Genomic DNA, 115,343 nt, shown 5'->3' with positions numbered 1-115,343 from the left:
CACCGACGATATGGACGCCGGCCTCGCCGCCCTGCTGCCACGCCTGGAAAAAGCCGTGCTCGACTCCGAGCAGCGCCGCGAAACCCGAATCGATCAGGTCAGCACCGCACTGACCGCACTGGTTAGCCAACTGCAAGCCCTGCCGCTACCTCGGGAAGTCGCGCAACCGCTGAAGAAGTTCGCCAAGCAGCTCGACAGCCGGGTCGGACAGGCGCGGGAGATGCCGCTGCTGCTGAGCGAGCTCAGTGGTTTGCAGGGCAAGGCGTTGAACCAGCTGGAAACGCCCGCAGAACCAGATCGCCCAGGCTTTCTGCAGCGCTTGTTCGGCAGTCGCGACAGTGAAGAGACTCCCGCAACGCAAGAACCGCCGCCGGTAGCGGATCAGCCTCAAGCACCTGTGCCAACGCCACCCGGCGCTGAACATCCGGCGCCCGAACCTGTGCAGGCAGCACTCGTCGAGCCGACTCCGCCCGTACCGAAACAGCCAGCCCCCGTCGCACAAATACCTGAGGCTACGCCTCACCAGGTGCCAGCCGCACCAGCCGTACCCGCTCAGGCGGAACCGCCCGTGGTTTCTTTCATACCGCCGGTCATTGCGCTCGAGACGGTCACCCAACCTGTGGCCGCCCCCACACTTTCGGGACCCGAGCCGGAAGCCGAACCCGAAGCACCAGCCGCCCCGATCGCACCGCCAGTCACTGCGACTGCGATCAATCCTGACGAGTTGATCCACCCCGGAGATAACCCGGTCCCCACACCTCTGCTCCTCGACAGTCTGCCCCTGCCCGAGCCCATCGCCCAGGCACTGGCCGCCATTGATCCGGAGCAATCCGAGCAGGATATCCTCTACGCCCTGCCTGACTCGCCGGAGCCGTCTTACAGCTCGGTGGCCAAACATATCGAAGACACGCTGATCGGGTTGCTCGACGATCTGACCTTACCCGAGCGCCATCGCCCGCAGGCCGAGGCAATGCGCGATCGGTTGAAAAATGGCCTGAACTGGTACGAACTGCTGCCGATTCTCGACGATCTTGCGACGTTGATGCTGGCAATCACCGACAGCGGCCAGCACGAATTCGAAGCCTATCTGCAACAGCTCAACGAGCGCCTCGAAGCGTTCCAGAGCAATCTGCAGGCCGCCAGCGAGGGCCACGCCGACAACAGCTCGGCGGCCCGGGCGATGGACACGCAGATCCGCGAGCAGGTCGACGGCTTGCAGACCAGCGTGCAGGAAGCGGCTGATCTGGATGACCTCAAGCAAGTGCTGGAGAACCACCTCGAAGGCCTGCTCGGCACCATGGACCAGCACCAGAAGCAACGCGACGCCCGCGAGCAGGAAGTGGCGGCGCGCCTCAAGGGACTGGCCGAGCGTGTGGCGCACATGGAGCAGGAAGCCCTGGGCTTTCGGGAACATCTGGAAGAACAACGCCAGAAAGCCTTGATCGACCCGCTCACCGGTTTGCCCAACCGCGCCGCGTGGAGCGAACGGCTCGAACACGAGATCAAGCAGTGGCAGCAGCATGGCAACACCTTGAGCCTGGCGATGCTCGACCTCGATCACTTCAAGCGGATCAACGACAACTACGGCCATCTGGCCGGCGACAAGGTGTTGAAGATCATCGCCACGGTGTTGCGCAAACGCCTGCGCGGCGCGGATTTCATTGCCCGCTTTGGCGGTGAGGAATTCGTCTTGCTGCTGCCGGCCACCCCCTCTGCCGTAGGCGCCAAACTGCTGGAGACCCTGCGCGCAGCAATCGAAGCCTGCCCATTTCACTTCAAGGGTGAACGGGTGACGATCACCATTTCCATGGGCCTGGCGTCATTCCGTGCGGGAGAACACAGTGATCTGGTGCTCAAAAGAGCCGATCAGGCGCTGTACCGGGCGAAAAATGCCGGACGCAACCGAATCGAGCTGGGCTGAGCAATTGTTCCATTTTGTTTAAATCAGCCCGTTGGCCGTCGATACGCAAGGCAGTACGTTACACTGTTGCATTATTGTCTTGCGTGTACTGCCTTCTGCCATGAAATTTTTTGCCCTCCTCGCGTCGCTGCTCGTCCTGGCCGGTTGTGCCAGCGGCCCGCGTTACGACACCAGCCATCCTTCGGCCAATCACGACAGCCGCGTCCAGTTCGTGATCGTGCACTACACCTCGGCGTCGCTCGCACGTTCGCTGCAATTGCTGACTCACGGCGAAGTCAGCAGCCATTACCTGATCGGCGACGACAAGAGCGGTACCATCTACAAACTGATGGAGGAAAACCAGCGCGCCTGGCACGCCGGAGAAAGCCAATGGCAGGGCCGGACCTGGCTCAACTCCAGCTCGATCGGCATCGAAATCGTCAACCCGGGCTTCAAGGACACGCCGACCGGCCGCTTGTGGTACCCGTACAGCGAAGCGCAGATTCAATCGCTGATCGTGCTGCTCAAGGACATCAGCAAACGCCAGGGCATCAGCCCGCGCCATATCATCGGCCACAGCGACATCGCGCCGCTGCGCAAACTCGACCCAGGCCCATTGTTCCCGTGGAAGCGCCTGGCCGCCGAAGGCCTGGGCGTATGGCCCAATGAACAAGCGGCGGCGCGTCAGCAAGCGCAGTTCGACGCCGAGCTGCCGAGCATCAGTTGGTTCCAGGCGCAACTGGCGCGCGTCGGTTACGACACCCCGCAAACCGGCGAACTGGACGTCGCAACCCGCCACGTACTGGCGGCCTTCCAGATGCACTTCCGCCCTTCGCGCTTCGACGGCACGCCGGATGCGCAAACAGCGGCGTTGTTGCTGGTACTCAACCAGACAAAATAATGACGCCCGCCCGACGGTCAGGGCGAAATCGCAATCAGCAGCTATAACTCATTGGTAATTCTTCGGATATTCCATGATGGTTGCTACCCGAGAGACGCTGCGTAGCTGGTTTTATCGCCCCTGGTTTTTGGCGATGATCGCGGCTGTCCTCAGTGCTGCGCTGTTGATCGCCGGCGGAATGTTCTTCGCCATGCGCCAGATCGAACAAAATGAAAGCCAGGAGATGAACGCTCAGGGCGAGCGTTTTCTGGCCCGCCTCGAACAATTGTTCGGGCAATTGCGCGAAAGTCTCGATGACCTTGAAGCGCAGCCGTTGCGCAGTTGCGATGATGAAATGATCGCCACCCTGCAACAGGTCACCTTCAACTATCGCTTCGTCTATGAGGCGGCCTACATGGACGGCACACGAATCTGCTCCAACCGCCCCCGGCAGGAGGGGCTGTCGGTCGTCCGCGCACCGGACATCAAAGGTCCGACCTACAGCTACTGGCTCAACACCACCACCGAACCCGATGAGAATCGCGCCGCGCTGATGCTCGGGCGCGGCAATTTCCGCGTAGCGACCTCCCGCGGGCATTTGACTGACATGGTCGACCTGCCACCGGACAGCAGCCTGCTGGTCGTGCTGGATCATGGCAAGCGGGCGATTCCGGTGCTCGGAATCGCTCAGGCATGGCCACCCTCCGAAGTCTGGCCGCCGAAGAGTCGTGAAGCCTTGCAAGTCACGCAGTCACGGCTGATCTACCGCATGCCAACCAACAACCCGGAATACCAATTGGTGCTGATCACCCCGCGCAGCGGCATGCACATTTCGACGGTCTGGTGGTGGATGGTGCCGGTCTGCCTGCTGCTGGGAGCATTTTGCGGGTTCTGCGTGTTTTTACTGGTGCGCCAGCGCCAGTCGCTGGACGCCGAACTTCAGGGCGCAATCCGTCGCGGCGAGCTGCAGGTGCTGTATCAGCCGATCTTCGACCTCGACACCCGCAACTGCGTGGGCGCCGAAGCCCTGCTGCGCTGGCGCCGCCCGGACGGCACGTTGACCAGTCCCGATCTGTTCATTCCGATGGCGGAAAACACCGGACAGATCCGCCAGATGACCGATTTCGTCCTGCAACGGTTGCTGGAACAACTGGGGCCGGTGCTACGCGCCAATCCGCAGTTGTACATCTCGGTCAACCTCGCCGCTTGCGATGTGATGGTGCCGCGCATCGGCCAGGTCATGGCCAAACTGCTGACGCTGCACCGGGTCGCGGCACGGCAGATTGCCTTCGAAGTCACCGAACGCGGGTTGATCGACGTGGTGGTGGCGCGGGAGAACCTGCAAGCCTTGCGCGATGTCGGCCATCAGGTGCTGATCGATGACTTCGGCACCGGCTATTGCAGCCTCGCCTACCTGCAGACGCTACCGGTGGATTGCCTGAAGATCGACAAGGCCTTTATCGACGCGCTCGGCCATGACGCGGCCAGCAGCGGCGTGGCACCGCACATCATTCACATGGCGCAGGCACTGGAGCTGAAGGTGATTGCCGAAGGTATCGAGCACGAAGCGCAAGCCGTGTTTCTCAGCAGTGAAGGCGTGAAATTCGGTCAGGGCTGGCTGTTCGCCCAGGCCCTGAGTGCGGTGCAGTTCATCGAACTGATCACCCGTGGACGGCGCCTTGCCGGCCGTCGACTGGACGACGAAGCCTAGACCGCCAACGCCATGTAGAACTGCGTGCCCTGCCCCGGCCGCGAATAGACGCCCATCCGCCCGCCGTGCAACTGGACGATTTCCTTGCACAGCGCCAACCCGAGCCCGGCGCCGCCCTTCTTGCGCCCGACCTGCACGAACGGCTCGAAGATTCGTCCTTGCTGACCGTAGGCAATGCCTTCGCCATTGTCTTCAACACTGATGATCACCCGCTCGCCATGCCGGCGCGCCTGCAGGCGAATCTGCCCGTCGCGGGCGGTATGGCGCAGGGCGTTGTCGATCAGGTTGTCGAGCACCCGGTCGAGTTGCGTCTGATCGGCCTGCAGGCGCGGCAACGGCCCCTGCACTTCGACGTTCAGGGCAATGCCTTTGCCCGCTGCCGAATCGGCGAAACGCAATTGCGCCTGCTCCAGCAAGTCTTCGATGGAACAGGGCGCCAGCGAGAGTTTCTGCAGACCATTCTGGTAGCGCGAAAAGTTGAGCAGGTCGTTGATCAACTGCATCAAGCGCTGCATTTCTTCGTTGACCGTGTCGAGCAGGTCGGCCTCGCGTGAGTCCGCGGGAAACTTCGCGCGCTCGCGAAACAGGCCGAAGGCCATGTGCATGCCGGTGACCGGCGTGCGCAGCTCATGGGAGGCCCGCAACACGAACTCGCTGCGCACTCGCTCGAAAGCGCGCTGTTCGGTAACGTCGTGCAGCACCATCACCGCGCCGAGGATATGCCCCTGGGTGTGGCTGACCGGGGTCAGGCTGTAAGTCAGCAGGCGCGATTCGCCATCGACTTCGATACTCAAATCTTCCGGAGCACGCTCCAGCGTGCCGCCGCGCAACACCAGTTGCAGCTGAGCGTCGAGTTCCGGGCGCCCAAGCGCCGTCCCCAGGCCTTGGCCGAGGCGATCACTGTCCCAGCCCAGTTGCCGCTGGGCGACCGGATTGAGGTGCTCCAGATGCCCTTCACGGTCGATCATCAGCAAGCCATCGTCGATGCTGTCGAGCACCGCCTGCAAACGCTGCTGACCGGCCAGCAGTTCGTCGACGTTGGTCGCCTGATGCTCACGCAGCGCTTCGGCCATCAGCCCGAAGCGCTTGGTCAGCTGGTTCATTTCCATCGCCGACGAAATCGGCAGGGTCACTTCGAAATTGCCTTGGCCGATGTTGTCCGCCGCTTGCGCCAGCGCCTCGATCGGCGCACCGAAGCGTCGGGCAATCGCATGGGCCGTGACGAAGCCGATGATCAACACGGCCAGCCCCACCAGCCCGAGCAGCCCGGCAATCAACAACGCACGGTCGCGAGCAGCGTGCTGCACCGAGTTGATGTTGTCGAGCGCATGCTTGTGTTCGGCAATCAGGCCGTTGCGCAGCGTATTGAAGCGCTCACGCAAATCGCCGGTACCACTCAAGGCATTGGCCGGGTCACGTACCTGATCGAACGCCTGAAGGAAACTTTGGTAATCGGCCTTGGCCTGACTGAAGCTGTATTGACGACCATCACCGACCTCCTCCTGGGCTATGCCTTGATCGAGCAGCTGTAAATACTGCTGCTTCGAGGCCTCGAACGCAGCGGTATCGGGCTTTTCGGCGAGCATCATGATCAGTTGATCGCCGAGGGTCTGGCGCAGTTTGAGGCCCAGATCAAGGGTGACGAAGTTATTGCGGATCAGCGCTTCCTGAGTCCCGGCCATCTGCATCACGCTGACCAGCCCGAGCAACAGCCCGAGCAAAGCCACCGTGATCAGCGCGGAGATGCTCAGGAACAAGCGGGTGCGCAACTTCATCGCCAGTTTCATCGCCGCGCGCTCACAGGTTGTACTGCTTACGCTTGCGATACAGGGTAGAGGCATCGATGCCCAGGGTCTTGGCTGCTTGATCGAGGGTGCCAGCCGTCGCCAGCACCGCGCCGATATGAGCTTTCTCCAGTTCATCGAGGCTCAGCGCCGCGCCGACCCGTGGTGCGTTGTTTGCCGGTTGTTCGGCCATGCCCAAGTGGCTGATTTCCACGCGTTCCTGCGGGCAGATGATGCTCGCCCGCTCCACCACGTTGCGCAGCTCACGGATGTTGCCCGGCCAGCGATAGCCGAGCAGTGCTTCCCGTGCCTCATCACTGAAGCCGCGGGCCGGACGTGCGTACTCTTTGACGAAACGGGCGAGGAAGCGGTCGGCCAGGGTCAGAATGTCTTCGGCGCGCTCGCGCAGCGGCGGCAGATGCAGGGTGATCACGTTCAGGCGATACAGCAGGTCTTCGCGAAAGCGACCGTCGCGCACCATGTCTTCAAGATTGAGGTTGGTCGCGGCGAGAATGCGCACGTCGGCGCGGCGGGTCACTGGATCCCCTACCCGCTCGTATTCCTTGTCTTGAATGAAGCGCAGCAACTTTGGCTGCAACGTCAGGGGAAAATCGCCGATCTCATCGAGAAACAGCGTACCACCGTCCGCCTGATTGACTCGACCCAAGGTGCTTTCGCTGGCCCCGGTAAATGCGCCGCGACTGTGGCCGAACAGCTCGCTTTCCATCAGTTCGGCGGTCAACGACGGGCAGTTGATGGTCACGCAGGATTTCTTCTCGCGCTTGCTCCAGCCGTGAATGGCCCGTGCCAGCTCGCCTTTACCGGTACCGGACTCGCCCAGAATAAGAATGTTGGCGTCGGTGCTCGCGACCTGGCGCGCGGTTTCCAGCACGACTTTCATCGCGGGGCTGTGCGAATCGAGACCGTCCTTGGGTTTGCGGATTTCGCCTTCAAGGGCTTCGAGACGCGCCGAGAGCTGGCGCACTTCCAGTTGCTTGGCGGTGGCCAGACGCAACTGATCGGGGCTGCACGGCTTGACCAGATAGTCGGCCGCGCCGGCCTGGATCGCGTCAACGGCGGTGTCGACGGCGGAGTGCGCGGTGACGATCACCACGCGCATCCACGGTGCCTGGATACGCATCTGCGCCAGCACATCAAGACCATTGTCTTCGCCCAGCCGCAAATCGAGGAAGCACAGGTCGAAGACCTGGCGTTGCAGCAAAGCGTCGGCCTGAGCCGCGCTGTTGGCAGTGGCCACCGTGTAGCCTTCGTCTTCGAGGCAGTAACGGAAGGTACGCAGGATGGCGGACTCGTCGTCCACCAGCAGAATGCGGCCTTGATGCTCAGTGGCGGATTCCATTTTTCCTACGCTCCTTATGTGATTGGTCTTGGTTAGTCCCGGAAAAATCGGGCAAGTTGCATGGTCGATTCTGAACGATGCCGGCCATAGCAGGGTAGCTCTCTCCTGCCATGACAGCCAATCCATTGATTTTGTTGACCTTCTAAACAATCGCCGGGTTGCCGATGTTTGCCTGCGTACTTTTCTGACATCCGAGACCTGCTCTCAATTCAATAAGAATGAAATCTCCTACGAAATAATCGTGCATTACGCACGACCGTAGATGACCCATCGTGCAGGATGCGTCCAAGACGATTTTTAATACATCTATAACTTATTGATTTAATTGGAATTTTTTCAAATAAAAAATTGGCATGCAGGCTGCAATAACTCATTCAGCCCGGGCAGATCCGACTGCCCCAACCGAATAAGAGTGAGGAACCCAGGATGACTCGCCAACGTGCCGCCCAAGTGCGTATCTCGCCACTGCATATCCAGCAAGGTCTGTTTGGCGTACTTGCCCTGTTGATCACCCTGATCGCCTGCCAGCAATACCTGAGCTGGGAGAACAGCCAGAAGCCTGAGCCGCTGATCTCGATTCAACACAGCACGCAGACGCACTTCAGCGCCGTCAGCAGCAGCCAGGCCGAGAGCGCCTCGATGCGCATGATGGATGTCGATCAGGCGCAGCCGCTGGATCAACTGCCACGTGAAGAGCGCTGGGTTTTCTGACGAACCAGTGAATTCGGGCGCGTCGCGCCGGGACACGCAACATCCCTAAATAGAGAAGTAAGGAGAATCACCATGTTGAGCTGGGCAATTACATTCTTGATCATTGCCATCATCGCCGCCGTACTGGGCTTCGGTGGTATCGCGGGCACCGCCACGGGTATCGCCAAGATTCTCTTTGTCGTGTTCCTGGTGATGTTCATCGCTTCCTTCTTCTTTGGCCGTCGCGGCCGAGGTTAACGATGATTGGTTTAAAGACACTGGCAGCCGCCCTGCTTCTGGGCGGTAGTGCCATGGCGATGGCGGCCAATGACGGCCAGGCGCGGGTCAACGAGCTGCTCAGCTCCGACCCGCAATACCGGGAAACCTGGCAAGGCGTGGTGAAGCATGAAGAGCGCCTGCCGGAATGGGTGATGAACCTGTCCGGTACGCCAGATCAGCAGATGAATGCCGTGACTGAAGACGGCAATCAGTATCTGGTGGGGCCGCTCTGCGAATCCGCGGACAAGTGCCTTAACCACCGCTTGATCGTCGCGTTCAGCTTCGACAAGAAAGATGCCTACGCGATGCTCGTCGATGTGCCCGAAGGACTGCCGGCCGACAAGTCGCCCACGCGACATGCCACCTACCGCTTCCTCGGCAAACCGGATCAGGACATGCAGAACCTGTTGATGGAAACGCTGAAGAAAGATCCGAACTGGTACTGATTCGAACATGAGGGTGGCGCCGCGCTGCCCTTTATTGCGCCCGCCCGAGGAAGGTCGGCGCATGATCAGGGGGCCGGGACGTTCTGACTGTTACAGGGTCGGAGTGACCTACGGGTACAGGGAGTGCCTGCGCAAGGGCCGGGTCAGGGCAAAAGCTGCGACGCAGGTTCGCCGGCCCTCGGCGGTCCGACGGACTTGCGCTGAGCTTTGTGCGCTACAAAACATTGATCTAGAGCGTCCTGCTCATCTTTTTATGGTTCAGACTGCGCGCGAAAACATTTCGCCGTGTTTCATGGCGACCGTATATCGAGAAAGAGTCCTTTTAAACAGTAGGACTTCTAGTCTGCAAATGTAGGCTTTTTCTTATATTTTCTGTCGAAATCACTCGTTCAAAAAATAACCAACCTAGGCTGTAATGGCCGGTTCACGGCACTTATGGCGGCTGAAATGTCGCAATCGAACCGGTTGGGACGCCAGTTTCATTTAAAAAAGCTCATGCCGATTCGGCATAGGGTAGGCGTTTACGGCATTAGACGGCGCAACCTTGCATCGGAATAGTTGCGCCTTTTTTCGCCTGCCGAAGAGCCGTAAACACGCGCTTCGGGGCACCTTATACGGAGGCAGATGCACAGACTTTTCCGCTAATGAGCGTTCCAGTTCCTGCATGTGCCTGAGTCAAACGCAAGTAAGGGTAAAGATAATGAAGAAGGCAAAACTCAGCCTCGCCTGGCAGATCCTCATCGGTCTGGTTTTAGGGATTGCAATTGGTGCGTTGCTCAACCATTTCAGTGCCGAGAAAGCCTGGTGGATCAGCAACGTCCTGCAACCGGCAGGCGATATCTTTATCCGTCTGATCAAGATGATCGTGATCCCGATCGTCATCTCCTCCCTGATCGTCGGCATTGCCGGCGTGGGCGACGCCAAGAAACTCGGGCGTATCGGCCTGAAGACGATCATCTACTTCGAAGTCGTCACCACCATCGCGATCATCGTCGGCCTGCTGCTGGCCAACCTGTTCCACCCGGGCGCCGGCATCGATATGAGCACCCTGGGCACGGTGGATATCTCCAAGTACCAGGCGACCGCCGCCGAAGTACAACATGAACACGCGTTCATCGAGACCATCCTCAACCTGATCCCGTCGAACATCTTCGCGGCCATGGCCCGCGGCGAGATGCTGCCGATCATCTTCTTCTCCGTACTGTTCGGCCTCGGTCTGTCGAGCCTGCAGTCGGACCTGCGCGAGCCGCTGGTGAAGATGTTCCAGGGCGTCTCGGAAAGCATGTTCAAAGTCACCCACATGATCATGAACTACGCCCCGATCGGCGTATTCGCACTGATCGCGGTGACCGTCGCCAACTTCGGTTTCGCTTCGCTGGTGCCGCTGGCGAAGCTGGTGATCCTGGTTTACGTCGCCATTGCCTTCTTCGCCTTCGTGGTACTGGGCCTGATCGCCAAGCTGTTCGGCTTCTCGGTGATCAAGCTGATGCGCATCTTCAAGGATGAGCTGGTCCTGGCCTACTCCACCGCCTCCTCGGAAACCGTGCTGCCACGCGTGATCGAGAAAATGGAAGCCTACGGCGCACCGAAAGCCATCTGCAGCTTCGTGGTGCCGACCGGTTACTCGTTCAACCTCGACGGTTCGACCCTGTATCAGTCCATCGCAGCGATCTTCATTGCCCAGCTGTACGGCATCGACCTGTCGATCAGCCAGCAACTGCTGCTGGTCCTGACCCTGATGGTGACCTCCAAAGGCATCGCCGGTGTACCGGGCGTGTCCTTCGTGGTGCTGCTGGCAACCCTGGGCAGCGTCGGTATCCCGCTGGAAGGCCTGGCGTTCATCGCCGGTGTCGACCGTGTCATGGACATGGCCCGTACCGCACTGAACGTGATCGGCAACGCCCTGGCGGTACTGGTTATCGCGCGCTGGGAAGGCATGTACGACGACGCCAAGGGCCAGCGCTACTGGAACTCCCTGCCGCACTGGCGCAGCAAGGAAAAACTGCCTGCAGGCGAAATTTCCAAGAACTGACACAAACCCTGTAGGAGTGAGCCTGCTCGCGATGGCGGTGTATCAAACAACAGAGATGTTGAATGTGCCGCCCTCATCGCGAGCAGGCTCACACCTACAGTGGACCGAGTTAGCCATACAAACCCCGGAGAAATCCGGGGTTTGTCGTTTCTGGCGACCCCGCTATCATTCGCCGCATCTTCCGGGGGATTTGACTGATGCTTAATGGCCTGTGGCTTGGCTTCTTCGTCGTGGCAGCAATATCTGCGCTGGTGCAGTGGCTGGTCGGCGGCAACGCCGGGATTTTCGCAGCGATGGTGGAAAGCATTTTCGCCATGGCCAAGCTGTCGGTCGAGGTGATGGTGCTGCTGTTCGGCACCCTGACCCTGTGGCTGGGCTTTCTGCGCATCGCCGAGAAGGCCGGGATCGTCGAATGGCTGGCCAGGGTCCTCGGGCCGCTGTTCCTGCGGCTGATGCCGGAAGTCCCGGCCGGCCACCCTGCCCTTGGTCTGATTACCCTGAACTTCGCTGCCAACGGTCTGGGCCTCGACAACGCGGCCACGCCCATCGGCCTGAAAGCCATGAAGGCGCTGCAGGAGCTCAATCCCAGTGCCACCGTCGCCAGTAACGCGCAGATCCTGTTCCTGGTGCTCAACGCCTCATCCCTGACCCTGTTGCCGGTGACGATCTTCATGTACCGCGCGCAGCAAGGTGCGCCGGACCCGACCCTGGTATTTCTGCCGATTCTGCTGGCGACCAGCTGCTCGACAATTGTCGGCTTCCTCTCGGTGGCATTCATGCAACGCCTGCGGATCTGGGACCCGGTGGTGCTGGCCTACCTGATCCCGGGGGCGCTGATCCTCGGCGGCTTCATGGCGCTGCTGGCGACGATGTCGGCCACGGCGCTGGCCGGGCTGTCGTCGATCCTCGGCAACCTCACGCTGTTCGGCCTGATCATGCTGTTTCTGGTGATTGGCGCATTACGCAAGGTCAAGGTCTACGAGGCCTTCGTCGAGGGTGCCAAAGAGGGCTTTGATGTCGCCAAGAACCTGCTGCCGTATCTGGTAGCGATGCTCTGTGCGATTGGCGTGCTGCGGGCCTCCGGGGCGTTGGACTTTGGTCTGGACGGCATCCGCCATCTGGTGCAATGGGCCGGTTGGGACACGCGCTTCGTCGATGCGCTGCCGACAGCGATGGTCAAACCGTTTTCCGGCAGCGCCGCGCGGGCGATGCTGATCGAGACCATGAAGACCTCGGGCGTCGACAGCTTCCCGTCGCTGGTGGCGGCGACGATACAGGGCAGTACCGAGACCACGTTCTATGTGCTCGCGGTGTATTTCGGTGCAGTGGGGATTCAGCGGGCGCGGCATGCGGTGGGGTGTGCGTTGTTGGCCGAACTGGCTGGGGTACTCGGCGCGATTGGCGTCTGCTACTGGTTCTTCGGCTAAACACAAATCAAAATGTGGGAGCGGGTTTGCTCGCGAAGAGGGAGTGTCAGTCGACCAATACATTGACTGACACACCGCCTTCGCGAGCTAGCCCGCTCCCACATTTTTGTTTTGTGTGAGGCCTAAGGTCTTGGTTGTTGCGCCAGTTTCTGGCCTTGATCCACTGCCCACGCAACAACCTTCGCGGTGAGCCGATCACTCGCCTGTCCAAACCCCGCAACCACCGCCGGCACCTGCACATCGCTCAGCGGCTGGTGCTCCTCAAAGCGCCGGCTGGCGAGAATCCGCTGGTCATAACCACGCACCAGCAACGCATCGACCCGCACCACAACGCTGGCCTGATTGCCCTGATACTCGGTCTGAAACGCCTGCAAGCTGCCGCCCAGCTCCAGATCCGCAGCAAAGTTGCTGTCATCGGTACTGAGCAAGGTCACCCGACCATCACGTGCAAACCCGTCCAACAGCCGATTACGCACCAGCACCGGCGCCGGATCGCTCCAGCGCGACGCCTTGTAGCTGCTGATCACGTCACCCTGTGGAATCACCGCGATGTTCGGCCGGTTCAGTGCTTCGCTGGCCTGCAATTTGTTCAGGCGCAGCGACCAGCGCTGAGTCGCGGCCGAACTGGCCGAAGCGGGCGCCTGAGTCGACGGCAGACGGTAGACATCCGACGGCTCGGCCTTGGGCAGGATCGAGCACGCGCTGATCAAGGAGAAGCTGGCGAGAAAAGCGAGGTGAGTCAGCTTCATGGCGTGAACTCCTTGTTCTTGTCACTGCCCAGCAGGTAACCGCTGGGGTTGGCCTCCAGGCGTTGAGAAATGGCGCGCAGCGAGGTCAGGGTCTCGCGCAGTTCGCGGATGGCCGGGGCCAGGCCATTGAGGCCCTGCATGCCGTTATCGAGGGAGTTCTGATTCTTGCTCAGCAGGCCGTTGATGGTGGCGCTGCTCTGCTCCAGCGACTTCATCGCCTGCTCGGCACTGCCCAGTGCCTGTTTGCCTTGATCGTTGAGCAGGCCGTTGGCGTTGCGCATCAGCAGCGATGTCTGTTCGAGCATGCTGCCGGCCTGTTTGCCGACACTCGCCAGTTGCTGCATGGCCTGACGCAAGTCGCCGCGCTGATCGTTGATCGAGCCGGTAGTCTGCTCCAGATGCGCCAGGGTGTTGCTCACACGCTCGACGTTCTCCGGGGAGAACATCTGGTTGGCATTGCTCAGCAGCGCGGTGATGCCGCTCATCAAGTCGTTGCTGTCGTTGAGCAGGCGTGAGATAGGCGAGGGCGCCGCGACGATGGTCGGCAACTCGCCGTCATGCCCGCGCAGTTTCGGGCTCTGCGGGGTGCCGCCGCTGAGCTGGATGATCGAGGTCCCGGTGATCCCGGCCAAGGCCAGTTTGGCCTGGGTGTCTTCCTTGACCGGCGTGTCGCCGCCGAGGCGAATCCGCGCCAATACCCGCCGTGGGTCTTTCGGGTCGAGACGCAGGCTGACCACGTCGCCGACCTTGATCCCGCTGTACTGCACCGGGCTGCCCTTGGACAGGCCGCTGACCGCCTCGTTGAAGACCACTTCGTAATCCTTGAACTCGGTGTCGACGCTGGACTTGGCCAGCCACAGGCCGAAGAGCAGGGCGCCCGCCACGACAATCACTGAGAACAGGCCGATCAACACATGATGGGCTCGGGTTTCCATGTCAGACCTCGTTGAGCAATTTGGCGGCGTCCAGCGCCGAGCGGCCGCGCGGGCCGTGGAAGTATTCGTGAATCCACGCGTCATCGGTTTCCGAGACCACGTCGATAGGGCCGGCGACCAGCACCTTCTTCTGCGCCAGCACCGCCACACGGTCGGTAATGGTGTAGAGCGTGTCGAGGTCGTGGGTCACCAGAAACACGCTCAGGCCCAGCGCATCGCGCAGGGTCAGGATCAGTTGATCGAACGCCGCCGCGCCAATCGGATCGAGGCCGGCGGTGGGTTCGTCGAGGAACAGGATGTCGGGGTCCAGCGCCAGTGCCCGGGCCAGCGCGGCGCGCTTGATCATGCCGCCGGACAGCGAGGCCGGGTATTTGTCCGCCGCCGACAGCGGTAGCCCGGCCAGCGCCAGTTTCACCGCCGCCAGATGCTCGGCGTCGTTGCGACTCAGGCCGGCGTGTTCGATCAGCGGCAGGGCGACGTTCTCGGTCACCGTCAGCGAGGAGAACAGCGCGCCTTTCTGGAACAGCACGCCGAAACGCCGTTCGACCAGCGAACGCTCATGCTCGGACAGGCTCGGCAGGTTCTGGCCGAACACCTTCACGTTGCCTTCGCTGGGCCGACGCAGCCCGACGATGCTGCGCAGCAGCACCGATTTGCCGCTGCCGGAGCCGCCAACCACGGCAAGGATTTCGCCTTTGTACAGATCCAGATCGAGGTTCTCGTGCACGCTCTGGCTGCCAAAGCGATTGCACAGGCCACGGACTTCAATCACCGCCTCCGAGGGCGCGCGGGGTAGACGACTCACCAGCCCATCTCCATGAAGAACAGCGCAGCCACCGCATCGAGCACGATCACCACGAAAATCGACTGCACCACGGCGGAGGTGGTGTGCGCGCCGACCGATTCGGCGCTGCCGCTGACCTTGAAGCCTTCCAGGCAACCGATCGTCGCGATCAGGAAGGCAAAGATCGGCGCTTTCACCAGACCGACCAGAAAATGCTGGATGCCAATGTCGCTTTGCAGCAGCGAGAGAAACATCGCCGGCGAGATCCCCAACGATACCGCACACACCACACCACCGCCGATGATGCCGCAGAGCATCGCCAGGAACGTCAGCATCGGCAACGCCACCAGCATCGCCAACACGCGGGGCACCACCAGCAGCTCCATCGGGTCGAGGCCGAGGGTGCGGATCGCGTCGATCTCTTCATTGGCCTTCATCGAGCCGATCTGCGCGGTGAACGCACTGGCAGTACGACCGGCCATCAGGATCGCCGTGAGCAACACGCCGAACTCGCGCAAAAACGAGAATCCCACCAGGTCCACGGTAAAGATCGTCGCGCCAAAACTGGCCAGCACCGTCGCGCCGAGAAACGCCACCACCGCGCCAACCAGAAAGGTCAGCAGCGCCACGATCGGCGCGGCGTCGAGGCCGGTCTGTTCGATGTGCGCAACGACTGGCGTGACCCGCCAGCGCTTGGGCCGGAACAGGTTGCGGGCGATGGTTTCGAGGATCAGGCCGATAAAACCCAACACTTGCAGAGTGTCCTGCCAGACCGTTTCCACCGCGCGCCCGATGCGGGTCAGCAGTTGCACGCTGACGCTGACTTCCGGCTCCTTGATCGGCACGCAGAAGTCGGTCAGAGAGCGATACACGGTTTGCAGCAGCGCGCGGTCAGCCGGGGAAATCGTGCAATCGGGGTGTTCGGCGGATTTGCCCAGGCGTTCGGAACCAAGCAGCTCAACCAGCAGGGACGCGCCAGCGGTGTCGAGGGCGCCGAGGCTGTTGAGATCAACCACGGTATTGGCGTCGTACTGGCCGTGGAGCTTTTCGGTCAGGTGCTTGAGGTCGGCGTAATGGGCAAGCGTCCAGTCCCCGGACACCCGCAGGCGGGCAGGGCTGAGCGACGTGTCCAGTCGGGCATTACCGGTCATCGAGCTGCTGGTCATAAGCTCCGTGCTTGTTCGGCTAAATACGCAGGCATACGTAATAGCACGAACCGGATTACTTTTCTTTGATCGCTGTGCTGTCCGTCACTTCGAAACGCAGCACACCGATCACCTGGCCGTCTTCGGTCAGCACCCGCACCTGCCACTTGCCCGCCGGGTTGCCAGGGAAGTTCTGCTTGTGCGTCCAGGCGCGGTAGCCTTCCTTGCGCCCGCCGTGGATATCGAGGGCGATGCGGTCGACTTCCTGACCGTTGAATTGCCACACGTGATAAATGCGCTCATCCAGCCCGCGCGGCGCGTTGATTGCGGTGTAGGCATAGAGCCCGCCGTTGCGGATCTGTTCGGCGCTGACCTCGTCGAGGCTGGCGCCGGGGGTGCGGTCCTGCAACTGGGTGCTGATCGCCACATCGGTCATCCACAGCGTGGCCGGCGGCACCCAGGAGCGCAGCATCCAGCCGACGGCGCCGATCCCGACGGTGATGCACAGGATCGCCAGCGCGTTGCGCACAGTGCGGATCGGGAAGATCGACGCCAGACTCGGGAACGACAGCACCACCGCCGTGCCTAGCGCCCACTTGAAACTCTGTGCGGTGGTCAGGTGCATGATCACTGGCAGCGCGGTAAGCAGGGCGGCGAACAGGGTCAAGGTGTGCAGCGCGAGAAACGCCCAGCGCCGCGGCGCCAGCCATTTGTAGTAGAGCGGGTCGACAATCGAGATCAGCGCGGCGATGCACAGCAGACCGGTGAAGATCAGCTGGCCGCTGTTCCAGGTGGTAGTGATGAAGAAAAACGGCAGGACGAAAAACAGGCTTTCCTGGTGGATCATCTGCGTTGCGTAACGTAGCAGCGGCTGGGGGATTTCCCGTTTGAAGATGCGGGTGAACAACCCGGTCAGGGTGTTTTCCAGCATCAGCCAGATCCAGCTGAGCAGCATGATGATGGTGATCCAGCTCGCCAGGCCTTGCTGGCGATCGACCAGAATGAAACTGCCGACCCCGGAGATGAAACCGCCAAGCGCAATGACCCCGGGGTAGCGCTTCATCAGTTCGAGAATGCGCTGGATCAGGAGGGTTATTTTCGACATGTGGACGGTTCACGACTGGGTAGGAAAAAACCCCGACAGAGTACCGTCCGCCAGGCGACGTGGCGAGGCTCCCGGTCAGTAAAATCACCACAGATCCCTGTGGGAGCGAGCTTGCTCGCGAAGGCGTCGTATCAGTCACTGCATTTGTTGCATGATCTACCGCATTCGCGAGCAGGCTCGCTCCCACAGGGTTAGTGTTCGGCTGGTTGGCGGCGGTGCAGGCGCCAGCCAATCAGCACCAGCAACACCACGCCGAGACCACCGGCAATCAACCACAACACCTGATCATCACTGAGCAACGGCTTCTCGATCCGCAAATACCCCGGCTGCAACAGCAACTCGCGCATGGCCTTGTTCGCGGTTTCCAGCGTCACGCCTTGCAGCTCCCGGGCCGGGTTGGCAAAGCGCCCGTCCTCGTAGTCGCCCAGCGCGCTCCAGTAGTAGTCGGCCATCGCGCTGTTGCCTTGCACCGCCCAGGCCTGATGGGCGATGGCCGCCTGCTTGATCCGGGCGAAGGTGTCGGGGTCGAGGCCGTTTTTCAGCAGGTCGGCCTTGAGGTCTTTCAGCACCTGCTGGGCTTCGGCAAGGTCATCGCGATCGACATCGGCGTTGAGGCTCATGAAGCCGACCCCGCCAAACACTTCTCGCTCGGCCCATGGCCCGTAGGACAAGCCATGGTTCAGGCGGATCTGCCGGTACAGTGCCCAGTCGAGGTAGTCCTTGAGGATGTCGAAAGTCTCGTCGTACTGATCGTCCAGCATCGGCTCCGGCACCAGCCAGTGCAGCTTGGCGCTGTCGCCAATGAAGCCGCGGGTGAGGGTGCGTTCATGGGCCGCGCTGGTACGGATGTCCGGCAGCTCACGGTGCTCCGCCGGGTCCACTGCTTGGAGTGTGCCCCAGGTTCGCTCCAGATAAGCCGGCAGCAACTTGTCGAGCTCGCCGACGACGATCAGGGTCATGTTGTTCGGCGCGTACCAGGTCTTGCGCACCCTCTCCAGTTGCTGCTGGGTAAGGTGACCGACCTCGGCCCGTTGCGGGCATTTCAGGCCCAGTTCCACCGCCAGTTGATTGCTCGCGGTGTGGCCCAGATCCTGACGGTCGAGAAAGCGTTGCAGGCGCGTGTAATGGCCACCGTCCTCGCGCTCGACCACGCGTTTGGCGGCGTTGATCGCGTTGTCGTCGATGCGGGTCTGGGTCAGCAGGCCGAGCAGCAGGTCGAGGACCTTGCGCTGGTTCTTCGCCGGGGCTTCGATGACGAACGTGGTGTCAGCGTTGCTGGTGAACGCGTTCCACTCGCCGCCCAGCGCCTGCATGCGCTCCTCGAGACCGCCTTCACCCGTGGCATCGACGCCGCTGAACAGCAGATGCTCGAGCAGGTGCGGCAGCTCTTTTTCATCGCAGTCGAAATCGTCAAGGCCGACCCCCACCACCAGGCGGATCGCCACATGCCCGCGCTCGGTACCGGGCTTGAGCAACAGCTGCAAACCGTTGGGCAGCGCATAGCCCTCGACTTGAAATCGATCAACGGCGAAGGCGGGCAGGGAACCGAGCAACAGACAGGCGAACAACAGGCAACGCATAACAGGCTTCCGTACGGCTGATTTGGAGATCCGTGTCGTCAGTCAGGCCCTCATCGCGAGCAGGCTCACTCCTACATTTGGAATGCGTCCCCCTGTAGGAGTGAGCCTGCACGCGATAGCTTCCTGAAAGCTGAATCAATGTTACTGACTGACACCAGCCCCAGACGTTCAAGGCGAATGCGTAATGTCGGCAATATCATCCGCTTCCAGGGCCCCGGTATCCGCCGTTTCCAGCACCACATAAGCACTGCTGCAAAACAGCGAATTCAAGCGCTTCATGTCCGCAATCAGCTCAAGGTGCAGCGAACTGGTTTCCAGACTCTGCACGATCTTACGTTGCAAACGGCTGACATGGGCATGGGCCAGACGCCGTTCCTGCGCGCGGAAGCGACGTTTTTCGCGCAGCAACTGACGCGCGCTTTCCTTGTCCCCACTGAGAAACACCGACAGCCCCAGCCGTAGATTGGCGATCAGTTGCTGATGCAGTCCGGCCAGATCTTCCAGGCCTTCCTCGGAAAACGAGCGACGTTGCGAAGTTTTCTGCTGCTGCACCTTGCGCAGCATGCGTTCGATCAGGTCGCTCGCCAGTTTCAGGTTGATCGCCAGCTCGATGGTCTCCGCCCAACGCCGACTGTCCTGCTCGCCGAGATCCTCGCGCGGCATTTGCGCCAGATAAAGCTTGATCGCGCTGTACAGTGCTTCGACATCATCGGTCATGCGGCGCATTTCGAGGGTGACCGATGTCTGCTTGCCACGCAGCACATCGAGCGTGGCATCGAGCATGTTGTCGATCAGGTCGCCCATGCGCAGGGTCTCGCGAGCGGCATTGGCCAGCGCCAGACTCGGCGTGACCAGCGCTGTCGGGTCCAGATGCCGGGGTTTGGCGGTGCCGTTGACCTCCGGACGCTCCGGCAGCAGCCAGGCACACAGCCGCGCCATCGGCCCGACACTCGGCAGCAGGATCAGGCAGCGCGCGGTGTTGTAGAGCAGGTGGAAGCCGATGACCATTTCCTGCGAGCTGAAATCGAGGCTGTCGATCCAGTGCACCAGCGGATCGAGCACCGGAATGATCAGCAGCAGTCCGATCAGTTTGTACAGCAGGCTGCCCAAGGCCACTTGCCGCCCGGCCGCGTTCTGCATGCTGGTGCTCATGAACGCCAGCACACCGCTGCCGATGTTGGCGCCAATCACCAGACCGATCGCCACCGGCAGGCTGATCACGCTGGCGCCGGCCAGCGTGGCGGTCAGCAGCACGGCGGCGAGGCTGGAGTAGGAAATCATTGCGAACAGCGCGCCGACCAGGGCGTCGAGCAGGATGTCGCCGGTCAGCGAGGCGAAGATCACCTTCACCCCTTGGGCGTGGGTGATCGGTGCGGCGGCTTCGACGATCAGTTGCAGCGCGAGAATGATCAGCCCCAGGCCAATCGCCACCCGGCCCATCTGGCCGAGCCGCGTCTGTTTGCGCGACAGGAAGAAGATCACCCCGAGAAAAATCAGCAGCGGCGACAGCCACGACAGGTCGAACGTCAGCACCCGCGCCATCAGCGCAGTACCGACGTCGGCGCCGAGCATGGTCGCCAGCGCCGGGGTCAGCGCCATCAGGCCCTGGCCGACGAAAGAAGTGACGAGCATGGCGGTGGCGTTGCTGCTCTGTACCATCGCGGTCACGACGATGCCGGCCACAAAGGCGAGCCAGCGTTTGGACATGTTCTGGCCAATCACATGGCGCAGGTTGGTGCCGTACACCCGCAGGATGCCGGTTCGGACGATGTGCGTGCCCCAGATCAGCAGGGCCACGGCAGAAAGCAGATTGAGCAGGGTGAGCATGCAGACCCCCTGTAGTAGCAGCGCCCCAGAGGAGCAAGTTGACGGTACCGCGCGGTTTCTACGTTTTTGATACTTAAGCTGTAGTTGGCTAACGGACTGGGCGCCAGCATTGCACAGCTAAACAGTGGATTGAAACAAAAGTGTCATGAAAATGGGCTCATGCACGTCCCCTGTGATGCACAAACAAATGTAGGAGTGAGCCTGCTCGCGATAGGGCCATCAGCTTCAACATTGATGTTGACTGACAGGCCGCTATCGCGAGCAGGCTCTCTCCTACAAGGGGTGTTGCGTATGTGCTACCGGATTACTGCCCCGGGATGTCCTTGCGCAGTTTCACTGGTTCCTGCTGCTTTTTCTTCTTGGCCATCGCCGTGCGCAGTTTGATGTTGATCGCTTCAACCGCCAGCGAGAAGCCCATGGCGAAGTAGACGTAGCCCTTCGGCACGTGCACGTCGAACGCTTCGGCAATCAGTACAGTACCGACCACCAGCAGGAACGACAGCGCGAGCATCTTCAGCGACGGGTGCTCGTCGATGAATTCGCTGATCTTGCCCGAGGCCAGCATCATCACCAGCACCGCCACGACAATCGCCGCGACCATCACCGGCACGTGGGACACCATGCCGACAGCGGTGATCACCGAATCCAGCGAGAACACGATGTCGATGATCGCGATCTGGATGATGGTGTAGAGGAAGTTGCCGCCCTTGCCCGAAGGCTCGTCGCCACTTTCGTCTTCGCCTTCAAGCGCGTGGTACATCTCTTGCGAGCTCTTCCACAGCAGGAACAGACCACCGAAGAACAGGATCAGGTCGCGACCGGAAATGCCCTGGCCGAACACCACGAACAGGTCGGCCGTCAGGCGCATGACCCAGGTGATCGACAGCAGCAACAGGATCCGCGTGATCATCGCCAGGCCAAGCCCGAAGATCCGCGTGCGCTGCTGCATGTGTTTGGGCATGCGGCTGACCAGGATCGAAATCATGATGATGTTATCGATGCCCAGAACGATTTCCAGGGCGGTCAGGGTAAAGAAGGCAACCCAGATTTCGGGGTTGGTCAGCCAATCCATGTGTATTCCTTTGAGCGAGTGTTAAACCATGACGCCAGCAAGCAGCTGGCGTCATGGTGAGTGAATGCCGTTACAACGTGCTGAACAGCGGGAAAGTCCCCAGCAGCAAGGCGGCCACCAGTATGCACAGGCAGACCAGCACTGCCCACTTCAGGGTGAAGCGCTGGTGGTCACCGAATTCGATACCGGCCAACGCCACCAGCAGGTAAGTCGACGGAACCAGTGGACTCAGCAGGTGGACGGGCTGACCGACGATCGAGGCACGGGCCATTTCCACCGCGGTGATGCCGTAATGGCTGGCCGCTTCGGAGAGCACCGGCAACACGCCGTAGTAGAACGCGTCGTTCGACATGAAGAACGTGAACGGCATGCTCACCAGCGCCGTGATGACCGCCAGGTACGGGCCGAGGAAGTCCGGAATCACCGCCAGCAGGCTTTTCGACATGGCGTCGACCATGCCGGTTCCGGACAGGATACCGGTGAAGATACCCGCCGCGAAAATCAGACTGACCACCGACAGCACGCTACCGGCGTGGGCCGAAACACGGTCCTTCTGCATTTGCAGGCAAGGGTAGTTGACGATCATCGCGATGCTGAACGCCACCATGAACAGCACCGGCAGCGGCAGCAGGCCGGCGATCAGGGTGCACATCAGCGCCAGGGTCAGCAGGCCGTTGAACCAGATCAGCTTCGGACGACGGGCATCCGGGAATTGTGACACGCTGATTTCGCTGTGATCGATCTCGTCGCCAATCAGGTGCAGCTCACCCAGACGCGCACGTTCACGTTTGCCGTAGAAGTAGGCAATGATCAGGATCGCCACCACACCGGCGGCCATCGCCGGGATCATCGGCACGAAGATGTCCGACGGATCGACATGCAGCGCACTGGCGGCACGGGCGGTCGGGCCACCCCAGGGGGTCATGTTCATCACGCCACCGGCGAGGATGATCAGACCGGCCATGATTCGCGGGCTCATGCCGATGCGGCTGTACAGCGGCAGCATGGCGGCCACGCAGATCATGTAAGTGGTCGCGCCGTCACCATCGAGGGAGACGACGAGCGCCAGCACGGCGGTACCGACCGAAACTTTCAACGGGTCGCCCTTGACCAGTTTGAGGATCTTGCGCACGGCCGGGTCAAACAGGCCGGAGTCGATCATCAGGGCGAAGTACAGAATGGCGAACATCAGCATCACGCCGGTCGGCGCGAGCTTGGTGATACCTTCGAGCATCATCGGGCCGATCTTCGGCGCAAAGCCACCGAACAGGGCGAACAGGATCGGGATGATGATCAGGGCGATCAGCGCAGACAGGCGCTTGGTCATGATCAGGAACATGAACGTGATGACCATGGCAAAGCCAAGGAAAGTCAGCATGGGAATACTCCAGGCGTAGCGCGGCGAGTGAAGTGAGCGGATCGGACGGGATCAGCGCAGAACGGGAAGCACGAGACGTACGGGCGGAGTTTCAGCGAGAAGGCGGGCTACAGAGGACATCAGAATCACCATTGTTGTTGTTAATTGGGCCTGACGTGCGAGCGATCACACGCCTTGGCCAACCGGTCTGTTGCCGGTAGTGGCGGCGATCCTAATCGGGCAACCTTTCAACTACCTTTCGCTGAAGAAAGCGTGGGGCGAATGGTCAACCGGCCGTCGGATGCAGCTAGAGTCAATCAATTCGGGGACGGGAGGGCGCGGACATGGGTGAATTGCACAACGGTGGCTGCCACTGCGGACACATTCGCTATCAGTTCAGCGGGACTTTACGTGACATCGCCCACTGCCATTGTTCGATCTGCCGCAAGGTCAGCGGTGGCATCGTCACCACGTGGATCACCGTGCCGATGGCCAGCTTCCAGTGGCTGGCTGGGGCGCCTTCGCGCTATGACTCGTCGAGCAGTTGCGCGCGCTACTTCTGTGCGCAGTGCGGGGCGCAGCTGGCGCTGGTGACCCTGCTCAGCCCCGAAAGCATCGATGTGACCATTGCCACGCTGGATCACCCGGAGCGCGCAGCAGCCGAGCGGCATATCTGGACTGACAGCCAGTTGCCTTGGCTGCGTCTTGACGAGCATCTGCCGGGGGAACCGGAAGAAACTCTTTGATTAAAAAATAGACAGGTCCAGCGGGCGGATCGCGCCCATCCAGATCGCATGCTCGGTGTGGTCGAGCAAATCATCGCCAGTGTCCGGGTGCAGGAACACCACCAGTCCCTTGCGATTGAGCGCCAGCCACGGCAGCACCTCGCCAATCAGCTCCGGGCCAAAGGCCAGTTGGCAGCTCCAGTCCGGGTGCGGGCCGACCGGGCGCTCGTGCATCCGGCCCATCTTCAAGGTAAATGTCTGCGCCGCCAGTTCGCACAAGGCCCGGGCCTGGGCGATCGTGCTGGCGTCGTAATAGATATGGGCGTGGTAGCCCTTGATCGTGTGCATCTGCAAGCCTCTGAATCGATTCGAACCCTCGCCGTTTCCTGTGGGTCACACGCGATATGACAGGAACAGGAGCTCAGCCATGAAAAATGCCGAAACCCCGACGGTGAAGGTAGTGCTCTATGGTGCCATGGCCAGCCTCGGCGGCGCGTTGATGGCTGAAATGCTGCGCAGGCAGCATGAAGTCATCGCGATTCTCGACGATTTGAACGTACTCGCGCCACGTCCCGGCCTGCGCACCAAGAGTGGCGATCTGTTCGACGCCGAGCGGGTCAAGCAAAGCGTAGCGGGCAGCTCGGCGGTGATCTGCTTGCTGGACGCGCCAGGCCTGCCGTTCAGCAGCGACCATGTGGAACGCTCCGTGGTGCTGGGGCCGGTGGAACAGGTGCTGGCGGTCGATGCGTTGGTCGACGGCCTGCAAGCGGCCAACGTGCCACGGCTGTTTCTGGTGGGGAATTTTGCCGTGCTCGACGAGCCGGATCTGGACGACGAGCTGCAACGCCACGCCGCCGAAGAAATCCGCGAAGCCCTGCAAAGCAGCCCGTTGCAATGGACGCTGGTGAACGCGCCCCACGGTGTAGCGGGGCTGACCATCGAGCATTTCAGCCAGGTCGGCAGCAATCTCGAGCCGGGGCTGACGGAGCCGCTGGAACGCCTGAACCGGGTCGCGGTGGGAATTGCCGATGAGCTGCGGCTGAACCTGCATGTGCATCAGCATGTGAATTTCGTGGCCGCCTCTGACTGAATCCTCAAACCGCAATCGACGGCAGCGCCAGCCCGCTGAGGGATTCGGCGCTGCTCGCCTGCTCGGCCATCAACCAGTCGACAAACTGTTGAATCAACGCACCACGGCGTTTACGTTGTGGCAGCACCACGTAATAACCCAAACGCGACAGTGTGGTCTCGGCAATGGGCCGGCACAGCAAGCCCTGAGTCAGCAAGTTATCCACAAGGTGACGCCAGCCGATAGCGACGCCCTGACCGCCAATGGCCGCTTGAATCAACAGCGTGTAATTGTCGAAACGCAATTGCCCCGGTGCCGGCGGGGTCGTGATGCCCAGTTCGCGAAACAGGCCGCTCCAGTCGAACCAGTTGCTGCTGTTTTCACCGCGCAGGTGCAGCAGCGGAAACTCCAGCAACGCCTGCGCGGGCAAGGGCAGGGGCCGGTCCTTGAGCAACTGCGGGCTGCACACCGGAAACACTTCTTCGCTGAACAGCCAATGGCTTTCACCCTGCTTGAAGCGCCCATCGCCAAACAGCACCGCGACATCGATGTCGGTGCGCAGCATGTTGTGGTTGCGCTCGCTGGTCACCAGGCTGACGTCGACCTGCGGATTGGCTTCATGAAAGCGGTGCAGGCGCGGCATCAGCCAATACGCGGCAAAGGCGAAATCGGTGGCGACCTGCAACACCTCATGTTGCTGCTGTGTACTGATCGCGCTCAACCCTGCATCAATATGCTGCAAACCGAGCTTAACCTGCTCGAACAGGATCGTCCCGCCCTCGGTCAGTTCGATACCGCGGTAGATCCGGTCAAACAGCCGCGTACCCAGCTGTTCTTCCAAACGCTTGATCTGCTGGCTGATCGCCGGTTGCGTGGTGCCCAGTTCCACCGCCGCCGCGGTAAAGCTGCGATGGCGCGCCGCTGCCTCAAAAGCGCGCAGCAGGTCGAGCGACAGGTTTCCGAGGGCGTCATACATAAGCTGGGCTTATCCTAGTCATTGTCCGGCGCGGGCTTTACCGGACTGGGCATGGACTCCATGCTCGATCGCAGCAATGTCGCATAAATATTCACTATGGAATGCCGCGATCACATGAAGCGCAAGAACATTCTTTTCATCATGGCCGATCAAATGGCCGCGCCAATGTTGCCGATCTATGGCCCGTCGCCAATCAAACTGCCGAATCTTTCGCGTCTCGCCGCCCAAGGCGTGGTGTTCGACGCCGCTTACTGCAACAGCCCATTGTGCGCGCCGTCGCGTTTCACCCTGGTCAGCGGCCAGTTGCCGAGCAAGATCGGCGCCTACGACAACGCCGCCGATTTCCCCGCCGATATTCCGACCTACGCCCACTACCTGCGCCGCCTCGGCTATCGCACGGCGCTGTCGGGCAAGATGCATTTCTGCGGCCCGGATCAACTGCATGGTTATGAAGAACGCCTGACCAGCGACATCTATCCGGCCGACTACGGCTGGGCAGTGAACTGGGACGAACCGGACGTGCGCCCGAGCTGGTATCACAACATGTCCTCGGTGCTGCAGGCCGGGCCATGCGTGCGCACCAACCAGCTCGACTTCGATGAAGAGGTGGTGTTCAAGGCCCAGCAGTACCTGTTCGACCATATTCGCGAGGACGGCGACCAGCCGTTCTGCCTAACCGTGTCGATGACCCACCCCCACGACCCGTACACGATTCCCAAGGCGTTCTGGGATTTGTATGACGACGGCGACATCCCGTTGCCGACCACCCCGGATCAACATTCCCTCGATCCACACTCGCAGCGTCTGCTCAAGGTCTACGACTTGTGGGACAAGCCGCTGCCGGTGGCCAAAATCCGCGACGCACGCCGGGCGTACTTCGGGGCTTGCAGCTATATCGACGCCAACGTCGGCAAACTCCTGCAAACCCTCGAGGATACCGGGCTGATCGACGACACCATCATCGTTTTCTCCGGCGACCACGGCGACATGCTCGGCGAGAAAGGCCTCTGGTACAAAATGCACTGGTTCGAGATGGCGGCCCGCGTGCCCCTGTTGATAAGTGCCCCAAGTCAGTTCGCTGCCGGGCGGATCAGTGCTGCCGTGTCCACCGCTGACCTGTTGCCGACCTTCGTCGAGCTGGCTGGCGGCACGCTGGAACCGGGCCTGCCACTGGACGGCCGCTCGCTGTTGGCGCACCTGCAAGGGCAGGGTGGCCACGACGAAGTGTTCGGCGAGTACATGGCCGAAGGCACGCTCAGCCCGCTGATGATGATCCGTCGCGGCGCGTACAAGTTTATCTACAGCGAAAGCGACCCTTGCCTACTCTTCGATGTGCACAACGACCCGCGTGAACGCGAAGAACTCAGCCAGTCGCCGCAACATCGCCAGCTGTTCGACGATTTTCTCGCCGAAGCGCGGACCAAGTGGGACATTCCGGCAATCCACCGCGATGTGCTCGCCAGCCAGCGCCGCCGCCGTTTCGTCGCCGAGGCGCTGACCCTCGGCAAGCTGAAGAGCTGGGATCACCAGCCGCTGGTGGACGCCAGTCAGCAGTACATGCGCAACCACATCGACCTCGACGATCTGGAGCGCAAGGCCCGTTATCCACAACCCTGCCAAAACCAATAATGTTAAGGGGAAGTCCATGCGCAAGTTATCCACAGCACTGACGATTGGCCTGTTGGCCCTGGGCAGTGCCTCGGCCTTCGCCGAGCAAAGCTGCGAAACAGTGAAGATGGCCGATCCGGGCTGGAGCGACATCGCCGCGACCAACGCCATCGCCGGTTTTTTGCTGGACGGCATGGGCTACAAGGCCAAGGTCGACACCCTCGCGGTACCGATCACCTTTGGTGGTTTGAAGGACGGCCAGGTGGACGTGTTCCTCGGTAACTGGATGCCGGCGCAGCAGGGCTTCTACGACAAATTCGTCGCCACTGGCGACGTGACGCAACTGGCGAAGAACCTCGACGGCACCGAGTTCACCCTGGCCGTGCCGGACTACGTGTGGGACGCCGGTGTGCACAATTTTGCCGACCTGAACAAATACGCCGATAAATTCGAGAAGAAGATCTACGGCATCGGCTCGGGTGCGCCAGCGAACATCTCGTTGCAGGAAATCATCAAGAAGAACGACTTCGACCTCGGTCAGTGGAAGCTGATCGAGTCCAGCGAACAGGCGATGCTCGCCGAAGTCTCGCGGGCGGTGAAGAAGCAGAAATTCGTCACCTTCCTCGGCTGGACCCCGCACCCGATGAACGTGCAGTTGAAAATGCATTACCTGAAGGGCGGCGAGAAATACTTTGGCGACACCGGCAGCGTGTTCACGTTAACGCGCAAAGGCTACGCCGAGGCCTGTCCGAATGTGGGTAAATTGCTGACCAATCTTTCGTTCACGCAGGAGATGGAAAACAGCATCATGGCTGAGGTGGTGAACAAGAAGGTCACTAATGCCGCGGCGGCGAAGGCGTGGATCAAGGCTAATCCGGCGGTGTTGGACAAGTGGCTGGACGGGGTGAAGACGGTTGACGGGAAGGATGCGTTGGCGGCGGTTAAGGCGAAGCTTTGATTTATGGGTTTGTTGGAATTGGGCTTGGCTTGAGATTTTTGCCCCCTCACGCCAGCCCTCTCCCCCAAGGGGGCGAGGGGGAAGGGAGCCGATATTTGTTGGATTCTAAACTTGCGCTCAACTCCGAAATTGCAGGTCGGTGCATCTCCATCAAACACCTCGGTCAGTCCCCTCTCCCTCCGGGAGAGGGCTAGGGTGAGGGCCCTTTCCCTGACACCCTGATAACCTTGAACAAAACCCCAACCGCGAGGATCCATGGCCTTCCCCAGCCGCCACTCTCTCTTCCCTTTTCTCACCTGGCTCCCGCGGCAAACCCGCGCCAGCGTAGGACGGGATCTGATCATCGGCCTCAGCGGCGCAATTCTCGCGTTACCCCAGTCGATTGCCTACGCGCTGATAGCCGGTCTCCCACCCGAATATGGCCTCTACGCTGCGATCATCCCAGTGTTGATCTCCTGTTTGTGGGGTTCATCTTGGCACCTGATCTGCGGCCCGACAGCCGCCATCTCCATAGTGCTGTTCGCCAGCGTCAGTCCTCTGGCCGTGCCGGCGTCGCAGGACTACATCACTCTGATCCTGCTGCTGACCTTCCTCGCCGGGATTTTCCAGTGGCTGCTCGGCCTGCTGCGCTTCGGCGCTTTGGTGAATTTCGTCTCGCATTCAGTGGTGCTGGGTTTCACCCTTGGCGCAGCGGTGGTGATTGCCATCGGGCAACTGCCGAACCTGTTGGGGCTGGACCTTCCGGCGAAAGCCACAGCACTGGCCAGCCTGATGGACTTGCTGCAGCACCTGCGGGCTGTGGATAAACCTTCACTGGTATTGGGCGTGGCCACGGTAGTGGTCGGTTTCGTGCTCAGACAACTGCTACCACGCTGGCCAACCCTGTTGATAACCCTGGTGCTGGGCAGTGCGGTAGTGTGGCTATGGCCGTCGATATTCGGTCATGTGCATCTGGTCAGCGCCTTTGTCGGGCGTTTGCCACCGTTCAGTGGTTTGCCGCTGGATCTGGATCTGATTCTGCGATTGCTGCCGAGCGCGGTGGCGGTGGGCATGCTCGGGCTGGTCACCAGCCTGTCGATTGCCCGCTCGATTGCTGCACGCTCGCAGCAGTTGCTCGATGCCAATCAGGAAGTTCGCGCGCAGGGCTTATCGAATATCGTCGGTGCGTTCTTCTCCGGGTCGCTGTCGGCCGGCTCGTTCACCCGTTCAGGCCTGAGTTACGAGGCAGGCGCCTGTTCGCCGCTGGCCGGGGTGTTTTCGGCGATCTGGGTCGCGTTGTTCGCGATTTTCGGCACGGGCCTGATCTCGCACATTCCAATTCCGGCCATGGCCGGGAGCATTCTGCTGATCGCCTGGGGACTGGTGGATCATCGCGGCATCCGCTCGTTGCTGCGGGTCAGCCGCGCCGAGTTCGTGGTCATGGCGCTGACGTGCCTCGCGACCCTGCTGCTGGAATTGCAGACGGCAATCTATGCCGGGGTGCTGGCGTCGCTGTTCTTCTACCTCAAGCGCACCTCACAACCGCGCGTACAACATTGGCGCGATGGCGAGGACGATGTGCTGCGGGTCGGTGGCTCAATCTTCTTCGGTGCCAGCCATTATCTGCAAGTACGCCTGCAACGGCTGCACGGCACGCGGGTGGTGATCGAGGCGCAGCAGATCAACTTCATCGATTATTCGGGGGTGGAGATGCTGCACCAGGAAGCGCGGCGCCTGCTGCGCCAGGATCGCAGCCTGACCTTGCGCCGCGCACGGCCACAGGTGGTGGAGGAGTTGAGGAAGCTGGAAGGGCCGGAGAAATGCCCGATCCGGTTTGAAGATTGATTCAACAAAACACTGCATACCTCTTTGGGAGTGAGCCTGCTCGCGATAGCGGAGTGTCAGACGCAAATGTTGCAACTGATACTCCGCTATCGCGAGCAGGCTCACTCCTACAAGGATTATTGGGCCAGTTGGCGGCGTAGCTCGGCCAGCACCGGCGCGGTGTCCGGGCGCACGCAGCGCCACAGGAAAAACGCCTCGGCCGCCTGCTCGGCCAGCATCCCCAAACCATCCATCGACACCGCCGCGCCATGCTCACTGGCCCAGCGACAGAACGCGGTCGGCTCTTTGCCGTACATCATGTCGTAGCACAGGGTCTTCCCCGGCTCGATCAGGCTTGGCGCAATCGGCGGCACGTCGCCGGTCAGGCTGGCGGAGGTGGCGTTGATGATCACGTCCACCGGCTCGCGCAACCAGTCGAAACCACTGGCCGACACCGGTCCCAGATCACAGAACAATTCGGCCAGCAACTCGGCCTTGTCCACCGTGCGATTGGCGATGATCACCGACGCCGGTTTTTCCGCCAGCAACGGCTCCAGCGCCCCACGCACTGCGCCGCCAGCGCCGAGCAGCAGGATGCGTTTGCCGGTCAGGCTGAAACCGGCGTTCACCGTCAGGTCGCGCACCAGTCCGGCGCCGTCGGTGTTGTCACCGAGCAGCGTACCGTCGGCCAGTTTGCTCAAGGTGTTCACTGCGCCGGCTCGTTGTGCACGAGCGGTCAGGCTGTTCGCCAGGCGATAGGCGTCTTCCTTGAACGGTACGGTGACGTTGGCGCCGCGCCCCTCCTGAAAGAACGCCGTGGCGCAGCCGCTGAAGTCGTCGAGTGGCGCCAGCAGGGTGCTGTAGTCGAGGCTCTGCCCGGTCTGCTCGGCAAACAGTTTATGAATCATCGGCGACTTGCTGTGGCCGATCGGGTTACCGAAAACGACGTAACGATCCATCAGCAGTCCTCAGGCCTGGGCCAGCCAGTCGCGATCTTGCAGGAAGTAGTCGGTCAGGCGCGCTTCTTCGCTGCCGGCCTCGGCTTTGAAGTCGTAGGCCCAACGCACTTGCGGCGGCAACGACATGAGGATCGACTCGGTACGCCCGCCGGACTGCAGGCCGAACAGGGTGCCGCGGTCATACACCAGGTTGAACTCGACGTAGCGGCCACGGCGCAATTCCTGGAATTCCCGCTGCTTGGCGGTGAACGCATCATGCTTGCGCCGCTGCACGATTGGCAGGTAAGCATCGATGTAGGCGTCACCGATGGCGCGCATGAAGGCGAAGCTGGTGTCGAAGTCCCACTCGTTCAGGTCATCGAAGAACAGGCCGCCGATGCCGCGCGGTTCGTGGCGATGCTTGATGTGGAAGTAGGTGTCGCACCAGGCCTTGTAACGCGGATAGACGTCCGGCCCGAACGGCGCGCAGGCCTGCGCGGCAACGCGGTGCCAGTGGATGCAGTCTTCTTCGTTGCCGTAATACGGGGTCAGGTCGAAGCCGCCACCGAACCACCAGACCGGCTCTTCACCTTCCTTTTCGGCGATGAAAAAACGCACGTTGGCGTGGGACGTCGGCACATGCGGGTTGTGCGGGTGAATCACCAGCGACACGCCGAGGGCTTCGAAGCCGCGCCCGGCCAGTTCCGGACGATGGGCGCTGGCCGACGGTGGCAGACCGCTGCCGAATACGTGGGAAAAGTTGACCCCGCCCTTTTCGATCACCGTGCCGTTTTCGATCACGCGAGTGCGACCACCACCGCCGGCAGGCCGGGCCCAGGCGTCTTCGACGAAGCGCGTGCCGCCGTCCTCGGTTTCCAGTGCGGCGCAGATGCGGTCTTGCAGGTCGAGCAGATAGGCCTTTACGGCGTCGGTGCGGGTCGTCATGGCTTCACCTTGAATCAGGGCATAGCTACGCGGGCGCCCCGCAGGCGGGGGTCGGCGCAAATGGGCGCGTAGCATAACACCGCAGACCCGCGCGCCGCAGTTGACGAAGATCAAGCAGGGGAGTTGGATAGGGGGCTCGCAAACGACCCAAGGAGAGCAGGCAGATGGCAAAGCGTATCCAGTTCCGCGCCCACGGCGGTCCCGAAGTGCTCGAATATGTCGACTACGAACCCGCCGCGCCCGGCCCGAATCAGGTACGGGTGGCGAACAAGGCGATCGGCTTGAATTTCATCGACACCTATTTCCGCAGCGGTCTGTATGCACCGCCAGCCTTGCCGTCCGGCCTGGGCGCTGAAGGCGCCGGCATCGTTGATGCGGTAGGCAGCGACGTCACCCGGTTCAAGGTCGGTGATCGCGTCGCGTATGGCAGCGGTCCGCTGGGCGCTTACAGCGAGCTGCACGTCCTGCCCGAAGCGAATCTGGTGAAGCTGCCGGACGAGATCAGCTTCGAAACCGCCGCCGGCGTCATGCTCAAGGGCCTGACCGTGCAGTACCTGCTGCGCCAGACCTATGAACTCAAGGGCGGCGAAACCATTCTGTTCCACGCCGCAGCAGGGGGTGTCGGTTCGCTGGCCTGCCAATGGGCCAAGGCACTGGGCGTGAAACTGATCGGCACCGTCAGCTCGAAGGAAAAAGCCGATCTGGCCAAGGCCAACGGCGCCTGGGCAACCATCGACTACAGCCACGAAAACGTTGCGCAGCGGGTGCTGGAGCTGACCGACGGCAAGAAAGTCCCGGTGGTCTACGACGGCGTCGGCAAGGACACCTGGCTGACCTCCCTCGACAGCGTGGCGCCACGTGGTCTGGTGGTGAGCTTCGGCAATGCCTCCGGCGCAGTGGACGGGGTCAATCTGGGGATTCTCTCGGCCAAGGGTTCGCTGTACGTGACCCGGCCAACCCTGGCGACCTACGCCAACAACGCCGAAAACTTGCAGCGCATGGCTGACGAGCTGTTCGAGATGATCATCAGCGGCAAGATCAAGATCGACATCAACCAGCGTTATCCACTGGCTGATGCAGCGAAGGCGCAGACCGAATTGTCGGCGCGGCGCACCACCGGCTCGACCATCCTGCTGCCCTGATACGTCTCTCGGCGTCTTGCCAGTCCGGGTTTCAAACCATGGCTGGCAAGACTGTTTGAACGCGTTCAGAACCTTTGCGGATGACACGCCAACGGTTTTTGCACCAAGTGGCCCACAGCCACGTGATCCGGTTGTTGAACCGCTGCGAGGATTTGCCGCCATTCGGCTGATAACGCCCAATACTCACCGCGTGCGCGCTGTTCAATATGCAAGGGGTTGGAAGCAATCGGCATCAGGCCAAAACGCTGGTAGAGGCGCAGCTGTGGCGACCTGCACAACGCGGTTACACCTTGGTAACCGTGTTTTATCGCCCACTCTGCAGCGGCCGCCAACAGACCGTTGACCGCAGTGGGCAACGGGTTGGGTGATTGCGCGATCAAGCGGCTGAATTCGACATGGCGTGATAACGCCACCGTGGGCGAAACATGTTGCTGCGCCAGCGAGGCCCATTCGAACGGTGCCGGAGTCGCCCTCAATACCGCCAGCAGTTGCTCGTGCCGATACAACAGAAAGTGCGTGCTGCGTGACCTTGTCGCCAGCCTCGTTTCGAGCATCCGCGCCCTCGACGTCAGCATGTAATGCTGCAGCCGAAGCCGAAATTGCCGATCGATAAACCGATCGAACTCCTGGGTATCCGCCCCCGCTTCAAGCATCACGATGCGACAACCCTCATGGTGACTTTTCAACGTCACCTGAAGCGCCTGCAGGTAATCCGTGAGTTGCAAATCCGTAGTGTCCATTCTTTCTCCGCAGACCTTAACTTATCGAAGTGTTTCGAGTGCAGGGAAAGGATGGTTGCTTTTGGCGATACTGCCACGGAACGTGGTCTGATAATTCGGTAGGAAAAGTCAATGAATCCGGATACTTGGGGACTTTTCCGACACGCGAAAAAGCATCATTGCAGGATAAATCGCAGGCACGCGTAGTACTCCTCGCGATCAAGCTGAGGAGTACTCACGTTACAAACGTTCGAGGTCGGATCAGTCGGGACGAATGACCTTGCCGGTCGTCAGATCACGGATCACGCTGGGGTTCTTGCGCCCGCCCAGTTGGCCGCCGAGGATCAGGTCGATCTGCCCACGGAAATACTGCTCGACGCGCAACCGCGTGCGCGCCGCCGGACGCCCCTGCGGGTTGGCCGAAGTCGAGATCAACGGCCCGACCATCGAGCACAGATCCCGCACCTGCGGATGATCACTGACCCGCAGCGCCACGGTGTCGTGCACGCCCGTCACCCATTCCGGCAACAGGTTCTGATGCGGCACCAGCCAGGTGTTCGGCCCCGGCCAGGTGCTGGCCATGCGGTCGATCCACTCTTGCGGGAAGTCTTCGAACAGGAAATCGAACTGACGGATGTTGTCGGCGACCAGGATCAGGCCCTTGTCCACCGACCGGTTCTTGATCGCCAAGAGCCGATCCACCGCTTCTTCGTTCCACGGGTCGCAACCCAGCCCCCAGACGGCTTCGGTTGGATAGGCAATCACCGCCCCGGCGCGAATCTCTCGTGCGGCTTGTTGCACACGCCAACTGTTGACCATGAAAAAACTCTCCGCAAACAGGTTTTGCGCAGTTTACCGATCTTCCCTGTAAAACCTAGCGTGTCCTGGCCAGCCAGCGACCGTTTTCACACACCGCAGAGCCATCCATTTCCAGCTCGGTGAGCGCCGCCAGGACTTTGGGCAAGGCCCAGCCACTGCTGTCGGCCAACGCCTCAGTGGTGTGCGGCGCGGCATGCAGCAGGTTCAACAGGGGATGATCGGTGCTCGGCGTGTCTGTGGATAACGGCAGATGCTGCCAGCCGCGCAGGGCTTCGAGGATGTGTTCGATGGTTTCCACCAGCACCGCACCGTCGCGGATCAATTGGTGACAACCGCGCGCACCGGGATGATGGATCGAGCCGGGAATCGCATACACCTCGCGCCCCTGTTCCGCCGCCAGCCGTGCGGTGATCAGCGAACCGCTGGCAACGCTCGCTTCGACCACCAGCACCCCAAGGGACAAACCGCTGATGATTCGGTTGCGTCGCGGAAAGTTGCTCGCCGTCGGGCCGGCGTCCAGGGGAAACTCCGAAAGCACCGCGCTGCCGGAGGCGATCATCGCGTCGGCCAGTCCTCGATTGCGCTGTGGATAAAATTTTTCCAACCCGGTGCCGAGCACACCGACAGTTTGCCCGCCGATGTCCAGCGCTGCTTGATGGGCGGCCGCATCGATACCCAACGCCAGGCCACTGGTAATGACAAAACCGGCGCCGGCCAAGCTACGGGAAAACGCCGCGGCGGTGTCCATCCCCGGACGCGACGCGCGGCGACTGCCGACCATCGCCAGCTGCGGTTTTTCCAGAATCAAAGGATCGCCGGCCACGAATAACAGCGGTGGAGGGTCGGGAATCTGCGCCAGCAGCGCCGGATAATCCGCTTGATCCCACATCAGCAAATGCTGCTGCGGACGCTCTAGCCAGCGCAATGCATGGCTGGCGCCGTCACGCACTTCGGGGCTGCGCCGAGCTTCGGCAGACGCCGCCGGTAAACCCAGCGCACGCCAGGCACTGGCCGGCGCACTGATGGCTTTTGAAGCCGAGCCGAAGGCTTCGAGCAATTTGGCAAAACGTTTCGGACCGACTTCCGGCAAACGGTGCAGGCGCAAACGCGCTTCCAGTTCCGCAGGGGAAACGGACGTACAGGCAGACAGCATCGTGGATCATCCTTGACCGTTATAAGTCCCGAACCATTCGGAACAAGCTGTGGATAACTCTGTTGGTAACTTGTTAAGCCTGCTAAGGGTTTCGTACCTTGTCGAGCACCGCCAGCGAGCGTGAAGCGTTGAGGACAAGGCCGTAACTGAGCTTGTCGTAGGTGCGGAACACCATCAGCAGCCCGGCCCGTTCGTCAGGAATTTTCAGTGGCTGGCCAGTGATCCGGTCGCGAACGGTTTCCCCGGTTTTCATCACCACCAGCACATTGCCTTCGGCCAGGCCGTCGCGCTTGCCCTTGTTCAGGGTAACCACGTCCATCACACCGATCTGGGTGACGCCACGCGGCACGTCAATGATCACGCCGTTGATGCTGGTGGTCGGGGCGCTGGGCATGAAGGTTGAGTTGATCGAACGCTCTTCGCCACTGAACAAGCGGTCACCCAGACGCACCTCCTGCGTGGTGCGTTGCAGGGCGAGGGTGGCGACGTCTCCTTCGGTGGCGACGATCTCGCCACCGCCGATGTCATCGGCGTTGATCCCGAGGAACTCTTTGGTCTGCGGATCCGTATACACCTTGCCTTGGCGGAAGATGCCGTACACCGGCTGATTCGGGTCGAAATGGCCACGGGCGAAGATCCGGTCGCCAGTGCCGCTGAGCACACGCTCGGCATCGCCGGCGACGATGTACGGCGCCTTGTCGAAATCCTCGACCTTGTCGACGATGCGGTTGCTCAACAGAAAACTGTTGATCGATTTGAGTGGAATGCTCGGAATCGCCTCGGCCACCGGGCTGGTGCGGATACGCGGCGACAGTTTGATCGTGCCCCGTGACTCGCCACGGTTCAGGGTCAGTTGCGGCTGGCCATTGACGTAGTTGAGCGTCAGCGTGTCGCCGGGGTAGATCAGGTTGGGGTTTTCGATCTGCGGGTTGGCCCGCCACAGCTGTGGCCACTGCCACGGCTCGCGCAGATATTTGCCGGAAATGTCCCAGAGCGTGTCTCCCGAAACCACCGTGTATTGCTGTGGAAAACCATCCCTGAGTTGCACTTGCCCTTGCGCAGCACCGGCCGAAGCCAGAAACAGCAGGGCGAGTAGTGTTTTCCTCATGCAGCGAATCCCTTTATCATGTGCGTTCGCGTGAACCGTCAGAGCCCCCGTGGCTCGCTAGTGCAAAATGCATTAGCTACGCTTCACAACGGTAGCCTGCATCTTCGGACCTGCCAGGCCATCGACCCGACTTTACTCAATACGTGCAGCAATCAGCCTATGGCCATTTTAAACATCCTCGAATTCCCGGACCCGCGTCTGCGTACTATCGCCAAGCCTGTGGCTGTAGTGGACGACGAAGTGCGTCAGTTGGTCGATGACATGTTTGAAACAATGTATGAAGCGCCGGGCATCGGCCTCGCCGCGACCCAGGTCAACGTGCACCAACGTATCGTCGTGATGGACCTTTCCGAAGACCGCACCGAACCGCGGGTGTTCATCAACCCCGAGTTCGAATCGCTGACCGAAGAGATGGAGCAATACCAGGAAGGCTGCCTCTCGGTACCGGGTTTCTACGAAAACGTCGACCGCCCGCAGAAGGTCAGGATCAAGGCGCTGGACCGCGACGGCCAGCCTTATGAACTGATCGCCGAAGGCCTGCTCGCAGTGTGCATCCAGCACGAATGCGACCACCTCAACGGCAAGTTGTTCGTCGACTACCTGTCCACGCTCAAACGCGACCGGATCAAGAAGAAACTGGAAAAGCTCCATCGCCAGAACGCTTGATGCCCCTCTTCAAAGGCTTGCTGCGGCAAGCCTTTTTCTTTTTATGAGACTCCTTTCATGACTGAGCCACTGCGCATCGTTTTTGCCGGCACCCCGGAATTCGCCGCCGAGCACCTCAAGGCCCTGCTGAACAGCCCTTACGAGATTGTTGCGGTTTACACCCAACCGGATCGTCCGGCCGGTCGTGGGCAAAAACTGATGCCGAGCCCGGTTAAACAGTTGGCGCTGGAAAATAATATCCAGGTGTTGCAGCCGCCGACCCTGCGCAACGCTGATGCTCAGGCTGAACTGGCCGCGCTGCAGCCGGACTTGCTGGTGGTGGTCGCCTATGGCCTGATCCTGCCGCAAGCGGTGCTGGATATTCCACGCCTGGGCTGCATCAACAGCCACGCATCCTTGCTGCCACGCTGGCGCGGTGCGGCGCCGATCCAGCGCGCCGTGGAACACGGTGATGCCGAAAGCGGCGTGACCGTGATGCGCATGGAAGCGGGCCTGGATACCGGGCCGATGCTGCTCAAGGTCGTCACCCCGATCAGCGCTGAAGACACTGGCGGCAGCCTGCATGACCGCCTCGCCGAGATGGGCCCGCCAGCCGTGGTGCAGGCGATTGCCGGTCTGGCCGCTGGCACGCTGGAAGGCGAAGTGCAGAACGACGAGCTCGCCACCTACGCGCACAAGCTGAACAAAGACGAAGCACGGATCGACTGGAGCCGTCCGGCGGTTGAGCTAGAACGTCTGGTTCGCGCCTTCAATCCATGGCCGATCACCCACAGCACCCTCAACGGTGAAGCACTGAAAGTGCTGGCGGCGACACTCGCTGACGGCAGAGGCGCGCCAGGTGAAATCCTCAGCGCCAGTAAGGACGGCTTGGTCGTCGCGTGCGGCGAACAAGCGCTGTGCCTGACCCGCCTGCAATTGCCCGGCGGCAAAGCGCTGAACTTCAGCGATCTGTTCAACAGCCGTCGCGAGAAATTCGCCGTCGGCACGGTGCTTGGCGCAGCGGTGGACGCGCAATGAATCCGCGTCTGGCCGCCGCCAAGGCACTCGCCGCCGTGCTCAGCGGCAAAGCCTCGCTGAACAGCTCCCTGCCGACGCAACTGGACAAGGTCGAGGATCGCGATCGCGGTTTCACTCAGGATCTGGCCTTTGGCACCGCGCGCTGGCAGCCACGTCTTTCGGCACTGGCGGAAAAGCTGCTGCAGAAACCGTTCAAGGCTGCCGACGCCGATGTCGAAGCGCTGCTGCTGGTCGGTCTCTACCAATTGCTCTACACCCGCGTACCGCCTCACGCCGCCATCGGCGAAACCGTCGGTTGCGCCGACAAGCTGAAAAAGCCGTGGGCCAAAGGCCTGCTCAATGCCGTGCTGCGCAATGCCCAACGCGAAAGCGAAACGATTTTCGCCGAGCTGGAGGGCGACCCGGTGGTGCGCACCGCTCACCCGCGCTGGCTGCAAAAATCCCTGAAAGCTTTCTGGCCTGAACAGTGGGAAGCGATCTGCGCGGCGAACAACGCGCACCCGCCGATGATCCTGCGGGTCAACCGCCGCCATCACAGCCGTGATGCCTATCTCGGTCTGTTGACTGAGGCGGGTATCGCTGCGACGCCATGCGTTTACAGCCGCGACGGCATCGTTCTCGACGCCGCCGCCGACGTGCGCAGTCTGCCGGGCTTCGCCGAAGGCTGGATCAGCGTGCAGGACGAGGCCGCGCAACTGGCCGCCGATCTGCTCGATCTGGCGCCAGGCCAGCGAGTGCTTGATGCCTGCTGCGCCCCGGGTGGCAAGACTTGCCACATCCTCGAAGCCGAACCGGCACTGGCCGGCGTGGTCGCGGTGGATCTGGAAGCCAAGCGTCTGGTGCGAGTCAAAGAGAACCTCGAACGGCTCGGCTTGAGCGCCGAACTGATCGCCGCCGATGGTCGAGATACCGAAAAATGGTGGGACGGCAAACCGTTCCAGCGCATCCTGCTCGACGCGCCGTGCTCGGCCACCGGGGTGATTCGTCGTCACCCGGACATCAAGCTGACCCGGCAGCCGGACGACATCGTTGCCCTTGCGCAACTGCAAGGCGAGTTGCTCGACGCCATGTGGAAAACCCTTGAGGTGGGCGGCATTCTGCTCTACGCCACTTGCTCGACCTTGCCGACCGAGAACACCGAAGTCATCGCCGCGTTCCTTGAGCGTACGCCGGGTGCCCGCGAACTGGATCTGGCGACCACAGCCGGGATCAAACAACCCCATGGTCGCCAATTGCTGGCCCAGCAGGGCGGGCATGACGGGTTCTACTACGCCAAGCTGATCAAGATCGCTGCCGCGCGCGGCTAAACGGATTCAACGGAGTGACTGGATGAAAATCATCATCCTCGGTGCGGGGCAGGTCGGCGGTTCGCTGGCTGAACACCTGGCGAGCGAAGCCAATGACATCACTGTGGTCGACACCGACGGCGAGCGCCTGCGCGACCTCGGCGACCGTCTCGACATCCGCACCATTCAGGGCCGTGGCTCGCTGCCGTCGGTGCTGCGCCAGGCCGGCGCCGACGATGCCGACATGCTGGTGGCGGTGACCAACAGCGACGAGACCAACATGGTCGCCTGCCAGGTCGCCCACACCCTGTTCCACACCCCGACCAAAATCGCCCGGGTGCGCGAAGCGTCCTATCTGAATCGCGAGGAACAGTTGTTCCAGAACGAAGCGATTCCGGTCGACGTGCTGATCAGCCCCGAACAAGTGGTGACCAACTACATCAAGCGCCTGATTCAGCACCCGGGCGCATTGCAGGTGATCGACTTCGCCGAAGGCCAGGCACAACTGGTGGCGGTGCGCGCCTACTACGGCGGGCCGCTGGTGGGTCAGCAACTGCGCCAGTTGCGCGAGCACATGCCGAACGTCGAAACCCGTGTCGCTGCGATTTTCCGCCGCGACCGGCCGATCCTGCCGCAAGGCGACACGGTGATCGAGGCCGACGACGAAGTCTTCTTCATCGCCGCCCGTGAGAACATTCGTGCGGTGATGAGCGAAATGCGCCGTCTCGACGAAACCTACAAACGCATCGTCATCGCCGGCGGCGGGCAGATCGGCGAACGCCTGGCCGAGGCCATCGAAAGCCGCTATCAGGTGAAGATCATCGAGATGAACCCGGCGCGTTGCCGTTATCTCTCCGATACCCTCGACAGCACCGTGGTGCTGCAGGGCAGCGCGTCGGACCGCGACCTGCTGCTGGAAGAGAATATCGCCGACGCCGACATCTTCCTCGCGCTGACCAACGATGACGAAGCCAACATCATGTCGTCGCTGCTGGCCAAACGGCTGGGGGCGAAGAAGGTGATGACAATCATCAACAACCCGGCCTACGTCGACCTGATTCAGGGCGGCGACATCGACATCGCCATCAGCCCGCAACTGGCGACCATCGGCACCTTGCTGGCCCACGTACGGCGTGGCGATATCGTCAGCGTGCACTCACTGCGCCGCGGTGCGGCAGAGGCCATCGAGGCGATTGCCCACGGTGATGCGAAGTCGAGCAAGGTCATCGGCCGGCCCATCGAGAAAATCGGCCTGCCGCCGGGCAGCACGATTGGCGCGATCATCCGCAACGAAGAAGTGATCATCGCCCACGACGATACCGTGATCGAAACGGGCGACCATGTGATTCTGTTCCTTGTGGACAAGAAGCATATTCGCGATGTGGAGAAGCTGTTTCATGTGGGGTTGAGCTTCTTCTGAGGTTGATCGTTCCCACGCTCCACGTGGGAATGCAGCCCGGGGCGCTCTGCGTCCCAAGAGCGTCCAATTGAGGCATTCCCACGCAGAGCGTGGGAACGATCACATTAACGAGGGTGCAAAAATGCTCGAATCCCTGGAAAAAATGCTCGCCAAGGGTGTGGATAACTCCTTGCTGCGCTTCGGACTGGGCAAGGGTTATCTGGATCTTGGCGAAAACGCCAAGGCTGCCGAGCATTTCCAGCGCTGCGTCGGTTTTGATCCGAAATATTCGGCGGCCTGGAAGCTGTTGGGCAAGGCACAGTTGGCGCTGGGTAATAGCGCCGCCGCACGTCAGGCGTGGGAACAAGGTCTGGAAGCGGCCCTCGCCCATGGCGACAAGCAAGCCGAAAAGGAAATGGCTGTTTTTCTGAAGAAGCTCGATCGCCAGGCCCAGTGAATCAAAGGTAACGAAGGCCGATCCCGTCGGCGTCCACCGCCACAACTTCCATTCGTACGCTTGGCGCGCCGGTGGGTAAACCCTGCACTTGGCCATACACCACCGCACCTTTGGGCAACGATGCCAAGGTCGGATGTTGCACAAATACCCCGGTGGGCGACAGGTTACGCGTCTGCCCGAGGCACTCGCCGAAGCTGTCATGGGTGATCTTGATGCGAAACGATTTGCGGTGTTCGGACATCTTCTTGCGCCCTTGAATGAACGGTTGTGGATAACCTCGACAGTGGGGTTATCCACAGATCATGCCAATCTCGTCAATCCAGCTCAGTACCAGCGCGCTTCGCCCGGCGGGCGCTTCTTGAAGCGCTTCATGCTCCACATGTACTGGCTCGGATACGCCGCCACGTAACGCTCGACCACTTTACTCATGGCCGCGCAGGACTCGGCGGTATCGGTGCTGTACATGGCTTCGGGCGCTGCTTCGAGGATGACTTTGTAGCCGGAACCGTCCGGCAAGCGCAGTGCGTGGAGGAACACGCCGACCGCTTTGCCACCGGCGAGCATGTTCGGCACGAATTTGCTGGTCAGCGCCTGGGTGGCGAAGAACGGCACGAAGATCCCGGCGGATTCGGCCGGTTCCGGGTCGGCGGGAATGCCCACTGCACCACCTTTGCGCACTTCCTTGATCACGCTGAGGATGCCTTCCTTGGTCGACGCAGCAACCTTGTTGCCCAACTGCACGCGCTGTTTGCGCAGCAATTCGTCCACCGCCTTGAGCTTCGGAGGACGATAGAAAATGATCGGTTTGCACTGGCTGCAATAGAAGTGGTTGAGCACTTCCCAGTTGCCCAGGTGACTGGTGATGCCGACCACGCCTTTGCCCGAGGCCAATGCGTCCTTGAGGATGTCGAGGCCTTCGACTTCGCGCACCAGGTCGATCGAACGCTGCGCCGGCCAGATCCACGCGCAGGCGCTTTCGGTCAGCGACTTGCCGATGTCTTTCAGGCTCTGGCCGACCAGACGCTCACGCTCGGCCGGATCCATCTGTGGAAAACATTTGGCGAGGTTGATCCGCACCACGTCGCGGGAACGGTTGGGGGTTTTCCACATGATCCAGCCGATCGCCGAACCCACGGCCTGCACGGCCCGCCATGGCAGCAGGGCAAACAGCCGCAGAGCGCCTACCAGCAAGGCGCCTTTAAACTTTTCCACAGGTCACTCCTGATCTTGTGCGGTGCGCGAGGCGGCCATTCTAACCGCCGTTTACCAGCTGCGCGTAGCGGTCGCAGTCCCGGGTGTGATCCATGACCATGCCCGAGGCCTGCATCAACGCGTAGCAAATGGTCGGGCCGACGAAGGTGAAGCCGGCCTTTTTCAGGCCTTTGCTCATCGCCACGGCTTCAGGAGTAATGGCCGGGACTTCGCTGCGATCCTTGAAATGATTGATGATCGATTGGTCACCGACGAACGACCAGAGGAACCCCACCGGATCCTCAAGCGCCAGCCAGGCCTGGGCATTGCGCCGGGCGGCATTGAGTTTGAGGCGGTTGCGAATGATCCCCGGATCAAGCATCAATTCGTCGATTTCGGCGTCGCTCATCTGCGCCACGCGCTGTACGTCGAAGCCGAACAGCACCTCGCGATAACGCTCGCGCTTGCGCAGCACGGTGATCCAGGAAAGCCCGGCCTGGAACCCTTCGAGCAAAAGCAACTCGAACAAACCCTGCGCATCGCGTAGCGGCGTGCCCCACTCCTGATCGTGATAAGCCATGTACAGCGGATCTTCGGTACACCAAAAGCAGCGTGGCATAAGGCTCCAGGGGGTGGAGGTGCGACTGAATCGGGTATACTCCCGCTCTTTAAATCGCAGCCCAAGAAACAGGTGAATTTCGTGAGCCAGCCTACGCCAGCCGTGCGTACCTTCCAAGACTTGATCCTCGCGCTCCAGCAATACTGGGCCGAGCAAGGTTGTGTGGTACTTCAGCCCTACGATATGGAAGTAGGCGCCGGCACTTTCCACACCGCGACATTCCTGCGTGCCATCGGCCCGGAAACCTGGAACGCCGCCTACGTGCAGCCAAGCCGCCGTCCGACTGACGGCCGCTACGGTGAAAACCCGAACCGTCTGCAGCACTACTATCAGTTCCAGGTCGTCCTGAAGCCGAATCCGGACAACTTCCAGGAACTGTACCTGGGCTCCCTCAAGCATGTCGGCCTGGACCCGCTGGTCCACGACATCCGCTTCGTCGAAGACAACTGGGAATCGCCGACCCTCGGCGCCTGGGGTCTGGGCTGGGAAGTCTGGCTGAACGGTATGGAAGTGACCCAGTTCACTTACTTCCAGCAGGCTGGCGGCATCGAGTGCTATCCGGTGACCGGCGAGATCACTTACGGTCTTGAGCGTCTGGCCATGTACCTGCAAGGCGTTGACTCGGTCTATGACCTGGTCTGGGCTGACGGCCCGATGGGCAAGGTGACCTACGGCGACGTGTTCCATCAGAACGAAGTGGAGCAGTCCACCTACAACTTCGAGCACGCCAACGTCGACAAACTGTTCGAACTGTTCGACTTCTATGAAAGCGAAGCCAAGCGGCTGATCGAACTCGACCAGCCGCTGCCGCTGCCGAGCTACGAAATGGTCCTGAAGGCGTCGCACACCTTCAACCTGCTGGATGCGCGCCGGGCGATCTCGGTGACCGCGCGTCAGCAATACATCCTGCGCGTACGCACCCTGGCGCGTTCCGTTGCGCAAGCCTACCTGCTGGCACGCGCCAAGCTGGGCTTCCCGATGGCGACCCCGGACCTGCGTGACGAAGTACTGGCCAAGCTGGAGGCTGCACAATGAGTGCTCAAGATTTTCTGGTTGAACTGGGCACCGAAGAACTGCCACCCAAAGCCCTGAACACACTGGCTGAGGCGTTCCTCGCCGGTATCGACAAGGGCCTGCAAGCGGCCGGCCTGAGCTACGAGACTAAAACCGTCTACGCCGCACCGCGTCGTCTGGCTGTGCTGATCACTGCGCTGGCGACCCAGCAACCGGATCGCAGCATCAATCTCGACGGCCCGCCACGTCAGGCCGCGTTCGACGCTGAAGGCAATCCAACGCAAGCAGCCTTGGGTTTCGCCAAGAAGTGCGGCGTCGAGCTGAGCGAAATCGACCAGAGCGGTCCGAAACTGCGTTACAGCCAGAACATTGCCGGCAAGCCGACCGCTAGTTTGCTGCCGACCATCGTCGAGGACTCGCTGAACGACCTGCCGATCCCGAAACGCATGCGTTGGGGTGCGCGCAAGGAAGAGTTCGTGCGTCCGACCCAGTGGCTGGTGATGCTGCTCGGTGACCAGGTCATCGACTGCACCATCCTTGCGCAGAAGGCTGGCCGTGACTCCCGTGGTCACCGCTTCCACCACCCGGAAAACGTGCGCATCGGTTCGCCGTCCAGCTACCTCGCTGACCTGCGTGCCGCCTATGTCCTGGCCGACGCCAACGAGCGTCGCGAGATCATCAGCAAGCGCACCGAAGAGCTGGCGACCCGTCAGGAAGGCACCGCGATCGTGCCACCTGCGCTGCTCGACGAAGTGACCGCGCTGGTTGAATGGCCGGTGCCGCTGGTGTGCTCGTTCGAGGAGCGTTTCCTCGACGTGCCGCAGGAAGCACTGATCACCACCATGCAGGACAACCAGAAGTACTTCTGCCTGCTGGATGCCGACGGCAAGTTGCTGCCACGTTTCATCACTGTGGCCAACATCGAAAGCAAAGACCCGCAGCAGATCATCGCCGGTAACGAGAAAGTGGTTCGCCCACGCCTGACCGACGCCGAATTCTTCTTCAAGCAAGACAAGAAGCAGAAACTCGAAGACTTCAACCTGCGCCTGCAGAACGTGGTATTCCAGGAAAAACTCGGCAGTGTCTACGACAAGGCCGAGCGCGTATCGAAACTCGCGGCCTACATCGCCGCGCGTATCGGCGGCAACGCCTCGTGGGCTGCTCGTGCAGGCTTGCTGTCGAAGTGCGACCTGGCCACCGAAATGGTCGGCGAGTTCCCGGAGATGCAAGGTGTCGCCGGTTACTACTACGCCCTCAATGATGGCGAGCCAGAAGACGTCGCGCTGGCGCTGAACGAGCAGTACATGCCACGCGGTGCCGGTGCTGAACTGCCGGCGACCCTGACCGGTGCAGCTGTCGCTATTGCCGACAAACTCGACACCCTGGTCGGCATCTTCGGTATCGGCATGCTGCCAACCGGCAGCAAAGACCCGTATGCCCTGCGCCGTGCGGCACTGGGTGTGCTGCGCATCCTGATCGAGAAACAACTGGATCTGGACCTGAACGACGCCGTGGCTTTCGCCGTGACTGCTTTCGGTGCCAAGGTCAAGGCTGCCGGCCTCAACGACTCAGTGCTGGAATTCATCTTCGACCGTCTGCGTGCGCGTTACGAAGATGAAGGTGTGGATGTCGCCACCTACCTGTCGGTACGTGCCCTGAAGCCGGGTTCGGCGCTGGACTTCGACCAGCGTGTGCAAGCGGTGCAGGCCTTCCGCAAACTGCCGGAAGCGGCAGCGCTGGCGGCGGTGAACAAGCGTGTATCGAACCTGTTGAGCAAGGTTGAAGGCTCGGTACCGACCGTGGTCGAGGCCAAGTACTTCGACAACGCCAACGAGTTCTCGCTGTACTCGGCGATCCAGCAGGCCGATCAGGCTGTGCAGCCAATGGCCGCGGCGCGTCAGTACAACGAATCGCTGGCCCGCCTGGCCGCCCTGCGCGAGCCGGTGGACGCGTTCTTCGACGCGGTGATGGTCAATGCCGAAGACGCCAAGGTCCGGGCCAACCGCTACGCGCTGCTGGCGCGTCTGCGCGGTCTGTTCCTCGGTGTTGCCGACATTTCGCTGCTGGGTTGAGGGACTGCTGTTGAAACTGCTGATTCTCGATCGGGACGGAGTGATCAATTACGACTCCGACGCTTACATCAAGTCAGTGGCGGAGTGGATTCCACTGCCCGGCTCGATCGAGGCGATTGCGCAGTTGAGCAAGGCCGGCTGGACGGTGGCGGTCGCCACCAACCAGTCGGGCATTGCTCGCGGCTACTACGATCTCGCCACCCTCGACGCCATGCACGCGCGCCTGCGCACGCTTGTGGCTGAGCAGGGCGGTGAAGTCGGGCTGATCGTGTATTGCCCGCATGGCCCGGACGAAGGTTGCGATTGCCGCAAGCCGAAACCGGGGATGTTGAAAACCATCGCCGAGCATTACAACGTGACGCTTGCGAATGTCTGGTTCGTCGGCGACAGCCTTGGTGACCTGGAGGCGGCCAAAGCCGTCGATTCACAGCCAGTTTTGGTAAAGACCGGAAAAGGCGAAAAGACTCAGGGCAAAACCCTGCCGGTTGGCACTCTGATTTTTGACGATCTGGCGGCGATTGCCGCAGAACTTATCCACAACTAGAGTACTTCTGAAGTTCCTGACCAGGGATTGATCGGGAGTGCGCTTGAACAGCCGGGGATTGCCCCGTAACGGTAAACGTCACTATGTCGATACTGCGGGCCATCAGAATTTTTCTCTTTTACCTGCTGCTGGGCACCACCTCGCTGCTGTGGTGCAGCCTGAGTTTTTTTATCGCGCCGTTCCTGCCATTCAAGGCGCGTTATCGTTTTATCAACGTGTACTGGTGCCGTTGCGCCTTGTGGTTGACCAAGGTGTTTCTCGGTATCCGTTACGAAATCAAAGGCGCAGAAAATGTGCCGGATCGGCCCTGTGTGATTCAGTCGAACCACCAGAGCACCTGGGAGACATTCTTTCTCTCCGCTTATTTCTCGCCCTTGAGCCAGGTGCTCAAGCGTGAATTGCTGTACGTGCCGTTCTTCGGCTGGGCGATGGCCATGTTGCGGCCGATCGCGATTGACCGCGACAACCCGAAAGCCGCTCTGAAACAAGTCGCGGCGAAGGGTGACGAACTGCTCAAGGACAATGTTTGGGTGCTGATCTTCCCGGAAGGCACGCGTGTTCCTTACGGTACTGTTGGCAAGTTCTCCCGCAGTGGTAGCGCGTTGGCCGTAAATGCAGCGCTTCCGGTACTGCCGATTGCACACAATGCCGGCAAGTTCTGGCCGAAAATCGGCTGGGGTAAAAAGTCCGGCGTGATCACCGTGGTCATCGGTGAACCGATGTACGCCGAAGGCACTGGCCCGCGCGCCATCGCTGATCTGAACGATCGCGTGCAAGCGTGGAACGAGAAGACTCAGCGGGAGATGGGTTCCTTGCCACCAGCCCCGCAGGCTCCGGCGGCAAATGATCAGATGGCTGTCTGAGATTTTGTGGATAACCTGTGCACGGTTTTGTTGAAAACGTCTGAATATTAAAAGTAAATTATTGATTTACTTATATATTTCTCAAGTTCATAAAACGCCGTAAAACGTGCATAAGTTTTTTTCGGAAGTAAAAAAACCGGCTGATATAGCCGGTTTTTTTGTGCCTGTTCACTCTGCAATCAGCGGTAGCTGGAGCCGGAAGGTCGTACCCTGATCGACCACGCTGTGACATGCGATTGTGCCGCCATGATGATCGACCACCGCCTTGACCATCGACAGTCCCAGGCCGACGCCATCGATCCCCTGCGCCGATGAAAAGCGTCGGTACTGAGTGAACAGATCCGGCAGTTCTTCGGCAGCGATGCCTTTGCCCTGATCGTGCAACTCACAACGTAGCCAATCGCCATGACCACTGACGCTCAATTGAATCGTGGTGCCCGCCGGACTGTACTTGATCGCGTTTTCCAGCAGATTGAACAAGGCACGGGTCAGCAATCCCTGATCGGCCAGGACCAGTCGTTCCTGGGATGGCTCATCCATGACGTGCAGCAGTTTGATGTTTTTCTGTTGGGCGATGGGCAGGGCCTGATCCAGCACGTCCAGTATCAGCATCGCAAACAGACTCGGCTGGAACTGGTAGGCCTCGGATTCCGCCCGCGCCAGCAATACGAAGCCATCGGTCAGATCCAGTGCCCTGTGCACCTGACGCTCGATCTGCTCGAACAGTGGGGCGTGCGCCCCAGCCTGATGGCGATGTACATCGAGCAGGGCAAGGATCGCCGAATGCGGAGCACGCAGGTCGTGGGAGAGAAAACGCAGCAATACACCGCGTTGCTCTTCAGCGGCGCGTTCGGCGCTCAAGTCGGTGAGGCTCAGCAGCCAGCCAATGGGCGTATCACCGTCCACCGGCAGTAAAGCTGCACGCTCAAGTCGCAAACTGCGCTCCTTGTGGTCATGAAATTCCAATAGGGGCAGGGCTGATAACGGCGGGTGCGGTTCTGTGGATAATTCCGGGTAGCCGAGACGGGCGAGTTGCTCGAGAACATCGTCGCCGACCAGCGGGTGATCGAACAATACGCGGGCCTTGCGGTTGCCCAGCAGGATCTGCCCCCTGGGATCGCTGATCAGCGTCGCCACCGGCAGGTATTCCAAACCGTCGGCGATGAAGCGCCGGGTATCGCGCGTGCGGCTCATGGCTTGTTCCAGCGCCATGATCTGCCCCTGCAACTGGTCTGCACTGGTGAATTGCGCACGGCGCCGTTCCGGGAACACTTTCGGCTCGCGGTCCAGTCGCGCCAGTTCCCAGCCAAAGTACGTCAGCACCACGCTCAGGCGTCGCCAGTTCCAGATCAGATAGCCGAACAACATGCCGAGCGCCGCCGGCGTCGGTGACCACCAGTGCCGGGCTTCCGCCAGCCCGGCGCTAGTCAGCAACACGCAAGCCACCCCGCCCAGCGTCACCCAGATCGCCCAGCGCGGGTGCCACGGCAGCAAACCGAGGACGCAGGCCACCAGCCCAACCGAGAGCAACGCACTCCAGCCCGGTACCGTGTCGTGCAGATTGATCTGGGCGCGATACGACAACAGCGCAGTCAGCGTTAACAGCACTAGACTTATCCACAACCACTCACGCACCAGTCGCCGAAACAGGCGCTGGACCTGACTCGGCTCGCGGCTTTCACGCCGACGCGGGCTATTCATGGCAAAACGGGCAGGGGGCAGTGAATGGTTTCATGGGCCACAGGTCTGAGGACATAGATCCGAAGAATAATAGCGGACGTCGACCGACGGCGGACCGCTTACTTTCACTGCACAGGCCAGGCCGTTAAGGTTGCCGGCCACTGCCCAAGCAACAAGGAACCCACGCGTATGCGCGTTGCGATACTGGACGATGAACCCGCCGAACTGCGCCGGGTCGAGCAAACCCTGCAGCAAATGGCGGCTGCGGGAGACCAGCCATGGTCACTGCACAGCTTTGAACGGGGAGAGGATCTGTTGCGCCAGTTGCGCCGGGACACCTTCGACCTGCTGATCCTCGACTGGCAACTGCCTGACCTGACCGGCCTGGCGCTGTTGCGCTGGACCCGCGAACACATGGAGTCGCCGCCCGCCGCGATCATGCTGACCAGCCGCGACGGCGAAAGCGATATCGTCCAGGCCCTGAACGCCGGTGCCGACGATTACGTCAGCAAACCGTTCCGCCCCAACGAGCTGAAAGCCCGAGTCGCCGCCGTGCTGCGCCGGCACAGCCAGCAACGCAGTGCCGCCGCCGAAATGTTGAGTTTCAACGACCTGACCTTCGACGACGCCGAACTGACCGTCACCCGCGACCATAAACCCATCGTCATGACCGAACGCGAATACCGCCTCGCTCGCTGTCTGTTCAGCAATCTGGGGCGGCCGTTGTCACGCGAGTACTTATACGAACGGTTCTGGCCCCATGAAGAGGTGCTCTCGTCGCGCCCCCTGGACACGCACATCTACCGCCTGCGCAACAAACTGGGGCTGACGGCGGATCGCGGTTGGCAGCTGTTGACGATTTACGGATATGGGTATCGGTTGGAAAGTGTCGCGGCAACGAGCGGGTGAAGAGGGCAGGCCAACGGCATTGCGTTGGCCCTGGCTGACATCACTGATCAATGAAAGGTCAATGCCAGCAAGCTGATCGCCAGTTTGCGGATGTCTTCTCCCCAGCCCAGATCATGCGGACTGATTGCCAGCGGGAAATGCAGCTGGATACGCAGCAGGCCTTGTTGCGCGACCAGGGCCTGCACCTCGGCGGGCAGGTTGATGTTGATTGTATTGCCGGTGGCATTGCTCAGGCTGGCAGAGATTACCGGCACGTTATTGATGCTGATCTCCACCGTTTGGCGCGGAGTTTTCTCAGACAGGAACGCGTTGGTTTCAAGTGTCAGTGAACTCACGCCAGCCTTGGGCCGCAGGATGATCTCGGCATCCGGCCCTACCGACCCCGTGCCCTGCGCATCGGCAAACCACCAGCCCTTGCCGAGTGCATCTACCGCGTGGCTCCCCGCCACAAACTGCAGTTTTTCACCGGCGCCGAATGAAGGGATCAGATCCCGGGGTGCACCGTCCATGCGTGGCAGGCAGTCAGCGCAGCGCTTCCAGCCCGGAGCCAGCACATAAAAGCCGTCAATCATGGCCAGCCCATCGCTGTCGCCATCGACGTTGAGCGCCGCTTGCAGCGCTGATCGCTGCTCAAGCACGTAGAGGGTGTTGCGCTCATAACGGCCAGACTCGATGGCCCTGGCCGCCGCATGCTGCAGATCCTCCTGCGCTTGCGCGCTCACCCGGCCCAGGTACACCGCATCGGTGGCGAGATGATTCTTGCCCGCGTAATCGGAGAGGATCATCCAATGAGTCGTCAGGTTCTGCGGAATTACGTAGCGGACCTTCTGATAGTGCGCTGCCGCGCTGTGCCAGAACGGATTGACCATCGGGGAATTCCAGGTCGCAGCCGGTGTGACCATCTGCTGCCGGCGTATGCCTGCCCAACCGGCGCGGGTGTCGAAGACCTGTACCAGCATCGCCGTCACCAGCAGCAACAGCGCAGTCCGTGGCGACGCGTTACGCGCGACCTGGAACACCACCGCAAAGATCGCCGCGTACATGACAGGCCAGATCATGCGCCCCGAAGCGCGGAAAATGCCGGCCATGGAAATGACGGGGTCAGGCAACCAGTAGACGAACTCGACCGGTCCGACGCCGATCCTGTTGGAGAACGCAAAAAGCATCAGTCCAAACAGTGCCAGCAGCAATACCCAGCGTTTGCGTATTGTTGCAACGATCTGGCCTTCGCCTGAGCAAATGAACCACAACGTGCAAACGAACAGGAACATCACCCCCAGCCCCGGGAACGCCATGCCAGCCGAATCCCCGGGTACGCCGGGTATATCGCCCAAGACGCAAGACCATCCAGCGGGGTCGAAAAACGTCAGCACGTTGGCGCGAAACAATCCGAATCCGAATGACGTCAGTCCCTCACCTTCGACGGTGAAATAGCCTGCTTGCCAGCAACACACCCCGGTCAGCAACAGCAGGCCAACCAGTTCGACGATCGACTTTTTCAGCAGCATCTGCCGCCTCAATGATCGGGCCGCCAGGTCGGCCAGCCAGATCAAGCCCACCATTGCCAACAGATAAGCGTGTATCAAGGCCGCGACCGCCAACAACACGCCCCAGGCCAGACGCCGCCGTTCGGCGTGAGGACGCAGGGCCAGATACAAAGCGGCGAGGATCAGGAAATGCCCGGCAAGGGATAAATGCTCGCCCATCCGCGATATCAGTGCCGGGTTGAACAGAAACAGTGCCGCCCCCAACAAACGCAGCGCAACGTTGGCAGTGGCCAGGCCCATCAGCTTCCAGGCGAACCAGCCCTGCAACACAAAACACAGCAGCAGCCACAGACCAAAGTACTGGAAAGGCTCGGGCAGCCACGCGGCAAAGGGTTTGAAGATCAACGCCAGCAGCGGGTTCGAATCCGAGTAGATGATTGCGCTGCTCAGTTCCAATCCATACGAAGGATTGACCCCCAGCGGCAACGACCAGGGCGAATGCCTGAAAAACACCCAGCCAAGATAGTGTGTTGCCGGATCACCGCTGCCCAGCCACGCAATGTTTTGCGGGTTTAGCGCCCTTGGACCGATGACGATAAAAAAGGCCAGAATCCCCAACAGCAAGGGCAGCACATTGACCGATAGACGTGTGACGGAATCCTTCGTTACGCATAGATGAGTCAATTGATTGCTCGTTTTTTAGTCGTTTTTTTACAATCCGACCGCCGCCAGTCTGCGACGAAAGAGCCGCATCGTATCGCGCCTCAAGACGAAACTGAACGCAAAAAAAAGCCCGCTTGCGCGGGCCTTTCCTGTGCGGAGTCGGCAACTGTAGGTTCACAAAATAGACGATTCGGGAGGCCCAGCAAACGCTGGTAGAAAATCATCTTTTTTGTGAATCCGCCGGTTGGGATTCACGAAATAAATGAGAAAAGCCTACCCGTCTAACAGAATAGATGCATCCGAGTAGAAAGGTAGTCACTACAACCTCCGTCGTTCGTCCAACCTGTTTGTTGATATAAAAGGGAAGAAACGTAAACTCGAGGGTGGAGCGCGCATGCCACTAATCCCTTGAAGGTGAGTGCCGTGCTGCCAAGCTTTCGAGCTTGGTCCCCCGAAACCTAAGGTGACAGGATAGGGTCGCTGATACCTAAGAGACCCGGCCTATTTTTTCAGACTTGTGCTCCTACGAAGCCCAAGTAGATAAATCCTTCTTTTATATAGGTACCTCCGGCTTCAGGACAACATCAACAATCAGTTCAGAATCTATGGTCCAGAACCGCTCCAGGCTCCTCAACCTGCTGACGCCAACGTCGATTGACCTAGGCGCTGACTCGAGACTGACCCACCTCCAAACCTATAGAAAATAGCAAAGGTGATGGTTTGCGAAGAATTTACTTGATCAGCACATCTCGGCAACTGGGTGTAGTGGTCAACTAATCCCGGACACGACGTTAAGTTTTTCCTCGGCCCGCGCTGGCGCCAACCCATCGTTGAATTGGTGAGGCCGAATCCAGTTGTAGCGATGCATCAAAAAATGGCTGATATCGCGCTGTGCTTCCTGCGCAGTTCGATAGCCCACGGTCGGTATCCATTCTGTTTTCAAGCTGCGAAATACGCGCTCCATCGGTGCGTTATCCCAGCAGTTTCCTCGTCGACTCATGCTCTGGCGCATGCGGTATCGCCACAACCGCTGGCGAAAGAGTCGGCTTGCATATTGCGATCCCTGGTCCGAGTGGAATAGCAGATCCGAAGGCCTGCCACGCTGCTCGTAAGCCATATCCAGCGCTTTGATCACCAGCTCAGCGTCTGGCTTTTCCGACAGCGCCCAGCCCACGATCCGACGCGTACAAAGATCCAGGACGACAGCCAGGTAATGCCACTTTCCTTGCGCCCAAATGTAGGTGATATCGCCGCACCAGACTTGATTGGGCGCTGGCACGTCGAACTCGCGGTTCAATGTGTTCGGGATATCCAGTCTTTCTACTGTTGCTCGCTTGTAGGCATGGGAGCCGGGTTGTTTGCTGACTAAATCAAGCTCGCGCATCAAGCTACGCACTTTGAATCGACCGAGTTGCTCACCGTCTTCACGCATCAGCGACAGGATGCTGCGACTGCCCGCAGAGCTGCGACTTTGCGAGAACAGCTCACTGACGCGACTACGCAATCGAAGCCGTTCAACATCCGGCGTGCGGCGCCGCAGGCGCTGGGCGTAGTAACACGAGCGAGTGACGTCAAACACCTTGCACAGCCAATCAACCGGCTCATGGGCGCTCAACTGGTCAATCAGCGCGAACGCTCGTGATCTTCCGACATCAAGAGCGCAGTAGCCTTTTTTAGTATTGATTTCTCTCGCTCAAGCCGAGCAATCCGGGCTTCCAGCTCCTGAATTTTTTGCTGTTCCGGAGTCAGTGCCTTGCTCTGCGGGGTAACGCCTTTATGTTCTTTCTGAATCTGGTCAACCCAGCGGCGCAATGCCGATTCACCAATGCCGAGTGAACGGCTGGCTTCGATGTAGCTGTAGTTTTGTTTGAGCACAAGGTCGGCAGCCTCGCGCTTGAATTCAGGAGTAAAGGAGCGGCGTTGTTTGGTCATCTGACACCTCGATCTGGCGAGCATTCTCGCCTAAATGGGTGTCCGATTTCATTAGACCACTACACTCTCCAATAAGAGTGTTCAGCCAAACAACATGAGCAAAAACGCTTGCGATGTAGCGACCAAGTCTTAAGCGCCTGTGTCGTCGGTCGTCTAAGCAAGAGGGATACTGCCGGCCAGCTCACCGGCAGCGTCATAGTGCGAAACCAGTTGGCTACGTCATCATCACTGGCTTCCTGAAAAGCCTTGATCAGTTCGTTTCCCACTAAGCCATTGGCTCCTGCCAATCGCTGCAAATATCCTAGCAAGCTCTCATCTCGATGAGGATGAACGTTGATTAAAAGACCGAACATTTTTGTACCGTGAGCAATGAACTACCGAGAATGTGGAGTTGAAGTGATAGGACCGGAGTTGTAGCTCCGGCCTTCTCGATCAGGACGCGATCAAGTCGAAGTTCTCAAAAGGTTCACGATTACCAATCAGTGGCTTGAAATTGAAGCTTTCACTAAACGGATTGCGCTCGGTGGTGGCTTGGCTCCAGACCTCATCCCTGAAAGCTTCAGAGAGCACTTCGAGATTGATACCCTCAAGATCTCGATGCTCAACGAGCCATACAGCCCTATCCAGGATCTTGATCAGGTAGTCGATCAACCCATACGAAGCAAGATGGAAACGCTGTATGAGCTGAGTTTGCGAGAAGCTGATTGTCCTAACCGGCAACAATCCAGCGATCGATTCAAGCAACGATGTAAAGTGTGTCGAAGCTCTATCGCCGTAGTAGAACCGGTTGTAGTCAACTATTGCGGAGAACCTACGACGCAGTTGCTCGTTCGCCCACAAGAGCCCCTCCGTGCGCTTCAACCCCACCAGTACAAATGTGATGCTGGTCTCGTTCATCATGCTTTTGATCCAGTCCGCAGCCTCGTGCGCATCATTGCGGCGGTAATCAACCAGGTGTTGGGCCTCGTCGAGCACCACTACCTCAACACCAAGCCTGTTCATGAGTAGGATGATTCGCTCGAATTTGACCTCTGCAGAATGACCACGGGAATCTGCGTAGGGATCGTTCAATGCTCTAAGCATCGCAGTGGCCAAGTTCTTTTTGGTTGGCGATGAGGGGATTTCAACAACCAGTACGGTTCGTTTCTGCGTAGATACATGATCTGCAGCTTTCAGTTGCTGAACATACTCCCTGATCATCGTGCTCTTACCCACGCCGCTCGGACCTTGAATAACTAATCCCTTACTCGCCCCCGTGCGCTTGGTATCACCATGTACCTCGGCCAGGCGCGTCAAAGCTCGCATGGCCTGTGGGGTATCAATGAAGAAATGACGCAAGGAAAAGGGTAGGGTGCCTTCTTCCGCAGTTTTCATGGTCTGCCTCCTACAGAGGGTGGACGGTAAGAAACCTTGAGGGGCGCGACAGTTGGCAAGGCTTGGCTGTCAACCCAGTCCACCTCGGCAACCACTACCGGAGAGCTATTCGTGTCAACCTTGCGTCCTTCCCTGTCCAGCTTGGCACGCGCGGCCTCACGGCGGCGGCGCAACTTCTGAGAAGTTTTAGCTTCATCAATTTCTTCCCGAATTTCACGATAAGTCCGATGCAGTTCGTCAAAACTAGGCGTTTCCCTGCCGGCCTCCCTCAGCGCTTTTTGCGCAGCTTTCCACAGCTCTCGGCTCTTACCAATCATTCGCTTATCCTTGACTGGCACCTGCAGGAAGACGCTTCTGAAACGATCATGTACCCAGACATGGCCAGCTTCGTCTCGATAGCGAACACTGACCTTTTCACCCGGCTTCAAGCGCATTCGCAACTGAGCAAGTTCACTGGAGTGATAGCCGATGGTGTCTACCTCGATTCCATAGTGATGAACCTTAACGGCGCAGCGTCGAGCGAGAATGCACTCCAGTGCATCCAGGTCTACCGGCAATCGGATCAAATGCTGCTGCTCATCATTGAGCCAGACCTGAGCAGGTGTCTTTTTGTTAAGTCCACGATGTGGAGTCTGGTGGTAACCATCCACAATCCACTTCACGACGGCAGCCTCCAGCTGCACAAGAGTGAAACAAGCGTGCTGTTCTGAATCGTAATCTCCACGTTGTTGCACATTGGAGAACGTCGTGCCTGGGAGGTTGTGAATCAATCCCAAATTTTGGGTGCTGAAAAACCTTTCAACTGTTCCTTTTTCCTCAGGAGCTCTGGAAGCGGGGTACAGAATCTCGATCCCCAAATCGTTAAAGCCAATGACTAGGTCACCCGCGTGAAACTCCGCAGCGTTGTCCGGTGCGATTCGAGTGGGCATGCCATGAGCCCGCCATTCGTTCTTCACGTTAGGAAAACGCCGTAAAAGATCTGCTTTGGGGCGAATTGCACGCTCAATGACCCGAAGAACAGATTCGGTATTTGGCGCAGCGAGATGAAGTAGGTACCCCATGACCATGCGAGAAAACTTATCTACTACAACCGTCATATAAGGACGCCCAATTACCAAGCCGGTCTCTTCGTCTACAAGCAACAAGTCAAGCAGGGTATGGTCGATTTCCCAACGCTCCAGAATATGATTGACCCGGAGTACTCCGGTAGCCGCTCGGTGCTTTTTTTCGCCGCATGCTTACCTAACTGAGCCTCGTCTACCAAGTAGGGATCAAGGTTGGCAATATACCTGCGGATAGTCATTCCACTTGGCATCGCCAGTTGGTTAGAAGGCAATCGACCAAGATTTGACTCCTTGATCCTTAGATCTAACTCACCAATAACTTTCGAAACACTGACAGCCGTCTCATTCAGATACAACTCATCGATGACCTCATCAAGGATATCTTTCAGCTCGCCAGTAATCGATGCTGCACGTCCTTTCTTAGAGTGCTTTGGTAGCAACTTTAAGACGTCTTTTCCCATATATTTCGAAGCCCACCGTCTAATAGTACTTATCGACGGAACACATGAGTCTCCGATTCTTCTTGTTATTTCTTTCAATTTATCCAGCATGATTTCTTCACTCGGAAGTTTCGATTTCCCTTCCTCTCTCACGCCCTCAAGATATGCCCTGCGACGCAATGCCTCTTGGCTATGACGGGCCGGAAAGCAAGATAGATCAGGGGGTGCGTTTCGAACGTGCGGGATTTCTCCAATAAAAGGTTGGTCTGGGCAAACTTCAATTTCCCGCTTTTCGTACCCACTATAAAACTCAGCCTCAGTTAATTTAGTAGGTTCACCCAGCTCATCGAAAAATAGCAAGCGACGATCTACCAATCTTCGTTCGAGCTTCATTTTAACGCCGCGTACTAAGACAACTAATTTTGCCCTAAGCGAAAATATCTGCATGGCGGTGCCCACCGTTAATGAAGATTTTCGATACATCGGAAATAGGTATTTCGAGATCTACACCTACAATTCCTAACCCCAAAAAAAGCCAAGCGTCCGCCTTGCCAAAAATAGCAATAAGCTCACTCAAAGTTTCAGGCTTCTGCATTTGAAGCCGCTGGTGGATTTCTTTCATACGCAAAGCCGTGAGCATAGGCCCACGACGGTGGTACATAAGTTTTTGTAAGTTTTTCGACAAAGGCTGACTGTGAATAAGCAGGTCGGTAACGATTGAAAAATTGCGGTCGGTAGTAAAAAAGTGCTGCTTAACTGCTTCCATTTTTAGCTTGACGCTGGATATCAACAAGCTCTTTTGGTACTTGACTTCGAACCACCATTCCCGACCATCCATAAGGTACACACGTACGTCGGGATAGTATTTTTTGGTTGAGCCACTGATAGAAACTAACTCGAGGCTTGGCTGTACGAGATAACTGCGGACGATGGGAGAAAGCTCCAGAAGCCTGACAAAACCGCTTTCCAGTTGTGATTCACACTGAACAGGGCCTCCATTCTTCACGGAAGGAAAAGAGATCCTTATATGATTCGAACTCCTGGTAATGAACCTTACGCACTGACATTGAACACCTCCACAAATCTTTGAGACAAGCACCTGCGCTGCACCGGATAACTCAGACGCAGAGCGGGCTCCAGGAGGGGCTTTCGACAGGCAACACTTCCCCGTCGAGGGCCCTCGCTGAAGTCGATTTTTTGGGAGAGGATTGACAAGCGCCAAAAAAAGGCAGAAATTGCGCGGGTTCGTTACGCAAGATGTACCTGGTTGTAGGCGCTGTCAGAGCCTCTAATTCTGCAGTATCTACATTTTTCGATGCCTCCTCATGAGATCGTCGAAGAAAGCAGTTATGCCTTAAACCTATTGTCCAGATAGGTCCTCAAAGCATTTGCTGTTACCGATGGCCGTTAGGAACTTGCTTCAACAAGTTAACGTAACCGGCTGATTTTTTTGGGACGCTCTTACGGCGTAAGGGCGTGCCAGATTTTACTCCTACCATTCGTCTTTCTCCACGAAAATCTTCAATATCTCCTTGACGAATTGATCCGTTATTGATACGCGTTGAGCGTTCATTTCGATACTTGCGGTATCACTCACTCAGACGCGCTCATCTCGCTACATTCAATCAACTCCGAACACGCCTATATCTAGGCAGTCGTCCGCTTCCGCCCCCATAAGTTAGTAACCAGTGACCGGGAGAGCAGGATAGAAATCGAATTTTCGAGGAAATAAAAAAGGCCAATTCAATGAATTGGCCTTTTTGCATTTGAGTCCGTCGATCATGTATTTGTGAAAATGATCAACTATTGTGTGAACCTACAGCAACCTAGAAGTCCAGGTTGGATACCGCCAGCGCATTGCTCTCAATGAAGTCACGGCGAGGTTCGACCGCATCACCCATCAGGGTGTTGAAAATCTGATCCGCGCCAATGGCGTCTTCGATGGTGACCTTCAGCATGCGGCGCACGCTTGGGTCCATGGTGGTTTCCCACAGCTGATCCGGGTTCATTTCGCCCAGACCTTTGTATCGCTGAATAGTGTGACGCTTGGTGCTTTCAGCCATCAGCCAGTCCAAAGCTTCCTTGAACTCGGTGACCGCTTTCTTGCGCTCGCCACGCTGGATGTAGGCGCCTTCGTCGAGCAGGGTGCTCAGTTGAGCGCCGAGGGTGACGACAGTCTTGTAGTCGTTACTGCCGAAGAAGTCGCGGTTGAAGGTGACGTAGTTCGACAGGCCGTGGGAGATCAGTTCAACCTCTGGCAGCCACACGCCACGTTCACGGTCTTCACGCAGGCTGGCCTTGTAGACCAGGCCCGACTTCTCGACGGTGCGCAGACGGACTTCGTACTGGGCCAGCCAGTCCTGCATCTTGGCGTGGTCGCCGAGCATTTCCAGGCTGACGGCCGGCAGGTAAATGAAGTGCTCGGTCAGTTCCTGTGGGTACAGGCGCGACAGACGCTTGAGGGTCTTCATTACCATGCGGAAGTCGTTTACCAGGCGCTCCAGGGCTTCACCGGAAATGCCCGGGGCCTCTTCGTTCAGGTGCAGGCTCGCATCTTCCAGGGCCGACTGAGTCATGTACTCTTCCATGGCGTCGTCGTCTTTGATGTATTGCTCTTGCTTGCCTTTCTTGACCTTGTACAGCGGCGGCTGGGCGATGTAGATGTAGCCGCGCTCGATCAGCTCCGGCAACTGACGGAAGAAGAAGGTCAGCAGCAAGGTACGGATGTGCGAACCGTCGACGTCAGCATCGGTCATGATGATGATGTTGTGATAACGCAGCTTGTCGATGTTGTACTCATCGCGACCGATGCCGCAGCCCAGCGCGGTGATCAGCGTACCCACTTCCTGGGACGAGATCATCTTGTCGAAACGAGCCTTCTCGACGTTGAGGATCTTGCCCTTCAACGGCAGGATCGCCTGGGTCTTGCGGTTACGTCCCTGCTTGGCAGAGCCGCCCGCGGAGTCACCTTCCACGAGGTACAGTTCGGACAGTGCCGGGTCTTTTTCCTGGCAGTCAGCGAGCTTGCCCGGCAGGCCGGCGATGTCCAGCGCGCCTTTGCGGCGGGTCATCTCACGGGCTTTACGCGCCGCTTCACGAGCACGGGCCGCGTCGATCATCTTGCCGACGACCAGCTTGGCTTCGTTCGGGTTTTCCAGCAGGAAGTCGGAGAAGTACTTGCCCATCTCCTGCTCGACCGCGGTCTTCACTTCGGAAGACACCAGCTTGTCTTTGGTCTGCGAGCTGAACTTCGGATCCGGCACTTTCACCGAGATGATCGCGGTCAGGCCTTCACGTGCGTCGTCACCGGTGGTCGCGACTTTGTGCTTCTTCGCCAGACCTTCCTGCTCGATGTAGTTGTTCAGGTTACGCGTCAGGGCCGAACGGAAGCCCACCAGGTGGGTGCCGCCGTCGCGCTGCGGAATGTTGTTGGTGAAGCACAACAGGTTCTCGTTGAAGCTGTCGTTCCACTGCAGGGCGATTTCCACGCCGATGCCGTCTTCACGCTGGATGTTGAAGTGGAACACCTGGTTGACCGCAGTCTTGTTGGTGTTCAGGTATTCAACGAACGCACGCAAGCCGCCTTCGTACTTGAACAGCTCTTCCTTGCCGCTGCGCTCGTCCTTGAGGACGATGCCGACACCGGAGTTGAGGAAGGACAGTTCACGAATACGCTTGGCCAGGATGTCCCAGCTGAAGTGAATGTTCTTGAAGGTTTCGCTGGAAGCCTTGAAGTGGATCTGGGTACCGGTGGTTTCGCTGTCGCCAACAATGGCCATCGGAGCCTGAGGTACGCCGTGGACGTAGGTCTGTTCCCAGATCTTGCCGCTGCGACGAACAGTCAGTACCAGCTCTTCGGACAGGGCGTTCACTACCGACACACCTACACCGTGCAGACCGCCGGATACTTTGTAGGAGTTGTCGTCGAACTTACCGCCAGCGTGGAGGACGGTCATGATGACCTCGGCGGCGGAAACGCCTTCCTCTTTGTGCACGTCTACCGGGATGCCACGGCCGTTGTCTTTAACGGTGATGGACTCATCCGGGTGGATGATGATGCTGATGTCGTCGCAGTGGCCGGCGAGGGCTTCGTCGATCGAGTTGTCGACCACCTCGAACACCATGTGGTGCAGACCGCTGCCATCGTCGGTGTCACCAATGTACATACCGGGACGTTTGCGTACGGCATCCAGGCCTTTCAGCACTTTAATGCTCGTTGAGTCGTACGTATTTTCTTCGCTCAATGCCTTCACTCCCGATGGTCGTGGGTCTGGGTGATACGGCCCTGTTCCACGTGGAACAGAGCGACTGGCGTTTCCGTCTGCCAGCCTTCCCTCAATAATTCGTGATCTACACAGGTGATGAACACCTGGCAGCGTAAGTCTTCCAGCAAGCGGCACAACGCGCGACGGTGGTTCTCGTCCAGCTCGGACGGCAAGTCATCCACCAGATAAATACACTGACCGCGACGGGCCTGGCTGACCAGGTGCCCTTGGGCAATCCGCAGTGCACAGACCACCAACTTCTGCTGACCCCGGGACAAGATGTCCGCGGCGTTGTGTGCGCCCAATCTAAGACGCAAATCAGCCCGTTGCGGTCCGGCCTGGGTATGACCCATTTGCTGATCCCGTTGCACGGAGCCAGCCAGTACGGCGCTCAATTCCCGGTCTTTGTCCCAGCCTCGGTAATAGCTGAGCGTCAAACCTTCGAGCTCAACCAGTTCGCTCAAGGTTTGTTCAAAGACTGGTTTCAAGGCTTTGATGTAAGCGCGGCGGTATTCATCGATTTCAGCGCTGGCCTGGCACAGTTCCCTGTCCCAAACCGCTTGCGAAACGGCGTCAAGTGTACCATGCCGCAGCCAGGAGTTTCTCTGGCGCAAGGCCTTCTGCAAACGCTGCCAGGTCGCCATGAACCGTGGCTCGACGTGGAACACGCCCCAGTCGAGGAACTGCCGGCGAATCTTCGGCGCACCTTCGAGCAGGCGGAAGCTGTCAGGGTTGATCAACTGCAGTGGCAGGATCTCCGCCAGTTGCGCAGCACTGCGGGCGTTCTGACCGTCGATGCGGATCTGGAACTCGCCCTGACGATCGCGGGATATCCCCAATGCGCTATGGCCACCCTCGGCCAATTCGACCTGACCGAACACGGTGCAGGCGAGTTGCTCATACTGGATGACCGGCAACAGCCGCGTGCTACGAAACGAACGGGCAAGCCCCAGCAGATGAATGGCTTCCAGAACACTGGTTTTGCCGCTGCCGTTGGCGCCGTAAAGGATGTTGATGCGGGGGGAAGGGGAGAAGGTCACCGGGTGCAGATTGCGCACCGCGGTGACCGAAACACGACTTAAGGACATCCAGGGTCAGCTGATTACAGACGCATCGGCATGACAACGTAAGCCGAGTCGTCATTGTCGGACTCTTGCACCAGCGCACTGCTGTTGGAGTCGGACAGGATCAGGCGAACCTGCTCGGTGGTCATCACGCCCAGCACGTCGAGCAAGTAGCTAACGTTGAAGCCGATTTCCAGCGAGCCGCCGTTGTATTCAACGCCCACTTCTTCTTCCGCTTCTTCCTGTTCCGGGTTGTTGGCCTGGATCTTCAACTGGCCGCTGGCCAGTTGCAGACGGATACCACGGTATTTTTCGTTGGACAGAATCGCGGTACGGCTGAAGGCTTCACGCAGTGCCTGACGATCGCCCAGTACCAGCTTGTCACCACCTTTTGGCAGAACGCGCTCGTAGTCCGGGAATTTGCCGTCGACCAGTTTCGAGGTGAAGGTGAATTCACCGGTGGTGGCGCGAATGTGGTGCTGACCGAGGACGATGCTGACGTTGCCGTCCGGCTCGGTGAGCAGACGCGCCAGTTCGAGAATACCTTTACGCGGCACGATCACCTGATGGCGATCCGGCTGACCGATATCGGCTTTCATCGAGCACATGGCCAGACGGTGACCGTCGGTGGCCACAGCGCGGATGATGCCTTCAGACACTTCCAGCAGCATACCGTTGAGGTAATAACGCACGTCCTGCTGGGCCATGGCGAAGCTGGTGCGTTCGATCAGACGACGCAGTTTGCTTTGCTCCAGGCTACAGGTCAGCGACCCCGGGCCTTCTTCCACCGTCGGGAAATCGTTGGCCGGCAGGGTCGACAGGGTGAAGCGGCTACGGCCCGCCTTCACGACCAGTTTCTGCTCGTCGACCTTGATGTCGATCAGCGCATCGTTGGGCAGGCTCTTGCAGATGTCCATCAGCTTGCGCGCAGGCACGGTGATGGAACCTGTTTCGGCCGGCTCTTCGAGTTGCACGCGACCGACCAGCTCGACTTCCAGGTCGGTACCGGTCAGCGACAGTTGCTGGCCATCGACGACCAACAGCACGTTGGAGAGTACCGGCAAGGTCTGTCGGCGCTCAACGACGCCTGCGACCAGTTGCAGGGGTTTCAACAGGGCTTCGCGTTGAATGGTGAAATGCATGGTCTAGTCCCTTGCCTTAATAAGCTGCGCTGGTGTTCATCAAGTGGTCAGTGTACGCAGCAGGTTCTTGTAGTCCTCGCGGATGTCCGCGTCGGATTCCTTAAGTTCGTTGATCTTGCGGCAGGCGTGCAACACCGTCGTGTGGTCGCGACCGCCAAACACATCGCCGATTTCCGGCAGGCTGTGGTTGGTCAGTTCCTTGGACAACGCCATGGCTACCTGACGTGGACGTGCGACCGAGCGCGAACGGCGCTTGGACAGCAGATCCGAGATCTTGATCTTGTAGTACTCGGCGACGGTGCGCTGAATGTTATCCACAGAGACCAGTTTGTCCTGCAACGCCAACAGGTCTTTCAGGGATTCGCGAATCAACTCGATGGTGATGTCGCGGCCCATGAAGTGCGAGTGGGCGATCACGCGTTTCAGCGCGCCTTCCAGCTCACGGACGTTGGAGCGAATGCGTTGGGCAATGAAGAACGCGGCGTCATGCGGCAAGTCGACTTTGGCCTGGTCGGCCTTCTTCATCAAGATCGCCACGCGGGTTTCCAGTTCCGGCGGCTCGACGGCAACCGTCAGGCCCCAGCCGAAGCGGGATTTGAGGCGCTCTTCAAGGCCTTCGATTTCTTTCGGGTAGCGGTCACTGGTGAGAATGACCTGCTGGCCACCTTCAAGCAGGGCGTTGAAGGTGTGGAAAAACTCTTCCTGCGAACGCTCTTTACGGGCGAAGAACTGAATGTCGTCGATCAGCAGGGCATCCACCGAACGGTAGAAACGCTTGAACTCGTTGATCGCGTTCAGTTGCAGCGCCTTGACCATGTCGGCCACGAAACGCTCGGAATGCAGGTACACGACCTTGGCATTCGGATTCTTCTTTAACAGGTGGTTACCCACAGCGTGCATCAAGTGGGTTTTACCCAGGCCGACGCCGCCATAAAGGAACAGCGGGTTGTAGCCATGCTTGGGATTGTCAGCCACCTGCCAGGCCGCCGCACGGGCGAGCTGGTTGGACTTGCCTTCAACGAAGTTCTCGAAGGTGAAAGTGCGGTTCAGGTAACTGGTGTGCTTGAGCGCACCTTCAACCTGAACATTGCGCTGTTCGGCGCGAACCGGGGCCTGTTGCGAGGCCGCACCAGCCATCGGATCAAAGCTGTCGCGGGACGGCTCTTCACTGACTTCCTCGGTTTTCTGCGTCGAGCGTTTGGTCGGTGCAGCCGTCGGGGCCGGTGCTGGAGCACTGACCGGCGCGGCATTGGCTTGAGCCAGGGACGCTTGCGCAGCAGCCAACGGCGCATTCGGCGCGGCACGCGGTGCCGAACTGCGTTTACTGCCTATTAATAAGGAAAGCGCAGGCGCCATGCCGTTGCCGTGCTCATCCAGCAGTTCAAGGACGCGCCCCAGGTACTTTTCGTTGACCCAGTCCAGCACAAAACGGTTCGGTGCGTAGACGCGCAACTCGTCGCCTTCGGCTTCGACCTGTAGTGGACGGATCCAAGTGTTGAATTGTTGGGCAGGCAGCTCCTCGCGCAAAAGCTCCACGCACTGCTGCCAAAGTTCCACTGACACGGATATCCCCTAAGTTGAAAGCCGGTGAGGCAAAAACAAGCGGCCATTGTAACGGCGAGCGGTCCACTTATCCACATGCAGGTTGTGTGGTGAACATGATTAATCAATGCGTTAACCAGCAAAAAGGCGACCAACGGTGTGTGAATAAGCTCTGTGGATAACCGCCTCTGAGGGCACTGGACAACTGGGGGTGGAACTCGGTGGATAACCAGACTGTGGATAACTGACGTTTCCACACACAGGTTATCCGATAGCGCAGCACAGGCTGACCACGGTTTTCCACTGTAGTTGTCATTCTCTGTACATCACGTTGTACAAGGGCTGGATATGGTTATCCACAGAAGATGGCCGCCCTAGCTTTTACAAGCTTTACAGAAAAGCTTTAAATAATTCCCTTCTTTATTTTTATATCTGGCAAACCGGATTTCGGTTCAGGAAGCTCCAGAGATCTATTTATAAGGAAACGCTGGTTGGAAATTGACCTGAAGGCTTGCTTTCTCTAGAATCCCCGGTCTCTTAAAACGGGGGCCATTCCGGCCCGTTGTGGACGAACCAGGTAACACGACATGAAACGTACTTTCCAACCAAGCACTATCAAACGCGCTCGTACCCACGGTTTCCGTGCTCGCATGGCTACCAAGAACGGCCGCGCAGTCCTGTCGCGTCGTCGCGCCAAAGGTCGTGCGCGTCTGGCAGTTTGATAATCCGGTACTGGAGGTGAGTCAGGACTTCAGTCGGGAAAAGCGTCTGCTTACCCCCCGGCATTTCAAGGCAGTCTTTGACTCCCCTACCGGCAAGGTTCCGGGGAAAAATCTCCTGCTCCTTGCGCGCAACAACGATCTTGATCACCCCCGTCTCGGGCTGGTTATCGGGAAAAAGAGCGTAAAGCTCTCCGTCGAGCGCAATCGTCTCAAACGTCTTATGCGCGAATCGTTTCGCCTGCACCAGGATTCACTGGTCGGCTGGGACATCGTTATCGTCGCGCGCAAAGGTTTGGGCGATGTAGAAAACCCCGAATTGATTCAGCATTTCGGCAAACTCTGGAAGCGGCTGGCCCGTAACAAGCCAGTTCCAGCAGTCAAAGCCGAAACTGTAGGGGTAGACAGTCCAGATGCGTAAACTGGCCCTCGTTCCGATCCAGTTTTATCGCTATGCCATTAGTCCCCTGATGGCTGATCACTGTCGTTTCTACCCCAGTTGTTCCTGCTACGCGTTAGAAGCCATCGAAAATCATGGCCTTCTGCGCGGTGGCTGGCTGACCTTTCGTCGTTTAGGTCGCTGTCATCCGTGGAATCCCGGTGGTTATGACCCGGTTCCACCTATCCCTACCTCCCGTTCTTCTTCGATGGCCGAGTAATCATGGATATCAAACGCACGATCCTGATCGTCGCCCTGGCAATCGTGTCCTACGTTATGGTTCTTAAATGGAACCAGGACTATGGCCAGGCTGCCCTGCCGACTCAGAATGTTGCTTCCAGTACGACTGCATCCGGTTTGCCGGACACCGTTCCTGGCAATAACGCTTCCGCCAGTGACGATATTCCGCGTGCCGCAAGCGATACCAGCGCACCTGTGGAAACTCCGGTCGCTGCCAGCAAGGATCTGATCCAGGTCAAAACCGACGTGCTCGATCTCGCGATCGATCCACAGGGCGGTGACGTTGCGCAACTGACCTTGCCACTGTATCCACGTCGTCAGGACCGTCCGGATGTTCCGTTCCAGCTGTTCGACAACGGCGGCGAGCGTACTTATCTGGCACAAAGCGGCCTGATCGGCACCAACGGTCCGGACGCTAGCCCGGCCGGTCGTCCGGTTTACGCCTCGGAGAAGAAAAGTTATCAACTGGCTGACGGTCAGGACCAACTGGTCGTCGACCTGAAGTTCAGCAAGGACGGCGTCAACTACATCAAGCGTTTCACCCTGAAACGCGGCCTGTATGACGTGACCGTGACCTACCTTGTGGATAACCAGAGCGCTCAGCCCTGGTCCGGTTCGATGTTCGCTCAGCTGAAGCGCGACGCCAGTGCCGACCCTTCGTCGACCACTGCTACCGGTACCGCGACTTACCTGGGCGCCGCCCTGTGGACAAGTTCCGAGCCGTACAAGAAAGTGTCCATGAAAGACATGGACAAAGGTCAGCTCAAGGAAACCGTCACCGGTGGCTGGGTAGCCTGGCTGCAACACTACTTCGTGACTGCGTGGGTTGCGCCGAAAGGCGAAAACAACATCGTTCAGACGCGTAAAGACAGCAAAGGCAACTACATCATCGGTTACACCGGTCCTTCGTTGACCGCTGCACCGGGTGCAAAAGTTGAAACCAGCGCCATTCTGTACGCCGGCCCGAAAAGCCAGGCGGTGCTGAAAGAGTTGTCCCCAGGTCTGGAACTGACGGTCGACTACGGCATTCTGTGGTTCATCGCTCAACCGATCTTCTGGTTGCTGCAACACATCCACGCGATTGTCGGTAACTGGGGCTGGTCGATCATCTTCCTGACCATGCTGATCAAAGGGATCTTCTTCCCGTTGTCGGCTGCCAGCTACAAATCCATGGCGCGCATGCGTGCCGTTGCTCCGAAACTGGCTGCATTGAAAGAGCAACATGGCGATGACCGGCAGAAAATGTCGCAGGCCATGATGGAGCTGTACAAGAAAGAGAAGATCAATCCGCTGGGCGGTTGCTTGCCGATACTCGTGCAGATGCCCGTTTTCCTTTCGCTGTACTGGGTTCTGCTGGAAAGTGTGGAAATGCGCCAGGCGCCATTCATGCTGTGGATCACCGACCTGTCGATCAAGGATCCGTTCTTCATCCTGCCGATCATCATGGGCGCAACCATGTTCATCCAGCAGCGTCTGAACCCGACTCCGCCGGATCCGATGCAGGCGAAGGTCATGAAAATGATGCCAATCATCTTCACCTTCTTCTTCCTGTGGTTCCCTGCGGGTCTGGTGCTGTACTGGGTTGTGAACAACTGCCTGTCGATTGCCCAACAGTGGTACATCACGCGTAAGATCGAAGCGGCGACGAAAAAAGCCGAGGCGTAACTTACTCTGTGGATAACACCACTCAAAACGCCCCCTAGTGGGGCGTTTTGCTATCTGTCACTTTTGTCTGGATACCGTTTTATGAGCGCACCTCGTGAAACCATCGCCGCCGTCGCTACCGCTCAAGGTCGCGGTGGTGTCGGCATCGTCCGTATTTCCGGGCCGTTGGCCAGTGTTGCGGCCAAAGCCATCAGCGGCCGCGAACTGAAACCGCGATACGCTCATTACGGTCCGTTTTTCAGTGATGATCAGCAGGTGCTGGACGAAGGCCTGGCCCTGTATTTCCCTGGGCCGAACTCGTTCACCGGCGAAGACGTACTGGAACTGCAGGGCCACGGCGGCCCGATCGTTCTGGACATGCTGCTCAAACGTTGTCTGGAACTGGGCTGCCGCTTGGCGCGGCCGGGCGAATTCAGCGAACGTGCGTTCCTCAACGACAAGCTCGACCTGGCCCAGGCCGAGGCGATCGCCGATCTGATCGAAGCCAGTTCTGCACAGGCTGCACGCAATGCCCTGCGTTCCTTGCAAGGTGCGTTTTCCCTGCGTGTGCATAACCTCACCGAACAATTGATCGCGCTGCGCATCTACGTCGAAGCCGCCATCGACTTTCCGGAAGAGGAAATCGACTTTCTTGCCGATGGCCATGTGCTGAGCATGCTCGACAAGGTCCGCGATGAACTGTCCACAGTGCTTCGCGAAGCCGGGCAGGGTGCCTTGTTGCGTGATGGTATGACCGTGGTGATAGCCGGTCGTCCGAATGCTGGCAAGTCCAGCTTGTTGAATGCCCTGGCCGGACGCGAAGCAGCGATCGTGACTGAGATTGCAGGTACTACGCGAGACATCCTGCGTGAACATATCCACATTGATGGCATGCCGTTGCACGTAGTGGATACCGCTGGTCTGCGCGATACCGACGATCAGGTGGAAAAAATCGGCGTTGAGCGCGCGTTAAAAGCCATTACTGAAGCGGATCGCGTGCTCTTAGTCGTCGATGCGACCGCTCCGGAAGCAGCAGATCCGTTTGCGCTGTGGCCGGAATTCCTCGAAACCCGACCGGATCCAGCCAAAGTCACCTTGATCCGCAACAAGGCTGACCTCACCGGGGAAGCGATTGCCCTGGAAGTCAGCGAGGATGGCCATGTCACCATCAGCCTTAGCGCCAAATCGGCCGGTGACGGTCTGGAATTGCTGCGTGAACACCTCAAGGCCTGCATGGGCTATGAACAAACCTCGGAAAGCAGCTTCAGTGCCCGCCGTCGGCATCTTGAGGCCCTGCGGCATGCCAGTGCCGCGCTGGAACACGGGCGCGCGCAGCTGACATTGGCAGGCGCAGGTGAACTGCTGGCTGAAGATTTGCGTCAGGCACAGCAGTCCCTGGGGGAAATCACCGGAGCATTCAGTTCCGATGACCTGCTCGGCCGGATCTTTTCCAGCTTCTGCATCGGTAAATAGTCTTCTGCTGTACACAGACAGGCCCGTTCGCGGCCTGTCTGCTCCTCTCTTTCTCCACACCTTCCTTCAGTGCTGGGCAAATCCCCTCTCCCTGAGCGGATTTTTCGTGCCCGCATCATCCCCATTCAGCCATTTTCTGTGGATTAAGCCCTGTGAATAACTGCCAATGAGGTCAGTTGATAACAGGGCTACAAAACTGGATATAACTGCCCCTGTGGATAACCACCCCATTCATCCACAGGCTTAAACCGGTTATCCAAGGGCCTCATTGGCACCTGGTCACAGGGTTTTGAAACGCTGTACATATTGAATAATAAGGCCTGTAGAGATCTATCCACAGAAATGTCGGTCAGTAAAAATAAACATAAAAACAAAGGTTTTATAAATTTCTCTCTTTTTTATTCTTTTAACCTTGAGTTCTCCACAGCTGGTTAAATTTTGTGCAAAGGGTTCTTTAGGAAGGGCGAAGTCCCTATACTTGTCGACCAGGTCCAGAAACCTGATCTCAAACTATTCCTGAATTACCTACTTAAGCAGGCACGAGGTGCGTGGTGGATTTCCCTTCCCGTTTTGAAGTGATCGTCATCGGCGGCGGTCATGCCGGTACCGAGGCAGCACTGGCCTCAGCACGTATGGGGGCAAAAACCCTGTTGCTGACGCATAACGTGGAAACCCTCGGTGCCATGAGCTGCAATCCGGCCATCGGTGGCATTGGCAAAAGCCATCTGGTCAAGGAAATCGACGCCCTCGGCGGCGCGATGGCCATGGCGACCGATTTGGGCGGCATCCAGTTTCGCGTGTTGAACAGCCGCAAAGGCCCGGCCGTGCGTGCCACTCGTGCACAAGCCGACCGGATTCTGTACAAGGCCGCTGTTCGCGAAATTCTGGAAAACCAGCCGAACCTGTGGATATTTCAACAAGCCGCTGATGACCTGATCGTTGAGCAGGAACAAGTGCGCGGTGTTGTCACGCAAATGGGCCTGCGGTTCTTCGCCGATTCCGTGGTGTTGACTACCGGTACGTTCCTTGGCGGACTTATCCACATCGGTTTGCAGAATTTTTCCGGCGGTCGCGCCGGCGATCCACCGTCGATCGCACTGGCTCACCGCCTGCGTGAATTGCCACTGCGTGTCGGTCGCCTGAAAACCGGTACGCCGCCGCGTATCGACGGCAAGTCTGTGGATTTCTCGGTGATGACCGAGCAACCAGGCGATACGCCGATCCCGGTGATGTCGTTCATGGGTAACAAAGAGCAGCATCCACGGCAGGTCAGTTGCTGGATCACCCACACCAACGCCCGCACTCACGAAATCATTGCCGCGAACCTCGATCGTTCGCCGATGTACTCCGCCGCCGGCGAAATCGAGGGCATCGGTCCGCGTTACTGCCCGTCGATCGAAGACAAGATCCACCGCTTTGCCGACAAGGAAAGCCATCAGGTGTTCATCGAACCGGAAGGTCTGACCACCCATGAGCTGTACCCGAACGGGATATCCACAAGCTTGCCGTTCGACGTGCAATTGCAGATCGTGCAATCGATCCGTGGCATGGAGAATGCGCACATCGTGCGTCCGGGTTATGCGATCGAGTACGACTACTTCGATCCGCGTGACCTGAAGTACAGCCTGGAAACCAAAGCGATTGGCGGTTTGTTTTTCGCCGGCCAGATCAACGGCACCACCGGTTACGAAGAAGCTGGCGCCCAAGGTTTGCTCGCTGGCGCCAACGCTGCATTGCGCGCCAAGGGCAAAGATGCCTGGTGTCCGCGTCGCGATGAAGCGTACATCGGCGTGTTGGTCGATGATCTGATCACCCTCGGTACCCAAGAGCCGTACCGCATGTTCACTTCCCGTGCCGAGTACCGCCTGATCCTGCGTGAGGACAACGCCGACCTGCGTCTGACCGAAAAAGGTCGTGAGCTCGGCCTGGTCGATGACACGCGTTGGGCGGCGTTCTGCAAGAAACGCGAAAGCATCGAACTGGAAGAGCAGCGCCTGAAAAGCACTTGGGTTCGTCCAAATACTCAGCAGGGCGATGCGATTGCCGAAAAATTCGGCACGCCGCTGACCCACGAATACAACTTGCTCAACCTCTTGAGTCGTCCGGAAATCGACTACGCTGGTCTGGTTGAAGTGACCGGCAACGGCGCCGAAGATCCACAGGTCGCCGAGCAGGTTGAAATCAAGACCAAATACGCCGGTTACATCGACCGTCAACAGGACGAAATCGCCCGTCTGCGCGCCAGTGAAGACACGAAACTGCCTGTGGACATCGATTACACCAACATTTCCGGTCTCTCCAAGGAGATCCAGGGCAAGCTCGGTGCGACGCGTCCGGAGACGCTGGGCCAGGCTTCGCGGATCCCGGGTGTGACCCCGGCAGCGATTTCGCTGTTGATGATTCATTTGAAAAAACGCGGCGCGGGCCGTCAGTTGGAGCAAAGCGCTTGAGTTCTAAGGTCACTTCGCAACACGCCGAAGAGTTATCCACAGGAGCCCGCGAGCTCGGTGTCAATCTCACTGAAGCCCAGCACGAATTGCTGCTGGGTTACCTGGCCCTGTTGATCAAATGGAACCAGGCCTACAACCTGACTGCTGTGCGTGATCCGGACGAAATGGTTTCGCGGCACTTGCTCGACAGTCTGAGCGTGATGTCGTTCATCGAAAACGGCCGCTGGCTCGACGTCGGCAGCGGCGGCGGTATGCCGGGGATCCCGTTGGCGATCCTGTACCCGGACTCGCAAGTGACCTGTCTGGACAGCAACGGCAAGAAAACCCGCTTCCTGACCCAGGTCAAACTCGAACTCAAACTGGATAACCTGCAAGTTATCCACAGTCGCGTCGAAGCTTTCCAGCCTGCACAGCCGTTCAACGGGATCATTTCCCGGGCGTTCAGCAGCATGGAGAACTTCACCAACTGGACTCGCCATCTCGGCGATGCCGATACGCGCTGGCTGGCAATGAAGGGCGTTCATCCGGCCGATGAGCTGGTAGCATTGCCGGCAGACTTCAAACTCGATAGCGAACACGCCCTGGCCGTACCCGGTTGCCAAGGCCAACGCCATCTGCTGATACTGCGCCGCACGGCATGATTGGGAACACAAGCAAGAATGGCTAAGGTATTCGCGATAGCGAACCAGAAAGGTGGTGTGGGCAAGACCACCACCTGCATCAACCTCGCAGCATCCCTGGTCGCGACCAAGCGCCGGGTGCTGTTGATCGATCTCGATCCACAGGGCAACGCCACCATGGGTAGCGGTGTGGATAAACACGGCCTGGAAAACTCGGTTTACGACCTGCTGATCGGCGAATGCGATCTGGCCCAGGCCATGCACTACTCCGAGCACGGCGGTTATCAACTGCTGCCGGCCAACCGCGACCTGACCGCAGCCGAAGTGGTCCTGCTGGAAATGCAGATGAAGGAAAGCCGTCTGCGCAGCGCGCTGGCGCCGATCCGTGAGAACTACGATTACATTCTGATCGACTGCCCGCCGTCGCTGTCGATGCTCACGCTCAACGCACTGGTCGCCGCTGACGGGGTGATTATCCCCATGCAGTGCGAATACTTTGCGCTCGAAGGCTTGAGCGACCTTGTGGATAACATCAAGCGCATCGCTGAACTGCTGAACCCGAACCTGAAGGTCGAAGGTTTGCTGCGCACCATGTACGACCCGCGCCTGAGTCTGATGAACGATGTTTCGGCGCAGCTCAAGGAGCACTTCGGCGAGCAGCTCTACGACACAGTGATCCCGCGCAACATCCGCCTGGCCGAAGCGCCGAGCTACGGGATGCCGGCACTGGCCTACGACAAGCAATCGCGCGGCGCGCTGGCCTACCTGGCCCTGGCGGGCGAGATGGTTCGCCGTCAGCGCAAAAATTCACGCATCGCCGCTGCTCAGCCAACTTAAGGAATCCCCATGGCCGTCAAGAAACGAGGTCTCGGACGTGGACTGGATGCACTGCTGAGTGGTCCGACTGTCAGCGCACTGGAAGAACAGGCCGCGCAGGCGGATACCCGTGAACTGCAACACCTGCCGCTGGACCTGCTGCAGCGTGGCAAATACCAGCCACGTCGCGACATGGACCCGCAGGCGCTCGAAGAGCTGGCGCAGTCGATCAAGGCACAAGGCGTGATGCAGCCGATTGTGGTTCGCCCGATTGGCGGTGGCCGTTTTGAGATCATTGCCGGTGAACGCCGCTGGCGCGCGAGTCAGCAGGCCGGGCAGGAAACCATTCCGGCCATGGTCCGCGATGTACCGGATGAAACCGCGATCGCCATTGCGCTGATCGAGAACATCCAGCGTGAAGACCTGAACCCGATCGAAGAAGCGGTCGCCCTGCAGCGTCTGCAGCAGGAATTTCAGCTCACTCAGCAACAGGTTGCCGAGGCTGTGGGTAAGTCCCGCGTCACTGTGGCTAACCTGTTACGGCTCATTGCACTGCCTGAAGTCATCAAGACCATGCTGTCCCATGGCGACCTGGAAATGGGTCATGCCCGTGCTTTGCTCGGCTTGCCGGACAATCAGCAGGTGGAAGGGGCGCGACATGTTGTCGCACGCGGCCTGACCGTGCGCCAGACTGAAGCACTGGTTCGCCAGTGGTTGAGTGGCAAACCGGAGCCTGTGGAAGCGGCCAAACCCGACCCGGACATCGCTCGTCTCGAACAGCGTCTGGCCGAGCGCCTAGGCTCTGCGGTGCAGATTCGCCACGGCAAGAAGGGAAAGGGTCAGTTGGTCATCGGTTACAACTCCCTCGATGAGCTTCAAGGTGTGCTCGCGCACATCCGCTGAAACATTTCCTCATGTAGCGCGCAGTCGGAAATCACTACCTGACAGTTGAATAGGGGCAGAACCGCCCCTATACTCTGCGCGCATTTTGTCGGCACAAATTATGCCAAGTTATTGAATTTCGGCAGCCGACCATTGGAGAGCAATCGTGATGGAAACCCGCAAGCCAAACCGCCTGCCGTTCCATCGCCTGGCGGTTTTTCCGGTGTTGATGGCTCAATTTGTCATTTTGCTCATTGCTGCTTTGGCGCTCTGGCAATGGCATGGAGTCGTTGCCGGATACTCGGGACTTTGCGGAGGCCTGATAGCCTTGCTGCCCAATGTTTATTTCGCTCACAAGGCATTTCGGTTTTCCGGCGCCCGAGCAGCCCAGTCCATCGTCCGGTCATTTTATGCCGGCGAGGCAGGCAAACTGATTTTGACGGCAGTGCTGTTTGCACTGGTGTTTGCAGGTGTGAAGCCATTGGCGCCGATCGCAGTATTCGGCGCTTTCGTGCTGACTCAGTCGGTCAGCTGGTTCGCTCCCCTGCTGATGAGAACAAGACTTTCGAGACCTTAGGGCGTTTGAGGCAACCATGGCAGAAACAACCGCTTCGGGCTATATCCAGCACCACTTGCAGAACCTGACCTTCGGTCAGCTACCTAACGGCGGCTGGGGCTTTGCCCATTCCGCAGCAGAAGCCAAAGAAATGGGCTTCTGGGCTTTCCACGTCGATACCCTCGGCTGGTCGGTCGCACTGGGCCTGATTTTCGTTTTCCTTTTCCGCATGGCGGCAAAGAAGGCGACTTCCGGTCAACCGGGTGCCCTGCAGAACTTCGTTGAAGTATTGGTCGAATTCGTCGATGGCAGCGTGAAAGACAGCTTCCATGGCCGTAGCCCGGTGATTGCACCGCTGGCACTGACCATCTTCGTCTGGGTGTTCCTGATGAACGCCGTCGACCTGGTACCGGTCGACTGGATTCCTCAGCTGGCCATCCTGATCACCGGCGACCACCACATCCCGTTCCGTGCCGTGTCGACTACCGACCCGAACGCGACCCTGGGCATGGCGTTCTCGGTTTTCGCACTGATCATTTTCTATAGCATCAAGGTCAAGGGCCTCGGCGGCTTCATCGGCGAACTGACCCTGCACCCGTTCGGCAGCAAGAACATCTTCGTACAAGCCCTGCTGATCCCGGTGAACTTCCTGCTGGAATTCGTGACCCTGATCGCCAAGCCGATCTCCCTGGCTCTGCGTCTGTTCGGCAACATGTATGCCGGCGAGCTGGTGTTCATTCTGATCGCTGTGATGTTCGGCAGCGGCCTGCTCTGGCTGAGCGGCCTGGGCGTTGTTCTGCAGTGGGCGTGGGCGGTGTTCCACATCCTGATCATCACCCTGCAGGCGTTCATCTTCATGATGCTGACCATCGTCTACCTGTCGATGGCGCACGAAGAAAACCATTAAGACCAGTCTCGACTAGTCTGATGTCCCTCCCGGTTAAACGGGAGGGGGCTCTTAACCGGGCCTCTGAAACGATTTGTTTTACCGCTTTAATCTAAAAAACCTAAACCATACGACGTAAAAGTCGGGAGGAAAGATGGAAACTGTAGTTGGTCTAACCGCTATCGCTGTTGCACTGTTGATCGGCCTGGGCGCACTGGGTACCGCAATTGGTTTCGGCCTGCTGGGCGGCAAGTTCCTGGAAGGCGCAGCGCGTCAGCCAGAAATGGTTCCAATGCTGCAAGTTAAAATGTTCATCGTTGCCGGTCTGCTCGACGCCGTAACCATGATCGGTGTTGGTATCGCTCTGTTCTTCACCTTTGCGAACCCGTTCGTTGGTCAGATCGCTGGCTAATTACCCGGACTCTTCCGAGTAATTTGATGTGATGGACAACGTAACTGCGAGGTGTTGGCGTGAACATTAATGCGACCCTGATTGGCCAGTCCGTTGCGTTCCTGATTTTTGTACTGTTCTGCATGAAGTTCGTATGGCCTCCGGTCATCGCTGCTCTGCACGAACGTCAAAAGAAGATCGCTGATGGTCTGGACGCTGCCAGCCGTGCAGCTCGCGACCTGGAGTTGGCCCAAGAGAAAGCGGGTCAGCAACTGCGCGAAGCGAAAGCTCAGGCAGCTGAAATCATCGAGCAAGCCAAGAAACGCGGTAACCAGATTGTCGAAGAGGCCGTTGAAAAGGCCCGTGTCGACGCTGACCGTGTGAAGGTTCAGGCTCAAGCCGAGATCGAACAGGAACTGAACAGTGTCAAAGACAAGCTGCGCGCCCAAGTGGGCTTGCTGGCTGTCGGCGGCGCCGAGAAGATCCTGGGTGCCACAATCGATCAAAACGCGCACGCAGAGCTGGTTAACCAACTGGCTGCTGAAATCTAAGCGAGGGCGATCATGGCAGAACTGACCACGTTGGCCCGACCTTACGCTAAGGCGGCCTTCGAGCACGCTCAGGCCCACCAGCAACTGGCCAATTGGTCAGCCATGCTCGGCCTGGCTGCAGCGGTGTCACAAGATGACACCATGCAGCGCGTGCTCAAGGCCCCGCGACTGACGAGCGCAGAAAAGGCCGCCACGTTTATTGACGTGTGCGGCGACAAGTTTGATGCCAAGGCACAGAACTTCATCAATGTCGTTGCCGAAAACGACCGTCTCCCGCTTCTGCCGGAGATTGCCGCTCTTTTCGACCTGTACAAGGCCGAACAAGAGAAGTCGGTAGACGTTGAAGTGACCAGTGCATTTGCATTGAACCAAGAACAGCAAGACAAACTCGCCAAGGTTCTCAGTGCACGACTCAACCGGGAAGTGCGCCTGCAAGTTGCGGAGGATGCTGCCCTTATAGGTGGTGTCGTTATCCGCGCCGGCGACCTGGTTATCGATGGCTCGATTCGCGGCAAAATCGCGAAACTTGCCGAAGCATTGAAATCTTGAGTTTGAAGGGGCAGCAGAGCAATGCAGCAACTCAATCCTTCCGAAATAAGTGAAATTATCAAGGGCCGCATCGACAAGCTCGATGTGACCTCCCAAGCCCGTAACGAAGGCACTGTCGTCAGCGTATCTGACGGCATCGTGCGGATTCACGGTCTGGCCGACGTAATGTACGGCGAGATGATCGAGTTTCCGGGCGGCGTCTACGGTATGGCCCTCAACCTGGAGCAAGACTCCGTAGGTGCCGTTGTACTCGGCGCTTACCAGTCTCTGGCTGAAGGCATGAGCGCCAAGTGCACTGGCCGCATCCTCGAAGTTCCGGTGGGTAAGGAACTGCTGGGTCGCGTAGTCGACGCACTGGGTAACCCTGTTGACGGCAAAGGTCCACTGGGCAACACCGAGACCGACGCGGTCGAGAAAGTTGCACCGGGCGTGATCTGGCGTAAGTCGGTAGACCAGCCTGTACAGACTGGCTACAAGGCTGTCGATGCCATGATCCCTGTCGGCCGCGGCCAGCGTGAGCTGATCATCGGTGACCGTCAGATCGGTAAAACCGCTCTGGCGATCGACGCGATCATCAACCAGAAAGACAGCGGCATTTTCTGCGTCTACGTAGCAATCGGTCAGAAACAATCGACCATCGCCAACGTGGTTCGCAAGCTGGAAGAAAACGGCGCCCTGGCCAACACCATCATCGTGGCTGCCAGTGCTTCGGAATCTCCTGCGCTGCAATTCCTGGCACCGTACTCCGGTTGCACCATGGGTGAATTTTTCCGCGACCGCGGTGAAGACGCGCTGATCGTTTATGACGATCTGTCCAAGCAAGCAGTGGCTTACCGCCAGATTTCCCTGCTGCTGCGCCGTCCACCAGGCCGTGAAGCTTACCCAGGCGACGTGTTCTATCTCCACTCCCGTCTGCTGGAGCGCGCATCCCGCGTTTCGGAAGAGTACGTAGAGAAGTTCACCAACGGCGCAGTGACCGGCAAAACCGGTTCCCTGACTGCACTGCCGATCATCGAAACCCAGGCTGGCGACGTTTCCGCGTTCGTTCCGACCAACGTGATTTCCATCACCGACGGTCAGATCTTCCTGGAATCGGCCATGTTCAACTCGGGCATCCGCCCTGCAGTGAACGCCGGTGTTTCGGTATCCCGTGTGGGTGGTGCCGCTCAGACCAAGATCATCAAGAAGCTGTCCGGTGGTATCCGTACCGCTCTGGCTCAGTACCGTGAACTGGCGGCATTCGCCCAGTTCGCTTCTGACCTGGACGAAGCGACCCGTAAGCAACTTGAGCATGGTCAGCGCGTTACCGAGCTGATGAAGCAGAAGCAATACGCACCGATGTCGATCGCTGACATGGCGCTGTCGCTGTATGCCGCTGAGCGTGGGTTCCTGACTGACATTGAAATCGCCAAGATCGGCAGCTTCGAACAAGCGCTGATTGCTTTCTTCAACCGCGATCACGCCGATTTGATGGCCAAGATCAACGTTAAAGGTGACTTCAATGACGAAATCGACGCTGGCATGAAAGCCGGTATCGAGAAGTTCAAGGCCACCCAAACCTGGTAAGCCGCAGCGGGAGCCGCGAGGCTCCCGCTTGCTAACCTGATAGGTGTTACATGGCAGGCGCAAAAGAGATTCGCAGTAAGATTGCGAGCATCAAAAGCACGCAAAAGATTACCAGCGCCATGGAAAAAGTGGCGGTCAGCAAAATGCGCAAGGCACAAATGCGCATGGCTGCTAGCCGTCCTTATGCGGAGCGTATCCGCCAGGTTATTGGGCATCTGGCCAACGCCAACCCGGAATACCGCCACCCGTTCATGATCGACCGCGCTATCAAGCGTGTTGGTTATGTCGTTGTGAGCAGTGACCGTGGTCTGTGCGGCGGCTTGAATACCAACCTGTTCAAGGCCCTGGTCAAGGACATGGCGGTAAACCGCGAAAACGGCGTCGAGATTGATCTGTGTGTCGTTGGTAGCAAGGGTGCGGCCTTTTTCCGCAACTTCGGCGGTAACGTCGTTGCAGCTATCAGCCACCTGGGTGAAGAGCCGTCGATCAATGATCTGATCGGCAGCGTCAAGGTGATGCTGGATGCCTACCTGGACGGCCGTATTGACCGCCTGTCCGTGGTGTCCAACAAGTTCATCAACACCATGACGCAACAGCCTACCGTGGAGCAGTTGATTCCACTGGTGGCCACCCCGGATCAGGATCTCAAGCACCACTGGGACTATCTCTACGAACCGGATGCCAAAGAGCTGCTTGACGGCTTGATGGTCCGCTACGTTGAGTCGCAGGTCTACCAGGCGGTGGTCGAGAACAACGCGGCTGAACAAGCTGCGCGGATGATCGCGATGAAGAACGCTACCGACAACGCCGGTGATTTGATCAGCGATTTGCAGCTGATCTACAACAAGGCGCGTCAGGCTGCGATCACCCAAGAGATCTCGGAAATCGTCGGCGGCGCTGCCGCGGTTTAACGGTTCAAATATTCAGAGGATCCAGCTATGAGTAGCGGACGTATCGTTCAAATCATCGGCGCCGTTATCGACGTGGAATTTCCACGCGACAGCGTACCGAGCATCTACAACGCTTTGAAAGTTAAAAGCGATGCCGGCACCACTCTGGAAGTTCAGCAGCAGCTGGGCGACGGCGTGGTTCGTACCATTGCGATGGGTTCCACCGAGGGCTTGAAGCGCGGTCTGGAAGTTACCGATTCTGGCGCAGCCATCTCCGTACCGGTCGGTAAAGCGACCCTGGGCCGGATCATGGACGTCCTCGGTAACCCGATCGACGAAGCTGGCCCGATCGACACCGAAGAGCGTTGGGGCATTCACCGTCCAGCGCCTTCGTTCGCTGAACAGGCAGGCGGCAACGACCTGCTGGAAACCGGCATCAAGGTTATCGACCTGGTTTGCCCGTTTGCCAAAGGCGGTAAAGTCGGTCTGTTCGGTGGTGCCGGTGTAGGCAAAACCGTAAACATGATGGAACTGATCCGTAACATCGCCATCGAGCACAGCGGTTATTCCGTGTTCGCCGGTGTGGGTGAGCGTACTCGTGAGGGTAACGACTTCTACCACGAGATGAAGGACTCCAACGTTCTGGACAAAGTGGCACTGGTTTACGGTCAGATGAACGAGCCGCCGGGTAACCGTCTGCGCGTAGCACTGACCGGCCTGACCATGGCCGAGAAGTTCCGTGACGAAGGTAACGACGTTCTGCTGTTCGTCGACAACATCTATCGTTACACCCTGGCCGGTACTGAAGTATCCGCACTGCTGGGCCGTATGCCTTCGGCAGTAGGTTACCAGCCGACCCTGGCTGAAGAGATGGGCGTTCTGCAAGAACGTATCACTTCGACCAAGGAAGGTTCGATCACATCGATCCAGGCGGTATACGTACCTGCGGACGACTTGACCGACCCGTCGCCAGCGACCACCTTCGCCCACTTGGACGCCACCGTCGTTCTGTCCCGTGACATCGCTTCCCTGGGTATCTACCCAGCGGTAGATCCACTGGATTCGACTTCGCGCCAGCTGGACCCGAACGTAATTGGCCAGGACCACTACGACACCGCTCGCGGCGTTCAGTACGTTCTGCAACGTTACAAAGAGCTGAAGGACATCATCGCGATCCTGGGTATGGACGAGCTGTCGGAAGCCGACAAGCAGTTGGTAAACCGTGCTCGTAAGATCCAGCGCTTCTTGTCGCAGCCGTTCTTCGTGGCTGAAGTCTTCACCGGTGCTTCGGGTAAATACGTTTCCCTGAAAGACACCATTGCTGGCTTCAAAGGCATCCTCAACGGTGACTACGACCACCTGCCAGAACAAGCGTTCTACATGGTTGGCGGCATCGAAGAAGCGATCGAGAAAGCCAAGAAACTGTAATCCCGGCGCCCGGCAACGGGCGCTAATTTAGGTTGAGGCAATCAGATGGCTATGACAGTCCATTGCGATATCGTCAGCGCGGAAGGGGAAATCTTTTCCGGCCTGGTCGAGATGGTGATTGCGCACGGTGCACTGGGTGATCTTGGTATCGCTCTGGGTCACGCGCCGCTGATCACTAATCTGAAGCCAGGTCCGATCCGCCTGATCAAGCAAGGCGGGGAAGCCGAGGTGTTCTACATCTCCGGTGGTTTCCTCGAGGTTCAGCCGAACATGGTCAAGGTTCTTGCCGACACTGTGCAACGTGCCGCCGACCTGGATGAAGCTCAGGCTCAAGCAGCTCTCAAGGCTGCCGAGGCTGCTTTGCACGAAAAGAGCGCAGATTTCGACTACGGAGCTGCGTCCGCACGTCTGGCCGAGGCTGCAGCTCAGCTGCGCACCGTCCAGCAGATCCGCAAGAAGTTTGGCGGTTAATCCGTCAGCCACTTGTTGTGCGATTGATAAAAAAGGGTAGCCTCGGCTACCCTTTTTTCTTTTCCGATTTTTACAACCTGGTCGCAGTTGCTGACCACCCAGGATTGGTAGCCAGTCATGTCTCTCGAAATCGTTATTCTCGCGGCCGGTCAAGGCACCCGTATGCGTTCGGCGCTGCCGAAGGTGTTGCACCCGGTTGCCGGCAATTCAATGCTTGGTCATGTTATCCACAGCGCGCGGCAACTTGATCCGCAGCGCATCCATGTGGTCATCGGCCATGGTGCCGATGTGGTGCGTGAGCGTCTGGCCGCTGATGATCTGAATTTTGTATTGCAAGACAAGCAACTGGGCACAGGTCATGCCACCGCCCAGGCTGTTCCGTTCATCACCGCCGACACGGTCTTGATTCTCTACGGTGACGTGCCGCTGATCGAAGTCGAAACCCTGCAACGTCTGCTCAAGCATGTCGTACCGGGACAGATGGGGCTGCTGACCGTTGAGCTGCAAGACCCGACCGGTTACGGCCGCATCGTGCGCGACGCCGACGGCAAGGTTGCCGCGATTGTCGAGCACAAGGACGCCAGCGAAGCCCAGCGCGCAATCACCGAAGGCAACACCGGTATCCTCGCCGTCCCGGCCAATCATCTGGCCGACTGGATGAGCCGCCTGTCGAACAACAACGCACAGGGCGAGTACTACCTGACCGACGTGATTGAAATGGCGGTCAATGACGGCTTGGTGGTGGCTACCGAACAACCGCATGACCCGATGGAAGTGCAGGGCGCCAACGACCGCAAGCAACTGTCGGAGCTGGAGCGTCATTACCAGTTGCGCGCCGGTCGCCGACTGATGGCGCAAGGCGTGACCCTGCGTGACCCGGCGCGTTTCGATGTGCGCGGCGAAGTGACCGTTGGTCGCGACGTGCTGATCGACGTCAACGTGATCCTCGAAGGCAACGTCGTTATCGAAGACGACGTGGTGATCGGTCCGAACTGCGTAATCAAGGACAGCACCCTGCGCAAAGGTGTGGTGATCAAGGCCAACAGCCACATTGAAGGCGCGATTCTTGGTGAGGGCAGCGATGCCGGTCCGTTCGCCCGTCTGCGTCCGGGCACCGTGCTTGAAGCGCGCGCACATGTGGGTAACTTCGTCGAACTGAAAAACGCGCGGATGGGCGAGGGTGCCAAAGCTGGACACCTGACTTATCTGGGCGACGCCGAAATCGGTGCGCGCACCAACATCGGCGCTGGCACCATCACCTGCAACTACGATGGCGCCAACAAGTGGAAAACCGTGCTGGGTGAAGATGTATTCATCGGTTCCAACAACTCGTTGGTAGCGCCTGTGGATATCTCTTCGGGTGCTACCACGGCAGCCGGCTCGACCATCACGCAAAATGTGGATAACGCGCAGTTGGCCGTGGGTCGGGCGCGGCAGAAGAATATCGATGGCTGGAAGCGTCCGGTGAAAATCAAAAAGGACTGAGTTATCCACAGCCTGACTTAGCCACGCAAATCCAATGTGGGAGCGGGCTTGCTCGCGAAAGCGTTAGAGCATTCAACGTTGATGTTGACTGACACGACGCCTTCGCGAGCATGCCCGCTACCACATTTTTGTTCGTGTCGTTCTCAAAAAACTCTGCATCGCGCTTGACGATTTATGGTCAATAGGTTTTGATTGCTTCCGTTATCTTTCGAATCGAAACTTAAGTCGCCATGTCGAAACGCAACACTCCCCAGCGCCGGCACAACATTCTCGCCTTGCTCAATGAGCAGGGCGAAGTCAGTGTCGATGAATTGGCCAAGCGCTTCGAAACCTCGGAAGTTACGATCCGCAAGGACCTTGCGGCGCTGGAAAGCCATGGCCTGTTGCTGCGCCGTTACGGCGGGGCGATCACTATGCCGCAGGAATTGGTGGCTGAACCCGGCCAAAGCGTTTCGAAATACAAACAGGCGATTGCCCGCGCGGCGGTGAAACGCATTCGCGAGCACGCCCGGATCATCATCGACAGCGGCAGCACCACCGCAGCGATGATCCCCGAGCTTGGCCAGCAGCCGGGTCTGGTGGTCATGACCAACTCCCTGCATGTTGCCAACTCCTTGAGCGAGCTCGAACACGAGCCGGTGCTGTTGATGACCGGCGGCACCTGGGATCCGCATTCGGAGTCCTTTCAGGGCCAGGTGGCCGAGCAAGTACTACGCTCTTACGACTTCGACCAGTTGTTTATCGGCGCCGACGGCATCGATCTGGTGCGCGGGACCACCACGTTCAACGAATTGCTCGGCCTGAGCCGGGTGATGGCCGACGTCGCGAGGGAAGTCATCGTGATGGTCGAGGCCGACAAGATTGGCCGCAAAATTCCCAACCTGGAGCTGCCATGGAGCAGCGTCCATACCCTAATTACCGATGATCGCCTGCCCAACGATGCACGCGATCAGATTCAGGCCCGCGGTATCACCGTGATTTGCGCGGCTGTCAGTCAGGAGAAATAAGCATGTGTGGAATTGTCGGCGCAGTTGCTGAACGTAATATCACCGCCATCTTGCTCGAAGGCCTGAAGCGCCTTGAATACCGCGGCTATGACAGTGCCGGTGTGGCGGTTTTCACCAACGACGAAAAGCTCGAGCGCATGCGTCGCCCGGGCAAGGTCAGTGAGCTGGAAGCGGCGCTGGCTGAACATCCGCTTGTGGGTCGTCTCGGTATTGCGCACACCCGTTGGGCGACCCACGGCGCACCTTGCGAACGTAACGCGCACCCGCATTTCTCCGGCGATATTGCCGTGGTGCACAACGGCATCATCGAGAACCACGAAGCCCTGCGTGAGCAACTCAAGGCGCTGGGTTACGTGTTCACCTCGGACACCGACACCGAAGTCATCGCACACCTGCTGAACCACAAACTCAAGGATCAGCCTGACCTGACAGTTGCGCTCAAGGCGACCGTCAAGGAATTGCACGGTGCCTACGGTCTGGCCGTGATCAATGCACAACAGCCGGATCGTCTGGTTGCCGCGCGCAGTGGCAGCCCATTGGTGATCGGCCTGGGTCTGGGCGAGAACTTCCTCGCGTCCGACCAATTGGCGCTGCGTCAGGTCACCGACCGCTTCATGTACCTGGAAGAAGGCGATATCGCCGAAATCCGTCGTGACAGCGTGCAGATCTGGGATGTGAACGGTAATGTCGTCGAGCGTCAGACCGTGCAATACAGTGATGGCGCCGAGGCCGCCGACAAAGGTGAGTTCCGCCACTACATGCTCAAGGAAATCCATGAGCAACCGTCCGTTGTGCAACGCACCCTCGAAGGTCGTCTGAGCCCGAACCAGGTGCTGGTCCAGGCATTCGGCCCGCAAGCTGCCGAACTGTTCGCCAAAGTGCGCAACGTGCAGATCGTCGCCTGCGGCACCAGCTACCACGCCGGCATGGTCGCGCGTTACTGGCTCGAAGAACTGGCCGGTATTCCGTGCCAGGTCGAAGTGGCCAGCGAATTCCGCTACCGCAAGGTAGTGGTGCAACCGGACACGCTGTTCGTCACCATCTCCCAGTCCGGCGAAACCGCCGACACCCTGGCCGCGCTGCGCAATGCCAAGGAACTGGGCTTCCTCGCCAGCCTGGCGATCTGCAACGTCGGCATCAGCTCGTTGGTGCGTGAATCCGACCTGACCCTGCTGACCCAGGCCGGCCGCGAAATCGGTGTGGCGTCGACCAAAGCCTTTACCACGCAACTGGTCGGTCTGTTGCTGCTGACCCTGTCCCTGGGTCAGGTGCGCGGCACATTGGGTAAAGATGTCGAAGCCACACTGGTGGAAGAACTGCGTCGCCTGCCGACCCGTCTGGGCGAAGCGCTTGCGATGGACAGCACGGTGGAAAAAATCGCCGAACTGTTCGCCGAGAAGAACCACACCCTGTTCCTCGGCCGTGGCGCGCAATTCCCGGTGGCGATGGAAGGGGCCTTGAAGCTCAAGGAAATCTCTTACATCCACGCCGAAGCCTATCCGGCTGGCGAGCTGAAACACGGTCCGTTGGCGCTTGTGGATAACGACATGCCGGTGGTGACCGTTGCGCCGAACAACGAACTGCTGGAGAAGCTCAAGTCCAACCTGCAGGAAGTCCGCGCCCGTGGCGGTGAACTGATCGTGTTCGCCGACGAGAAAGCCGGGATGACCAACGGCGAAGGCACCCACGTGGTGCAGATGCCGCACATCCACGACATCCTCTCGCCGATCCTCTACACCATTCCGCTGCAATTGCTGTCGTACTACGTCGCCGTGCTCAAGGGCACCGACGTCGACCAGCCGCGCAACCTGGCGAAGTCGGTGACGGTGGAATAAGTTATCCACAGGGATAACCCGCAATAAAAGCGCACAACCTGGAGACCCATTGGAACTCCAGGTTGCAGCTTCCCCCCCCACGGTTTGTTACCAAACACCCCAGCGCGGCGCAAAGCCACGCTCATGTAACAGTCTTCGACTTCTCGAAAAAATCCCAGCGTAAAAATTCAAGCACCCCGGAACCCTTGATTTTGGCGCTCTCCAGCCCTGTCAGCAGTTCTTGTTGGAGGACTTCTCGGCAAGTTGGCCGTTCAATTGCATATGCTTGTATGTACAAGTAAAGACGTATGCATACGAGTCGAAAGAAACGCCGCATTACGTCCACTGATTCGCTTGTCGCGCCAAGAGGCGCACAAGCCGCTTGCCCACCGCCAGGGTTGGTTTGAATTGATCGCTGAGGAGTCTTTTTCGTGACTGACAATACCCAGAAACCTACGAAGTATCGTGACGTCGAGATCCGCGCTGCACGCGGCAACAAGCTGACCGCCAAGAGCTGGCTGACCGAAGCGCCGCTGCGCATGCTGATGAACAACCTCGACCCGGAAGTCGCCGAGAACCCGAAAGAGTTGGTGGTCTACGGTGGTATCGGTCGCGCCGCGCGTAACTGGGAATGCTACGACAAGATCGTCGAGAGCCTGACCAACCTGAATGACGACGAGACCCTGCTGGTGCAATCCGGCAAGCCGGTCGGCGTGTTCAAGACCCACAGCAACGCCCCGCGCGTACTGATCGCCAACTCCAACCTCGTCCCGCACTGGGCGAGCTGGGAACATTTCAACGAACTCGACGCCAAAGGCCTGGCCATGTACGGCCAGATGACCGCTGGCAGCTGGATCTACATCGGCAGCCAGGGCATCGTTCAGGGCACCTACGAAACCTTCGTCGAAGCCGGTCGCCAACACTACAACGACAACCTCACTGGTAAGTGGGTGCTGACTGCCGGCCTCGGCGGCATGGGCGGTGCTCAGCCACTGGCCGCCACCCTGGCCGGCGCCTGCTCGCTGAACATCGAATGCCAACAGGTGAGCATCGATTTCCGCCTGAAAAGTCGCTACGTCGATGAGCAAGCCAAAGACCTCGACGACGCCCTGGCACGCATCGCCAAATATACGAAAGAAGGCAAGGCAATCTCCATCGCCCTGCTGGGTAACGCCGCAGAAATCCTCCCGGAGCTGGTCAAGCGCGGCGTGCGCCCGGACATGGTCACCGACCAGACCAGCGCCCACGACCCACTCAACGGCTACCTGCCAGCCGGCTGGACCTGGGACGAGTACCGCGCCCGCGCCAAGACCGAACCGGCCGCCGTGATCAAAGCCGCCAAGCAGTCGATGGCGGTGCACGTCAACGCCATGCTGGCGTTCCAGAAACAAGGCATTCCGACCTTCGACTACGGCAACAACATCCGTCAGATGGCGCAGGAAGAAGGCGTGGAAAACGCCTTCGACTTCCCGGGCTTCGTACCGGCCTACATCCGCCCACTGTTCTGCCGTGGCATCGGCCCGTTCCGCTGGGCGGCGTTGTCGGGTGACCCGCAAGACATCTACAAGACCGACGCCAAAGTCAAAGAGCTGATCCCGGACGACGCGCACCTGCACAACTGGCTGGACATGGCCCGCGAGCGCATCAGCTTCCAGGGTCTGCCGGCGCGTATCTGCTGGGTCGGTCTGGGCCTGCGCGCCAAGCTCGGTCTGGCGTTCAACGAAATGGTGCGTAGTGGCGAGTTGTCGGCACCGATCGTGATCGGTCGCGACCACCTCGACTCCGGCTCGGTCGCCAGCCCCAACCGTGAAACCGAATCGATGCAGGACGGTTCCGACGCTGTGTCCGACTGGCCACTGCTCAACGCTCTGCTGAACACCGCGAGCGGCGCGACCTGGGTCTCGCTGCACCACGGCGGTGGCGTGGGCATGGGCTTCTCGCAACACTCGGGCATGGTGATTGTCTGCGACGGTACTGACGAAGCGGCCGAGCGCATTGCTCGCGTACTGCACAACGACCCGGCTACCGGCGTCATGCGCCACGCCGATGCCGGTTACCAGATCGCCATCGACTGCGCCAAGGAGCAGGGCCTGAACCTGCCAATGATTACTTCGGTTAAAGGAGCCTGAACATGACTGCATTGAACCTGATCCCCGGCCAACTGAGCCTGTCCCAGCTGCGTGACGTCTACCAGCACCCGGTCAAACTGACCCTCGATTACAGCGCTGCCGCACAGATCGAAGCCAGCGTCGCTTGCGTCGAGCAGATCCTCGCCGAGAATCGCACCGCCTACGGCATCAACACCGGTTTCGGCCTGCTGGCCTCGACCCGCATCGCCAGCGAAGACCTGGAAAACCTGCAGCGTTCGCTGGTGCTGTCCCACGCTGCCGGTGTTGGTCAGCCGATCAGTGATGAGCTGGTGCGCCTGGTCATGGTGCTCAAGATCAACAGCCTGAGCCGTGGTTTCTCCGGCATCCGCCGCGTGGTGATCGACGCGCTGATCGCGCTGATTAATGCCGAGGTTTACCCGCACATTCCATTGAAAGGTTCGGTCGGTGCATCCGGCGACCTGGCACCGCTGGCGCACATGTCGCTGGTACTGCTGGGCGAAGGCAAGGCGCGTTACAAGGGTGAGTGGATGGAAGCGACCGAGGCGCTTAAAGTCGCCGGTCTGACCCCGCTGACACTGGCCGCGAAAGAAGGTCTGGCGCTGCTCAATGGCACTCAGGTTTCTACTGCATTCGCGCTGCGCGGCCTGTTCGAAGGTGAAGACCTGTTTGCCGGTGCACTGGCGCTGGGCGGTCTGACGGTGGAAGCGGTGCTCGGTTCGCGTTCGCCGTTCGACGCGCGCATTCATGCCGCCCGTGGCCAGAAAGGCCAGATCGACACCGCTGCTGCCTATCGCGATCTGCTCGGCGAGCGCAGCGAAGTCTCCGATTCGCACCAGAACTGCGAAAAGGTTCAGGACCCGTACTCGCTGCGCTGCCAGCCGCAAGTCATGGGCGCCTGCCTGACTCAGTTCCGTCAGGCCGCTGAAGTGCTGGTCATCGAAGCCAACGCCGTGTCCGACAACCCATTGGTGTTCGCGGCTGAAGGCGACGTGATTTCCGGTGGTAACTTCCACGCCGAACCAGTCGCCATGGCCGCTGACAACATGGCCTTGGCCATCGCTGAAATCGGCTCGCTGAGCGAACGCCGCATCTCGCTGATGATGGACAAGCACATGTCGCAACTGCCGCCGTTCCTGGTGGCCAATGGCGGGGTCAACTCCGGCTTCATGATTGCTCAGGTGACCGCCGCAGCACTGGCCAGCGAGAACAAGGCGCTGGCCCATCCGCATTCGGTCGACAGCCTGCCGACCTCGGCCAACCAGGAAGACCACGTGTCGATGGCCCCGGCTGCCGGCAAGCGTCTGTGGGAAATGGCCGAGAACACCCGCGGGATTCTCGCCGTGGAATGGCTGGCGGCGGTGCAGGGCCTGGACCTGCGCAACGGTCTGAAGACTTCGACCAAGCTGGAACAGGCGCGGGCGATTCTGCGCAAGGAAGTGCCGTTCTACGAGAAGGACCGCTTCTTTGCGCCGGACATCAATGCGGCGACCGAGCTGCTGGCTTCGCGGTGTCTGAACGAGCTGGTGCCGGTGAAGTTGCTGCCGAGTCTGTAAGTGCCTCATCGCCAGCCGGCCAGCTTCCACCATCGGTGGGAGTCAGCCTGCTGGCGATTCGATTTTTGCGTCGAATAAAAATAAATAAGGACGAAAAATGCAGCAGCCAGCAAAAGGTTTGAAACGCGGGCTCTCTGCCCGACATATTCGCTTCATGGCCCTGGGGTCGGCGATCGGTACCGGGCTGTTCTATGGTTCTGCCTCGGCCATCCAGATGGCCGGTCCCGCCGTTCTGCTCGCCTACCTGATCGGTGGCGCGGCGGTGTTCATGGTCATGCGCGCCCTTGGCGAGATGGCGGTGCACAACCCGGTCGCCGGTTCGTTCGGGCATTACGCAAGTACCTATCTGGGGCCCATGGCGGGCTTCATCCTCGGTTGGACCTACGCGTTTGAAATGGTCATCGTCGGCATGGCCGATGTGACGGCGTTCGGTATCTACATGGGCTTCTGGTTTCCGGAGGTTTCGCGCTGGATCTGGGTGCTGGGCATCGTGTCGGTGGTCGGCGGCCTGAACCTGTGCAACGTCAAAGTCTTCGGTGAAATGGAGTTCTGGTTGTCGTTGCTCAAGGTCGCGGCCATCGTCGCGATGATCCTCGGCGGCTTCGGCATCATGTTGTTCGGTATCAGCACGGCTCCCGGTCAGGCGACCGATATCAGCAACCTGTGGACCCAGGGCGGCTTCATGCCCAATGGCGTGGGCGGCCTGATCGCCTCGTTTGCCGTGGTGATGTTTGCCTTCGGTGGTATCGAAATCATCGGTGTGACTGCCGGTGAAGCCAAGGACCCGCATCGTGTGCTGCCCAAGGCGATCAACGCCGTGCCGCTGCGCATCCTGCTGTTTTATGTGCTGACGATGCTGGTGCTGATGTCGATCTTTCCGTGGCAACAGATCGGCAGCCAGGGCAGCCCGTTCGTGCAGATTTTTGACCATCTGGGTATCAGCTCGGCGGCCACCATTCTGAACATTGTGGTGATCTCGGCGGCGGTCTCGGCGATCAACAGCGACATCTTCGGTGCGGGGCGCATGATGTACGGTCTGGCTCAGCAAGGGCATGCACCCAAAGGCTTTGCTCAGCTGTCGCGCAATGGCGTGCCATGGCTGACGGTTATCGTGATGAGCTGCGCGCTGCTGCTGGGCGTGTTGCTGAACTACCTGATCCCGGAAAACGTGTTCCTGCTGATCGCCTCTATCGCGACCTTTGCCACGGTGTGGGTCTGGCTGATGATTCTGTTCACCCAGGTGGCCATGCGGCGTTCCATGAGTGCCGAGCAGGTCGCGCAGCTGAAGTTCCCGGTGCCGTTCTGGCCTTATGCACCGATGGCGGCCATTGCCTTCATGCTGTTCGTCTTCGGCGTGCTGGGTTACTTCCCGGACACCCAGGCGGCGTTGATCGTTGGTGTGGTCTGGATCGTGTTGCTGGTGCTGGCCTATCTGACATGGGTCAAACCGGCGGCCGCCCAGGCTGCCCGCGTGACCAGCGATCAGCCGGTTTCTCAGCCCTGATCTGACAGAAGGGACGTCCGCGATCTGCGCGCGTCCCTGCCACGCATCACTTCTTCGGGGCTTTGCTGCCGTTGGGGATGTGCAGGTAAGACATCACACTTTCGGTCAGTTCGGTCGCCAGTTTGACCGCTTCCTTGTTACGCGCCATCACCCCAGCGACCAGTCCTTCGATCAACGCCAGCATGGCGACATTGGAGCTGGTCAGCACCGGGTGATCGCAAGGCGCAAACAGCACATGCTCGGCAATACTGGTGAGCGGCGAGGCCGGTGAGTCGGTGATCGCCAGCACCGCCGCACCGCGTTCGTTGGCGAAGCGAGCGAGTTGCAGGGTGTCGAGGGAATAACGCGGCAGGGAAATCGCCAGCAACACGTCCTGATCCGTGATCGCGGCCAGTCGGTACGCGGCATTTTCGTTGCCGCCCTCCATGCTGATGGCGGTGGCATCTGCGCAGAACGGCATCAGCGTCGAGGCGGCGAGGCCGGCGAAGTAGACACTGTTGCCGAAGCCGAGGATGTAGATCTTGCGCGCGGTGGTCAGCCGGGTGACGAACGCTTCGAACGCGGCGGCGTCGTTATTGGTCGCCGTGGTGGACAGGTTACTGCTGGCGCTCTCGATCTGTTCATGCAGACCGAACGCTCCGCCCGGACGATGCGCCAGTTCATTGCGCAGCTTGTCGACCGGCGACACCATCTGCTGCAGCGTAGCCATCAACTCAGCCTTCATGCCCATGTAGCCACCGAGGTCCATCGCCTTTGCCAGACGGTTGACGGCGGCCGGAGAGGTCGATGTCTCGTGGGCCATTTCTTCGATGGTCAGCGTCGCGGCCTTGAGCGGATGTCGCAGGATGAAGTCAGCCACCTTGCGCAGCGACGGCGGCAGCTCGGCAACGATTTCCGCCAGTTTGCGCATGACCGGCGCGGCATAGACAGTGGTGTCTTTCGATGGGCTGGGCATATCCGGATCAACAGTTCCTGAAAGTGAGAGAAGGGCTGCGCCTGACAAGGTTGGCGGGAGTGTATCCGAAGCCAACCGTTGCAGGGCAAAGCCGAGCGCGCCGCCGGGCTTACTTCAGGCTCCCGGCCAGAAACTGCTGGAGGCGTTCGGACTGTGGATTGATCAGCACTTCACGCGGGTCGCCACGCTCTTCAACCAGGCCTTTGTGGAGGAACACCAGTTGATTGGAGACCTCGCGGGCGAAGCCCATTTCGTGGGTCACGACCACCATGGTGCGGCCTTCCTGGGCGAGGTCCTGCATGACCTTGAGCACTTCCCCCACCAGTTCGGGGTCGAGTGCCGAGGTCGGCTCGTCGAACAGCATCACCTCCGGTTCCATCGCCAGTGCGCGAGCAATCGCCACCCGCTGCTGCTCGCCCCCGGACATGTGGGCGGGCCAGGCATCCTTGCGATGCGCCACGCCGACTTTGTTCAAATAATGCTCGGCTTTTTCCCGGGCCTCTTTCTTGCCAACGCCCAGCACATGCACTGGCGCTTCCATGACGTTTTCCAGGGCGCTCATGTGCGACCACAGGTTGAAGTGCTGAAACACCATCGACAGCCGTGAGCGCATGCGTTGCAACTGCCGGGGTTCGGCTGCCTTGAGCCCGCCGAGTTTGTTGGTCACCAGTTTGAGCGGCTCGCCATTGAGCACAATGTTGCCGGCGTTCGGCTGCTCCAGCAGGTTGATGCAACGCAGGAAGGTGCTTTTGCCCGAGCCACTGGAGCCAATGATGCTGATCACATCACCGGCCTGGGCCTGCAGGGACACGCCCTTGAGTACCTGGTGGGCGCCGTAGCTTTTGTGCAGGTCCTGAATTTCAAGTTTGTACATGATTTGAACTCTCTGGCATCAGTCGCTGAGCAAGCGGCCTTGGCGAATAGGGGTGAAGCCGGCGACCTTGGCCAGCCACAGACCGGGCTGGGCAAAGCGCAGGCGTTCGCGGGCATAGAGCACGCCGTCGGTGCTGGCGCGCACGATGCTGTGGCGGTCGTTCAGCGGATCAAGGATTTCGAACAGCGGGTCGCCGATCTTGACCCGTGCGCCCACGGGTTGCAGGAAACTCACCACCCCCGGATGCGGCGCGTAAGCGTATTGCGCACCCGCAAACGGCATCGCCTGGCACTGACTGGGCGGCGCTGGCGGCCATTCACCACGGATCAGGCCCTGCTCGGCGAGATAGCCAAGAATCGCCTGCGCGCTGGCGGTGCAGGGTTCGCGCTCGGTGTCGGCCATGCCGCGCAACTCGATGGTGGTGGCCGCGCAGGCGAGGGGAATATTGGCTTCGGGGAACAGCTCGGTCAGGCGTAGCCACGGAATCGCGCAAGCCTCGTCGAACGCACTGCCGCCGGCATCTTCGGCCAGCAGCGTGACCTCGGCGCCCAGGCGCGCCGCCAGTGAATGCAGGCGCGGCCAGTGTTGCGGCATGGTGTAGAGCAACATCACCGACTCGAAATCGCAGTGCAGATCCAGCACAACGTCGGCGTCACAGGCGTGTTGCAGCAACAGGCGACGCAGGCCATCGAGCTCCGAGGTCGGTGGCGGCATGTCGCCGAGGATGTCGATCAATGCACGGCGGATCAGCGCGACGTTGGCGTCGGCATCATCGCCCAGGCGACCTTCGAGCAGCGGTGCCACGGCTTCGGCCAACTCCGGGAAGTCACGATTGAAATTCTTGCCGCTGGCGAACTCGAAGCGACCTTGATGCGTGGCCTGGAACATCTGGGCGATGCCGATGGGGTTGGCCATCGGCACCAGTTCGATCACGCCGTTCAGGCGCCCCTGAGCTTCCAGTTCGAGCAGGCAACGCTTGAGCTCGACGGCCACGCGCATGCCCGGCAGCTCGTCAGCATGCAACGACGCCTGAATGTATGCCTTGCGTGGCCCGGCGCCAAAACGGAACACCGAGAGTGTCCGTTCAGTGCCCGAAGCGCTCCACGGCAACGGGTATTGAATTTTTTCCATGTCAGCTCCTTAGTGCTTGCGCGGTGCCAGATACGCCAGCCAGTGGCGCTCGGCCAGCTTGAACAGGCGCACCAGAATGAAAGTCAGGGCGAGGTAGACGAGGCCGGCGGTGATAAACGCTTCGAACGGCATATAGAACCGCGAGCTGACCGTGCGCGCCGCGCCAGTGATATCCACCAGCGTGACGATGGAGGCCAGGCTGGTGGTTTGCAGCATCATCAACACTTCGTTGCTGTACTGCGGCAATGCCCGGCGCAACGCTGACGGCAGCAGAATGCGCCGGTACAGGGTCAGGCGGGACATGCCCATCGCCCTGGCGGCTTCGATTTCGCCGTGGGCGGTGGACTTCAGGCTGCCCGCCAGCAACTCCGCGCTGTAGGCACTGGTATTGATGGCGAACGCCAGGCAGGCACAAAAAGTGGCGCTGGAGAGGTAAGGCCAGAGCACGCTGTGCCGCACCGCTTCGAACTGCGCCAGGCCGTAATAGATCAGGAACAGTTGCACCAGCATCGGTGTGCCGCGAATAACGTAGGTGTAAAGCCACGCCGGGAAGTTGATCAGCGGCGAGCGCGACACCCGCATCAGCGCCAGAGGCACCGCCAGGACCAGCCCCAGGCTCAGGGAAATGCACAGCACTTTGAGGGTCAACAAGGCGCCATTGAAATACAGCGGCAAGTTTTCCCAGATCAGGTTGTAGTCGAGAATCATGGGCAGGTTCTCCTCACAGTTCGGCGGCTTTGATGCCGACCGAATAGTGTTTTTCCAGTGCGCGCAGCACCAGCAGCGACAGGCTGGTGAGCATCAGGTACAGCGCCGCCACCGCAATGAAAAAGGTGAACGGCTCGTGGGTCGCGTCGGCGGCGTTCTTGGCCTTGAACATCATGTCCTGCAGGCCGATGACCGAAATCAGCGCGGTGGATTTGGTCAGCACCAGCCAGTTGTTGGTGAACCCCGGGATGGCGAAGCGAATCATCTGCGGCACCAGAATCCGCCAGAACACCTGAGTGCCGCGCATGCCGTAGGCCGCGCCAGCCTCCGCCTGGCCTTTGGGGATGGCCATGAAGGCGCCGCGAAAGGTTTCCGAGAGATAGGCGCCAAAAATGAAGCCCATGGTGCAGACGCCAGCGATGAACGGGTTGATGTCGATGTAGCGGGTGTAACCGCATGCCAGTGCGATGCGGTTCACCAGATCCTGGCCGCCATAGAAGATCAGCAAGATCAGCACCAGATCGGGAATGCCGCGAATCAGGGTGGTGTAGCCTTCCCCGAGCATGGCCAGCCATTTGAGCGGCGACAGGCGAAACGCCGCACCGATCAGGCCCAGGGCAATGGCCAGGGACATGGAGGTCAGGGCCAGGTTAATGGTCAGCCAGGCACCATCGAGAATGCTCGATCCGTAGCCGTGGAGCATGATGAAGTTCCTCAAGCGTGCGCCGCAAGGCGCGCAAGACAAGGCCGAAAGCGCCCGCAGCAGGCCGGCGCCGAGCGGAGGCGAAGGTTTATTCGCCGTAGATATCGAACGCGAAATACCGGGCCATCACTTGCTGGTACTTGCCGTTGGCGCGGATGGCGTCGATCGCCGCATTCAGGCGCGCAGCGTTGGCGACATCACCCTTGCGCACCGCAATCCCGGCACCGCGACCGAAGTATTTCGGGTCGTTGATGTCCGGTCCGGTCAGTGCAAAACCCTGTCCGGCCGATGTCTTGATGAAGCTTTCGTCGGTGTTGACGATGTCGGCGAGGGTGGCGTCCAGACGTCCCGAGGCGAGGTCGAGGAAGGCTTCGTTCTGTGAGCCGTAGCGCACCACGACGACACCGGCCTGTTCCAGTTGCTCGGTGGCAAACCGGTCATAGGTCGAGGAGCGTTGCACGCCGAGTTTCTTGCCCTTGAGGTCCACCAGCGGGTCGTTGATCACGCTGCCGGCCTTCATCGCGAACTTGCCCGGCGTGTGGTAGTACTTTTTGCTGAAGTCGACCGACTTCATCCGGTCTTCAGTGATCGACATCGACGACAGCACGGCGTCGATCTTGCGCACCTTGAGCGATGGGATCATGCCGTCGAACTCCTGAATGACCCACTCGCATTTGACCTTCATTTCCTCGCACAGGGCGTTGCCGATGTCGTAGTCGAACCCGCTGACATTGCCCTCAGGTGTCTTGAAAGAAAAGGGTGGGTAGGCGGCTTCGATACCGATACGCAGGCTGTCTTCATCGGCATGTGCCAAGAAGCTGAGCGCGCACAGCGCCAGAGCACCTAGAAGTTCTGTCTTGTTCATTTTGTTGACTCCTGGGAGGGCGTTAGGGAAACAGTTGCCCGCCATCCGCAGTGGCGCGCTGGATCATTCCTGTGATCGGCGAGGCTATAAATGACACGAAATAAATCATTCATCAATACAGCTGAAAATAAAAATATCAATTCTGGATCGACGGTCGTTCGCCAATACCCGACTCGGGGCGGGTGCTGCCTATAATGGGCAGCGGTGTTGCAGTGGTTCTGGCGCCGCGAGGCTGGATAGCATCACGCAAGAAATCGCAGCCATTGCCGCTAATGCCGATCAGTCAAGCGCAGATCCCCTGTGGGAGCGGGCTTGCTCGCGAAAGCGGTGGGGCAGTCAATATCAATGTTTGCTGGGCCGACGTCTTCGCGAGCAGGCCCGCTCCCACCATTGATCTTCGTGGCTTTGAGCATTGAGTTCGCTTAACTGATCGGCATTAGCCATTGCCGCGAGTTTTTATCCACTTCGGGGACACCATGGATCGCTTCCAGGAAATGCAGGTCTTCGCTGTCGTCGCTCAAGAGCAGGGCTTTGCCGTTGCGGCGCGGCGCCTGGGGTTGTCGGCCGCCAGCGTCACCCGCGCGGTGGCGGCGCTGGAGCAGCGCATTGGTACGCAATTGCTGATCCGTACCACGCGCAGCGTGCACCTGAGCGAGGCCGGCCAGCGTTACCTGGAAGACTGTCGGAGAATTCTCGCCGAGGTGCAGGAAGCGGAAGACTCCGCCGCAGGCAGCCACACTCAGCCTCGTGGGCAATTGACGGTGACTGCGCCGGTGCTGTTCGGCGAGCTGTTTGTCACGCCAGTGATGGCGAGTTATCTGACGCAATACCCGGACGTTTCGATCAATGCGCTGCTGGTCGATCGGGTGGTGAGCATGGTCGAGGAGGGCATCGATGTCGCGGTGCGCATCGGTGAGTTGCCGGACAGCAATCAGCACGCGATCCGCGTCGGCGAAGTGCGGCGGGTAATCTGCGGTGCGCCGGGGTATTTCGCCACTCACGGTCGGCCGACCCATCCGCAGGCCCTGGCCAGTGCGCCGGTGGTGGCGACCTCATCCATCGGCCAGTTGCGCAGTTGGCCGTTTCTCGATGAGGGTGAGGCCATCAGCGTGCGGCCCGAACCGAGGCTGGTGGTTACCGCCAATCAGGCGGCGATTGCGGCGGCCTGCCTGGGGTTGGGACTGACCCGGGTGCTGTCTTATCAGGTGGCCGGCAAGGTGGCCTCGGGCGAACTGGAAATTGTCCTCGCCGACTTCGAACTGCCGCCGCTGCCGATCCACGTGGTGTATCAGGGCGGGCGCAAGGCGCCGGCTCGGGTGCGCAGTTTTGTCGACTATGCGGTGAAGGTGCTGCGCGAGCACCCAGCGTTGCAGAACGCCGCGTTATTTCATCCAGTGAAATAATCGATTGCGATTGCTGGTAATTCTGTTGCTTTGAGGATGAGTGGAAGATGGCGTCCAACGGTGCTGCCATCCCGAAGCGGCGCCACCTCCAGCGGAGTCGACCATGCAAGCGATCAAACTCTACAACTTCCCGCGTTCCGGCCACGCCCATCGGGTGGAGCTGATGTTGTCCCTGCTGCAACTGCCGACCGAACTGATTCTGGTCGATCTGGCCAAGGGCGAACACAAGCAAGCGCCGTTTCTGGCGATCAACAGTTTTGGTCAGGTGCCGGCGATCGATGATGGCGGTGTGGTGTTGGCTGACTCCAATGCGATTCTGGTGTATCTGGCGCTCAAGTATGGCAATGGCCGCTGGCTGCCGACCGATCCGCTGGGCGCTGCGCGGGTGCAACGCTGGTTGTCGGTGGCAGCGGGGCCGATTGCCTTTGGGCCGGCCGCAGCACGCCTGGTCACCGTGTTCGGTGCGCAACTGAACGCTGACGAACTCATCACCCGTGCCCACAACCTGCTCAAGGTGATGGAACTGGAACTGGGCAAGACCTCGTATCTGGCTGGCAGCGAGCCGACCATCGCCGACGTTTCCGCCTACAGCTACATCGCCCATGCGCCGGAAGGCAACGTGTCGCTGGACGACTACGCCAACGTCCGTGCCTGGCTGGCGCGGGTCGAAGCCTTGCGCGGTTTTGTCGGCATGCCGCGTACCGTCGCCGGTCTGCAAAAGACTGCCTGAAGGCTCGGCCTGGTTTGACCGGACCACCCTATTGCGCCAGCGGCGCGGGGAGAGGCGTGATGGAACGTTCACCGTGGCACGCTGGCGAGCAGCAATTGCAAGCCCATGTCGGCGTTGCCGAGCGTATGGAAGCTTTTGGTCGCAAGGTGATTCGCGACTGGATGCCGGATCAGCACCGCGCGTTTTATGCGCAATTGCCGTTCATGCTGTACGGCGCGGTCGATGCCGAGGGGCGTCCATGGGCCAGCGTGCTCGAAGGGGCACCGGGGTTCGCCGGTTCGCCCGATCCGCAGCGCCTGCAATTGTCCAGTCTGCCTGCGGGCGATGATCCGGCGCAGTTACACGACGGCGCGGCCATCGGTTTACTGGGCATCGAGCTGCACACCCGGCGGCGCAACCGCCTCAACGGCCATGTGGGCGGTCTCGACGCCGGCGGTTTTACGGTGATGGTGGATCAGTCGTTCGGCAACTGTCCGCAGTACATTCAACTGCGCCAGTTCCAGCGCGTGCCGCTGACCGATCCGCAGACACGGCCAGCGCAGCATCGCGACAGTCTCGATGACGCGGCCAGGGCCATGATCGAAAGCGCTGACACCTTCTTTGTCGCCAGCTACGTCGACGTCGACGGGCAACGCGCGGTGGACGTTTCCCATCGTGGCGGGCAGGCCGGTTTCGTCCGGGTCGAGGGCAATCGCCTGACCATCCCCGACTTTGCCGGCAACCTGCACTTCAATACCCTCGGCAACCTGCTGCTTAACCCGCGTGCGGGTCTGCTGTTCATCGACTTTTCCACAGGCGATGTGCTGCAACTGAGCGGGCGTACCGACATCATCCTTGACGGGCCGCAGATCGAAGCGTTTCAAGGTGCCGAGCGCTTGTGGACGTTCGAGGTGGAAAAACTGGTGCGGCGTCCGGCGGCACTGGCCTTGCGCTGGCGCTTCGACGGCATGTCGCCGACCAGCCTGCTGACCGGCACCTGGGCCCAGACCGATGCACGTCTGCAGGCCAGGGCTCTGGGCGACAGCTGGCGGCCATTGCGGGTGACCCGCATCGAGCGGGAGAGCCAGCATATTCGCTCGATCTATCTGCAACCGGACGATGGCGCGGGCATGCCGGTGTTTCAGGCCGGACAGCATCTACCGCTGCGTTTCAATCTGGGCGGTGAAACACATATCCGCACGTACAGCCTGTCGAGTGCGCCCTCGGATGATTTCTTGCGCATCAGCGTGAAGCGCGAGGGCCTGGTTTCAACGCATTTGCATCAGCAGATCCGCGTCGGCGATGTGCTGGAGGCACGGGCGCCACAGGGGCATTTCACGGTTGCGCCGCTGGAACAACGGCCGCTGGTGCTGCTGGCGGCGGGTGTCGGGATCACGCCGTTGCTGTCGATGCTGCGCGAGGTGGTGTATCAAGGCCTGCGCACCCGGCGGATTCGGCCGACATGGTTGCTGCAAAGTTCGCGCAGCCTCGCCGATCAGCCGTTTCGCCAGGAACTCGATCGTCTGCTGGAAAACGCGGGTGATGCGGTACGGGTGATGCGCTTGCTCAGCCAGCCGGAGGCCGACCTGGTTGAGGGCGAAGACTTCGACCGGCACGGGCGCATCGATGGGGCACTGCTGCGCGATCTGCTGGATATAGAGGATTACGACCAGATCGATTTTGTCGTCTGTGGCCCCGGCGGTTTCACCCAAGGCCTGTACGACAGCCTGCGCGACCTGGACATTCGCGATGCGCGGATCCATGCCGAAACCTTCGGTCCCTCGACGCTCAAGCGCCAGCCGGACCCGGATGCGGTTGTCATCGAGCAGCCACCGGCCGCCATTACGTCAGTACCGGTGATGTTCGAACGTTCTGCCAAAGAGGCGCGCTGGCAGCCGGACGGCGGCAGTCTGCTGGAGCTGGCGGAAAGCCGTGGGCTGCGACCCGAGTTCAGTTGCCGGGGTGGTTCGTGCGGCACCTGCAAGACACGTCTGATCAGTGGCGCGGTGAATTATCCACAGGCTCCGGCCGATATGCCGGAAGAGGGGCAGGTGCTGATTTGCTGTGCGGTGCCGGCGCAGAGCGAACAACTGCTGGTGCTGGATTTGTAACCCGATCTTCCTTTCACCCAATACCCCTGTTGGAGCGAGCCTGCTCGCGAATGCAATCTGTCAGTCGCCATTGATATCTGAAAGGACGCTTTCGCGAGCAGGCTCGCTCCAACAGGGGCATTCACCGGTCAATCATCAGGCGTAGGACAGGTCTTTCTCTTCCAGCAGTTCCTGATACAACTCGGTCCACTTGCGGCCCATTTCATCGGCGGTGAACAACTGCCGGTAACGCACCTCGGCCTTCACCCCCATGGCCGCCGCACGCTCCGGGTTGTCCCACAGGGTGCGCATCGCCTCGCGAAACGCCAATGGATTGCTCGGTGGAACCACCAGCCCGGTTTCGTTGTGGATATTGATGTAACTGGTGCCGGTGCCGATTTCGCTGGAGATCATCGGCTTGCCGTACATCGCGCCTTCGAGCAGCGAGATGCCGAATGCTTCGGAACGCAGGTGCGAAGGGAACACAATGGCGTAGCTCAGTTGCAGCAGGGCGACCTTGTCTTCATCGCCCAGGCGCCCGAGGAAGTGGATATTGCGCAGGCCCAGCGCAGCGGCCTGGGCGTGCAGTTCCAGCTCCAGCGGGCCGGCGCCGACGATCACCACCGGGTAGTCCACGTCCTTCAAGGCGTCGAGCAGGATGTGCAGGCCCTTGTAGTAACGCATGACCCCGACGAACAGAAAAAACTTATCCCCAAGCTGCTGGCGCCAGCGGTTCATGCGTTCACTGTCGGCCTGTGGATAACCGGCCTTGTTCAAGCCGTATGGAATCACCCGGGTCTTGTCCTGGAACTGCTGCAACACGTCGCTGGTGTGCAGGTAGTTCGGCGAGGCCGCGACAATTCGGTCGGCGCTGGCGAGGAAGCGGTTCATCAGCGGCCGGTAGAGTTTGAGCAGATGCTTCTGGCGAATGATGTCCGAGTGGTAGGTGACCACGCTCGGTTTATTCATGCCGCTGGCGAAATGCACCAGGTCCATGAACGGCCAGGGGAAGTGGTAGTTGACCACATCGGCTTCGGCGGCCAGCTCGCGAAACTGTTTGAACACACTCCAGGAGAACCCGGTGGAGGCGAACTGAATGTCGAGTCTGGCGCGGTGCACTTCGTGCTGGCCCAGTTGCACCACGGGTGGCGTCGGGTCGGCGCTGAGGGTCAGGACCTGGCCGTCGATGCCGTGATGCGCGCCGCTCTCGCACAGTTGGAAGATCACCTGCTCGATACCGCCGACCGAGTCAGGCAGGTAGGTTTTAAAAAAATGAAGAACTCGCATTCAGCCTCCCATGGCCTGGCGGTAGGCACCGGCCGTGGCCTGTGCGCAACGTTCCCAGGAAAAAAGCCGCGTCCGGTGCAATCCGGCTTCTCGGCAGGCCTGCCAGTGCGCTTGATCGTCGATCAGGCGATTGAGCGCATCGCGCAAGCCGTGTGCATTGTCAGGTTCAATGTAGTTGCCCGCCGGGCCGGCGACTTCCGGCATGGCTGAAGAGCCGGTGAGGATCACCGGAGTGCCGCTGGCCATGGCTTCCAGTACTGGCAGGCCGAAGCCTTCGTACAGCGACGGAAACACCAGTGCGCGGGCGCCGGCCAGCAGCTGCGCCACCTGTTCATCGGGCAGATAGCCGAGCAGGCACACGTGCCCTGACGCCAAGGCCTGACGCAGTTCGTCACTGAACTGCGTCTGTTGCCAGCCGGCCATGCCGACGATCAGCAGTGGAAAGCGCTGGCGCACGGCCTCTGGCAGCAAGGCATGGGCCCGCAGGGCCAGGCTCAGGTTCTTGCGCGGCTCCAGGGTGCCGACACACAGGAAATACTCGCGCGGGGCCACGGCGTGCGCCTTGAGCACGGTCTCGATGGTGTGCGGTTCCCGTGGGTGAAAACGCTCGGCCACACCCAGTGGCGCCACCACAAAACGCTCGGCGGGCAGGCCGAAATAGGCCTGGGCCTCGTCGGCAATCGCTTGCGAGTCGGTCAGAATCCGCTGCGCCTGTTGCACGCCAGCGGCCAGGCGCCGTTCGATTTCCTTGAGGCGCGCCGCCGGTTGGGTGTCGGGGAAATGCAGATGTGTCAGGTCGTGCAGGGTGATCACGGTCGGGCCATTGAAGGCCAGCGGCCACAGGCTCGGTTCGTGATACAGGTCGAGGTCTTGCGTGCGGCCCTGATCGAAGCGTTTCTGTTCCAGCCAGCGCCGTGCCTGATAGGCGCCGGGGATCTGCCGCAGCAGCGGCGTCAGCCGTGAGTAACCGGGCATGGCTGCCTCCGGCAGGGCCGAGCTCCAGCCCCAGCCGTGAAACAGCGCCACCTCGACATCGGTGCTGCTGCGCAAGGCGCGCACCAGTTCGGCGACGTAATGGCCGATGCCGGTGCGTGGCGCCTGAAGAATCCGCGCGTTAAGAGCAATGCGCATGCTGACTCTCGGGCGCGGGCAGTGAGCGGTTCAGGTTGCGCTCGATGCGCTGGACCAATTGCGCGCTGGCTTCGCGCCAGCTCAGCCAGCGCCATTGATCCAGGTTCATGGTCGCCGGAAACACCCCGGACTGTTCCAGTCCGATCACCAGATCAGTGAGGCTCTGCGGGTTGTCCAGAGCGAAGTACGCCATGTAATCGCCGCCGATTTCGCGGAACACCGGGATGTCGCTGGCCATCGCCGGCAGCCCGCGTTGCATGGCTTCCACCAGCGGCAGGCCGAAGCCTTCGACATGCGACGGGAACACCAGCGCCGTGGCGTGGGAGTAGGCGTGCTCGAGGCTTTTGTCCGAGAGCGTGTTGAACATGAACAAGCGGCGGTTCAGTTGCGGGTGCTGGCGGATCCGCTCGATGAGTGCTTCGCACTTCCAGCCGATTTTCCCGGCGATGCACAACCGTGCCTTGGAGCCAGCAGCCCAGGCCCGTTCGAAGGCATCGAGCAGATAGGCGTGGTTCTTGCGCGGCTCGATGGTGCTGACCATCAGGAACACCGGCTCCGGGCTCTTGAACATGTGCAGAAGGTTGCGATCGATTTCCGAGGCGGCATCGCTCAGGTCCAACTCGGAACCGAGGTGGAAATAGTCGAACCAGCGCTGCTGGACCTGTTGCGTGCCGATCCGGCGCACCATCTCCTGGCGCACCTGATCGCGGATGGTGGTCGAGATCGCGACATAGCCGTCCGCCGTGCGTGCGATCCAGTCGAACCAGTCGTTGAACACCTTGACCAGGCCCGCGTCGCAAAACTGCGGATGGGTCAGCGGGATCAGATCGTAGATCACCGAAACGATGCCCACGCCATCGCGTTTGAGCTGTTCGGCCAAGGGGAAAAAGTTGGCGTGCCAGGACGAGTCGAGCAGCACCAGTTGATCGCCGGCCCGGTGTTGCAACGGCACGCAGCGCTCGGGCACGGGTTTGCCCTTGAGCAGGCGCCCGAGCACGCGCATCGGCAGGCTGAAACAGGCGAACGCCGTCAGCCGACAGAGCACGTACAGCACCCGCCGGGCGAAATGCGACTGGCTGAACGGGCGGCGGCGTTCGAGCGCGCGATGGCGCAACCAGAAGTTGTTGGCCCACTGTTCCAGCTTCACCCGCAGGCTGGTCAGATTGATTTTTGGGGTTTTGATCGGTGCCAGGCTTTTCACCTGATACAGGGCGCCGTCGAGCATCACCACGGGGATGCATTCGCGCTCGGCGTCGGCGTCGGGCAACTGTTGAATGACGTTGCGCACCACCCGTTGAATCCCCGAGTTGGCGGACGGGTGTTCGAAGACGTATGTGCACTCCACCAACAGTCGTGTCATCGCGAGATCTCCTTGTCAGGCAATTGCTCTGTGCGTTCACTGGAGCGGCTGATCTCGGTCCGGGCTTGCAGCCACGAGCAGCCGACGAAGTCTTCCTGGCGATTGTTGATGACATGGAAGACCAGGCCGTAATCGCGCCATTCGAAATTGCGATCCAGGTGCGAATCCAGCCGCGACAGGCTCAGCGCCACCGAATAGCTGCCCTTGCCCAGGCGCATGTCGAAGGCGAAGCGGAAGGTCACTTGTTCACCGGCACTCAGGTCGTTGATTGCCTGATCCTGACGATGGGTATTGATCCCGTAGATCGCCTGGCCGAGGCGATCCTTGATCAGAAAGCCCAGCACCAGGCGCTCGATGTCCTCGCGGACTTCGGCCTGCACTTCCAGCACCACCGGCTGGCCGACTTCCGCCACTTCCAGACTGCGACCCTGAGCGTCGAGCAAACGCACGCTGACTATCCCCGCCTCACCGGTACCGGAAATGGTTTGCACCTGGCCGTTGGCGAGCATTTCCTGGCGCACGATCTGGCCTTCGCGCTGGGCGAGCATGGCGTTGTAGTAGTCCATGACTTCTTCGGGTTTGCCGCGCATGGCCAGGCGGCCGTTTTCCAGCAGGATCGCGGTGTCGCAGATCGACTGAATCGCCGAACGGTCATGGGACACGATCAGCAGGGTGGTGCCGGCCTTGCGGAAGTTGCGGATGCGCTCGAAGCTTTTGTGCTGGAAGTAGGCATCGCCCACTGACAGCGCTTCATCGACGATCAGGATGTCCGGGCGCCGGGCGGTGGCAACACTGAAGGCCAGGCGCATCTGCATGCCGCTGGAATAGGTGCGCACCGGGTGGTCGATGGCTTCGCCGATTTCGGCAAAGCTCTCGATTTGCGGCATCAGCGCTTCGATCTCTTCGACCTGCATGCCCAGCAACTGACCGGCCATGAAGGCGTTCTGGCGGCCGGTGAAGTCCGGGTGAAAACCCATGCCCAGTTCCAGCAGGGCGGCAACGCGACCTTGCAGTTGTATCTGCCCGCAACTCGGTTGCGTGGTGCCGGTGATCATCTTCAGCAGCGTGCTTTTACCCGCGCCGTTGACCCCGACGATGCCGACGGCTTCGCCGGGCTGAATCTCGAAATCGATGTCCTGCAGGACCCAGTGCAAGTGGTGCCGGGTGCCCGAAAACGGCACCAGCCACTCGAACAACCGGCTCCAGCGATTGGGGTATTGCTTGTAGGCCTTGCCCAGGCCGCTGACGCGTATATGTCCCATCAGAGTTCATCCACCATTTCGCCGACGCGTTGCCGGAACAGACGCAGGGCCATGGCGCAGAACAGCAGGCCGATGATCAGCAGTGGCATCAGCGACGGCCAGTTCGGCCACTGGTTGTAGAGGAACACGTTCTGGTAGCTGGTCATCAGCGGCGTCATCGGGTTGAGGCTGATCAGGTGCTGGATACCCGGCGGCAGGATCGACAGCGGGTAAACGATCGGCGTCAGCCAGAACCAGAACTGCAGGCAGATGCCGAACATCTGCCCGACATCGCGGAAGAACACGTTGAGGATGCCGAGGATCATCCCCAGCCCGGCGGCGAAGATCACCTGCACGATCAGCAGCGGAATCAGTGCCAGCAAGGCCATGCCGGGCAGGCGTCCGCTGATCAGCAGAAAACCGAAGAACAGCGCCAGGATGATCGCGAAGTTGATCCCGGCGTTGAGCAGCGCAATCACCGGCAGGCAGATGCGCGGGAAGCTGATTTTCTTCAGCAGGTTGGCGTTTTCCAGAAACATGCTCTGGCTGCGCGAGGTGATTTCCGCAAACAGCCCCCAGGTCAGCAGGCCCGCGCACAGGTAAACGCTGTAGGCCAGGCCATCATCCACACCCGGCAGGCGTGCGCGCATGATCTGGGAAAAGATCACCGTGTACACGACGATCATCGACAACGGATTGAGCACGGTCCACAGCGCGCCGAACAGCGAATTGCGATAACGCGCCTGAAACTCCCGCTTGACGCTGCCGAGGATGAATCCGCGGTAGCTGCGCAGCGAGCGGTACAGGGAAAGGAGCATCAAACCGTCCTGCCGTATTGGTCTTCAAACCGCACGATATCGTCTTCGCCCAGGTATTCACCGCTTTGCACCTCAATGATCACCAGATCGATCACGCCGGGGTTTTCCAGGCGATGCCGGTGGCCGGCGGCAATGAACGTCGATTCGTTCTTGGCCACCAGATGGGTACCGGTACCGTTGTTGGTGACCTTGGCCATGCCTTCGACCACCACCCAGTGTTCGTTGCGGTGATGGTGCATTTGCAGCGACAGCTTGCCGCCGGGCTTGACCACGATGCGCTTGATCTTGAAGCGCGGGCCTTCCTCGAGCACGGTGTAGGTGCCCCATGGGCGGCTGACCGTACGGTGCAGGCGATAGGCTTCGTGGGATGTGTCCTTGAGCTGTCTGGCGACGCGCCGCACATCCTGGGCGCGGTCGGCGTGGGCCACCAGCACCGCGTCGGCGGTGTCGACGATGATCAGGTTATCCACACCCACTGTGGCCACCAGCCGGCCTTCGCTCTGCACGAAGTTGTTGTGGCTGTCGATGAAGATCGCTTCGCCGCTGGCGCGATTGTTGTCGGCATCGGCCGGGACCAGCGCCGCCACGGCGCCCCACGAACCGATGTCGCTCCAGTCGAAACCGGCGGGCACCACCACGACTTTTTCCGAGCGTTCCATCAACGCGTAATCGATCGAGATATCGGTGATTTCAGCGAACAGTGCCGGCGACAGTTCCTGTTGCAGGCAACCGACAGTTTCGATCGGGGCGCTGGCGGCCATGCAGGCGCGGGTTTGCTCCAGCAGTTCAGGCGCGTGCAATTGCAACTCGGCAATCACCGTGGCGGTGGTGAAGCAGAACATGCCTGAATTCCACAGGAAATTGCCGCTTTCCAGATAATGCGTAGCGGTTTGCAGATCGGGCTTCTCGACGAAACGCTGTACTTTCGCCGCGCCTCTGGCGTCCAGCGGGGCACCGGTTTCGATGTAGCCGAAGCCGGTTTCCGGGGCGCTCGGCACCACGCCGAAGGTCACCAGGTAACCGTCCTTCGCCAGATTGACGGCGTGTTCAACGGCGCTCTTGAGTGCGTCCTGATTGACGATCAAATGGTCGGCGGGCATCACCACCATGATTGCCTCGTCACCGTGCAACGCCTGCAGCGACAGCGCGGCAGCAGCGATCGCCGGGGCGGTGTTGCGCCCGGTCGGCTCCAGCAGGAAGTGCCCGCGATGGCGCGACACGTGGGCCGCGCAATAGTGATCCTTGCTCTGGAAGTAGTACTCGCGGTTGGTCACCGTGACGATGTCGCCCCAGCCGTCCAGCAATGCGGCGGCACGCTGATAGGTCTTGCCGAGCAGCGACTGGCCGTCGGGCAGGCTCATGAACGGCTTGGGATGGCCCTCGCGGGACACTGGCCACAAACGAGTGCCGGCACCGCCGGACAGAATCACGGGGATCAGCATGACCTACTCCTTGGCGACGCGTTTCATGTCCGCATCCATCATCATGCGGATCAGGGTGTCGAGGTCGGTTTTCGGTTTCCAGCCCAGTACGCGCTGCGCCTTCGCCGGATTGCCGAGCAGCACTTCGACTTCGGCCGGGCGGAAGAACGCCGGGTCGATCTTCACGTAGTCGCGGTAGTTCAGGCCGACGTGATCGAAGGCGATACGGCACATCTCGCGCACGGTAGTGGTGACACCGGTGGCGACCACGAAATCGTCAGGTTTGTCCTGTTGCAGCATCAGCCACATGGCTTCGACGTAATCACCGGCAAAGCCCCAGTCGCGTTTCGCGTCGATGTTGCCCAGGGCCAGTTCCTGCTGCTTGCCCTGTTTGATGCGGGCGGCGGCGTCGGTGACCTTGCGGGTGACGAACTCGATGCCGCGCAGCGGTGATTCGTGGTTGAAGAGGATGCCGCTGCTGGCGTGCAGGTCGAAGCTTTCGCGGTAGTTGACGGTGATCCAGTGGCCATAGAGTTTGGCCACGCCGTAGGGGCTGCGTGGATAGAACGGGGTGTTCTCGTCTTGCTGTTCAGCCTGGATCAGGCCGAACATTTCGCTGGTGGACGCCTGATAGAAACGGGTGTGCGGGCTGAACTGGCGGATCGCTTCGAGCAGGTGGGTCACGCCCAGGCCATCGACGATACCGGTGGTCACTGGTTGATTCCAGGACGCGGCGACAAAGCTTTGCGCGGCCAGGTTGTAGACCTCGTCCGGCGCTGACTTGATCACCGCGCGCTGCACCGAGCAGGCATCGGCCATGTCACCGTCCAGGTAGACGATGTCGCCTTCGACGCCCATCTCGCGCAGACGCCAGCGCGAATCGCTGCTGCGCCGGGCGACCAGACCGTGAACCTTGTAGCCCTTGTCGAGCAGCAGTCGGGCCAGATAAGCGCCGTCCTGGCCGGTGATCCCTGTGATCAGTGCACTTTTCATTCTTGTCGTACTCGCTGCTCCCAGTCGGACAGGATCGCCCGCAGGGATTGTTGTGTTGTGATTTCAGGCGTCCATCCCGTGGTCTGGGCCAGCCTTGCGTGACTGCCGCAAACGCGACGCTGATCCGCGCGGCGCATGCGCGCCGGATCCTGGACCAGTTGCAGGTCGACCTCGGCGAGGTCACCCATCTGCTCGATCAAACTACGGATGCTTTGCTCACGGCCCGAGCAGATGTTGTAGACCCGCCCCGGCGTGCCTTTCTCCAGCAATGCGAAGTACGCCGAGATCACATCGCCGACATCGAGGAAGTCCCGCGTGACGTCAATGTCGCCGACCTCCAGTTGCGGAGCCTGCAGGCCTTGTTTGATGCGGTTGATCTGGCGCGCAGCACTGGCAATGACAAAGTTGTCTTTCTGCCCGCTGCCGATGTGGTTGAACGGTCGCGCCACCAGCACCGGCCAGCTTTCGCTCAGGCCCCACTGCAGGCTGAGAAATTCAGCCGACAGTTTGCTCACCGCGTACGGATTGCGCGGGCAGGGCGCTTGCTGTTCGGTGATGGGCAGGGCGCTTTCGTCGACCTGACCATAGACGTCGCCGGAGCTGACATACAGGAAGGTCCCCTGAAATCCGCGTGCCTTGAGGGCCTGCAGCAGGTTGAGGGTACCCATCAGATTGATTTCGAGAGTGCGGGCCGGATCGCGGAACGCTTCGGGAACGAAGGTCTGGCCGGCCAGATGAATCACCGCGTCGGGCAATTGCGGCCACAGGTCGACGAGGCTTGGTGCTGCCGTAAGATCGTAGGGTGCGGTGGCAGGCAGCAGCTCCCACGTCGAGTCAGGCTGAGCCAGACGTGACTGGAGATGTTGTCCCACGAATCCACTGAGGCCCGTGATGAACAGACGCTTTTTCAAACAGCGACCCCTTGGTCTTTAACGTTCGCCACTTTCCCACAGGCTTTGAGGAGAAGTCTGTCAGGCCGGATGAAAAAGACCGGCAAGACGACAGGCGAAGTCTTTGTTGTAGTTGTTTGTTACCAATCTGTGCCAAATGCGCAGCAATTTCAACAGCGCAAACCGTGACCGGTCAGTTCTCGTCAGCGTAGCCCGATTTATTCTCGTCGGGCGGTTCCCGGATTCGCGACGGATGTGTTTAGAATGGCCCTCGTCGCCATCTCCCAAGGTTCGCCGGGGATGTTGCGCAACAGGGTGAAACCAGCCACTAAAACAAGAACGAAGACGAGCTCCATGACGAAGGACGAGCAGCGGTGATCCCGACTCGATCCAGCGCTTGGCCGTCATAGCGTGAAACTGCCGGGATGGTGGTTTCACCGTGGGATGCCATGAATTTCATTCTTTACTCGGACGTCAACGACCGCTCCATCAGCCAGAGTCTGGGACGTGCGGAATACAGCTATTACTTCGTGCTCAAGGCCTACCGTCCCGTACTGGAAAGCCTTGGGCAAGTGCACGTGGTGTCGTCGGCGGCCGAAGTCGACCCGTTGTACCGGCAGTTGCAGCAGGCCGGTCAGGACAGCCTCTTCCTTTCGTTTGCCCCTCCGCATAAAACCCCGACCGATCTGCAATGCCCCGTGGTCTGCGTGATCGCGTGGGAGTACGACTCGATCCCGGTTGACCCTCGTGATAAAGACTCCCGCCACGACTGGAGTCAGGTACTGGCCCGTCATGGTCGGGCGATCACCTTGTCCAGCCACACGGCACAAGCCATTCGCCGGACCATGGGTAAAGACTTTCCTGTGCTGGTTCTGCCGACGCCGTTGTGGGAAGGCTTCACCGGGGTGCGTGAGCAATACCCTGCTTCGCCAGTGAACCCGGGCGCGCTGTTGCAGATCAAGGGCTGCATCATCGACAGCCGCACCCTCGGCCTGTCTGCTGACGGACTGATTGCCCCCACGCCCAATGAGCCAGTTTCGGAGCCCGACGAGCCGCTCGACGTCGCTGTGCCGTCCGAGCCTGCGCCGCCACCGGAACTGACCCTGCGCCGGCGTGCGTTCATCACCAAGCACTATTTGCGCGAAGGCTGGCGGGCAACCGCGACCCCCAACGAACACCGACCGCTGTTTCTGCTCAAACACAATCTGTTGCTGTGGTATCGCGAAGCGGTTCGCGATTTGCTGCCGATCGCCCTGCGCCGGCAGTTGTTCCGTTTGCGTGCACCTGCCGCCGCGCCCTTGCTGCCGGCCGACAGTGAGGCGCCAGCGGTGGCCGAGCATCCACAGGCCAGCCTGCCGGACACCAGTGCCACGGTGCAGGTCGAGGTCAGCGGCGTGGTGTATGTGAGCGTGTTCAACCCCGAAGACGGGCGCAAGAACTGGCATCACTTGATCACGGCCTTCTGCTGGGCCATGCGCGACGTCAAAGATGCCACGCTGGTGCTGAAGATGACGCAGAACGATCTGGCGACCTATTACGTGCACCTGATCACCCTGTTGTCGCAGCTTTCACCGTTCGCCTGCCGGGTGGTGGTCATGCACGGCTACTTGCAGGACGACGAGTTCGCCAGGCTTTACGGTGCTGCCAGTTTCTATGTCAACGCGTCCCGCTGCGAGGGCTTGTGCCTGCCGCTGATGGAGTTCATGTCCTGCGGCCGTCCGGTGATTGCGCCAGACCATACGGCGATGCACGACTACATCGATGAGCGTGTCGGCTTCATCGTCAAGTCCAGTCGTGAGCCGACGATCTGGCCGGATGACGTGCAGATCCTCTATCGCACCCTGCGCCATCGCCCGGATTGGGGCTCGTTGAAAACCGCCTACGAAAACAGTTACGCCATGGCCAAAAACGATCCGGCGGCCTACCAGGCCATGGCCCTGGCCGCCAATGAGCGCATGCGCGAGTACTGCAGTTTTGCCCCGGTACAGCTGCGCATGGCGCAATTTTTTCAGCTGACGCCGAGTGCAACCCCACAGCTGGTCGCCGAGGTCGGAACCGCATCATGCTGATCATCATTCATTCGGAAACCAACAAGAGCAACATCCAGCAGAACCTCGGACGCCCCGAGTACAGCTACTACTTTGTGCTCAAGGAATTCCGCCCGGTGCTCGAGCGCCTGGGGCAAGTGATTGAAGTGAGCAACCCCGACGAACTGGTCGATCGCCTGTACTTCGATTGCCTGAGTCGCGGCGAGGCGTGTGTGTTCCTGTCGTTCTCGCCGCCGCACCGCACGCCGATTCATTACGCCTGCCCGACCATCCCGGTGTTTGCCTGGGAGTTCAGCACCATTCCCACCGAGAGCTGGCACGGTGAGCCCCGTCATGACTGGCGCGTGGTGTTGAATGCCTGCGGCATGGCGATTACCCATTCGAGCTTCACGGTAAACGCCGTCTGCGACGTGATGGGCGCGGACTACCCGATCTGCGCGATTGCTGCACCGGTGTGGGATCGCTTCGCCGCACGCGGCGCGCAGTTGCGCAAGCAGCCAGTGGTCGAAGCGGTGCAGTTGAAGCTGCGCGGCCTGTTACTCGACAGCCGCACCGTAGACCTGCGCGCGTACGGTCCACCGGGGTTGTGCGAAGGCACGCCGCTGTCGTTTGCCGGGCCGCCGCAGGACTGCCGGTTGCAGCTGGACGGCGTGGTTTACACTTCGGTGTTCAACCCTTACGACGGGCGCAAGAACTGGCAGGACATGATCAGCGCATTCTGCACCACGTTCCGTGACGTCGCCGATGCCACCCTGGTGCTGAAACTCACGCACCATGACATCGCCAATGCCCTGAGCGACATGCTGCATCACCTGTACAAGAACCAGTCCTACCAGTGCCGGATCGTGCTGATCCATGGGTATCTGGCAGACGCCGATTACGAAGCGCTGGTGCAGGCCACCAGTTACGTGGTCAACAGTTCCTATGGCGAAGGGCAGTGTCTGCCGCTGATGGAATTCATGTCCTGTGGCAAACCGGCGATTGCGCCGTTGAACACGGCGATGGCCGACTACGTCGACAGCGATAACGCGTTCATCGTCGATTCCACCGATGAGCTCACGGCCTGGCCCCACGACCCGCGCGCGGCCTACCGCACCTTGCGCTACATGACCGATTGGGACTCGTTGTGCGCGGCGTATCGCGACAGTTACGAGGTGGCGAAAAACGATGTCGAACGCTATGCGCGGATGTCCGAGCATGCCGTGCACAACCTGCAGCGCTTCTGCAGTCAGGCGAGTGCAGAGGAACGCCTGCGGACGTTTTTTGCCCAGCGCGCAGAGGCCATCAAGCCGTTGTCCGTGGAAGCCTTGGGCGCATGATCCGGCGCCTGCTCGCACGCTTGCGCCCGGCACCGTTGCCTGTTGCACCTGCACCTGCACCGCCAAGCCAGGTTTCGCCACGGGACGTGGGTTTGCATGACGCGATTCTCGATGGCTGGTTCCTGCACGACAGTGGTGAGTTGCTCAAGGGCTTCGCCATCACGGCTGATGACACCTTGCTCGACGTCGGGTGCGGTGAAGGCGTGGCGACGCTGTTCGCCGTGCGGCAGGGTGCCTCGGTGATATTCACCGACAGCCAGCATGACAAGGTTCGCGAGCTGGACCGTCAGGTTCGAGCACAAAGCAGCCAACCGAGTCTGGGGCTGGTCAGCAACAGCCTGCCATTGCCGCTGGCCGCTGGTTGCGCCAGCAAAGTGGTGTGCATGGAAGTGCTGGAACACATCGATCAGCCGGAACCGTTCATGGCCGAACTGGTGCGCATGGGCCGCCCCGGCGCGCAGTATCTGCTGAGTGTCCCGGCACCGGTGGGCGAGCACCTGCAGCAGGGCATCGCCCCGGCCAGTTATTACCAGACGCCCAACCATGTGCAGATTTTCACCGAGCAGCGCTTTGCCGAGCTGGTGGAGAACGCCGGGCTGGTGATCGAGCATCGGCAGGCCACCGGGTTCTTCTGGGTGATGGGCATGATCTTCTTCTGGGCCAGTGAACGCGCCGCCGGCCGTGACCTCGGTGGTGCGGTGCGCGACCGGATTCAGGCCCCATACCCGCCACTGATGGAGAGCTGGGCGCGGACCTGGCAAGACCTGCTGGCGCAGCCCGACGGTCTGGCGATCAAGCAGATGCTCGACCGCTTCATGCCCAAGAGCCAGGTGATCATCGCCCGCAAGCCGCTGGCTGACGAAACATGCGCCGGGAGCCGGCCATGAGTGCCAAGCGGATCATGGACATCGAGGTGCTGCGTGCCATTGCCGTCCTCGGCGTGTTGTTCCATCACCTGCAGGGCAGCCTGTTCACCGACACGGTGCCGCTGCTGGAAAAAATCCACGCCTGGGCGCAACCGTGGTGGGGCGTCGATCTGTTTTTCGCGATCTCCGGTTTTGTCATCGCCCGCAGCCTGATCCCCGCATTGCATGGCTGCACCACGCGTCAGGAGTACTGGCAACAGACGCGCAATTTCTGGCTGCGTCGGGTGTTTCGCCTGTTACCCTCGGCCTGGTTATGGCTGGCGCTGATCCTGCTGGCGTGCGTGTTTCTCAACCGCTCCGGCGCCTTTGGCAGCTTGCACGCGAACCTGCAGGCGACGCTGGCGGGGGTGTTGCAATACGCCAATTTCCGCTTTGCCGACAGCTTCTTTCATTACGAGTACGGCAGCAGTTTCGTCTACTGGAGCCTGGCCCTGGAGGAGCAGTTTTACCTGCTGTTTCCGCTGCTGATTGTGTTGTGCCGCAAGCATTTGGTCTGGGCATTGCTGGCGCTGGTCGCGGTGCAACTGTTGACCCTGCGCACGCCGTTGCTGATGGTGGTGCGCACCGACGCTCTGGCGCTCGGCGTGCTGCTGGCGATGTGGAGTGCGCAACCTGCTTACTGGCGCTGGCAGCCGACGTTTCTGCGGCGTCCGTGGGCCGGCGTATCCGTGCTGATCGGTGTGGCACTGCTGATGAGCTTTGTGGCCACC

102 protein-coding genes (2 of these 102 cut by a window edge) are annotated in these 115,343 nt (G+C 59.8%); 55 read left to right on the top strand and 47 right to left on the bottom strand.

What is annotated here, in order from left to right; genetic code table 11:
* The 3 genes from QMK55_RS13790 to QMK55_RS13780 all read left to right on the top strand — a co-directional run.
* Positions 1 to 1,921: the 3' portion of a diguanylate cyclase gene (locus QMK55_RS13790; protein WP_320329371.1), read on the top strand. It extends 188 nt beyond the left edge of the window; only the last 1,921 of its 2,109 coding nucleotides appear in the window; its start codon lies off the left edge, out of view; the stop codon is at positions 1,919 to 1,921.
* Positions 1,922 to 2,021: 100 nt separating this feature from the next.
* Positions 2,022 to 2,801, top strand: coding sequence for an N-acetylmuramoyl-L-alanine amidase (locus tag QMK55_RS13785; RefSeq protein ID WP_102355470.1), 780 nt, complete (start codon positions 2,022 to 2,024; stop codon positions 2,799 to 2,801).
* Positions 2,802 to 2,877: 76 nt separating this feature from the next.
* Positions 2,878 to 4,491, top strand: coding sequence for an EAL domain-containing protein (locus tag QMK55_RS13780; protein ID WP_178082115.1), 1,614 nt, complete (start codon positions 2,878 to 2,880; stop codon positions 4,489 to 4,491).
* Here QMK55_RS13780 and QMK55_RS13775 read toward each other — a convergent pair.
* A complete protein-coding gene (locus tag QMK55_RS13775; protein ID WP_102355472.1) occupies positions 4,488 to 6,278 on the bottom strand; it encodes a KinB sensor domain-containing domain in 1,791 nt (596 codons plus the stop codon). The two genes, QMK55_RS13780 and QMK55_RS13775, sit on opposite strands and share 4 nt — an antisense overlap.
* A 10-nt stretch (positions 6,279 to 6,288) precedes the next feature.
* Positions 6,289 to 7,635: a sigma-54-dependent response regulator transcription factor AlgB gene (gene algB / locus QMK55_RS13770; protein ID WP_025112294.1), complete on the bottom strand. Its 1,347-nt coding sequence runs from the start codon at positions 7,633 to 7,635 to the stop codon at positions 6,289 to 6,291.
* A 426-nt stretch (positions 7,636 to 8,061) separates the two neighbouring features.
* Here algB and QMK55_RS13765 point away from each other — a divergent pair, with 426 nt between their 5' ends.
* The 5 genes from QMK55_RS13765 to QMK55_RS13745 all read left to right on the top strand — a co-directional run bounded on the left by QMK55_RS13765 (position 8,062) and on the right by QMK55_RS13745 (position 12,509).
* Positions 8,062 to 8,346, top strand: a complete 285-nt coding sequence (locus QMK55_RS13765; RefSeq protein WP_102355473.1) for a hypothetical protein — start codon at positions 8,062 to 8,064, stop codon at positions 8,344 to 8,346.
* Positions 8,347 to 8,418: 72 nt separating this feature from the next.
* A complete protein-coding gene (locus QMK55_RS13760; protein ID WP_003177151.1) occupies positions 8,419 to 8,583 on the top strand; it encodes a DUF1328 domain-containing protein in 165 nt (54 codons plus the stop codon).
* Positions 8,584 to 8,585: 2 nt separating this feature from the next.
* Complete coding sequence (locus QMK55_RS13755) at positions 8,586 to 9,050, top strand: inhibitor of vertebrate lysozyme family protein (protein WP_320329370.1); 465 nt, start codon at positions 8,586 to 8,588, stop codon at positions 9,048 to 9,050.
* Between the two features lie 700 nt (positions 9,051 to 9,750).
* Positions 9,751 to 11,082, top strand: a complete 1,332-nt coding sequence (gene gltP / locus QMK55_RS13750) for a glutamate/aspartate:proton symporter GltP (RefSeq protein ID WP_102355475.1) — start codon at positions 9,751 to 9,753, stop codon at positions 11,080 to 11,082.
* 197 nt (positions 11,083 to 11,279) lie between these two features.
* Positions 11,280 to 12,509 carry a nucleoside recognition domain-containing protein gene (locus QMK55_RS13745; protein WP_320329369.1) on the top strand — a complete coding sequence of 410 codons (1,230 nt, stop codon included), beginning with the start codon at positions 11,280 to 11,282 and terminating at the stop codon, positions 12,507 to 12,509.
* A 122-nt stretch (positions 12,510 to 12,631) separates the two neighbouring features.
* Here the strand turns inward: QMK55_RS13745 and QMK55_RS13740 are convergent, their stop codons facing one another.
* The 9 genes from QMK55_RS13740 to QMK55_RS13700 form a co-directional block, all read right to left on the bottom strand.
* A complete protein-coding gene (locus tag QMK55_RS13740; protein WP_320329368.1) occupies positions 12,632 to 13,258 on the bottom strand; it encodes an ABC-type transport auxiliary lipoprotein family protein in 627 nt (208 codons plus the stop codon).
* On the bottom strand, positions 13,255 to 14,193 hold the full coding sequence (locus tag QMK55_RS13735; protein ID WP_102355479.1) for an MlaD family protein: 939 nt from the start codon (positions 14,191 to 14,193) through the stop codon (positions 13,255 to 13,257). The genes QMK55_RS13740 and QMK55_RS13735 overlap by 4 nt, the downstream gene beginning before the upstream one ends.
* Position 14,194: 1 nt before the next feature.
* Positions 14,195 to 14,998, bottom strand: coding sequence for an ABC transporter ATP-binding protein (locus QMK55_RS13730; protein ID WP_007962720.1), 804 nt, complete (start codon positions 14,996 to 14,998; stop codon positions 14,195 to 14,197).
* Positions 14,995 to 16,143 carry an ABC transporter permease gene (locus QMK55_RS13725; RefSeq protein ID WP_102355480.1) on the bottom strand — a complete coding sequence of 383 codons (1,149 nt, stop codon included), beginning with the start codon at positions 16,141 to 16,143 and terminating at the stop codon, positions 14,995 to 14,997. The genes QMK55_RS13730 and QMK55_RS13725 overlap by 4 nt, the downstream gene beginning before the upstream one ends.
* 55 nt (positions 16,144 to 16,198) lie before the next feature.
* Entirely contained in the window at positions 16,199 to 17,227 is a 1,029-nt protein-coding gene (locus tag QMK55_RS13720) for a DUF5924 family protein (RefSeq protein ID WP_320329367.1), read from the bottom strand.
* A 191-nt stretch (positions 17,228 to 17,418) separates the two neighbouring features.
* Positions 17,419 to 18,807, bottom strand: a complete 1,389-nt coding sequence (locus tag QMK55_RS13715; protein ID WP_320329366.1) for a M16 family metallopeptidase — start codon at positions 18,805 to 18,807, stop codon at positions 17,419 to 17,421.
* Between the two features lie 168 nt (positions 18,808 to 18,975).
* Positions 18,976 to 20,634: a Na/Pi cotransporter family protein gene (locus tag QMK55_RS13710; protein ID WP_102355484.1), complete on the bottom strand. Its 1,659-nt coding sequence runs from the start codon at positions 20,632 to 20,634 to the stop codon at positions 18,976 to 18,978.
* Positions 20,635 to 20,938: 304 nt separating this feature from the next.
* Positions 20,939 to 21,706: a TerC family protein gene (locus QMK55_RS13705; protein ID WP_102355485.1), complete on the bottom strand. Its 768-nt coding sequence runs from the start codon at positions 21,704 to 21,706 to the stop codon at positions 20,939 to 20,941.
* 70 nt (positions 21,707 to 21,776) lie between these two features.
* Entirely contained in the window at positions 21,777 to 23,084 is a 1,308-nt protein-coding gene (locus tag QMK55_RS13700; RefSeq protein ID WP_102355486.1) for a CitMHS family transporter, read from the bottom strand.
* 323 nt (positions 23,085 to 23,407) lie between these two features.
* On the opposite strand from QMK55_RS13700, the gene QMK55_RS13695 reads away from it, so the two are divergent.
* On the top strand, positions 23,408 to 23,809 hold the full coding sequence (locus tag QMK55_RS13695; RefSeq protein ID WP_320329365.1) for a GFA family protein: 402 nt from the start codon (positions 23,408 to 23,410) through the stop codon (positions 23,807 to 23,809).
* On the opposite strand, the gene QMK55_RS13690 is transcribed toward QMK55_RS13695, so the two are convergent.
* On the bottom strand, positions 23,810 to 24,136 hold the full coding sequence (locus QMK55_RS13690; protein ID WP_102355531.1) for a DOPA 4,5-dioxygenase family protein: 327 nt from the start codon (positions 24,134 to 24,136) through the stop codon (positions 23,810 to 23,812).
* A gap of 79 nt (positions 24,137 to 24,215) precedes the next feature.
* Between QMK55_RS13690 and QMK55_RS13685 the strand changes: the two genes are divergently transcribed.
* On the top strand, positions 24,216 to 24,878 hold the full coding sequence (locus tag QMK55_RS13685; RefSeq protein ID WP_320329364.1) for an NAD(P)-dependent oxidoreductase: 663 nt from the start codon (positions 24,216 to 24,218) through the stop codon (positions 24,876 to 24,878).
* Between the two features lie 4 nt (positions 24,879 to 24,882).
* Here the strand turns inward: QMK55_RS13685 and QMK55_RS13680 are convergent, their stop codons facing one another.
* Positions 24,883 to 25,833 (bottom strand): choline sulfate utilization transcriptional regulator, encoded by a 951-nt coding sequence (locus QMK55_RS13680; protein WP_102355489.1) that lies wholly within the window; start codon positions 25,831 to 25,833, stop codon positions 24,883 to 24,885.
* A gap of 114 nt (positions 25,834 to 25,947) precedes the next feature.
* Between QMK55_RS13680 and betC the strand changes: the two genes are divergently transcribed.
* From betC to QMK55_RS13665, 3 genes are all read left to right on the top strand, one after another.
* Positions 25,948 to 27,462: a choline-sulfatase gene (betC, locus tag QMK55_RS13675; RefSeq protein WP_320329363.1), complete on the top strand. Its 1,515-nt coding sequence runs from the start codon at positions 25,948 to 25,950 to the stop codon at positions 27,460 to 27,462.
* Between the two features lie 16 nt (positions 27,463 to 27,478).
* Positions 27,479 to 28,399, top strand: coding sequence for a choline ABC transporter substrate-binding protein (choX, locus tag QMK55_RS13670; RefSeq protein WP_102355491.1), 921 nt, complete (start codon positions 27,479 to 27,481; stop codon positions 28,397 to 28,399).
* Positions 28,400 to 28,654: 255 nt separating this feature from the next.
* Positions 28,655 to 30,223, top strand: a complete 1,569-nt coding sequence (locus QMK55_RS13665; protein ID WP_320329362.1) for a SulP family inorganic anion transporter — start codon at positions 28,655 to 28,657, stop codon at positions 30,221 to 30,223.
* 116 nt (positions 30,224 to 30,339) lie between these two features.
* Here the strand turns inward: QMK55_RS13665 and aroE are convergent, their stop codons facing one another.
* Together aroE and hemF are read right to left on the bottom strand one after the other, a co-directional pair.
* Positions 30,340 to 31,161, bottom strand: coding sequence for a shikimate dehydrogenase (gene aroE / locus QMK55_RS13660; RefSeq protein ID WP_320329361.1), 822 nt, complete (start codon positions 31,159 to 31,161; stop codon positions 30,340 to 30,342).
* Positions 31,162 to 31,170: 9 nt separating this feature from the next.
* Positions 31,171 to 32,085, bottom strand: a complete 915-nt coding sequence (gene hemF, locus QMK55_RS13655; RefSeq protein WP_102355494.1) for an oxygen-dependent coproporphyrinogen oxidase — start codon at positions 32,083 to 32,085, stop codon at positions 31,171 to 31,173.
* Positions 32,086 to 32,249: 164 nt separating this feature from the next.
* Here hemF and QMK55_RS13650 point away from each other — a divergent pair, with 164 nt between their 5' ends.
* Entirely contained in the window at positions 32,250 to 33,227 is a 978-nt protein-coding gene (locus QMK55_RS13650; RefSeq protein WP_102355495.1) for an NADPH:quinone reductase, read from the top strand.
* 65 nt (positions 33,228 to 33,292) lie between these two features.
* Here the strand turns inward: QMK55_RS13650 and QMK55_RS13645 are convergent, their stop codons facing one another.
* The 4 genes from QMK55_RS13645 to QMK55_RS13630 all read right to left on the bottom strand — a co-directional run bounded on the left by QMK55_RS13645 (position 33,293) and on the right by QMK55_RS13630 (position 37,026).
* Positions 33,293 to 33,967, bottom strand: a complete 675-nt coding sequence (locus QMK55_RS13645; protein WP_102355496.1) for a hypothetical protein — start codon at positions 33,965 to 33,967, stop codon at positions 33,293 to 33,295.
* A gap of 240 nt (positions 33,968 to 34,207) precedes the next feature.
* Positions 34,208 to 34,765, bottom strand: a complete 558-nt coding sequence (locus QMK55_RS13640; protein ID WP_320329360.1) for an L-threonylcarbamoyladenylate synthase — start codon at positions 34,763 to 34,765, stop codon at positions 34,208 to 34,210.
* A 55-nt stretch (positions 34,766 to 34,820) separates the two neighbouring features.
* The gene (gene dprA, locus QMK55_RS13635) at positions 34,821 to 35,918 is read right to left on the bottom strand and encodes a DNA-processing protein DprA (protein WP_102355497.1); all 1,098 of its coding nucleotides are present in this window, start codon (positions 35,916 to 35,918) and stop codon (positions 34,821 to 34,823) included.
* Between the two features lie 82 nt (positions 35,919 to 36,000).
* Positions 36,001 to 37,026 carry a LysM peptidoglycan-binding domain-containing protein gene (locus QMK55_RS13630; protein ID WP_102355498.1) on the bottom strand — a complete coding sequence of 342 codons (1,026 nt, stop codon included), beginning with the start codon at positions 37,024 to 37,026 and terminating at the stop codon, positions 36,001 to 36,003.
* A gap of 159 nt (positions 37,027 to 37,185) precedes the next feature.
* On the opposite strand from QMK55_RS13630, the gene def reads away from it, so the two are divergent.
* From def to QMK55_RS13605, 5 genes are all read left to right on the top strand, one after another.
* Positions 37,186 to 37,692, top strand: a complete 507-nt coding sequence (gene def / locus QMK55_RS13625) for a peptide deformylase (RefSeq protein WP_102355499.1) — start codon at positions 37,186 to 37,188, stop codon at positions 37,690 to 37,692.
* A 57-nt stretch (positions 37,693 to 37,749) separates the two neighbouring features.
* Positions 37,750 to 38,709 (top strand): methionyl-tRNA formyltransferase, encoded by a 960-nt coding sequence (gene fmt / locus QMK55_RS13620; RefSeq protein WP_320329359.1) that lies wholly within the window; start codon positions 37,750 to 37,752, stop codon positions 38,707 to 38,709.
* Entirely contained in the window at positions 38,706 to 40,016 is a 1,311-nt protein-coding gene (gene rsmB, locus QMK55_RS13615) for a 16S rRNA (cytosine(967)-C(5))-methyltransferase RsmB (RefSeq protein WP_320329358.1), read from the top strand. Before fmt ends, rsmB begins: the two co-directional genes overlap by 4 nt.
* A 22-nt stretch (positions 40,017 to 40,038) precedes the next feature.
* Positions 40,039 to 41,415, top strand: coding sequence for a Trk system potassium transporter TrkA (gene trkA / locus QMK55_RS13610; protein ID WP_003220233.1), 1,377 nt, complete (start codon positions 40,039 to 40,041; stop codon positions 41,413 to 41,415).
* A 121-nt stretch (positions 41,416 to 41,536) separates the two neighbouring features.
* Positions 41,537 to 41,851 (top strand): tetratricopeptide repeat protein, encoded by a 315-nt coding sequence (locus tag QMK55_RS13605; RefSeq protein ID WP_102355503.1) that lies wholly within the window; start codon positions 41,537 to 41,539, stop codon positions 41,849 to 41,851.
* A 1-nt stretch (position 41,852) separates the two neighbouring features.
* Here the strand turns inward: QMK55_RS13605 and QMK55_RS13600 are convergent, their stop codons facing one another.
* The 3 genes from QMK55_RS13600 to tag form a co-directional block, all read right to left on the bottom strand.
* A complete protein-coding gene (locus QMK55_RS13600; protein WP_016984083.1) occupies positions 41,853 to 42,092 on the bottom strand; it encodes a PilZ domain-containing protein in 240 nt (79 codons plus the stop codon).
* Between the two features lie 83 nt (positions 42,093 to 42,175).
* On the bottom strand, positions 42,176 to 43,063 hold the full coding sequence (locus QMK55_RS13595) for a lysophospholipid acyltransferase (protein ID WP_083367454.1): 888 nt from the start codon (positions 43,061 to 43,063) through the stop codon (positions 42,176 to 42,178).
* A 40-nt stretch (positions 43,064 to 43,103) separates the two neighbouring features.
* Positions 43,104 to 43,661 carry a DNA-3-methyladenine glycosylase I gene (gene tag, locus QMK55_RS13590; protein ID WP_320329357.1) on the bottom strand — a complete coding sequence of 186 codons (558 nt, stop codon included), beginning with the start codon at positions 43,659 to 43,661 and terminating at the stop codon, positions 43,104 to 43,106.
* An 81-nt stretch (positions 43,662 to 43,742) separates the two neighbouring features.
* On the opposite strand from tag, the gene glyQ reads away from it, so the two are divergent.
* From glyQ to QMK55_RS13570, 4 genes are all read left to right on the top strand, one after another.
* Positions 43,743 to 44,696 carry a glycine--tRNA ligase subunit alpha gene (glyQ, locus tag QMK55_RS13585; RefSeq protein ID WP_025112261.1) on the top strand — a complete coding sequence of 318 codons (954 nt, stop codon included), beginning with the start codon at positions 43,743 to 43,745 and terminating at the stop codon, positions 44,694 to 44,696.
* Positions 44,693 to 46,747 (top strand): glycine--tRNA ligase subunit beta, encoded by a 2,055-nt coding sequence (gene glyS / locus QMK55_RS13580; protein WP_102355505.1) that lies wholly within the window; start codon positions 44,693 to 44,695, stop codon positions 46,745 to 46,747. Before glyQ ends, glyS begins: the two co-directional genes overlap by 4 nt.
* Positions 46,748 to 46,751: 4 nt before the next feature.
* Positions 46,752 to 47,291 (top strand): D-glycero-beta-D-manno-heptose 1,7-bisphosphate 7-phosphatase, encoded by a 540-nt coding sequence (gene gmhB, locus QMK55_RS13575; protein ID WP_178082116.1) that lies wholly within the window; start codon positions 46,752 to 46,754, stop codon positions 47,289 to 47,291.
* A gap of 83 nt (positions 47,292 to 47,374) precedes the next feature.
* Positions 47,375 to 48,154, top strand: coding sequence for a lysophospholipid acyltransferase family protein (locus tag QMK55_RS13570; RefSeq protein ID WP_102355507.1), 780 nt, complete (start codon positions 47,375 to 47,377; stop codon positions 48,152 to 48,154).
* Positions 48,155 to 48,322: 168 nt separating this feature from the next.
* Here QMK55_RS13570 and QMK55_RS13565 read toward each other — a convergent pair whose 3' ends face one another.
* Positions 48,323 to 49,855, bottom strand: a complete 1,533-nt coding sequence (locus QMK55_RS13565; protein WP_102355508.1) for a sensor histidine kinase — start codon at positions 49,853 to 49,855, stop codon at positions 48,323 to 48,325.
* 168 nt (positions 49,856 to 50,023) lie between these two features.
* Between QMK55_RS13565 and QMK55_RS13560 the strand changes: the two genes are divergently transcribed.
* Positions 50,024 to 50,743, top strand: a complete 720-nt coding sequence (locus QMK55_RS13560) for a response regulator transcription factor (RefSeq protein WP_320329356.1) — start codon at positions 50,024 to 50,026, stop codon at positions 50,741 to 50,743.
* A gap of 47 nt (positions 50,744 to 50,790) precedes the next feature.
* On the opposite strand, the gene QMK55_RS13555 is transcribed toward QMK55_RS13560, so the two are convergent.
* From QMK55_RS13555 to dnaA, 10 genes are all read right to left on the bottom strand, one after another.
* Positions 50,791 to 52,914 carry a DUF6311 domain-containing protein gene (locus QMK55_RS13555; protein ID WP_320329355.1) on the bottom strand — a complete coding sequence of 708 codons (2,124 nt, stop codon included), beginning with the start codon at positions 52,912 to 52,914 and terminating at the stop codon, positions 50,791 to 50,793.
* 748 nt (positions 52,915 to 53,662) lie between these two features.
* Positions 53,663 to 54,825 (bottom strand): IS3 family transposase gene (locus QMK55_RS13550; protein WP_090175779.1). Its coding sequence is split into 2 segments (ribosomal slippage): positions 53,663 to 54,570 and positions 54,570 to 54,825, totalling 1,164 coding nucleotides; the frame shifts between segments, so codons are not numbered across the junction.
* A gap of 432 nt (positions 54,826 to 55,257) precedes the next feature.
* Positions 55,258 to 56,199: a TniB family NTP-binding protein gene (locus QMK55_RS13545; RefSeq protein ID WP_320329354.1), complete on the bottom strand. Its 942-nt coding sequence runs from the start codon at positions 56,197 to 56,199 to the stop codon at positions 55,258 to 55,260.
* A complete protein-coding gene (locus QMK55_RS13540) occupies positions 56,196 to 57,296 on the bottom strand; it encodes a hypothetical protein (RefSeq protein ID WP_413787270.1) in 1,101 nt (366 codons plus the stop codon). The genes QMK55_RS13545 and QMK55_RS13540 overlap by 4 nt, the downstream gene beginning before the upstream one ends.
* Before the next feature lie 35 nt (positions 57,297 to 57,331).
* Positions 57,332 to 58,150 carry a hypothetical protein gene (locus QMK55_RS13535; RefSeq protein ID WP_320329352.1) on the bottom strand — a complete coding sequence of 273 codons (819 nt, stop codon included), beginning with the start codon at positions 58,148 to 58,150 and terminating at the stop codon, positions 57,332 to 57,334.
* Positions 58,131 to 58,709, bottom strand: coding sequence for a transposase (locus QMK55_RS13530; RefSeq protein WP_320329351.1), 579 nt, complete (start codon positions 58,707 to 58,709; stop codon positions 58,131 to 58,133). Before QMK55_RS13530 ends, QMK55_RS13535 begins: the two co-directional genes overlap by 20 nt.
* Before the next feature lie 820 nt (positions 58,710 to 59,529).
* A complete protein-coding gene (gene gyrB / locus QMK55_RS13525) occupies positions 59,530 to 61,947 on the bottom strand; it encodes a DNA topoisomerase (ATP-hydrolyzing) subunit B (protein WP_102355511.1) in 2,418 nt (805 codons plus the stop codon).
* A gap of 5 nt (positions 61,948 to 61,952) precedes the next feature.
* Positions 61,953 to 63,056 carry a DNA replication/repair protein RecF gene (gene recF, locus QMK55_RS13520; RefSeq protein ID WP_102355512.1) on the bottom strand — a complete coding sequence of 368 codons (1,104 nt, stop codon included), beginning with the start codon at positions 63,054 to 63,056 and terminating at the stop codon, positions 61,953 to 61,955.
* A gap of 14 nt (positions 63,057 to 63,070) precedes the next feature.
* The gene (gene dnaN, locus QMK55_RS13515; protein ID WP_102355513.1) at positions 63,071 to 64,174 is read right to left on the bottom strand and encodes a DNA polymerase III subunit beta; all 1,104 of its coding nucleotides are present in this window, start codon (positions 64,172 to 64,174) and stop codon (positions 63,071 to 63,073) included.
* Positions 64,175 to 64,213: 39 nt separating this feature from the next.
* Positions 64,214 to 65,737: a chromosomal replication initiator protein DnaA gene (gene dnaA, locus QMK55_RS13510; protein WP_102355514.1), complete on the bottom strand. Its 1,524-nt coding sequence runs from the start codon at positions 65,735 to 65,737 to the stop codon at positions 64,214 to 64,216.
* 566 nt (positions 65,738 to 66,303) lie between these two features.
* Here dnaA and rpmH point away from each other — a divergent pair.
* The 24 genes from rpmH to QMK55_RS13390 all read left to right on the top strand — a co-directional run bounded on the left by rpmH (position 66,304) and on the right by QMK55_RS13390 (position 91,761).
* On the top strand, positions 66,304 to 66,438 hold the full coding sequence (gene rpmH, locus QMK55_RS13505; RefSeq protein ID WP_003213577.1) for a 50S ribosomal protein L34: 135 nt from the start codon (positions 66,304 to 66,306) through the stop codon (positions 66,436 to 66,438).
* Between the two features lie 16 nt (positions 66,439 to 66,454).
* Positions 66,455 to 66,856 carry a ribonuclease P protein component gene (gene rnpA, locus QMK55_RS13500; protein WP_201771622.1) on the top strand — a complete coding sequence of 134 codons (402 nt, stop codon included), beginning with the start codon at positions 66,455 to 66,457 and terminating at the stop codon, positions 66,854 to 66,856.
* Positions 66,849 to 67,094, top strand: a complete 246-nt coding sequence (gene yidD, locus QMK55_RS13495) for a membrane protein insertion efficiency factor YidD (protein ID WP_010565858.1) — start codon at positions 66,849 to 66,851, stop codon at positions 67,092 to 67,094. Before rnpA ends, yidD begins: the two co-directional genes overlap by 8 nt.
* Before the next feature lie 2 nt (positions 67,095 to 67,096).
* Complete coding sequence (gene yidC / locus QMK55_RS13490) at positions 67,097 to 68,779, top strand: membrane protein insertase YidC (RefSeq protein ID WP_047596981.1); 1,683 nt, start codon at positions 67,097 to 67,099, stop codon at positions 68,777 to 68,779.
* A gap of 81 nt (positions 68,780 to 68,860) precedes the next feature.
* Complete coding sequence (mnmE, locus tag QMK55_RS13485) at positions 68,861 to 70,231, top strand: tRNA uridine-5-carboxymethylaminomethyl(34) synthesis GTPase MnmE (protein ID WP_102355516.1); 1,371 nt, start codon at positions 68,861 to 68,863, stop codon at positions 70,229 to 70,231.
* A gap of 551 nt (positions 70,232 to 70,782) precedes the next feature.
* Positions 70,783 to 72,681, top strand: coding sequence for a tRNA uridine-5-carboxymethylaminomethyl(34) synthesis enzyme MnmG (gene mnmG, locus QMK55_RS13480; RefSeq protein WP_320329350.1), 1,899 nt, complete (start codon positions 70,783 to 70,785; stop codon positions 72,679 to 72,681).
* Positions 72,678 to 73,322 carry a 16S rRNA (guanine(527)-N(7))-methyltransferase RsmG gene (gene rsmG, locus QMK55_RS13475; protein WP_038359549.1) on the top strand — a complete coding sequence of 215 codons (645 nt, stop codon included), beginning with the start codon at positions 72,678 to 72,680 and terminating at the stop codon, positions 73,320 to 73,322. The genes mnmG and rsmG overlap by 4 nt, the downstream gene beginning before the upstream one ends.
* A gap of 18 nt (positions 73,323 to 73,340) precedes the next feature.
* Positions 73,341 to 74,138 carry a ParA family protein gene (locus QMK55_RS13470; protein ID WP_003229787.1) on the top strand — a complete coding sequence of 266 codons (798 nt, stop codon included), beginning with the start codon at positions 73,341 to 73,343 and terminating at the stop codon, positions 74,136 to 74,138.
* A 9-nt stretch (positions 74,139 to 74,147) separates the two neighbouring features.
* Positions 74,148 to 75,020, top strand: coding sequence for a ParB/RepB/Spo0J family partition protein (locus QMK55_RS13465; RefSeq protein ID WP_007960777.1), 873 nt, complete (start codon positions 74,148 to 74,150; stop codon positions 75,018 to 75,020).
* Positions 75,021 to 75,168: 148 nt separating this feature from the next.
* Positions 75,169 to 75,576 carry a F0F1 ATP synthase subunit I gene (locus tag QMK55_RS13460; RefSeq protein WP_003229783.1) on the top strand — a complete coding sequence of 136 codons (408 nt, stop codon included), beginning with the start codon at positions 75,169 to 75,171 and terminating at the stop codon, positions 75,574 to 75,576.
* A gap of 16 nt (positions 75,577 to 75,592) precedes the next feature.
* Positions 75,593 to 76,462, top strand: a complete 870-nt coding sequence (gene atpB / locus QMK55_RS13455) for a F0F1 ATP synthase subunit A (RefSeq protein WP_025112248.1) — start codon at positions 75,593 to 75,595, stop codon at positions 76,460 to 76,462.
* A gap of 133 nt (positions 76,463 to 76,595) precedes the next feature.
* Positions 76,596 to 76,853 (top strand): F0F1 ATP synthase subunit C, encoded by a 258-nt coding sequence (gene atpE / locus QMK55_RS13450; RefSeq protein ID WP_003097235.1) that lies wholly within the window; start codon positions 76,596 to 76,598, stop codon positions 76,851 to 76,853.
* A gap of 59 nt (positions 76,854 to 76,912) precedes the next feature.
* Positions 76,913 to 77,383, top strand: a complete 471-nt coding sequence (locus QMK55_RS13445; RefSeq protein ID WP_007954149.1) for a F0F1 ATP synthase subunit B — start codon at positions 76,913 to 76,915, stop codon at positions 77,381 to 77,383.
* 12 nt (positions 77,384 to 77,395) lie between these two features.
* The gene (locus QMK55_RS13440; protein WP_007911956.1) at positions 77,396 to 77,932 is read left to right on the top strand and encodes a F0F1 ATP synthase subunit delta; all 537 of its coding nucleotides are present in this window, start codon (positions 77,396 to 77,398) and stop codon (positions 77,930 to 77,932) included.
* Positions 77,933 to 77,953: 21 nt separating this feature from the next.
* Positions 77,954 to 79,498, top strand: a complete 1,545-nt coding sequence (gene atpA / locus QMK55_RS13435; RefSeq protein ID WP_016984064.1) for a F0F1 ATP synthase subunit alpha — start codon at positions 77,954 to 77,956, stop codon at positions 79,496 to 79,498.
* 50 nt (positions 79,499 to 79,548) lie between these two features.
* Positions 79,549 to 80,409, top strand: coding sequence for a F0F1 ATP synthase subunit gamma (gene atpG, locus QMK55_RS13430; protein ID WP_008084419.1), 861 nt, complete (start codon positions 79,549 to 79,551; stop codon positions 80,407 to 80,409).
* Between the two features lie 27 nt (positions 80,410 to 80,436).
* On the top strand, positions 80,437 to 81,816 hold the full coding sequence (atpD, locus tag QMK55_RS13425) for a F0F1 ATP synthase subunit beta (RefSeq protein WP_016984062.1): 1,380 nt from the start codon (positions 80,437 to 80,439) through the stop codon (positions 81,814 to 81,816).
* Between the two features lie 45 nt (positions 81,817 to 81,861).
* Entirely contained in the window at positions 81,862 to 82,287 is a 426-nt protein-coding gene (locus QMK55_RS13420) for a F0F1 ATP synthase subunit epsilon (protein WP_007954164.1), read from the top strand.
* Between the two features lie 117 nt (positions 82,288 to 82,404).
* On the top strand, positions 82,405 to 83,772 hold the full coding sequence (gene glmU / locus QMK55_RS13415; RefSeq protein WP_320329349.1) for a bifunctional UDP-N-acetylglucosamine diphosphorylase/glucosamine-1-phosphate N-acetyltransferase GlmU: 1,368 nt from the start codon (positions 82,405 to 82,407) through the stop codon (positions 83,770 to 83,772).
* A gap of 230 nt (positions 83,773 to 84,002) precedes the next feature.
* Positions 84,003 to 84,779: a DeoR/GlpR family DNA-binding transcription regulator gene (locus tag QMK55_RS13410; protein ID WP_102355520.1), complete on the top strand. Its 777-nt coding sequence runs from the start codon at positions 84,003 to 84,005 to the stop codon at positions 84,777 to 84,779.
* A gap of 2 nt (positions 84,780 to 84,781) precedes the next feature.
* Entirely contained in the window at positions 84,782 to 86,614 is a 1,833-nt protein-coding gene (gene glmS / locus QMK55_RS13405; RefSeq protein WP_102355521.1) for a glutamine--fructose-6-phosphate transaminase (isomerizing), read from the top strand.
* A gap of 410 nt (positions 86,615 to 87,024) precedes the next feature.
* A complete protein-coding gene (gene hutU / locus QMK55_RS13400; RefSeq protein WP_320329348.1) occupies positions 87,025 to 88,722 on the top strand; it encodes a urocanate hydratase in 1,698 nt (565 codons plus the stop codon).
* A gap of 2 nt (positions 88,723 to 88,724) precedes the next feature.
* Positions 88,725 to 90,257 carry a histidine ammonia-lyase gene (gene hutH, locus QMK55_RS13395; protein ID WP_320329347.1) on the top strand — a complete coding sequence of 511 codons (1,533 nt, stop codon included), beginning with the start codon at positions 88,725 to 88,727 and terminating at the stop codon, positions 90,255 to 90,257.
* Between the two features lie 97 nt (positions 90,258 to 90,354).
* Positions 90,355 to 91,761 carry an amino acid permease gene (locus QMK55_RS13390; RefSeq protein ID WP_102359130.1) on the top strand — a complete coding sequence of 469 codons (1,407 nt, stop codon included), beginning with the start codon at positions 90,355 to 90,357 and terminating at the stop codon, positions 91,759 to 91,761.
* Between the two features lie 46 nt (positions 91,762 to 91,807).
* Here QMK55_RS13390 and QMK55_RS13385 read toward each other — a convergent pair whose 3' ends face one another.
* From QMK55_RS13385 to QMK55_RS13360, 6 genes are all read right to left on the bottom strand, one after another.
* Positions 91,808 to 92,716 carry a MurR/RpiR family transcriptional regulator gene (locus QMK55_RS13385; protein WP_102359131.1) on the bottom strand — a complete coding sequence of 303 codons (909 nt, stop codon included), beginning with the start codon at positions 92,714 to 92,716 and terminating at the stop codon, positions 91,808 to 91,810.
* Positions 92,717 to 92,825: 109 nt separating this feature from the next.
* Positions 92,826 to 93,590 carry an ABC transporter ATP-binding protein gene (locus tag QMK55_RS13380; RefSeq protein WP_102359132.1) on the bottom strand — a complete coding sequence of 255 codons (765 nt, stop codon included), beginning with the start codon at positions 93,588 to 93,590 and terminating at the stop codon, positions 92,826 to 92,828.
* Positions 93,591 to 93,608: 18 nt separating this feature from the next.
* Complete coding sequence (locus QMK55_RS13375; RefSeq protein WP_102359133.1) at positions 93,609 to 94,721, bottom strand: succinylglutamate desuccinylase/aspartoacylase family protein; 1,113 nt, start codon at positions 94,719 to 94,721, stop codon at positions 93,609 to 93,611.
* A 9-nt stretch (positions 94,722 to 94,730) separates the two neighbouring features.
* Entirely contained in the window at positions 94,731 to 95,429 is a 699-nt protein-coding gene (locus QMK55_RS13370; RefSeq protein ID WP_102359134.1) for an ABC transporter permease, read from the bottom strand.
* 13 nt (positions 95,430 to 95,442) lie between these two features.
* Positions 95,443 to 96,132: an ABC transporter permease gene (locus QMK55_RS13365; RefSeq protein ID WP_102359135.1), complete on the bottom strand. Its 690-nt coding sequence runs from the start codon at positions 96,130 to 96,132 to the stop codon at positions 95,443 to 95,445.
* A gap of 88 nt (positions 96,133 to 96,220) precedes the next feature.
* Positions 96,221 to 96,997, bottom strand: a complete 777-nt coding sequence (locus QMK55_RS13360; RefSeq protein WP_102359136.1) for an ABC transporter substrate-binding protein — start codon at positions 96,995 to 96,997, stop codon at positions 96,221 to 96,223.
* A 476-nt stretch (positions 96,998 to 97,473) separates the two neighbouring features.
* On the opposite strand from QMK55_RS13360, the gene QMK55_RS13355 reads away from it, so the two are divergent.
* The 3 genes from QMK55_RS13355 to QMK55_RS13345 all read left to right on the top strand — a co-directional run bounded on the left by QMK55_RS13355 (position 97,474) and on the right by QMK55_RS13345 (position 101,220).
* Entirely contained in the window at positions 97,474 to 98,400 is a 927-nt protein-coding gene (locus QMK55_RS13355) for a LysR substrate-binding domain-containing protein (RefSeq protein ID WP_320329346.1), read from the top strand.
* A 103-nt stretch (positions 98,401 to 98,503) separates the two neighbouring features.
* Complete coding sequence (locus QMK55_RS13350) at positions 98,504 to 99,130, top strand: glutathione S-transferase family protein (protein WP_102356615.1); 627 nt, start codon at positions 98,504 to 98,506, stop codon at positions 99,128 to 99,130.
* 59 nt (positions 99,131 to 99,189) lie between these two features.
* The gene (locus tag QMK55_RS13345) at positions 99,190 to 101,220 is read left to right on the top strand and encodes a pyridoxamine 5'-phosphate oxidase family protein (protein ID WP_320329345.1); all 2,031 of its coding nucleotides are present in this window, start codon (positions 99,190 to 99,192) and stop codon (positions 101,218 to 101,220) included.
* Positions 101,221 to 101,355: 135 nt separating this feature from the next.
* Here QMK55_RS13345 and QMK55_RS13340 read toward each other — a convergent pair whose 3' ends face one another.
* Genes QMK55_RS13340 through QMK55_RS13305 form a run of 8 tightly spaced genes read right to left on the bottom strand, consistent with a single transcriptional unit; the run spans position 101,356 to position 110,361 of the window.
* On the bottom strand, positions 101,356 to 102,486 hold the full coding sequence (locus QMK55_RS13340) for a glycosyltransferase family 4 protein (protein WP_102356617.1): 1,131 nt from the start codon (positions 102,484 to 102,486) through the stop codon (positions 101,356 to 101,358).
* Complete coding sequence (locus QMK55_RS13335) at positions 102,487 to 103,617, bottom strand: glycosyltransferase family 1 protein (RefSeq protein WP_320329344.1); 1,131 nt, start codon at positions 103,615 to 103,617, stop codon at positions 102,487 to 102,489.
* Positions 103,601 to 104,977 (bottom strand): glycosyltransferase family 1 protein, encoded by a 1,377-nt coding sequence (locus tag QMK55_RS13330; RefSeq protein WP_320329343.1) that lies wholly within the window; start codon positions 104,975 to 104,977, stop codon positions 103,601 to 103,603. The genes QMK55_RS13335 and QMK55_RS13330 overlap by 17 nt, the downstream gene beginning before the upstream one ends.
* Complete coding sequence (locus tag QMK55_RS13325) at positions 104,974 to 106,239, bottom strand: ABC transporter ATP-binding protein (RefSeq protein WP_320329342.1); 1,266 nt, start codon at positions 106,237 to 106,239, stop codon at positions 104,974 to 104,976. Before QMK55_RS13325 ends, QMK55_RS13330 begins: the two co-directional genes overlap by 4 nt.
* Positions 106,239 to 107,036: an ABC transporter permease gene (locus QMK55_RS13320; protein ID WP_102356621.1), complete on the bottom strand. Its 798-nt coding sequence runs from the start codon at positions 107,034 to 107,036 to the stop codon at positions 106,239 to 106,241. The genes QMK55_RS13325 and QMK55_RS13320 overlap by 1 nt, the downstream gene beginning before the upstream one ends.
* A complete protein-coding gene (locus QMK55_RS13315; RefSeq protein ID WP_102356622.1) occupies positions 107,036 to 108,478 on the bottom strand; it encodes a mannose-1-phosphate guanylyltransferase/mannose-6-phosphate isomerase in 1,443 nt (480 codons plus the stop codon). Before QMK55_RS13315 ends, QMK55_RS13320 begins: the two co-directional genes overlap by 1 nt.
* 3 nt (positions 108,479 to 108,481) lie before the next feature.
* Entirely contained in the window at positions 108,482 to 109,450 is a 969-nt protein-coding gene (gmd, locus tag QMK55_RS13310; RefSeq protein ID WP_007960806.1) for a GDP-mannose 4,6-dehydratase, read from the bottom strand.
* Positions 109,447 to 110,361: a GDP-mannose 4,6-dehydratase gene (locus QMK55_RS13305; RefSeq protein WP_320329341.1), complete on the bottom strand. Its 915-nt coding sequence runs from the start codon at positions 110,359 to 110,361 to the stop codon at positions 109,447 to 109,449. The genes gmd and QMK55_RS13305 overlap by 4 nt, the downstream gene beginning before the upstream one ends.
* Positions 110,362 to 110,789: 428 nt before the next feature.
* Between QMK55_RS13305 and QMK55_RS13300 the strand changes: the two genes are divergently transcribed.
* The 4 genes in view from QMK55_RS13300 to QMK55_RS13285 are tightly spaced (each overlapping or abutting the next) and all read left to right on the top strand, a layout consistent with a single transcriptional unit that may run on beyond the window.
* Positions 110,790 to 112,409 (top strand): glycosyltransferase, encoded by a 1,620-nt coding sequence (locus QMK55_RS13300; protein ID WP_320329340.1) that lies wholly within the window; start codon positions 110,790 to 110,792, stop codon positions 112,407 to 112,409.
* On the top strand, positions 112,403 to 113,707 hold the full coding sequence (locus QMK55_RS13295; protein WP_320329339.1) for a glycosyltransferase: 1,305 nt from the start codon (positions 112,403 to 112,405) through the stop codon (positions 113,705 to 113,707). Before QMK55_RS13300 ends, QMK55_RS13295 begins: the two co-directional genes overlap by 7 nt.
* On the top strand, positions 113,704 to 114,594 hold the full coding sequence (locus QMK55_RS13290; RefSeq protein ID WP_320329338.1) for a class I SAM-dependent methyltransferase: 891 nt from the start codon (positions 113,704 to 113,706) through the stop codon (positions 114,592 to 114,594). Before QMK55_RS13295 ends, QMK55_RS13290 begins: the two co-directional genes overlap by 4 nt.
* A protein-coding gene (locus QMK55_RS13285; RefSeq protein ID WP_320329337.1) for an acyltransferase crosses the window boundary here: on the top strand, positions 114,591 to 115,343 show its 5' portion. 402 nt of this gene lie beyond the right edge of the window; only the first 753 of its 1,155 coding nucleotides appear in the window; its start codon is at positions 114,591 to 114,593; its stop codon lies off the right edge, out of view. The genes QMK55_RS13290 and QMK55_RS13285 overlap by 4 nt, the downstream gene beginning before the upstream one ends.

This window comes from Pseudomonas sp. P8_229 (assembly GCF_034008635.1).
Lineage (GTDB): Bacteria > Pseudomonadota > Gammaproteobacteria > Pseudomonadales > Pseudomonadaceae > Aquipseudomonas.
Note: the sequence above shows the minus strand (reverse complement) of the source record. Positions and strands in the feature narration are given on the sequence as shown.

What these genes read in the sequence shown, in the direction of transcription:
- QMK55_RS13605 (WP_102355503.1), top strand. Translation starts at nt 41,537, where the DNA reads ATGCTCGAATCCCTGGAAAAAATGCTCGCCAAGGGTGTGGATAACTCC.
- rsmB (WP_320329358.1), top strand. Translation starts at nt 38,706, where the DNA reads ATGAATCCGCGTCTGGCCGCCGCCAAGGCACTCGCCGCCGTGCTCAGC.
- QMK55_RS13740 (WP_320329368.1), bottom strand. Translation starts at nt 13,258, where the DNA reads ATGAAGCTGACTCACCTCGCTTTTCTCGCCAGCTTCTCCTTGATCAGC.
- QMK55_RS13315 (WP_102356622.1), bottom strand. Translation starts at nt 108,478, where the DNA reads ATGCTGATCCCCGTGATTCTGTCCGGCGGTGCCGGCACTCGTTTGTGG.
- aroE (WP_320329361.1), bottom strand. Translation starts at nt 31,161, where the DNA reads ATGGATCGTTACGTCGTTTTCGGTAACCCGATCGGCCACAGCAAGTCG.
- glyS (WP_102355505.1), top strand. Translation starts at nt 44,693, where the DNA reads ATGAGTGCTCAAGATTTTCTGGTTGAACTGGGCACCGAAGAACTGCCA.
- yidC (WP_047596981.1), top strand. Translation starts at nt 67,097, where the DNA reads ATGGATATCAAACGCACGATCCTGATCGTCGCCCTGGCAATCGTGTCC.
- hemF (WP_102355494.1), bottom strand. Translation starts at nt 32,085, where the DNA reads ATGACGACCCGCACCGACGCCGTAAAGGCCTATCTGCTCGACCTGCAA.
- QMK55_RS13325 (WP_320329342.1), bottom strand. Translation starts at nt 106,239, where the DNA reads ATGGGACATATACGCGTCAGCGGCCTGGGCAAGGCCTACAAGCAATAC.
- algB (WP_025112294.1), bottom strand. Translation starts at nt 7,635, where the DNA reads ATGGAATCCGCCACTGAGCATCAAGGCCGCATTCTGCTGGTGGACGAC.
- QMK55_RS13385 (WP_102359131.1), bottom strand. Translation starts at nt 92,716, where the DNA reads ATGCCCAGCCCATCGAAAGACACCACTGTCTATGCCGCGCCGGTCATG.
- atpA (WP_016984064.1), top strand. Translation starts at nt 77,954, where the DNA reads ATGCAGCAACTCAATCCTTCCGAAATAAGTGAAATTATCAAGGGCCGC.
- QMK55_RS13440 (WP_007911956.1), top strand. Translation starts at nt 77,396, where the DNA reads ATGGCAGAACTGACCACGTTGGCCCGACCTTACGCTAAGGCGGCCTTC.
- QMK55_RS13760 (WP_003177151.1), top strand. Translation starts at nt 8,419, where the DNA reads ATGTTGAGCTGGGCAATTACATTCTTGATCATTGCCATCATCGCCGCC.
- QMK55_RS13725 (WP_102355480.1), bottom strand. Translation starts at nt 16,143, where the DNA reads ATGACCAGCAGCTCGATGACCGGTAATGCCCGACTGGACACGTCGCTC.
- atpD (WP_016984062.1), top strand. Translation starts at nt 80,437, where the DNA reads ATGAGTAGCGGACGTATCGTTCAAATCATCGGCGCCGTTATCGACGTG.
- QMK55_RS13290 (WP_320329338.1), top strand. Translation starts at nt 113,704, where the DNA reads ATGATCCGGCGCCTGCTCGCACGCTTGCGCCCGGCACCGTTGCCTGTT.
- fmt (WP_320329359.1), top strand. Translation starts at nt 37,750, where the DNA reads ATGACTGAGCCACTGCGCATCGTTTTTGCCGGCACCCCGGAATTCGCC.
- QMK55_RS13420 (WP_007954164.1), top strand. Translation starts at nt 81,862, where the DNA reads ATGGCTATGACAGTCCATTGCGATATCGTCAGCGCGGAAGGGGAAATC.
- QMK55_RS13640 (WP_320329360.1), bottom strand. Translation starts at nt 34,765, where the DNA reads ATGGTCAACAGTTGGCGTGTGCAACAAGCCGCACGAGAGATTCGCGCC.
- QMK55_RS13695 (WP_320329365.1), top strand. Translation starts at nt 23,408, where the DNA reads ATGGGTGAATTGCACAACGGTGGCTGCCACTGCGGACACATTCGCTAT.
- recF (WP_102355512.1), bottom strand. Translation starts at nt 63,056, where the DNA reads ATGTCCTTAAGTCGTGTTTCGGTCACCGCGGTGCGCAATCTGCACCCG.
- yidD (WP_010565858.1), top strand. Translation starts at nt 66,849, where the DNA reads ATGCGTAAACTGGCCCTCGTTCCGATCCAGTTTTATCGCTATGCCATT.
- QMK55_RS13295 (WP_320329339.1), top strand. Translation starts at nt 112,403, where the DNA reads ATGCTGATCATCATTCATTCGGAAACCAACAAGAGCAACATCCAGCAG.
- tag (WP_320329357.1), bottom strand. Translation starts at nt 43,661, where the DNA reads ATGCCACGCTGCTTTTGGTGTACCGAAGATCCGCTGTACATGGCTTAT.
- QMK55_RS13685 (WP_320329364.1), top strand. Translation starts at nt 24,216, where the DNA reads ATGAAAAATGCCGAAACCCCGACGGTGAAGGTAGTGCTCTATGGTGCC.
- QMK55_RS13645 (WP_102355496.1), bottom strand. Translation starts at nt 33,967, where the DNA reads ATGGACACTACGGATTTGCAACTCACGGATTACCTGCAGGCGCTTCAG.
- QMK55_RS13350 (WP_102356615.1), top strand. Translation starts at nt 98,504, where the DNA reads ATGCAAGCGATCAAACTCTACAACTTCCCGCGTTCCGGCCACGCCCAT.
- QMK55_RS13320 (WP_102356621.1), bottom strand. Translation starts at nt 107,036, where the DNA reads ATGCTCCTTTCCCTGTACCGCTCGCTGCGCAGCTACCGCGGATTCATC.
- glmU (WP_320329349.1), top strand. Translation starts at nt 82,405, where the DNA reads ATGTCTCTCGAAATCGTTATTCTCGCGGCCGGTCAAGGCACCCGTATG.
- dnaN (WP_102355513.1), bottom strand. Translation starts at nt 64,174, where the DNA reads ATGCATTTCACCATTCAACGCGAAGCCCTGTTGAAACCCCTGCAACTG.
- QMK55_RS13380 (WP_102359132.1), bottom strand. Translation starts at nt 93,590, where the DNA reads ATGTACAAACTTGAAATTCAGGACCTGCACAAAAGCTACGGCGCCCAC.
- QMK55_RS13690 (WP_102355531.1), bottom strand. Translation starts at nt 24,136, where the DNA reads ATGCACACGATCAAGGGCTACCACGCCCATATCTATTACGACGCCAGC.
- atpE (WP_003097235.1), top strand. Translation starts at nt 76,596, where the DNA reads ATGGAAACTGTAGTTGGTCTAACCGCTATCGCTGTTGCACTGTTGATC.
- rpmH (WP_003213577.1), top strand. Translation starts at nt 66,304, where the DNA reads ATGAAACGTACTTTCCAACCAAGCACTATCAAACGCGCTCGTACCCAC.
- QMK55_RS13780 (WP_178082115.1), top strand. Translation starts at nt 2,878, where the DNA reads ATGGTTGCTACCCGAGAGACGCTGCGTAGCTGGTTTTATCGCCCCTGG.
- QMK55_RS13700 (WP_102355486.1), bottom strand. Translation starts at nt 23,084, where the DNA reads ATGCTGACTTTCCTTGGCTTTGCCATGGTCATCACGTTCATGTTCCTG.
- QMK55_RS13715 (WP_320329366.1), bottom strand. Translation starts at nt 18,807, where the DNA reads ATGCGTTGCCTGTTGTTCGCCTGTCTGTTGCTCGGTTCCCTGCCCGCC.
- QMK55_RS13765 (WP_102355473.1), top strand. Translation starts at nt 8,062, where the DNA reads ATGACTCGCCAACGTGCCGCCCAAGTGCGTATCTCGCCACTGCATATC.
- QMK55_RS13720 (WP_320329367.1), bottom strand. Translation starts at nt 17,227, where the DNA reads ATGTCGAAAATAACCCTCCTGATCCAGCGCATTCTCGAACTGATGAAG.
- QMK55_RS13630 (WP_102355498.1), bottom strand. Translation starts at nt 37,026, where the DNA reads ATGAGGAAAACACTACTCGCCCTGCTGTTTCTGGCTTCGGCCGGTGCT.
- QMK55_RS13560 (WP_320329356.1), top strand. Translation starts at nt 50,024, where the DNA reads ATGCGCGTTGCGATACTGGACGATGAACCCGCCGAACTGCGCCGGGTC.
- QMK55_RS13545 (WP_320329354.1), bottom strand. Translation starts at nt 56,199, where the DNA reads ATGAAAACTGCGGAAGAAGGCACCCTACCCTTTTCCTTGCGTCATTTC.
- QMK55_RS13735 (WP_102355479.1), bottom strand. Translation starts at nt 14,193, where the DNA reads ATGGAAACCCGAGCCCATCATGTGTTGATCGGCCTGTTCTCAGTGATT.
- QMK55_RS13785 (WP_102355470.1), top strand. Translation starts at nt 2,022, where the DNA reads ATGAAATTTTTTGCCCTCCTCGCGTCGCTGCTCGTCCTGGCCGGTTGT.
- QMK55_RS13540 (WP_413787270.1), bottom strand. Translation starts at nt 57,296, where the DNA reads ATGACGGTTGTAGTAGATAAGTTTTCTCGCATGGTCATGGGGTACCTA.
- QMK55_RS13340 (WP_102356617.1), bottom strand. Translation starts at nt 102,486, where the DNA reads ATGCGAGTTCTTCATTTTTTTAAAACCTACCTGCCTGACTCGGTCGGC.
- QMK55_RS13360 (WP_102359136.1), bottom strand. Translation starts at nt 96,997, where the DNA reads ATGAACAAGACAGAACTTCTAGGTGCTCTGGCGCTGTGCGCGCTCAGC.
- QMK55_RS13680 (WP_102355489.1), bottom strand. Translation starts at nt 25,833, where the DNA reads ATGTATGACGCCCTCGGAAACCTGTCGCTCGACCTGCTGCGCGCTTTT.
- QMK55_RS13365 (WP_102359135.1), bottom strand. Translation starts at nt 96,132, where the DNA reads ATGCTCCACGGCTACGGATCGAGCATTCTCGATGGTGCCTGGCTGACC.
- QMK55_RS13345 (WP_320329345.1), top strand. Translation starts at nt 99,190, where the DNA reads ATGGAACGTTCACCGTGGCACGCTGGCGAGCAGCAATTGCAAGCCCAT.
- QMK55_RS13330 (WP_320329343.1), bottom strand. Translation starts at nt 104,977, where the DNA reads ATGACACGACTGTTGGTGGAGTGCACATACGTCTTCGAACACCCGTCC.
- def (WP_102355499.1), top strand. Translation starts at nt 37,186, where the DNA reads ATGGCCATTTTAAACATCCTCGAATTCCCGGACCCGCGTCTGCGTACT.
- dprA (WP_102355497.1), bottom strand. Translation starts at nt 35,918, where the DNA reads ATGCTGTCTGCCTGTACGTCCGTTTCCCCTGCGGAACTGGAAGCGCGT.
- QMK55_RS13755 (WP_320329370.1), top strand. Translation starts at nt 8,586, where the DNA reads ATGATTGGTTTAAAGACACTGGCAGCCGCCCTGCTTCTGGGCGGTAGT.
- QMK55_RS13665 (WP_320329362.1), top strand. Translation starts at nt 28,655, where the DNA reads ATGGCCTTCCCCAGCCGCCACTCTCTCTTCCCTTTTCTCACCTGGCTC.
- choX (WP_102355491.1), top strand. Translation starts at nt 27,479, where the DNA reads ATGCGCAAGTTATCCACAGCACTGACGATTGGCCTGTTGGCCCTGGGC.
- QMK55_RS13410 (WP_102355520.1), top strand. Translation starts at nt 84,003, where the DNA reads ATGTCGAAACGCAACACTCCCCAGCGCCGGCACAACATTCTCGCCTTG.
- hutH (WP_320329347.1), top strand. Translation starts at nt 88,725, where the DNA reads ATGACTGCATTGAACCTGATCCCCGGCCAACTGAGCCTGTCCCAGCTG.
- QMK55_RS13375 (WP_102359133.1), bottom strand. Translation starts at nt 94,721, where the DNA reads ATGGAAAAAATTCAATACCCGTTGCCGTGGAGCGCTTCGGGCACTGAA.
- QMK55_RS13370 (WP_102359134.1), bottom strand. Translation starts at nt 95,429, where the DNA reads ATGATTCTCGACTACAACCTGATCTGGGAAAACTTGCCGCTGTATTTC.
- QMK55_RS13355 (WP_320329346.1), top strand. Translation starts at nt 97,474, where the DNA reads ATGGATCGCTTCCAGGAAATGCAGGTCTTCGCTGTCGTCGCTCAAGAG.
- QMK55_RS13600 (WP_016984083.1), bottom strand. Translation starts at nt 42,092, where the DNA reads ATGTCCGAACACCGCAAATCGTTTCGCATCAAGATCACCCATGACAGC.
- QMK55_RS13710 (WP_102355484.1), bottom strand. Translation starts at nt 20,634, where the DNA reads ATGCTCACCCTGCTCAATCTGCTTTCTGCCGTGGCCCTGCTGATCTGG.
- glmS (WP_102355521.1), top strand. Translation starts at nt 84,782, where the DNA reads ATGTGTGGAATTGTCGGCGCAGTTGCTGAACGTAATATCACCGCCATC.
- QMK55_RS13465 (WP_007960777.1), top strand. Translation starts at nt 74,148, where the DNA reads ATGGCCGTCAAGAAACGAGGTCTCGGACGTGGACTGGATGCACTGCTG.
- QMK55_RS13650 (WP_102355495.1), top strand. Translation starts at nt 32,250, where the DNA reads ATGGCAAAGCGTATCCAGTTCCGCGCCCACGGCGGTCCCGAAGTGCTC.
- QMK55_RS13460 (WP_003229783.1), top strand. Translation starts at nt 75,169, where the DNA reads ATGGAAACCCGCAAGCCAAACCGCCTGCCGTTCCATCGCCTGGCGGTT.
- mnmE (WP_102355516.1), top strand. Translation starts at nt 68,861, where the DNA reads ATGAGCGCACCTCGTGAAACCATCGCCGCCGTCGCTACCGCTCAAGGT.
- atpB (WP_025112248.1), top strand. Translation starts at nt 75,593, where the DNA reads ATGGCAGAAACAACCGCTTCGGGCTATATCCAGCACCACTTGCAGAAC.
- gltP (WP_102355475.1), top strand. Translation starts at nt 9,751, where the DNA reads ATGAAGAAGGCAAAACTCAGCCTCGCCTGGCAGATCCTCATCGGTCTG.
- QMK55_RS13390 (WP_102359130.1), top strand. Translation starts at nt 90,355, where the DNA reads ATGCAGCAGCCAGCAAAAGGTTTGAAACGCGGGCTCTCTGCCCGACAT.
- QMK55_RS13565 (WP_102355508.1), bottom strand. Translation starts at nt 49,855, where the DNA reads ATGAATAGCCCGCGTCGGCGTGAAAGCCGCGAGCCGAGTCAGGTCCAG.
- QMK55_RS13300 (WP_320329340.1), top strand. Translation starts at nt 110,790, where the DNA reads ATGAATTTCATTCTTTACTCGGACGTCAACGACCGCTCCATCAGCCAG.
- trkA (WP_003220233.1), top strand. Translation starts at nt 40,039, where the DNA reads ATGAAAATCATCATCCTCGGTGCGGGGCAGGTCGGCGGTTCGCTGGCT.
- betC (WP_320329363.1), top strand. Translation starts at nt 25,948, where the DNA reads ATGAAGCGCAAGAACATTCTTTTCATCATGGCCGATCAAATGGCCGCG.
- QMK55_RS13570 (WP_102355507.1), top strand. Translation starts at nt 47,375, where the DNA reads ATGTCGATACTGCGGGCCATCAGAATTTTTCTCTTTTACCTGCTGCTG.
- gmd (WP_007960806.1), bottom strand. Translation starts at nt 109,450, where the DNA reads ATGAAAAGTGCACTGATCACAGGGATCACCGGCCAGGACGGCGCTTAT.
- atpG (WP_008084419.1), top strand. Translation starts at nt 79,549, where the DNA reads ATGGCAGGCGCAAAAGAGATTCGCAGTAAGATTGCGAGCATCAAAAGC.
- QMK55_RS13705 (WP_102355485.1), bottom strand. Translation starts at nt 21,706, where the DNA reads ATGGATTGGCTGACCAACCCCGAAATCTGGGTTGCCTTCTTTACCCTG.
- QMK55_RS13470 (WP_003229787.1), top strand. Translation starts at nt 73,341, where the DNA reads ATGGCTAAGGTATTCGCGATAGCGAACCAGAAAGGTGGTGTGGGCAAG.
- QMK55_RS13775 (WP_102355472.1), bottom strand. Translation starts at nt 6,278, where the DNA reads ATGAAACTGGCGATGAAGTTGCGCACCCGCTTGTTCCTGAGCATCTCC.
- QMK55_RS13335 (WP_320329344.1), bottom strand. Translation starts at nt 103,617, where the DNA reads ATGCGCATTGCTCTTAACGCGCGGATTCTTCAGGCGCCACGCACCGGC.
- QMK55_RS13745 (WP_320329369.1), top strand. Translation starts at nt 11,280, where the DNA reads ATGCTTAATGGCCTGTGGCTTGGCTTCTTCGTCGTGGCAGCAATATCT.
- QMK55_RS13535 (WP_320329352.1), bottom strand. Translation starts at nt 58,150, where the DNA reads ATGCAGATATTTTCGCTTAGGGCAAAATTAGTTGTCTTAGTACGCGGC.